Annotated in this window: 103 protein-coding genes, 1 pseudogene and 1 riboswitch (2 of these 105 running past the window's edge); of the genes and pseudogenes, 62 read left to right on the forward strand and 42 right to left on the reverse strand. The window is 39.3% G+C overall.

Features of this window, described 5'->3' with window-relative positions:
* The 4 genes in view from WAX86_RS06830 to WAX86_RS06845 are tightly spaced (at most 2 nt apart) and all read right to left on the reverse strand, a layout consistent with a single transcriptional unit that may run on beyond the window.
* A protein-coding gene (locus tag WAX86_RS06830) for a hemin ABC transporter substrate-binding protein (protein WP_171027358.1) crosses the window boundary here: on the reverse strand, positions 1 to 589 show its 5' portion. It extends 308 nt beyond the left edge of the window; 589 of the gene's 897 nt are visible here — the first part of the coding sequence; the start codon lies at positions 587 to 589; its stop codon lies beyond the left edge, outside the window.
* Entirely contained in the window at positions 586 to 1011 is a 426-nt protein-coding gene (locus WAX86_RS06835; RefSeq protein ID WP_138241150.1) for a biopolymer transporter ExbD, read from the reverse strand. The genes WAX86_RS06830 and WAX86_RS06835 overlap by 4 nt, the downstream gene beginning before the upstream one ends.
* The gene (locus tag WAX86_RS06840; RefSeq protein ID WP_341489324.1) at positions 1008 to 1679 is read right to left on the reverse strand and encodes a MotA/TolQ/ExbB proton channel family protein; all 672 of its coding nucleotides are present in this window, start codon (positions 1677 to 1679) and stop codon (positions 1008 to 1010) included. The genes WAX86_RS06835 and WAX86_RS06840 overlap by 4 nt, the downstream gene beginning before the upstream one ends.
* Before the next feature lie 2 nt (positions 1680 to 1681).
* Entirely contained in the window at positions 1682 to 2440 is a 759-nt protein-coding gene (locus tag WAX86_RS06845; protein WP_341489325.1) for an energy transducer TonB, read from the reverse strand.
* A gap of 396 nt (positions 2441 to 2836) precedes the next feature.
* Between WAX86_RS06845 and hutW the strand changes: the two genes are divergently transcribed.
* The 6 genes from hutW (at position 2837) to WAX86_RS06875 (ending at position 6877) form a co-directional block, all read left to right on the forward strand.
* The gene (gene hutW / locus WAX86_RS06850; RefSeq protein WP_341489326.1) at positions 2837 to 4228 is read left to right on the forward strand and encodes a heme anaerobic degradation radical SAM methyltransferase ChuW/HutW; all 1392 of its coding nucleotides are present in this window, start codon (positions 2837 to 2839) and stop codon (positions 4226 to 4228) included.
* A 53-nt stretch (positions 4229 to 4281) separates the two neighbouring features.
* On the forward strand, positions 4282 to 4806 hold the full coding sequence (gene hutX, locus WAX86_RS06855; protein ID WP_275667751.1) for a heme utilization cystosolic carrier protein HutX: 525 nt from the start codon (positions 4282 to 4284) through the stop codon (positions 4804 to 4806).
* Positions 4806 to 5363, forward strand: coding sequence for a heme utilization protein HutZ (hutZ, locus tag WAX86_RS06860; RefSeq protein WP_005299673.1), 558 nt, complete (start codon positions 4806 to 4808; stop codon positions 5361 to 5363). Before hutX ends, hutZ begins: the two co-directional genes overlap by 1 nt.
* Before the next feature lie 241 nt (positions 5364 to 5604).
* Positions 5605 to 6000: a membrane protein gene (locus WAX86_RS06865; protein WP_036763978.1), complete on the forward strand. Its 396-nt coding sequence runs from the start codon at positions 5605 to 5607 to the stop codon at positions 5998 to 6000.
* A gap of 357 nt (positions 6001 to 6357) precedes the next feature.
* Positions 6358 to 6603: a type II toxin-antitoxin system Phd/YefM family antitoxin gene (locus WAX86_RS06870; RefSeq protein ID WP_197673587.1), complete on the forward strand. Its 246-nt coding sequence runs from the start codon at positions 6358 to 6360 to the stop codon at positions 6601 to 6603.
* On the forward strand, positions 6593 to 6877 hold the full coding sequence (locus WAX86_RS06875) for a type II toxin-antitoxin system RelE/ParE family toxin (protein WP_068946750.1): 285 nt from the start codon (positions 6593 to 6595) through the stop codon (positions 6875 to 6877). Before WAX86_RS06870 ends, WAX86_RS06875 begins: the two co-directional genes overlap by 11 nt.
* A 262-nt stretch (positions 6878 to 7139) precedes the next feature.
* Here WAX86_RS06875 and WAX86_RS06880 read toward each other — a convergent pair whose 3' ends face one another.
* Entirely contained in the window at positions 7140 to 7709 is a 570-nt protein-coding gene (locus WAX86_RS06880) for a hypothetical protein (protein ID WP_068946749.1), read from the reverse strand.
* A gap of 330 nt (positions 7710 to 8039) precedes the next feature.
* On the opposite strand from WAX86_RS06880, the gene hypB reads away from it, so the two are divergent.
* Together hypB and hypA are read left to right on the forward strand one after the other, a co-directional pair.
* Complete coding sequence (hypB, locus tag WAX86_RS06885) at positions 8040 to 8777, forward strand: hydrogenase nickel incorporation protein HypB (protein WP_005299667.1); 738 nt, start codon at positions 8040 to 8042, stop codon at positions 8775 to 8777.
* A gap of 14 nt (positions 8778 to 8791) precedes the next feature.
* On the forward strand, positions 8792 to 9139 hold the full coding sequence (gene hypA, locus WAX86_RS06890) for a hydrogenase maturation nickel metallochaperone HypA (RefSeq protein WP_036763975.1): 348 nt from the start codon (positions 8792 to 8794) through the stop codon (positions 9137 to 9139).
* 118 nt (positions 9140 to 9257) lie between these two features.
* Here the strand turns inward: hypA and WAX86_RS06895 are convergent, their stop codons facing one another.
* Positions 9258 to 9542, reverse strand: coding sequence for a damage-inducible protein J (locus tag WAX86_RS06895; RefSeq protein WP_341489327.1), 285 nt, complete (start codon positions 9540 to 9542; stop codon positions 9258 to 9260).
* A gap of 162 nt (positions 9543 to 9704) precedes the next feature.
* On the opposite strand from WAX86_RS06895, the gene WAX86_RS06900 reads away from it, so the two are divergent.
* Together WAX86_RS06900 and WAX86_RS06905 are read left to right on the forward strand one after the other, a co-directional pair.
* A complete protein-coding gene (locus WAX86_RS06900; protein WP_069531582.1) occupies positions 9705 to 10037 on the forward strand; it encodes a DUF4377 domain-containing protein in 333 nt (110 codons plus the stop codon).
* 62 nt (positions 10038 to 10099) lie between these two features.
* Complete coding sequence (locus WAX86_RS06905; RefSeq protein ID WP_171027357.1) at positions 10100 to 10552, forward strand: N-acetyltransferase; 453 nt, start codon at positions 10100 to 10102, stop codon at positions 10550 to 10552.
* Between the two features lie 36 nt (positions 10553 to 10588).
* Here the strand turns inward: WAX86_RS06905 and WAX86_RS06910 are convergent, their stop codons facing one another.
* The 9 genes from WAX86_RS06910 to torC form a co-directional block, all read right to left on the reverse strand.
* Complete coding sequence (locus tag WAX86_RS06910; protein ID WP_005299665.1) at positions 10589 to 11377, reverse strand: RecX family transcriptional regulator; 789 nt, start codon at positions 11375 to 11377, stop codon at positions 10589 to 10591.
* A 120-nt stretch (positions 11378 to 11497) separates the two neighbouring features.
* Positions 11498 to 13219: a hypothetical protein gene (locus WAX86_RS06915; RefSeq protein WP_176284334.1), complete on the reverse strand. Its 1722-nt coding sequence runs from the start codon at positions 13217 to 13219 to the stop codon at positions 11498 to 11500.
* Positions 13216 to 13761: a HyaD/HybD family hydrogenase maturation endopeptidase gene (locus tag WAX86_RS06920; protein ID WP_341489328.1), complete on the reverse strand. Its 546-nt coding sequence runs from the start codon at positions 13759 to 13761 to the stop codon at positions 13216 to 13218. Before WAX86_RS06920 ends, WAX86_RS06915 begins: the two co-directional genes overlap by 4 nt.
* Positions 13762 to 13763: 2 nt before the next feature.
* Positions 13764 to 14432 carry a Ni/Fe-hydrogenase, b-type cytochrome subunit gene (cybH, locus tag WAX86_RS06925; RefSeq protein WP_227000386.1) on the reverse strand — a complete coding sequence of 223 codons (669 nt, stop codon included), beginning with the start codon at positions 14430 to 14432 and terminating at the stop codon, positions 13764 to 13766.
* A gap of 48 nt (positions 14433 to 14480) precedes the next feature.
* Positions 14481 to 16184 (reverse strand): nickel-dependent hydrogenase large subunit, encoded by a 1704-nt coding sequence (locus tag WAX86_RS06930; protein WP_005299657.1) that lies wholly within the window; start codon positions 16182 to 16184, stop codon positions 14481 to 14483.
* Between the two features lie 3 nt (positions 16185 to 16187).
* Positions 16188 to 17324, reverse strand: coding sequence for a hydrogenase small subunit (locus tag WAX86_RS06935; protein WP_068946745.1), 1137 nt, complete (start codon positions 17322 to 17324; stop codon positions 16188 to 16190).
* A 356-nt stretch (positions 17325 to 17680) separates the two neighbouring features.
* Complete coding sequence (gene torD / locus WAX86_RS06940; protein ID WP_005299653.1) at positions 17681 to 18328, reverse strand: molecular chaperone TorD; 648 nt, start codon at positions 18326 to 18328, stop codon at positions 17681 to 17683.
* Positions 18329 to 18532: 204 nt separating this feature from the next.
* Positions 18533 to 21064: a trimethylamine-N-oxide reductase TorA gene (gene torA / locus WAX86_RS06945; RefSeq protein ID WP_341489329.1), complete on the reverse strand. Its 2532-nt coding sequence runs from the start codon at positions 21062 to 21064 to the stop codon at positions 18533 to 18535.
* Positions 21065 to 21138: 74 nt separating this feature from the next.
* Positions 21139 to 22305 carry a pentaheme c-type cytochrome TorC gene (gene torC, locus WAX86_RS06950; protein WP_036763971.1) on the reverse strand — a complete coding sequence of 389 codons (1167 nt, stop codon included), beginning with the start codon at positions 22303 to 22305 and terminating at the stop codon, positions 21139 to 21141.
* Between the two features lie 201 nt (positions 22306 to 22506).
* On the opposite strand from torC, the gene torR reads away from it, so the two are divergent.
* Positions 22507 to 23220: a two-component system response regulator TorR gene (gene torR, locus WAX86_RS06955; protein ID WP_005299648.1), complete on the forward strand. Its 714-nt coding sequence runs from the start codon at positions 22507 to 22509 to the stop codon at positions 23218 to 23220.
* 611 nt (positions 23221 to 23831) lie between these two features.
* On the opposite strand, the gene panP is transcribed toward torR, so the two are convergent.
* From panP to WAX86_RS06980, 5 genes are all read right to left on the reverse strand, one after another.
* The gene (gene panP / locus WAX86_RS06960) at positions 23832 to 25481 is read right to left on the reverse strand and encodes a pyridoxal-dependent aspartate 1-decarboxylase PanP (RefSeq protein WP_341489330.1); all 1650 of its coding nucleotides are present in this window, start codon (positions 25479 to 25481) and stop codon (positions 23832 to 23834) included.
* Between the two features lie 142 nt (positions 25482 to 25623).
* A complete protein-coding gene (locus WAX86_RS06965; RefSeq protein WP_065172125.1) occupies positions 25624 to 26613 on the reverse strand; it encodes a DUF2860 domain-containing protein in 990 nt (329 codons plus the stop codon).
* A gap of 195 nt (positions 26614 to 26808) precedes the next feature.
* A complete protein-coding gene (locus WAX86_RS06970) occupies positions 26809 to 27321 on the reverse strand; it encodes a hypothetical protein (RefSeq protein ID WP_341489331.1) in 513 nt (170 codons plus the stop codon).
* Between the two features lie 178 nt (positions 27322 to 27499).
* On the reverse strand, positions 27500 to 27604 hold the full coding sequence (locus WAX86_RS06975; RefSeq protein WP_106142551.1) for a MetS family NSS transporter small subunit: 105 nt from the start codon (positions 27602 to 27604) through the stop codon (positions 27500 to 27502).
* Between the two features lies 1 nt (position 27605).
* Positions 27606 to 29087 (reverse strand): sodium-dependent transporter, encoded by a 1482-nt coding sequence (locus tag WAX86_RS06980; RefSeq protein WP_115426795.1) that lies wholly within the window; start codon positions 29085 to 29087, stop codon positions 27606 to 27608.
* A 496-nt stretch (positions 29088 to 29583) separates the two neighbouring features.
* On the opposite strand from WAX86_RS06980, the gene WAX86_RS06985 reads away from it, so the two are divergent.
* The 7 genes from WAX86_RS06985 (at position 29584) to WAX86_RS07015 (ending at position 38168) form a co-directional block, all read left to right on the forward strand.
* Positions 29584 to 30015, forward strand: coding sequence for a GNAT family N-acetyltransferase (locus WAX86_RS06985; protein WP_341489332.1), 432 nt, complete (start codon positions 29584 to 29586; stop codon positions 30013 to 30015).
* Between the two features lie 825 nt (positions 30016 to 30840).
* A complete protein-coding gene (locus WAX86_RS06990) occupies positions 30841 to 31590 on the forward strand; it encodes a GIY-YIG nuclease family protein (RefSeq protein ID WP_341489333.1) in 750 nt (249 codons plus the stop codon).
* A 615-nt stretch (positions 31591 to 32205) separates the two neighbouring features.
* On the forward strand, positions 32206 to 32793 hold the full coding sequence (locus tag WAX86_RS06995) for a poly-gamma-glutamate hydrolase family protein (RefSeq protein ID WP_272468695.1): 588 nt from the start codon (positions 32206 to 32208) through the stop codon (positions 32791 to 32793).
* A 104-nt stretch (positions 32794 to 32897) separates the two neighbouring features.
* Positions 32898 to 33164: a hypothetical protein gene (locus WAX86_RS07000; protein WP_341489334.1), complete on the forward strand. Its 267-nt coding sequence runs from the start codon at positions 32898 to 32900 to the stop codon at positions 33162 to 33164.
* Between the two features lie 458 nt (positions 33165 to 33622).
* Positions 33623 to 34660, forward strand: coding sequence for a nucleoid-associated protein (locus WAX86_RS07005; protein ID WP_341489335.1), 1038 nt, complete (start codon positions 33623 to 33625; stop codon positions 34658 to 34660).
* Between the two features lies 1 nt (position 34661).
* Positions 34662 to 36236 carry a hypothetical protein gene (locus WAX86_RS07010; protein WP_341489336.1) on the forward strand — a complete coding sequence of 525 codons (1575 nt, stop codon included), beginning with the start codon at positions 34662 to 34664 and terminating at the stop codon, positions 36234 to 36236.
* A 708-nt stretch (positions 36237 to 36944) separates the two neighbouring features.
* Positions 36945 to 38168 carry a patatin family protein gene (locus WAX86_RS07015; RefSeq protein ID WP_341489337.1) on the forward strand — a complete coding sequence of 408 codons (1224 nt, stop codon included), beginning with the start codon at positions 36945 to 36947 and terminating at the stop codon, positions 38166 to 38168.
* Positions 38169 to 38252: 84 nt separating this feature from the next.
* On the opposite strand, the gene WAX86_RS07020 is transcribed toward WAX86_RS07015, so the two are convergent.
* The 3 genes from WAX86_RS07020 to WAX86_RS07030 form a co-directional block, all read right to left on the reverse strand.
* Positions 38253 to 39158 carry a manganese-dependent inorganic pyrophosphatase gene (locus WAX86_RS07020; RefSeq protein ID WP_005299625.1) on the reverse strand — a complete coding sequence of 302 codons (906 nt, stop codon included), beginning with the start codon at positions 39156 to 39158 and terminating at the stop codon, positions 38253 to 38255.
* Between the two features lie 267 nt (positions 39159 to 39425).
* Complete coding sequence (locus WAX86_RS07025) at positions 39426 to 40427, reverse strand: GGGtGRT protein (protein WP_065172113.1); 1002 nt, start codon at positions 40425 to 40427, stop codon at positions 39426 to 39428.
* A 66-nt stretch (positions 40428 to 40493) separates the two neighbouring features.
* Complete coding sequence (locus WAX86_RS07030; protein WP_068969281.1) at positions 40494 to 41186, reverse strand: iron-sulfur cluster assembly scaffold protein; 693 nt, start codon at positions 41184 to 41186, stop codon at positions 40494 to 40496.
* Positions 41187 to 41418: 232 nt separating this feature from the next.
* A riboswitch (Fluoride riboswitch) is annotated at positions 41419 to 41496 on the reverse strand.
* 187 nt (positions 41497 to 41683) lie between these two features.
* Between WAX86_RS07030 and WAX86_RS07035 the strand changes: the two genes are divergently transcribed.
* The 3 genes from WAX86_RS07035 (at position 41684) to emrD (ending at position 44405) form a co-directional block, all read left to right on the forward strand.
* A complete protein-coding gene (locus tag WAX86_RS07035) occupies positions 41684 to 42019 on the forward strand; it encodes a hypothetical protein (RefSeq protein ID WP_341489338.1) in 336 nt (111 codons plus the stop codon).
* A gap of 227 nt (positions 42020 to 42246) precedes the next feature.
* Positions 42247 to 42846, forward strand: coding sequence for a GTP cyclohydrolase II (gene ribA, locus WAX86_RS07040; protein ID WP_036763961.1), 600 nt, complete (start codon positions 42247 to 42249; stop codon positions 42844 to 42846).
* Between the two features lie 377 nt (positions 42847 to 43223).
* Positions 43224 to 44405, forward strand: coding sequence for a multidrug efflux MFS transporter EmrD (gene emrD, locus WAX86_RS07045; protein ID WP_065172189.1), 1182 nt, complete (start codon positions 43224 to 43226; stop codon positions 44403 to 44405).
* A gap of 118 nt (positions 44406 to 44523) precedes the next feature.
* On the opposite strand, the gene WAX86_RS07050 is transcribed toward emrD, so the two are convergent.
* The 3 genes from WAX86_RS07050 to WAX86_RS07060 all read right to left on the reverse strand — a co-directional run bounded on the left by WAX86_RS07050 (position 44524) and on the right by WAX86_RS07060 (position 47344).
* A complete protein-coding gene (locus WAX86_RS07050; RefSeq protein WP_044175740.1) occupies positions 44524 to 44850 on the reverse strand; it encodes an HI1450 family dsDNA-mimic protein in 327 nt (108 codons plus the stop codon).
* A 208-nt stretch (positions 44851 to 45058) separates the two neighbouring features.
* A complete protein-coding gene (gene yeiP / locus WAX86_RS07055; protein ID WP_341489339.1) occupies positions 45059 to 45628 on the reverse strand; it encodes an elongation factor P-like protein YeiP in 570 nt (189 codons plus the stop codon).
* Between the two features lie 180 nt (positions 45629 to 45808).
* Positions 45809 to 47344, reverse strand: a complete 1536-nt coding sequence (locus tag WAX86_RS07060) for an EAL domain-containing protein (RefSeq protein WP_239972778.1) — start codon at positions 47342 to 47344, stop codon at positions 45809 to 45811.
* Between the two features lie 206 nt (positions 47345 to 47550).
* Between WAX86_RS07060 and WAX86_RS07065 the strand changes: the two genes are divergently transcribed.
* Complete coding sequence (locus WAX86_RS07065; RefSeq protein WP_237030068.1) at positions 47551 to 49929, forward strand: DNA polymerase II; 2379 nt, start codon at positions 47551 to 47553, stop codon at positions 49927 to 49929.
* A gap of 81 nt (positions 49930 to 50010) precedes the next feature.
* On the forward strand, positions 50011 to 50520 hold the full coding sequence (locus WAX86_RS07070) for a YqhA family protein (protein ID WP_239972779.1): 510 nt from the start codon (positions 50011 to 50013) through the stop codon (positions 50518 to 50520).
* Positions 50521 to 50567: 47 nt separating this feature from the next.
* Here the strand turns inward: WAX86_RS07070 and WAX86_RS07075 are convergent, their stop codons facing one another.
* Complete coding sequence (locus WAX86_RS07075) at positions 50568 to 50885, reverse strand: hypothetical protein (RefSeq protein WP_065172109.1); 318 nt, start codon at positions 50883 to 50885, stop codon at positions 50568 to 50570.
* A 283-nt stretch (positions 50886 to 51168) separates the two neighbouring features.
* On the opposite strand from WAX86_RS07075, the gene WAX86_RS07080 reads away from it, so the two are divergent.
* Positions 51169 to 51435: a DUF1289 domain-containing protein gene (locus WAX86_RS07080; protein WP_044175736.1), complete on the forward strand. Its 267-nt coding sequence runs from the start codon at positions 51169 to 51171 to the stop codon at positions 51433 to 51435.
* Between the two features lie 57 nt (positions 51436 to 51492).
* Here the strand turns inward: WAX86_RS07080 and rplY are convergent, their stop codons facing one another.
* A complete protein-coding gene (rplY, locus tag WAX86_RS07085; protein ID WP_065172108.1) occupies positions 51493 to 51771 on the reverse strand; it encodes a 50S ribosomal protein L25 in 279 nt (92 codons plus the stop codon).
* A 316-nt stretch (positions 51772 to 52087) separates the two neighbouring features.
* Here rplY and WAX86_RS07090 point away from each other — a divergent pair, with 316 nt between their 5' ends.
* A complete protein-coding gene (locus WAX86_RS07090; protein ID WP_341489340.1) occupies positions 52088 to 54244 on the forward strand; it encodes a TonB-dependent hemoglobin/transferrin/lactoferrin family receptor in 2157 nt (718 codons plus the stop codon).
* Positions 54245 to 54354: 110 nt separating this feature from the next.
* On the opposite strand, the gene WAX86_RS07095 is transcribed toward WAX86_RS07090, so the two are convergent.
* Positions 54355 to 56097, reverse strand: coding sequence for a DEAD/DEAH box helicase (locus WAX86_RS07095; RefSeq protein WP_341489341.1), 1743 nt, complete (start codon positions 56095 to 56097; stop codon positions 54355 to 54357).
* 452 nt (positions 56098 to 56549) lie between these two features.
* Here WAX86_RS07095 and WAX86_RS07100 point away from each other — a divergent pair, with 452 nt between their 5' ends.
* Positions 56550 to 57047, forward strand: a complete 498-nt coding sequence (locus WAX86_RS07100; RefSeq protein ID WP_065172105.1) for a hypothetical protein — start codon at positions 56550 to 56552, stop codon at positions 57045 to 57047.
* An 83-nt stretch (positions 57048 to 57130) separates the two neighbouring features.
* Here the strand turns inward: WAX86_RS07100 and WAX86_RS07105 are convergent, their stop codons facing one another.
* On the reverse strand, positions 57131 to 57625 hold the full coding sequence (locus WAX86_RS07105; RefSeq protein WP_044175727.1) for an N-acetyltransferase: 495 nt from the start codon (positions 57623 to 57625) through the stop codon (positions 57131 to 57133).
* 376 nt (positions 57626 to 58001) lie between these two features.
* Here WAX86_RS07105 and rsuA point away from each other — a divergent pair, with 376 nt between their 5' ends.
* From rsuA to WAX86_RS07120, 3 genes are all read left to right on the forward strand, one after another.
* Positions 58002 to 58700, forward strand: a complete 699-nt coding sequence (rsuA, locus tag WAX86_RS07110) for a 16S rRNA pseudouridine(516) synthase RsuA (RefSeq protein WP_068969294.1) — start codon at positions 58002 to 58004, stop codon at positions 58698 to 58700.
* 230 nt (positions 58701 to 58930) lie between these two features.
* Entirely contained in the window at positions 58931 to 60121 is a 1191-nt protein-coding gene (locus tag WAX86_RS07115; protein WP_341489342.1) for a Bcr/CflA family multidrug efflux MFS transporter, read from the forward strand.
* 8 nt (positions 60122 to 60129) lie between these two features.
* On the forward strand, positions 60130 to 60777 hold the full coding sequence (locus WAX86_RS07120) for a DUF2913 family protein (RefSeq protein ID WP_148109222.1): 648 nt from the start codon (positions 60130 to 60132) through the stop codon (positions 60775 to 60777).
* A gap of 216 nt (positions 60778 to 60993) precedes the next feature.
* Here the strand turns inward: WAX86_RS07120 and WAX86_RS07125 are convergent, their stop codons facing one another.
* Positions 60994 to 62298, reverse strand: a complete 1305-nt coding sequence (locus WAX86_RS07125; RefSeq protein WP_005299590.1) for an inosine/guanosine kinase — start codon at positions 62296 to 62298, stop codon at positions 60994 to 60996.
* Positions 62299 to 62589: 291 nt separating this feature from the next.
* Positions 62590 to 63288 (reverse strand): DUF2786 domain-containing protein, encoded by a 699-nt coding sequence (locus WAX86_RS07130; RefSeq protein ID WP_005299587.1) that lies wholly within the window; start codon positions 63286 to 63288, stop codon positions 62590 to 62592.
* Positions 63289 to 63443: 155 nt separating this feature from the next.
* Between WAX86_RS07130 and WAX86_RS07135 the strand changes: the two genes are divergently transcribed.
* Positions 63444 to 64427, forward strand: coding sequence for a hypothetical protein (locus tag WAX86_RS07135; protein WP_341489343.1), 984 nt, complete (start codon positions 63444 to 63446; stop codon positions 64425 to 64427).
* 121 nt (positions 64428 to 64548) lie between these two features.
* On the opposite strand, the gene WAX86_RS07140 is transcribed toward WAX86_RS07135, so the two are convergent.
* Positions 64549 to 64995: a DUF411 domain-containing protein gene (locus WAX86_RS07140; protein ID WP_005299584.1), complete on the reverse strand. Its 447-nt coding sequence runs from the start codon at positions 64993 to 64995 to the stop codon at positions 64549 to 64551.
* A 725-nt stretch (positions 64996 to 65720) separates the two neighbouring features.
* Between WAX86_RS07140 and WAX86_RS07145 the strand changes: the two genes are divergently transcribed.
* Positions 65721 to 66077 carry a helix-turn-helix transcriptional regulator gene (locus WAX86_RS07145; protein ID WP_065172099.1) on the forward strand — a complete coding sequence of 119 codons (357 nt, stop codon included), beginning with the start codon at positions 65721 to 65723 and terminating at the stop codon, positions 66075 to 66077.
* Between the two features lie 144 nt (positions 66078 to 66221).
* Here the strand turns inward: WAX86_RS07145 and WAX86_RS07150 are convergent, their stop codons facing one another.
* Positions 66222 to 66935, reverse strand: a complete 714-nt coding sequence (locus WAX86_RS07150) for a phosphatase PAP2 family protein (RefSeq protein WP_005299581.1) — start codon at positions 66933 to 66935, stop codon at positions 66222 to 66224.
* Between the two features lie 395 nt (positions 66936 to 67330).
* Here WAX86_RS07150 and nagE point away from each other — a divergent pair, with 395 nt between their 5' ends.
* From nagE to WAX86_RS07165, 3 genes are all read left to right on the forward strand, one after another.
* Positions 67331 to 68698: an N-acetylglucosamine-specific PTS transporter subunit IIBC gene (gene nagE / locus WAX86_RS07155; protein WP_065172098.1), complete on the forward strand. Its 1368-nt coding sequence runs from the start codon at positions 67331 to 67333 to the stop codon at positions 68696 to 68698.
* A 162-nt stretch (positions 68699 to 68860) separates the two neighbouring features.
* Complete coding sequence (locus tag WAX86_RS07160) at positions 68861 to 69538, forward strand: response regulator transcription factor (RefSeq protein ID WP_005299578.1); 678 nt, start codon at positions 68861 to 68863, stop codon at positions 69536 to 69538.
* Complete coding sequence (locus WAX86_RS07165) at positions 69519 to 70829, forward strand: HAMP domain-containing sensor histidine kinase (RefSeq protein WP_171027695.1); 1311 nt, start codon at positions 69519 to 69521, stop codon at positions 70827 to 70829. Before WAX86_RS07160 ends, WAX86_RS07165 begins: the two co-directional genes overlap by 20 nt.
* A gap of 65 nt (positions 70830 to 70894) precedes the next feature.
* Here WAX86_RS07165 and WAX86_RS07170 read toward each other — a convergent pair whose 3' ends face one another.
* From WAX86_RS07170 to WAX86_RS07195, 6 genes are all read right to left on the reverse strand, one after another.
* Positions 70895 to 71614, reverse strand: a complete 720-nt coding sequence (locus WAX86_RS07170) for a DUF3581 domain-containing protein (RefSeq protein ID WP_005299574.1) — start codon at positions 71612 to 71614, stop codon at positions 70895 to 70897.
* Between the two features lie 881 nt (positions 71615 to 72495).
* On the reverse strand, positions 72496 to 74280 hold the full coding sequence (locus WAX86_RS07175; protein ID WP_341489344.1) for a bifunctional molybdopterin-guanine dinucleotide biosynthesis adaptor protein MobB/molybdopterin molybdotransferase MoeA: 1785 nt from the start codon (positions 74278 to 74280) through the stop codon (positions 72496 to 72498).
* On the reverse strand, positions 74267 to 74860 hold the full coding sequence (gene mobA, locus WAX86_RS07180; protein ID WP_005299571.1) for a molybdenum cofactor guanylyltransferase MobA: 594 nt from the start codon (positions 74858 to 74860) through the stop codon (positions 74267 to 74269). The genes WAX86_RS07175 and mobA overlap by 14 nt, the downstream gene beginning before the upstream one ends.
* Entirely contained in the window at positions 74847 to 75551 is a 705-nt protein-coding gene (locus tag WAX86_RS07185; RefSeq protein ID WP_065172187.1) for an energy-coupling factor ABC transporter ATP-binding protein, read from the reverse strand. The genes mobA and WAX86_RS07185 overlap by 14 nt, the downstream gene beginning before the upstream one ends.
* A 19-nt stretch (positions 75552 to 75570) precedes the next feature.
* The gene (locus WAX86_RS07190) at positions 75571 to 76272 is read right to left on the reverse strand and encodes an ABC transporter permease (protein ID WP_341489345.1); all 702 of its coding nucleotides are present in this window, start codon (positions 76270 to 76272) and stop codon (positions 75571 to 75573) included.
* A gap of 85 nt (positions 76273 to 76357) precedes the next feature.
* Entirely contained in the window at positions 76358 to 77131 is a 774-nt protein-coding gene (locus WAX86_RS07195; protein ID WP_370466068.1) for a substrate-binding domain-containing protein, read from the reverse strand.
* Positions 77132 to 77473: 342 nt separating this feature from the next.
* Here WAX86_RS07195 and WAX86_RS07200 point away from each other — a divergent pair, with 342 nt between their 5' ends.
* The 19 genes and pseudogenes from WAX86_RS07200 (at position 77474) to WAX86_RS07290 (ending at position 103050) form a co-directional block, all read left to right on the forward strand.
* Positions 77474 to 78952 carry a sigma-54 dependent transcriptional regulator gene (locus tag WAX86_RS07200; RefSeq protein WP_341489346.1) on the forward strand — a complete coding sequence of 493 codons (1479 nt, stop codon included), beginning with the start codon at positions 77474 to 77476 and terminating at the stop codon, positions 78950 to 78952.
* A gap of 1 nt (position 78953) precedes the next feature.
* Complete coding sequence (locus WAX86_RS07205) at positions 78954 to 80999, forward strand: cache domain-containing protein (RefSeq protein ID WP_237035355.1); 2046 nt, start codon at positions 78954 to 78956, stop codon at positions 80997 to 80999.
* Between the two features lie 163 nt (positions 81000 to 81162).
* On the forward strand, positions 81163 to 81438 hold the full coding sequence (locus WAX86_RS07210) for a polyhydroxyalkanoic acid system family protein (protein WP_036763933.1): 276 nt from the start codon (positions 81163 to 81165) through the stop codon (positions 81436 to 81438).
* A gap of 689 nt (positions 81439 to 82127) precedes the next feature.
* Positions 82128 to 82625 (forward strand): type VI secretion system contractile sheath small subunit, encoded by a 498-nt coding sequence (gene tssB, locus WAX86_RS07215; protein WP_341489347.1) that lies wholly within the window; start codon positions 82128 to 82130, stop codon positions 82623 to 82625.
* Between the two features lie 53 nt (positions 82626 to 82678).
* Positions 82679 to 84150 (forward strand): annotated as a pseudogene (tssC, locus tag WAX86_RS07220) (type VI secretion system contractile sheath large subunit).
* 4 nt (positions 84151 to 84154) lie between these two features.
* A complete protein-coding gene (gene tssE, locus WAX86_RS07225; protein ID WP_341489348.1) occupies positions 84155 to 84592 on the forward strand; it encodes a type VI secretion system baseplate subunit TssE in 438 nt (145 codons plus the stop codon).
* Between the two features lie 2 nt (positions 84593 to 84594).
* On the forward strand, positions 84595 to 86361 hold the full coding sequence (tssF, locus tag WAX86_RS07230; RefSeq protein WP_068969305.1) for a type VI secretion system baseplate subunit TssF: 1767 nt from the start codon (positions 84595 to 84597) through the stop codon (positions 86359 to 86361).
* Positions 86325 to 87332 carry a type VI secretion system baseplate subunit TssG gene (gene tssG, locus WAX86_RS07235; RefSeq protein WP_237033722.1) on the forward strand — a complete coding sequence of 336 codons (1008 nt, stop codon included), beginning with the start codon at positions 86325 to 86327 and terminating at the stop codon, positions 87330 to 87332. Before tssF ends, tssG begins: the two co-directional genes overlap by 37 nt.
* 12 nt (positions 87333 to 87344) lie before the next feature.
* On the forward strand, positions 87345 to 88799 hold the full coding sequence (gene tagH / locus WAX86_RS07240; protein WP_341489349.1) for a type VI secretion system-associated FHA domain protein TagH: 1455 nt from the start codon (positions 87345 to 87347) through the stop codon (positions 88797 to 88799).
* 46 nt (positions 88800 to 88845) lie between these two features.
* Positions 88846 to 89283: a type VI secretion system lipoprotein TssJ gene (gene tssJ, locus WAX86_RS07245; protein WP_036765024.1), complete on the forward strand. Its 438-nt coding sequence runs from the start codon at positions 88846 to 88848 to the stop codon at positions 89281 to 89283.
* Positions 89283 to 90617, forward strand: coding sequence for a type VI secretion system baseplate subunit TssK (gene tssK, locus WAX86_RS07250; protein ID WP_138222784.1), 1335 nt, complete (start codon positions 89283 to 89285; stop codon positions 90615 to 90617). The genes tssJ and tssK overlap by 1 nt, the downstream gene beginning before the upstream one ends.
* Before the next feature lie 5 nt (positions 90618 to 90622).
* Positions 90623 to 91423 (forward strand): type IVB secretion system protein IcmH/DotU, encoded by an 801-nt coding sequence (icmH, locus tag WAX86_RS07255; RefSeq protein ID WP_237030017.1) that lies wholly within the window; start codon positions 90623 to 90625, stop codon positions 91421 to 91423.
* 9 nt (positions 91424 to 91432) lie between these two features.
* Positions 91433 to 94039 (forward strand): type VI secretion system ATPase TssH, encoded by a 2607-nt coding sequence (gene tssH / locus WAX86_RS07260; protein ID WP_341489350.1) that lies wholly within the window; start codon positions 91433 to 91435, stop codon positions 94037 to 94039.
* 182 nt (positions 94040 to 94221) lie between these two features.
* Complete coding sequence (locus tag WAX86_RS07265; RefSeq protein ID WP_341489351.1) at positions 94222 to 95547, forward strand: sigma-54 dependent transcriptional regulator; 1326 nt, start codon at positions 94222 to 94224, stop codon at positions 95545 to 95547.
* Positions 95548 to 95552: 5 nt separating this feature from the next.
* Complete coding sequence (gene vasI / locus WAX86_RS07270) at positions 95553 to 96215, forward strand: type VI secretion system-associated protein VasI (protein ID WP_341489352.1); 663 nt, start codon at positions 95553 to 95555, stop codon at positions 96213 to 96215.
* Positions 96216 to 96224: 9 nt separating this feature from the next.
* Positions 96225 to 97673 (forward strand): type VI secretion system protein TssA, encoded by a 1449-nt coding sequence (gene tssA, locus WAX86_RS07275; RefSeq protein ID WP_081313174.1) that lies wholly within the window; start codon positions 96225 to 96227, stop codon positions 97671 to 97673.
* A gap of 23 nt (positions 97674 to 97696) precedes the next feature.
* Complete coding sequence (gene tssM / locus WAX86_RS07280) at positions 97697 to 101242, forward strand: type VI secretion system membrane subunit TssM (RefSeq protein WP_341489353.1); 3546 nt, start codon at positions 97697 to 97699, stop codon at positions 101240 to 101242.
* 48 nt (positions 101243 to 101290) lie between these two features.
* Positions 101291 to 102718, forward strand: a complete 1428-nt coding sequence (locus tag WAX86_RS07285) for a type VI secretion system ImpA family N-terminal domain-containing protein (RefSeq protein WP_341489354.1) — start codon at positions 101291 to 101293, stop codon at positions 102716 to 102718.
* Positions 102719 to 102765: 47 nt separating this feature from the next.
* On the forward strand, positions 102766 to 103050 hold the full coding sequence (locus WAX86_RS07290) for a type VI secretion system PAAR protein (RefSeq protein ID WP_036763926.1): 285 nt from the start codon (positions 102766 to 102768) through the stop codon (positions 103048 to 103050).
* A gap of 57 nt (positions 103051 to 103107) precedes the next feature.
* Here the strand turns inward: WAX86_RS07290 and WAX86_RS07295 are convergent, their stop codons facing one another.
* Complete coding sequence (locus WAX86_RS07295; RefSeq protein WP_050787760.1) at positions 103108 to 103308, reverse strand: hypothetical protein; 201 nt, start codon at positions 103306 to 103308, stop codon at positions 103108 to 103110.
* 195 nt (positions 103309 to 103503) lie between these two features.
* On the opposite strand from WAX86_RS07295, the gene WAX86_RS07300 reads away from it, so the two are divergent.
* From WAX86_RS07300 to WAX86_RS07315, 4 genes are all read left to right on the forward strand, one after another.
* Complete coding sequence (locus tag WAX86_RS07300; protein WP_341489355.1) at positions 103504 to 104085, forward strand: histidine phosphatase family protein; 582 nt, start codon at positions 103504 to 103506, stop codon at positions 104083 to 104085.
* A 162-nt stretch (positions 104086 to 104247) separates the two neighbouring features.
* Complete coding sequence (locus tag WAX86_RS07305) at positions 104248 to 104886, forward strand: phasin family protein (protein ID WP_148109114.1); 639 nt, start codon at positions 104248 to 104250, stop codon at positions 104884 to 104886.
* A 40-nt stretch (positions 104887 to 104926) separates the two neighbouring features.
* A complete protein-coding gene (locus WAX86_RS07310) occupies positions 104927 to 105283 on the forward strand; it encodes a phasin family protein (protein ID WP_005299529.1) in 357 nt (118 codons plus the stop codon).
* A 237-nt stretch (positions 105284 to 105520) separates the two neighbouring features.
* Positions 105521 to 106516, forward strand: a complete 996-nt coding sequence (locus WAX86_RS07315; RefSeq protein ID WP_044175782.1) for an alpha/beta hydrolase — start codon at positions 105521 to 105523, stop codon at positions 106514 to 106516.
* Between the two features lie 40 nt (positions 106517 to 106556).
* On the opposite strand, the gene pbpG is transcribed toward WAX86_RS07315, so the two are convergent.
* A complete protein-coding gene (gene pbpG / locus WAX86_RS07320) occupies positions 106557 to 107459 on the reverse strand; it encodes a D-alanyl-D-alanine endopeptidase (protein WP_036765011.1) in 903 nt (300 codons plus the stop codon).
* A gap of 527 nt (positions 107460 to 107986) precedes the next feature.
* Here pbpG and WAX86_RS07325 point away from each other — a divergent pair.
* The 5 genes from WAX86_RS07325 to WAX86_RS07345 all read left to right on the forward strand — a co-directional run.
* A complete protein-coding gene (locus WAX86_RS07325; protein WP_005299521.1) occupies positions 107987 to 108508 on the forward strand; it encodes an Hcp family type VI secretion system effector in 522 nt (173 codons plus the stop codon).
* Positions 108509 to 108616: 108 nt separating this feature from the next.
* Positions 108617 to 110674: a type VI secretion system tip protein TssI/VgrG gene (tssI, locus tag WAX86_RS07330; protein WP_341489356.1), complete on the forward strand. Its 2058-nt coding sequence runs from the start codon at positions 108617 to 108619 to the stop codon at positions 110672 to 110674.
* On the forward strand, positions 110656 to 111480 hold the full coding sequence (locus tag WAX86_RS07335) for a DUF4123 domain-containing protein (protein WP_341489357.1): 825 nt from the start codon (positions 110656 to 110658) through the stop codon (positions 111478 to 111480). Before tssI ends, WAX86_RS07335 begins: the two co-directional genes overlap by 19 nt.
* Complete coding sequence (locus WAX86_RS07340; RefSeq protein ID WP_341489358.1) at positions 111480 to 114494, forward strand: hypothetical protein; 3015 nt, start codon at positions 111480 to 111482, stop codon at positions 114492 to 114494. The genes WAX86_RS07335 and WAX86_RS07340 overlap by 1 nt, the downstream gene beginning before the upstream one ends.
* Before the next feature lie 80 nt (positions 114495 to 114574).
* Positions 114575 to 115343, forward strand: the 5' portion of a protein-coding gene (locus tag WAX86_RS07345; protein WP_341489359.1) for a sel1 repeat family protein. The gene runs 206 nt beyond the window's last position; 769 of the gene's 975 nt are visible here — the first part of the coding sequence; it begins with the start codon at positions 114575 to 114577; its stop codon lies beyond the right edge, outside the window.

The raw sequence follows: 115343 nt of genomic DNA on the forward strand, positions 1-115343 counted from the left end.
TATCTGCCGTTGTTCCTTTACCTGCTACATTGACAGGTCTCCCATCATGAATCATCACAAACAAAACTTTTTTTTCTTTAAAATTAGGATGTTTCTTAAGTTGAGATAGATGATCCGTTAATGTTTGAACAGTATGTTGCACTTTTTGTTCTAACCCATCAGCTTGTTTTTGGTGACCTGTTAATTGTGCAACTTGTTCAATTCGCTTAGTAAGATCTGAAACGGTATTCCCTGAGTTGACGATATCCACAGCAACGCCAGCTTGTTTCAATATGGTGAGCGTCGATTCTGGACCCATTTCGTTTGAACCAATAATACGAGTTGGTGTGAGTGACATGAGATTTTCTGCTGATAATTGACGATGATAGCCAACTTTAGGCATCTTGGTATCAACCAATGTTTGACTGGTACTGTCTACAGCAACCAGTTGATCGCTGGCATCTAAGGCATTGATAATCTCAGTAATTGCAGATCCGGCACTGATAATACGCGAGTCATTGTTTTGTGCATAAGCTGACGTCGCTCCAAATAGGATAGCAACAGCTAAAGATACGGTTTTAAACACTGGTGCTGGTTTAATTAGACTCATGCTTTGTTATCCTCTTCCATTAGCAATTGAGTAGCCTTGATGTCATTTTTTTGTAAAAACGCTAAAAGCTTTAACATTTGTTCGACTGAGGCCGTTTTCTCAGCCCCAATCACAACCGGTTTCGATGGGTTTGCTTTAACTTCGTCCAATAAGGTTGTTGAAAAAGCCTCCCAACTTTTTTGTTGATTTCCATCTAGAGCCCAATGAGGTTCAGAGGCAAGTAGGTTAATGGTTATAGGATCGGCAGAGGTCGTCTGCAGTATTTGTGTTTCTGTTTGTGGGAGATCGACATTCAGCGATTTAATTTTTACGCTTGCTGTTAACAATAAGAAAACCATTACAATAAAAATAATATCGAGTAACGGGGTAAGATCCGGTGATAACTCATCGTCCTGCCAGCGGCTATTTCCTGTGCTTATCATGAGAGAGCCTCACCTTGAACTGGCTTATCACAAGTTGTTGTTACTGAGATCCCTTCCAGCCATAAATTGCAGCGATTTAAACTGTGTTCAAGTTTTGAGGTAATGCTATCAGCCCAAAGTCCGAGCAGTTGTGCACCTGTAATGGCTGGTAGTGCAATGATTAAGCCTGCGGCAGTGGTTCGCATCGCAAGACCTAACCCATCGGCCAGATCATTTGGGGTAACTGAGCCTGTGGTCATAGCAATGCCTTTAAACATATCGATCAAACCTAATACGGTACCTAATAAACCCAGTAATGGACTGATCACGCCAATAAGACTTAAGAGCTTGAGTCCGGAGCGTAATTGAGTTCGTTTTTGTTGTAGCCACATACCTGCGGCATCTTCACGTAGCGCTTTAGCAAAATGACGATGTGAAATCAGCATTGCGATCCCCTTATACAGAAGAGGGCGCTGATTCTGCAATTGCTGAGCTAGATGATCCAATGCTTGTTCATCGTGGCGATTTTGATTGTTGAGTATTTGATTTATTTTGGTTTTACCAACACCAGTACAGAGTAAAACTTGAATAAACCGCTCAAGTAAAATCATGACGGTAAGCAGTGAACAGATAAAAAGGGGCCAGGCCATAAGACCAAACTGTTCTTGATATTGGTTGATAAATTCCATAATTAATCCAATTGAAAACGTACAGGAATATGAACGCGGTGAGCAATAGCTTGCCCATCAACGATATGTGAAGAAAACTTCCACTTCTTAATGGCTGTTAATGCCGCTTGATCAAGGATCTCTGTACCTGATGATGAGATCACTTTTTGTTTAATTTGTTTACCCTTTGGATCAATCCAGATCTCAACCATTACCTGTCCTTGAATCCCTCGGCGTTTTGCCAATCTTGGGTAAGAAACCGGCCCTGGTCGAGTGGCAAATGTTGGTCGGCTGACTAATTCAGGAGATTGAGTACCACTAGATAACAGTGCCTTTTTATTGTTAGCGGTATTAGCTACTTGGCTTGTTTCATTTTTCAGCTTGCTCTGAGGTTGTGGTTTAGTTGCACTCTTTACTGGCTTGCTATCACGGTTTTTTACTACCGGCTTTTGCTCCGCTTTTTTTGTTTTTGTTGTTTTATTCGCTACTTTCTTAGCCGCTTTCTTTGTTGGTGTCGTCTTTTTTACTAGTTTTTTTACCGCTGTTTTTTGTTCAATTTGCTGTGTTTTTTTAACAGATTTTTGCGGTTTGACTTCTGCTTTTGCAACATCTTGAGCCGGTGGTAGCGGAGCAATAGGTGCCGTCACTAGATTTAAAGAAACAGGCGCTATTTGATTACCTATTGGCATTGCTATTGCGTTTTGGCTTGGCACAGCAGAGAGAATCAAACCATGAATAATGACTGAAACTGCACCTGCTATTACATATCTTGTCGTATCCATCTGATGACCTAATAAAGCAACGTTGTTCATAAAGGTTAAAAATAGCGATTAATGGTGATAATAATCCGTGATGGATTAAGATCATGTTTTTACACTGTTTTATTCTATTCTAGTATAAACAAGCATCGCCATTGATTAAGAATCGTTATCATTATCCATAAGATGAAAATAATATCAATTATCATTTGCAATATTATTCAGGCGAAACTATTATGCAGCGAATTAAGAGTCATTCTCAATAAGAGCATAGAAAAGACTTGTATAACAAAACGACATGTTCGTCATCGAGATAGTCGAGATAAAGGAAGATATTGAGGGCAGCTAATGATCACTAAGCATATTCAATAATAGGGAATCATGGCTGATGGGTAAGGGCTTTTAAAGACTAGAATTTCAATGAATCAAGAACACCAGATAGATATAAATAAATTAGATGAAAGTATTTTGGGTTTGCATTCTCCAGACCCTCTTCGTTTTGCTTTTAGTCGCAAGAAATCTGCACATGCAGGTGGTATGAATACAATGGTTCCAGCTGAGCAACACCAAACTTTAGGATTATCTTTACTTAGTGAGGAGAAAAAAAGATCGCTAGAACCTTATAGCCAAGTCAAAAAACGTTGCCTTTATGTGCATATCCCATTTTGTCGAGTACGCTGTACTTACTGCAATTTCTTCCAATACGCATCAAGCCAACAACTTATTGATGATTATTTTGCCGCTTTGATGATTGAGCTGAAATTAAAAGCACAGCAGCCATGGACCCAATCAGCACCGTTTCATGCTGTCTATATTGGTGGTGGTACGCCAACCGATTTAACCGCACAGCAAGTTAAACAATTAGGAACGATGATTCGCAAACATTTTCCACTGACTACCGATTGTGAATTAACGCTTGAAGGTCGTATTAATCGATTCAGTGATGAAATGTTTGATTCTGCATTAGAAGGGGGATTTAACCGTTTCTCTTTTGGTGTTCAGAGTTTTGATACTCAAGTAAGACGTAAAGCTAAGCGTTTAGATGATCGAGAGGTAGTACTCGATCGCGTTGCTGCTCTGGCTGCGACAGATCAAGCTCCGATCGTTATTGATCTGTTATACGGACTGCCTTATCAGACTTTAGATGTGTGGCAACAAGACCTAGAAGATTTCATGGCCTCAGGCGCTCATGGTGTAGATCTCTATCAGTTGATTGAAATGGGTGGGACTCCAATGAAAAACCTTATTGATAAAGGCAAGCTCCCCGAACCTGCTGATACACAAACAAAAGCGACCATGTTTTTGATGGGGCATGATTACATGAGTCATCATCATATGCGCAAACTCAGTGTAAATCATTGGGCTCGTGATAATCGAGAGCGAAGCTTATATAACAGCCTAGCAAAAACTACAGCAGAAGTCTTACCTCTAGGGGCAGGTGCTGGTGGCAATATTGCAGGTTTTGGCATGATGCAACATCGTACTTTAGATGCTTATTTAGCTGCGATTAAACGTGGTGAATTACCGATTGCAATGATGACCAAACAAGCAAATCAAGCCTCTCTCCATGCCGAAATTAAAGCCAGTTTTGATCGAGGCGTACTTAGCCGATCTTCACTAGATTCGATTGGAGGCAAAGGGCTATATTCTTCTTGTTTACCTCTGTTTAAAGCATGGCGAGAAAACGGTTTAGTTGAAGTGAACTCACACTATGTCACTTTAACGTTAGCAGGACAGTTTTGGGCTGTAACCTTAGCTCAAGCATTAATAGAAGCAATAACACAGCAATTGAATCAGTCTCTGGCTGCCTAATTATTTAATCCAGTTATTAAACTTTACATCACAAAGACATAGGGAGAGTTATCTTGTTTTCTACTATTACCCAACAAGAACTAAAACAACAAGTGGCGCAATTACTTGAACAAGATCCTGCTTTACATGCCATGAGCTTAGCAGAGCAACTTAAAGTGACAGAAGGTGAAGTGGTTTTATCATTTCCTGAATCTATGGTCAGCCATCTTTCTGGCAAGTTAGCTCAGTCTATTCTTGAACAATTGCCACAGTGGGGGCCGGTTACAACGATTGTCCATTCAATGGGCTCTATCTTTGAGGTAAAAGCGCCGTTTCCAAAAGGTAAAGAAGCGCGTGGCTACTATAATTTGATGGGACGTGACGGTGAGCTTCATGGTCATTTACGCTTAGATTTGGTCTCTGATATTGCGCTTGTTAGTAAACCTTTTATGGGGCAAGAAAGTTACTTTATTGGCTTTTTTGCAGCTCAAGGGGAGTGTGTATTTAAAGTTTATTTAGGGCGAGATAAAAAGCGACAACTCTTTCCCGAACAAATTGAGATGTTTAAAAAACTAAAACAATTAGGAGAAGATTCGTAATGAATCAAGTAAAGCAAGAACGCCTTCAAAGTCGACTGGAACCAGAAATCAAAGAATTTCGTGACAGTTGTTTAACGCTTCAATTAGCAACGGTTGATAATAGCGGTCAACCCAACGTAAGTTATGCTCCATTTGTATTATTAGAAGATGGCTATTATGTATTGATTAGCCAAATTGCAAAGCATGCGCGTAACTTATTAGAAAATCCCCGCGTCTCTCTTATGATGATCGAAGATGAAAAGACAGCTAAGGTTTTATATGCGCGCAAGCGTTTGACTTTTGAAGCAGATGTTGAAAAAGTCGAAAGAGAATCTGCTGCATGGCTTTTAGCTATTGATGGTCTAACTAACCGTTTTGGCGAGATTGTTGAAGGGCTCAGCGGCTTAGAGGATTTTGTATTATTTCGACTTAAGCCAACACACGGCCTGTTTGTAAAAGGCTTTGGTAAAGCATTCCAAGTGAGTGGTGATGATCTGATTGATTTTGTCCACTTAACAGAAGGGCATCGCAGAATTAAAGATGGCTCTGAGATCCAAGAACCGTCTGAAAAACTGTAAGCCTGTTATCTCTGTAATATCCAAAAACCCAAGATGCTCACTTGGGTTTTTCTGTTTTAAAAACAACCGATATTTTGCCTTTTATGGCGCTATCATTTGGAGCCTAGGGTGTTTTAGCTGACCCTAGCAGACAGAAAAAATAAAGCATTGATCTTGATCATTCAAATACTGAGCGAAACTTGATGATCTGGCGATACATGTGATAATTACACAGTTATAGTATCGTTATGGATCTAAAAATATGACTGAAGATAATAAAAAAGGCGTATGGTTTGCCTACATTGCTAGCTTTCTGACTCCGTTTACTTTGCTTGTATCTGGCATCATTGCCATTATTTATGCAGGTTACAAGATGAATAAGGGGACTGATGAGTTAACTTACAGTCACTATTACACCATTATTCGCAGTTTCTTTTTGTTCTTCACTTTCTTTGTGGTTCTTGGTGTAACTGCGGCAACAACAACGGGCATGGCTGCTGGTGCTGAATACTGGATTCACAGTGATATCCTAGATAAAATTTTGCACGTATTACCATTTATTGGTGCTGGCATTGCAGGTATTGCCGTACTGGCATGGTTAGCAAAAATTGTTCGTGGTATGCAGCGTTTAAGTGCAAATCAAGCTATTCCACTATAAAGACAGTTTGATAGAAATGAAGTCTTTGTAATGAGCTTCATTAAACAGAACAGATAAAAGGGATCCAAGTGTATTTAGTGCACTTGGATTTTTTTATGTTTTTAAGACAAGCCGTTGAACAGCTCCCCGCTTTTTCTGCTAATCAATTAAATGGTCTTTTAAACTTGCTTTGTCCTGCACTTATTTACTAATGCCCGCAAGAAAACGTGAATTATCTTAATCTCATGTATTAAGTATATGATGCTTGATTTTTGTTGCGGAAAAATTGGATTTTATATAAAAAAGACTATAATTAGTACTAAATTTAGATGTAAATTTTAAATGCTATCCTCGTCAATTTAGGAGAAAAATGTGGCGATTCATCAAGTTTTAGCTGACAACACTATTAGTATCAGTGAATTAAAGAAAAATCCGATGTCTGTAGTTAATGATGCGGATGGCTTTCCTGTCGCTGTTTTGAATCATAACCAGCCAGCTTTTTATTGCATCCCTGCCGATGCGTATGAAATGCTCTTAGATAAATTAGAAGATGTTGAGCTTGCAGATCTCGTAAGAAAACGTCGCAATTCAAAAGAATTTGAGATCGATATTAGTGACTTATAGATTAGCTATTAAAGAAGAAGCACAAAAAGAATGGAAAAAACTAAACACTAATATACAAATGCAATTCAAAAAGAAATTGGTTGAGCGTTTAGAGAATCCACACGTCTTAGCTTCAAAGCTGAGTAATATGCCGAACTGCTATAAAATTAAATTAAGAAGTGCAGGTTATCGGCTTGTTTACGAAGTACGTGATAAAGATATTGTTGTTATAGTGATCGCAGTTGGTAAACGTGAAAGAAACGAAGTATATAAAACAGCGATAAAACGACTATAAAGAGACTGAAGCTTTACTCATAGCAATATGAGTATGAGTCGCTGAAAATATATTTAGAACTACCGCATGCGATCCTCGTTTGTATAGTGGTGTGAGAGGATGGAGTCTTCCTCCTACTTGTTATGCCTAAAGTGACCTGAATAAGCATATAGGTTGAGATGTTGTTGATAGCTCAAGAGCTGTAATGATAGAAAAGAAATCCATAAAAAAAGCTGACACAAGAGGTCAGCTTTTGTTTGTCATCAATAACTTAAAAGAATGATTATGAGCGCTTAAATTTCGCCATTAGAGAATCAAGTTCTTTTAGTAGTTTGTCTGTTTTAGGATCCTGCTTCTTCATTGCAGTGATAGTGTTTTTCTCTAACTGCTGTTCCATCTTAGAGATAGCTGGATCGCTCATGATTGTTTGACGTTGCTTGATAAGCTTCTGTTGAATTGAAGCAAACTCTTTCGCAAGGTCTTTACGCTGTGCATCAGTAGTTTTCTGATCACGAGCTTTAGTTTGAATTTCACGTAGACGCTTTAGCTCTTGATCTGGGTGATAACCAAGTGCTTTTGCTTTGTTATCGAATGCAGTTTCGTAAGCTTTAATATCTTTAACTAGCTTAGGATTTGCTTTAAGCGTTTTATTACGAATAGTAGCTAGCTCTTGTTGGATCTGACCTACACGTTGAGCTGCCTGTTGTACCTGTGCCGAAATTTGTGGTTTTGCTGGTGCCGAGTTAGTTGCTGCTGGCGCTGCTGATACGCTAAATGCGCACGCAAGAGCAATAGGTGCTGCAAGTTTAACTAGCTTCGATTTGATACCAGGCTGTTTTGTCATATTAGTCATTATATTTCTCTTCGTGCTTATATGAAGTTGATGCTTACAAATTATGCTTAATCGTTTCGATATTTGTCAGTGTAATGTCATAAAGACTGAAGCTAAGCTGAATAAAATAGAAACATTATTTTGCAGTGGCTATAAGCAAATAGGAATAGCATTGGATAGATAAAATGAATATAGATGATAATTTCACTATTATTTCAGTGAGTTTGAGTGATTTATTTGTCTAACAAATTGCATTATTTCTTACTGGAATAGATAATGGCAACATAGAAATTGAATCAATATATTTCGTTGTTCGATTTTATCCGTTTTGTCACCATTTGGAGCTACGTTATGTGTCAAGATTGCGGTTGTTCTCTTCCTCGAGCTGGTCATCACCATCATCATGACCACAATTTACAAAGTAATCCTCAGTTAAATGATAAGAAGACGTTATCTGTTATCCATAAAATTTTAGATAAAAATGATATGGAGGCGGCTCATAATCGTGCGCATTTTGAAGCAAACAATGTCACAGCATTTAACTTAATGAGCAGCCCTGGTAGTGGTAAAACAACATTGTTAGAGCATCTTCAACAGTGTACAGAGCTAACATATGCGGTTGTAGAAGGGGATCTAGAAACTTCTCGTGATGCTGATCGTTTAAAAGCAGCTGGCATTGAAGCATACCAAATTCAAACTGGCTCTGCGTGTCACTTAGATGCCTTTATGGTTCATGGTGCGTTACATCACATCGATTTAGAGAAGCTTGATATCTGCTTTGTTGAAAATGTGGGTAACTTGGTTTGTCCTGCTAGTTATGATGTGGGTACTCATAAAAATATCGTATTAGTTTCTATTCCTGAAGGTGACGATAAAATTGAGAAGTATCCGGTAATGTTCCGCCGTGCAGATCTTGTGTTGATTACAAAATGCGATCTGATGCCGTACTTTGATTTTGATATGGAAGATGCTTACGCTCAGCTACGTAAACTTAATCCTGAAGTTGAAGTGATGCAGATCTCGGTTAAAGATATCGACACACTAAAGCCGCTAGCACAATGGCTGCAAAATAACCTCATTACTAAGTGATCGAGTAAGAGACTATGCACGAATATTCGATTGTTGGCGCGTTGATAGAGCAGTGCGAAGAGCAAGCGATAGCAAATGATGCCAACAAGGTAACTCGGGTAGCGATTAAAGTCGGTATCTTAAGTGGTGTTGAGCCTGCTTTATTAAGAACAGCTTTTGAAACCTTTAAGCTAGAAGGGATCTGTCATGATGCTGTTCTTGAAATTACCGAACAACCATTAGTTCTGCACTGTCGAGATTGTGGTCAAGAGTCAACTCACAGTGAGCGCAGTATTGCTTGTCAGCATTGCGGAAGTTTTCAGACCCAAGTTTTAGATGGTGAAGACTTGATGCTAATGCAGCTAGAAGTAGAGTCAGTTTAACTATATTAGTACGGTTAACCTCTCTTTATTAAGTATGAAGCGCTTTTGTATAACGGGCAATGTGTCAGTTTTTCTAATCTGGCAGGTTGCCTGAGTTTGATATTATCTTCCAATAAATTCACCTATTACCTCGATTCCGTATTTTAGCTTTACGCTCTTCCATTTGAGATTTAGCTACTTGATGTTCAATAAAAACTGACTTTCCCTGATCATATTTTTCAAATGCGAGGTTTACTTGTTCGGTTAGCCACGCATCATGGGATAATACTTTTCTTTGTTGTTCTGCAAGTTGTCCTATTAGTTCTCGGCAAGCATCACTCAATGTACGACCTTGGCTTTCTGCCATTTGTTGAGCAAGACGTTTAGTTTCCTCATTAACACGAAATTGAATTCTAGTGTCCATGATGTATTCCTTTGTTGGTGTTAGTACAAATGTTAGCGCTGGACTTTGTGATGAGCAAATAATAAGCATCAAATCAGGATGTTCAGTATGCCGCATTTTATGGATTGTTTTTTCTTTCATTGTCTACGCTTTATGTATACAAGCAATGACTGGATGTAGATTATGAAGTTCTTCTCAGTGGTGTTTTTCTCGGTGCTTTTTGCATTGTTTTTTCTTGTGTCTTGCAGCTCCGACAGGCAATCAAAAACAATGGAAGTCACGGTCGGGCCGCAGAAAACGGACTGCTTTGGTATCACGCCAATGAAGTGTTTAGTAGTAAATGAGCAATTATTTTACGATTCTATTGACGGGTTTGATTTTGAACCTGGTTATACTTACCGACTTAAAATTGAGCGAACGTTAGCTTATCCAAATGGTGATGTACCCGCTGATGCAAGCATATATCATTATAAATTGATAAAAATTCTGGAAAAATCCGCGTTTCAGCCCCAATAAATACTGTTCTTATTGAATATTTTATGATTAATTACGCATAAATATTAAAGAGGTTGTCAGCCGTGTCATCGTTCGTTATTCGTTGTGCAGAAAAACAAGATATTCACTCAATATATCAATTGGAAGCGGAAGCCTTTGCCGATCATGGCTATCCACATTTCTTTTTTCGACAAGCTTATGATTGTTGGTCACAAAATTTATTTGTTGCAAAGAAAGGGGCGGATAATTTAGGTTTTATCTTATCTGTGCCGGCACTCAATACAGCAAGTCGAGACTGTTGGATTTTATCTTTAGCCGTCTCAAAGTTAGCTCGTGGGCAAGGCGTTGCAAAATCGTTATTAAATCATGTGATTGAAAAGAGTAAAGATCATTATGATCGTCTATTGTTAACGGTTGATCCCGAAAACCAAGCCGCATTGACTCTATATCAATCGGTTGGCTTTCAAGTGATCGCTGAAGAGCTCGACTATTTTGGTGAGGGTGAGGCACGTTTACAAATGGCGTATCTGCTCTAGATATGGGTAGTGACTTAACGCGATCGACAGATGTTGTTATTCAAAAGCGCATTTGATTTCATCTGAACTAAAGCCGTGTGAGCTTAAATACGCATAGGCTTTGTTTTTCTCTTTATAATCGGTTAAGTCATAACGTTTTTTGGCCAGTAGGGTGATACAGTTGGCGTAAAAATCAATTTCACCTGATTGTGTTAATTCATCAATTATCTGGTCAAATTCACTGACATCAATATGTTTCATCGACAGCTCGCGACGAATTAATGCCGCTCCTTTGAGTTTTTTCGCAAGTTTGATGATCTCATTACGCAGGTTGGCATTTTGACCTTTAATGACCGCTTTTTCGAGTAACGTATTACCTGCTGGATGCTCAGCAATGGCATGGGTAATATCATTTAAACTAAAACCTCGTTTGAGCAGTGTATTAAAGACCTTTTCTTTAGTTGTATGGCTGAAATCTTCGATGCGGCTTAATCGTTCAACAACCAAATCGTACTCAGAGCGTTGTTGTTGATGACTCACACGTTCTAATGCATCGGTAATATCGGTTTCACTGATGCCTTTTTGCTTTAGTTTCTCGATCATGTAGCGTTTGCCATACTCATTGGCATAACTGGTTTCACAAAAGTGGATCGCAAAAGGGAGATCTTCTTTTAGATAACCATAGCCTTTCATTTGGGCGATAACCGTATCAACCCATTCTTGATTATCTGTTTTCGCTTCAAGCTTTGTTTTAAGTTCTGAAATGCTGTGATCGCGTAAATTGAGATGGTAGATCGCGCTATTAATGACGTTTTGTAATGTTTTTGCTGGCTGAATTTTTTTCATTATGTGAAATCGATAAGACAAGCTGTGGTAAAAGGATAACAGTAAACGCAAGGTAAAAAAATAAGCCCAGTTCAAACGAACAAAGGCTTATTTTGATTTATGTTCGGTCGGTTTTATCTATTATTTACGACGAACTTTTAGATAAAGGCTACCAGCACTAATATTGGCACCTTCAAGATCTAACTTGCGGTTAATATTGATAGGGTAGTTTTTACCGATACGTAGTGCTGTGCGCCATGCAAAGACTTCGTTCGTAAACCCTTTACCTGCAAGAACGACCGATTTTACGCCAACTTGTTGATCAAGATGCTCAATCCAGTTAGATAACTTATCCGCCAATGAATCATAGATACCGAAAGCTAATTGGGGAATATCATGCTCTTCTGTGATCAGACGATAACTCATTAGGCTACCGACCATTTTTTTCCAATCAATAGAGCGACCTTCGGCATCTGGATCGATATCAAAGTCGATTTGTTCACCGCGATAGTTAGGATAACTCATGGCTTGCGCTTGCAAACGGTCATTGAGTTCGGAAATATTTTGACCATCGAGACCCAAAACGGTTGCTGCAATAGCGAAGATGCCTGACAGTTTTTGCTCAAAACCTGCCAAATTAAGCTGATGCAGTGCTTGGTATTGTTCTGGATATTGTTGTTTAAATTTATCCAAAATAGTCTTTTGATCCGCTTGTTCTAATTGAGCAATCAGATCATAACCAAAAGTCGACATCGGTTGTTGACGAAGGAAAGTCTCAGTTCGAGTAAATTTATCTTCTGTGACTATCTCGTCAAATCCCGCCTCACCAAAGTAAATTACGGCGCTATTTCGGCTATCACTATGATCTATACCGCCAGCAAGTAAGGCGCAGGTAGCAATATGCTCATGGCTAACCGTATTCTCTACCGGCTGGTGGTTAAAATGAATTCGACCTTTATGCCAAAACGCATTGATATGAGAGAAGCAACCATCTTCATGCAGCGGTTCAACAGCACGAACCGGAGTAATAGAAAATGCGTTAGGGTTAGCTTGAACTTCAGACCATCCCTCGTTTAACCAAGTCACTAACGGCTGATAGCACTCTGCGTGGTAATGGACATAGCCAACACCTAATTGACGCAAACGTTCGGTAACAATGGCTAAGATACGATCATAACCAAAGACAATATCATAAAGCGCACGAGTCAACGTTGTTTGGTTTGGATTAGGTCTTACAGTGACTCTTGGTTTCTCTAAGCTTGATAGTGCTAATACGTGTTGTTCTGGCACAATAAAATGCTGAGGTAGGGTATTAGGATTACAAATGAGAACCTGAGAGCGTGTAGGGTTTGCCGTTAATGCTGGTGGAAGTTCATCCAAGCTTAGCGTCAAGGTATGGTTTTGATAACTGAATGTGCTACTACGCTTTTCAAGCAGATCTTGGCATACCAGTTCAAGTTCAATAGCAAGGCCTTGTTCTAGCTGATCTTCACCATGACAGATAGGACAAGCTAATTGCCAATCACCAAACTCGGCAGATTGATTATCGCCAAAACGAGGTTGGCAATGTAGACAAAACGGTAATTGGTGATGAATGTTCTTTAGAGGCAGATTCGTACCTTCGCGGTGAGGTACTTCTCTAATGTGACTTTCAAGCAGCCACACCGAAACCATAAAGGATTGGGATATACGTTCAGCCAGTTGTTCTATCTCGGCTTGCTTACCCACGGCTTCAATGAGATACCGATTGTTTTTACCACTGATGCTGATTTCTAAGTGCTCAGTAGCCAGAAAGTGGTTACAAAGCGCAGCATAGAAAGGCACTGGTCGAGAACAGATGAATTCAAATTGAATCAGCTTCATAGCTCAACTCCACGTTTATAGGCGGTTGGAATTAGATCATTGATTTCAATATTATTGATTTGCTGACAATCGATACCTAAGCTTTGTAGATGCTGAATTATTGCTTTTTCCATGGTTGGAATCGCGGCATGAATACGAGGCGTTAGGCCTAAATGCATGGGTTCTAAAACCGTTGGTGTGATGCCGAGTACATAGGTTTTCGGACGATCTCCAACCATTTCCATCATGATCAGCGTTTGCAGCATTTCAACTTCATGAGCACTACCTTGCCAATCAATTTCGGCAGGAGCTTTATCAAAATCAAAGAAATACACTTCCCCTGGTTCAACATCGGCAGCATTGACGGTATCGACAACAACAAGATGATCGTATTGAGTGAGGGTAGGTATGAGGCTGTGAGCGAGAGTGCCACCATCAACCAGATCAATTTGATGCTCGGGATGGTGGAATTGATAGTTTTCTGATAGGTAGTTGACGAAATGTACGCCGACACCTTCGTCGGCGTACAAGACATTGCCAATACCAAGTAGCAATATCTTCATAGTTAGTGTTTTTCTTCTTCTACATCTTCAGGCTTAACATGAACCGGATGGTAAGCATAACCTGACATAATGGCATCGGCAGAACCGGTACGGAAACGAATACCTGTCCAAATCACCATATAAACGTGACCTAAAACGAAAATAATAAACGCCCAAGTCATAATATGGTGCCATTGACGTACTTCAGCAAGACCACCCATGATGTAAGTAACCCATTCCGCCATAGGCCATAACATACCACCGATACCTTGGTGATAAACGTTAGCGTATAGCGTTAAGCCGGTAATACACATGAAGACGGCAACAACAGAAATACCCGCGTAGGCAACAAGTTGAAGCGGACCATAAGCCCCTCTGTGTGGCGGTAAACCAACAAAGAAGTAGGCCTTAAATTGTTGAATCCAGCTTTTTATACTGAAAGCGTCTTTAAACGACATTCGTTCCGCTTTACTCTTTTGACTAAAGAAAAAGAGATAAAAACGAACGGCCGTAATCGCGAGCAATAAAAAGCCAAAAATTTCATGAGCAAAACGAATCCAACCTTGCTGTAATACGTTAGTACTCTCCGGTCTCACTAGAAATGGCCAAGCGATGTAGAAACCAGTAATAACCAGTCCTACAATCGATAAAGCTCGTAACCAGTGACATACCCGGATGAGAAACGAAAACATGTAGGATCGTTTATACAACACAGTATCATTTGCCATAACGCACCTATCTTATACAGGTTGAGCTGCAATACGGAATTCACTCAAAGATTGACCTTTGTAGTCCATCACGTGTACAGAACAAGCCATACATGGGTCGAAAGAGTGAATAATACGAAGGATTTCAAGTGGCTTAGTTGGCTCTGCCAGTTTTAGACCAACAAGAGAAGCTTCGTATGGACCAATACGTCCGTTACCATCAATAGGGCCAGCGTTCCAAGTCGTTGGGACAACCGCTTGATAGTTCTCAACCAGACCGCCCTTGATACGAATCCAATGGCTTAGTAGACCACGTGGCGCTTCTAAAATGCCCACGCCTTTGTATTCTTTATCTGGGTCAATCGTTGGTTTGATGTAGGTTGTTTGATCTGAATTTAGGTTTGCAACCATAGACTCAAAAGTTTCTAGACCGTGACGAGCAATAACGGTGGTATGAAGCATACGAGCCGCAGTACGACCTAAAGTAGTGAATAGTGCTTGAGCAGGTAGACCAGTTTTCGTTAAGAACTCATCAACAACATCCACAACAGGCTTGTTACCACGAGCATAGTTCACCGCGATGGTCGCAAGAGGACCAACCTCAACAGGTTCACCGTTGTAACGAGGGGATTTAACCCAAGAGTATTTGCCCGCTTCATTAATGGTTGGAATATTACCCATCAGTGTTTCACGCTGAACAAACGGTGTTTTCTCTGGAATTGTAGTGCCATCATACGGATGTTGAGGCTGTTTCGCATCATACCAAGCGTGAGTTACATCTTCTTCAATTAAGCTTGGGTCTACATTTTCAGCATGAGACAGATCGCAGTTACGAATAACACCATCAGTAAATAGATGATCATCTGGGTTAAGCAAGATGGACTCTGCTGCCATAAAGGTGTGAACGTTACAGCCACCAAGAACATCTGGAGAAGTTGCATACGCTTTAGCCGCCATCACCAAATCGGCGTAATAAGCGCGCTCAACAAACTCAGCGACGTGTTGGAATTTTTGCTTAAACTCTTGCAAACGAGCAGGGTCTAGCATGTCACGAACACAAGTTACACCACCAACAACAATAGATTGTGGATGTGGGTTTTTACCGCCCCAAAGTGCCATACACTCAGCTGCAATACGCTGAATTTCTAGTGCTTTTAGATAGTGAGATAAACCAATTAGGTTCTGCTCTGGTGTAAACTTATAGGTTGGGTTGCCCCAGTATGCATTAGCAAATGGACCAAGATTACCCGTATTTACTAAGCCTTGTACCTTCTCTTGTACTGCACGAAGTTCACCTTCACCCGCAGCCATTGGGGTTGCAGAATACTTCATTGCTTCTTGAGCCGCTTTTGCTGGATCAGCACTTAGCGCAGAAACCACATCGATCCAGTCCATGCCATGTAAAATATAGAAATGAACAATGTGATCGTGTAACTGAAGCGTACTTAAAATTAAGCTACGAATATATTTAGCGTTTAAAGGCACTTGTGCATTAATTGCATCTTCAACCGCCAATGTACCGCAAAGATAGTGAGATGAAGTACATACACCACAAATACGTTGCATTAGTAGACCGACATCATAAGGTGTACGGCCTTTCATGATAATTTCTAGACCACGAAACAGGGTAGAAGAGGCGTACGCTTTTTCTACCACATTGTTTTCATCGAGTTCAACCTCGATGCGTAAGTGGCCTTCGATACGGGTAATAGGATCGATAACGACACGTTTACTCATGGATTATTCCTCGACTTTCTTTGCAAAAATACTTGATACAGCGTGAGCACCAATACCAATGGCTGTTAGACCTAAAGTCACCGCGCCAATTGTATCGGCTGTTGCATCTAATCCATGAAGAGGCTTACGACTTAATGGTTTTTCAAAGTCTGCCATATCGTCCCAAAAATCAGGTTCTGAGCAGCCAATACAACCATGACCTGCAAGTACTGGCCAACTGGTGTGCGCATTAAAGCGTTCTGTTGGGCAGTTATTGAAAGTATAAGGACCCTTACAACCCATCTTAAATAGGCAGAATCCATTTTTGGCGTTGTCATCGCCAAACTCTAATACAAATTCACCAGCATCAAAGTGACCACGACGTTCACAGTTATCGTGTACGCGTGCACCATAAGCCCATTTAGGACGGTTAAAGATATCTAGTGCAGGAAGACGGCCAAACATAATGTAGTACATTAACGTACCAGTAATATTCGCTGGGTTTGGTGGGCAGCCTGCAACGTTAATTACAGGTAAGTCTACAACAGCACCTACACCTTTTGCTCCAGTTGGGTTAGGGCTTGCCGCTTGAACACCACCAAAGGATGAACAGGTACCTACACACATAATCGCCGCAGCATCTTTTGTTACGCGTTTGATCAGGTCAACACCCGTTTCTGCTTTGTTACCAATGGTTAAGAATGTGCCGTTATTTGCAGTAGGGATAGCACCTTCAACAGCTAGAAGATATTTACCTTTATAATTTTTGATTGCGTTATCAAGGTTTTCTTCTGCTTGCATACCAGCGGCTGCCATAAGAACTTCTTGGTACTCAAGGGAAACGTGTTCAAACAAAATTGTGCTGATATCAGGAGTTGTTGTACGGACGAATGACTCTGAGCAACCAGTACATTCTGCCATACTTAGCCAAATAAGAGGGACGCGATCAGCTAACTCTGCTGCTTCTGCAACCATAGTGTTAAATGGCATAGGAAGAGCAAGTAGAGAGGTAATAGTCGCACTCCAAATCATAAAGTCGCGACGACTGATGCCATGAGATTCTAACTTTTGTTGAAATGATTCGTCACGAAGAGGTTTCATTTCACGTAATTGAGCAAGTCGTTTCTTACCCAATTCATAGAGGGCTGCATGAGAGTCCATGTATTAACCTTGTAAAAAAGTAATGTTAACAGGGATTAAAAAGCATATTCGCAGCGATTCTATTTCCAAAAAGGAATCCAAAGTGTGATCTAGATCACGTTCAAATCTTTTGTAATACAATAATACTGAAGAAAATAATTATTTTTATGAATTGATCATGTTTTTAGCATGGAAATAATTAATAACTTAGTGATTTAGTTGGGTATTCTGAGCGAAGGGTATTGGTATTGAGTGTTATTATCGTTTGTGGTTTTAAGCAAAATTGAACGGTTTTTATGAAGAAAATAATATTTAATGGCTATAAAAAAACCCACTTACAACGCAGTAAATGGGTTTGTATTGCTCAGTCGTATTTTTTATTCGCCAGCAAGGAAAGTCAGATCTAATTGACAGAAAGCGACAAGAAGAGAAGACGCTGCTGCGTAAAAACCGAACTGATCAAAGCGATGACAAGTTTGACTAAATTGTGGCAACCAATTAAGCAGCTTAGTTTCAACAAATTCTTTTTGCGCAAGCATTAACTCTTCGCGCTGTTCCTCTGTTGGTTGCTGGTTAGCCATAATGATCAAGTTGCCCATAAAGTCTAATTCAACTGCAAGGTGATCGGCTGGCTCATTGAACTCTTTACGTTGTGCAATGCCGTATTGATTCATTAGCTCATTCATCTCTTGAGCTGGCTTGTCGTTTAGTAGACCCGTTTTACCCACATACATAGAAGCATAAGGTAGGGCACCTGATTTTGGAGTGCTTAGGAACAAACCGCAAAAATCAGCGGCCAATTCAAGTTGTGCATCTTCACGGGTTTCTAGTTTTGTCAGTGCAGCTCGTAATGCTTCAACCGGTGCTTTGAGTTCTGCTGTCATTGCAAGGCCAGATAAGAAATTGCACATCTCACCGCCTTGGTAATTTTGGATATTTTCGCTTGTTAATTCATGAGCGAAAAGAGAAGACATCCACCAGTAGATTTCAGCACGTTGTTCGTTGAAAGCAATAAATTCTTGCATGGTCTCTCCAGACTCGTAAACAGATTTAAATATATACCCAAGTAACTTCAAGGTGCTAGGTCTAAAGTCACTTGGGTATAGTATATTTGAATCCACTTCGTTTTGTGAGTATCAAGGTGAAATAAAGGCGATGAACATGACATCCATCGCCTTTTTTATTTCCTTTTAAGCTCTAAGGCTTAGTATCGCTATTCTTACAATGAATTATGCTTTATCCATTGCAGGGAATAGTGGGTCGATATCAGTAACATAGATAGGACCGTCAAAGCCTGTTACAGCCGGTACTGGACCTGTGTACTTCTCAATATCAACCAATGCAGTGTGAGCAGAAGTTGCTTGAGCCAGTTTTGATGTACCGATATCCAGTGTTAGTACGTTTGGATCGCCGTAAGTACAGATAGTACCAGCTTTACCACCATCTAGTGGGCTGTACCATGCACCTTCGTGGATACGACATACGCCCGCAGAGTAATCATCAGTTACTACCGCACCTGCTAATACCTGACCACGGTCGTTAAATACACGAACAAGGTCACCAGACTTAATACCACGAGCTGCTGCATCTTTAGTGCTGATGTAAACAGGTTCACGATCTGCAACAGTGTAAGTTGCACGGAAGTCTGTTGATGAACATAGCTGTGAGTGCAGACGGTGGTTCGGGTGACAACTCTGTAAGTGTAGTGGGAACTTGTCCGATAGAGGACCGCCATGACTACGCTCAGCTTTTTCAAACCACATTGGGTGACCTTGACAGTCATCGTAACCCATATCTGCAATTGTCTTACAGTAGATTTCGATTAGACCTGATGCAGTACCTAGTGGCTCAAGATCTGGTTCGTTACGGAATGATTCATGACGAACCCACTCTTTACCTGCTGGGAATTCGATGAAACCATCACCTGCCCAGAACTTAGTAAAGTTAGGCATACGAACGCCTAGACCACGGCCCTGAAGACGAGCACCGTTATAGATCTCTTCAACCCATTCCATCTTCTCTTTGCCGCCAGTAAACGCTTCTTCGCGGTTAAAGCGACGACATAGATCACGGAAGATATCAAAGTCATCTTTTGATTCGAACATTGGCTCAACAATCTTACGAAGAGCAACGATACCTTTGTTTGAGTGGTTACCAAACTGTTCGATATCATCACGCTCGTAGGTTGTTGTTGCAGGTAATACGATATCTGCAAAACGACAAGTCGCAGTCCACTGGTGCTCAACAGAAACAACAGTTTCCAAATTAGTCCACGCCTTGATCATTTTGTTACGATCTTGGTGGTGGTGGAATGGGTTGTTACCGCTAAAGATAGCCATCTTCATGTATGGGTAAGTGATGTCGTGACCGTTCCACTGAATCTTCTTACCTGGGTTTGCAATACAGTCAACAAAACGTGCAACTGGAATTGCTTTTGCGTAACCCTTGTATGAACCGTTAAAGATTGGCTCAACACCTGTTACACCACTAAAGCCAGACATTAGAGGACCAGCAGAAGTGATAGTACCTGCATCGTTGTAGTGCCAGCCGAAACCGAAACCACCACCTGGTAGACCGATTTGACCTAGCATTGCCGCGATAACGACTAGCATCCAAGCCCACTGCTCACCATGCTGCATACGCTGTAGACACCAGCCACCGATTAGCTGAGTACGGCCTGACGCCATTTGACGAGCAAGAGCGCGAATGTCATCAGCTGGAATACCAGTGATCTTAGCTGCCCACTCAGGCGTTTTCTCAACACCGTCAGTTTTACCAAGTACATATGGCATGAACTTATCAAAGCCAGTAGTGTAATCAGCAATAAACTCTTTGTTGTACAGATTTTCTGAGTACAGAGTATGGGCAATAGCCAGCATCAATGGGATGTCTGTCTGTGGGTTAACAGCAACCTGCTCACCGCCAACAAACTTCATTGTTTCGTTACGTACTGGGTCAACGTGAATTACTTTAATCTCTTTGTTCTTCACTTTCTCAGCAAGTTGCTGCCAGTAACCGTATACGCTGTGATCTGGAACTAACCAACCAACCTGAAGGTTCTTAATTGGGTCAGAACCCCAGATTACGATAGTGTCTGAATGCTCAAGAACTAGCGGCCAAGAAGTCTGCTGCTCGTAAACTTCCATTGCACCAGCAACATACGGAAGAATAACCTGTGCTGCACCTGTTGAGTAGTCACCAGCTTTCGCTAGGAACGTACCGTGTAGGCCGATAGCACGCATCATCATAGTACCAGCAGAGTGTAGTTTACCTACTGACTGCCAACCTGTGTGACCTGCGTAAAGTGCACTTGGACCGTAAGTTTCTTGAACACGGTTTAGCTCGTGGTGGAAGAAGTCCAGTGCTTGAGACCATGGCACACGTACAAAGCGGTTGTTACCACGTTGAGTTGTGTCTGACTTATAACCGTGTTTTAGCCAATCGATACGAACCATTGGGTATTTAACACGTGCTGGGTTGTAAACAACTTCGCGAACACCTTCAAGCATAGAAGTTGGGTGAGGGTCTTTCTCAAAAGGAACTGTTTCTACCCATACACCATCAACAACTTTAGCGCGGAAAGCACCCCAGTGAGAACCTGAAAGCACTTCACCAGTAAAGTTAGCTTTAGCGTCAGTTGCAGCCATTGCTTTGCGTGGTGCTAGTAGGCTAGTACCTACTACAGACGCTGCACTTGCTACCGCTAGACCAGATAGGAAGCGGCGGCGAGAAATGCCTTTATTGTTAACTTGAGTCGCCATATTGGTGAATCCTTAAATAATTTTAAATTCTTTTTCTTTTGGGCGGGGAGGGTATCCCCGCCTTTTAGGATTTATTAGTGAGCGCCTGCGCCACCAGTGTCTTTACCGTGGTTTTGTAGGTACTTCAATAGAGTACGCTCTTCAGTCTTGGTTAGACGGTAATAAGAACTCATGGCTTTAAGACTTGCGATCCAGCCATTTGCAGTAAAATGGCCTGGGTCTGGCGCCGCGTGACATGCGTTACAAGTAGAGCCGTACATCTCTTCTGCGTAGTTCCAGATTGGCTGAATGTTATCGATCATGTCAGCTTTAGTAATCCACGCCTGTACAGCAACGTTCTGCCATACGATATCAGTCGCAGGGTCAGTTTCTTCTTTGATAACTTTCTCGTTTGCTTTCACTTCGCCACGGATAGTTGCTTTAAATACGCGCTTACCCATGTACTCAGTCATAACGCGACCTTTACCTGCTTTCTCAAGCCAGCCGTTTACTTCAACTTTCAGCATGTCGCCTTTACGTTCAAGAACAGTTACTTCAGATGCAGGAAGCAGTTTACCTTCAACTTTGCCTTTCGCATCGTCAGTTGCGTATAGGTCTTTCTCGCCTAGAGAGTAAAGTTTGTCAGCTTTTGCACCTTGTGCTGTTGCTTCTGCTTGTAGGCCTTGGAAGCTCTTCTGGAAGCCGCCAGCCATGTTTGGCAATTCGTGAGCAATACCTTTGTGACACTCGATACAGTTCATGTCTTTAGCAGCCGCTTCTGTCATCGCTTTAGCCGCTTCTGGAGACTGTTTCGCGTGATCCATTGCAGAGTAATCGTGACAGCTCTTACATGTCTTAGATTTCTGCTCAGACATACGGTTCCACACCATTTGAGCAAGTTCTAGACGATGCTCTTCAAATTTCTCTGGAGTATCAATCTTTTTGGTAATGTAGTGGTTGTATACATCTTTCCACGCACCTAGCTTACGCTGGATAGCACCTGGAAGATCTTTTGGCTGGTGACAGTCCACACATTCAGCACGAACACCTGATGCGTTTTTGAAGTGTACACTTTGCTTATACTCTTCGTAGTTTTGCTGCATGGTATGACACGAAGTACAGAATTCTGTTTGAGATGCGTGCTCAAAACCTTTATGAACAGCGAAAATACCCGCCAAAGTAATACCAATACCAACTAGCACAAGCGCAAGCACAGAATACTTGCTACTTGGTTTAGTTAACATTTGCCAAAGTTTTTTCATAGTGGAAGATTCCATAAGAGAATGATGACCACCGTAAGCTACGGTGACGTTTGAATTTTTATGGTTTAATCTTATAGGCACGATATGAATAAGGTTAATGGCTTGAATGAATAGCTCAGGCATGTTTATGACAAATTGTTAATGACGTGCATTTGTGATAATGTTTTTTAAGAACGCCATAACATGATTAAAGAGATAAGCATGAGTCATCACGTACTAGTAGTAGAAGATGAGATTGTTACCCGTACTAAACTAGTTGGGTATTTCGAGAACGAGGGATACAAAGTAAGCCAAGCGGATAGTGGCGAACAGATGCGAGATATTATGGCGACTGAAAAAGTCGATCTCGTAATGCTGGATATTAACCTTCCTGGAGAGGACGGTTTGATGTTAACTCGTGAGCTGCGTAGTCGCTCTGAAGTTGGCATTATTTTGGTTACAGGACGTACCGACAGTATCGACCGAATCGTTGGCCTAGAGATGGGTGCAGACGATTATGTAACTAAGCCATTTGAGCTGCGCGAGCTGCTTGTTCGAGTGAAAAACTTGTTATGGCGCATGAGCTTAGTCGAAAAAGCTCGTGATGAAACCATGGTCGAAATGCAAGAAGATAACATCATTCGTTTTGGCGATTGGCAGTTTGATATCAACAAACGTGCTCTTACTCATAACGGTCTTCCTGTTAAATTAACAAAGGCAGAATATGAGCTTCTTGTGGCGTTTTCATCACATCCAAATGTGGTGTTAAGTCGTGAACGAATTCTAAATATGTTGAGTCATCGTGTTGAAGCTCCAAACGATAGAACCATCGATGTACTGATTCGTCGAATGCGTTCTAAGATGGAAATTGACCCGAAAAATCCACAAATTTTTGTGACCGTTCATGGTGAAGGTTACATGTTTGCTGGCGACTAATTAAGTAAACTGTTGAGTGTAAAATAAGCAAAAAATAGACTTTTAAGCTTGAAATAATTTGTAATAAAAAGGCCGTTTTTCATACCGAAACGGCCTTTTTTTATACATGAAGAAGCGGTTTTATTGATTTGAATCAAAAAATATTAATTGATATTAACGCTCAAAACGTACCAAAAATGGAGTCAAAAATCTCATATCAAAAAACGCTCATTAATTATCGAAATTTCTCGTGAGATTTAACAATTTGGCTAACGTTATTTAGCTAACTCAGTAACAATTCATCTTCTGTTAATTAACCTGCTGTTTTTTTAGACGCTAATTATTAATAGGCCCTGTGTTACTTCTTTCATAATTTACTATTTTTGCCGATTTATCACACAAATTAATGGCGCTATTTGGCTTAAATTCCTAGGATATTTCTTCTATCATTGTGATCTTTATCACCCATTAATAGATTAAACATGCTCTATTCACATAAAATAGGGAGGTTATTAATAAGAATTAGCGATTGGTTGAAGTTTTTTATCCACTTTTAGCTAATAAAAAAGCCTGCACTAAGCAGACTTTTCATTTATTTTATTATTTTTTGTTTAGATATTTGTTTAATCTATTTAGAATCTTTCAAGTATTTTATCGGTTAATGCTTTAATTTGAGGTAGGCTAATGTGGCTATCTTGAGCCAATTCAATCTGCTCTTCTAACACATTTTGCAGTATTTCATTGGTTGTGAGGGGGTTTGCAAGCACAACTCGAAATACGGTTGTCATACGGCGCTGCCACTGTTTCGGTGTAATTCGTGTTCGAGATACAAAAGAGCGACCTGTTTCACGCTGATGTTTTTGAATAAATTGCGTAAGATCGTTTAGCGCATTATGAAGGGTTTCTTTTTCTTCTTCGGTTGCAATCTCTAGTGCTTGCTGAGTTCTAGCTGGCACATAGCGATAAGTAAGCAAACACAATTCAGGTTCCGACACTAACTCAAAGTCAGGGTGCTTATTAATAATGTCAGCGAAATACTGGGCCTTTTCAATACTATTATTGATCAGCAGTTCGTATCCTGGGCGGCTAATAATGTTCAGGCTGGCATACAGCAGCATCGCCATTCCGCTTCTAGAACCTTCAAGAGTATGAGATCCCAGATCTTTAGAACCCTGACGCAAAATATATTCGGCATGGTGTTCAATTGACGCCATCAATTCTGGGTTTTTGAAAATAACCATTCCCGCACCCATAGGGACATACATCTGTTTATGAGCATCAATGGTAACCGAATCGGCCCGCTCAACCCCTGAGAGTAGGTGGCGGTATTTGTTCGACATCAGTGAAGCGCCACCCCAAGCGGCATCAACATGAAAATGGCACTGCTCGCGTTGAGCAATATCGGCCAGTTGATTAAGGGGATCAATATTGCCGGTTTCAGTTGTTCCTGCAATACCAACAATGGCAAACGGTTTGATATTTCGCTGTTTTAGATCTGAAATGGTTGATTCTAGAGCATCAAGGCAAATTCGATTATTTTCATCGGTTTTGATTGCAATCAGATTATCTCTGCCCAGTCCAAGCACATCTGCTGCTTTCTTTAATGAATAGTGACCACGCTCAGAAACCAAAATGGCAAGATCATCATAGCCATAATGTTTCATTGCTTTAAATAAGCCTTCTTGAGCGACACCTTTAAATTCACCGTCGGGTTTTAGAGCGCTGTTTCTTGCAACCCACAACGCTGTAATGTTAGCAATGGTTCCGCCTGAACAAAAAGCGCCTAAAGAATGGTCTGCACTGTGCATCCATTGTTGGTAGAAACTTTCATCTTGGTGATAGATCAAGTTATGAATCATACCAAGAACTTGGCGTTCTAGTGGGGTAAATGCTTTTGAGGTCTCTATTTTTACTAGGTTTTGGTTCAGGCCAATCATAATTTTTGATAAGGGCATCAAAAAGTACGGCAGAGCAGAGGTCATATGGCCAATAAAGCTAGGTGCTGAAGTATGAACAGATTGAGCGACCAATTTATTGAGAAGAAACTGAGTATGATCGGAAACAAAGCTTGGTTGCTCTGGGATATCGTGAGAGGCAAAATCTTGCTCAATTTCCGCTAATGGCTTTTCTATTGCCGCGATATGAGTGCCTAAAAATTCATTTAGGTTTTGAGAGATTTCTTGTTCGATTTTACCTAAAGTTGAATCAGGGGCTTCTGGGATCGTAAAAATACGGTGAAGCGACTCAAGATTCACATCCGCAGTACGTTCTTCTATAGTCATAGCAAGTGTTACATATTCATTAATAACTGAAAATTAATGTTAATCTAATAAAAAAACTTGCTGTTGTCTTGTACTATCTATCAATCTTATTGTGTTAGATTAACCAAGATAGTACAAAACAAGGGGTTAAGTGTAGGCGAAATCAGAACTGATAGTTCATACCGACACTGAGTAAAATATTGTCTTGGTCATAAAAATTAATATTAGAATTGTCGTTTTGATAACCAAGTAGCGATACAAATCCCCAGTCTTTCCAGTCAAAAGGTTGCGCATATTCGTAAGCTAAAAATGCGCCAAACTCATTATTCTCCTGAGTCTTTGCAAAGATTGGATTGGCAGCATCAAAATCGGTGTATTTATAACTTAAGGTAAGGGCGTAGCTAGAACGATCTAAGCGTTGGATCAAAGTTGATGTTACGCCGTAACTATTATTCGACATCGCTTTACCATCAGCATCAATATCACGGTAGTTGATTGCCGTTCTTAACACCGTATTTTGAGTCAGCGGCTTGGTATAAGCTCCCTCAATATAAAGAAGATCCGAATCACGTCGTAATGCTGCACGCTGAGATGGGGTTAATTGTATTTGAGACCAACCACTTTGTTCATTATCAACCGAATATTTACCATAAGCTGTTTGGATAGAAAATGGTGAACCCATAATATTATCAAGCTGAATTCGGAAAGCTTTTACATTAGTGTTTGTTTCATTTCGGTCTTGGTCTGTGACAAAGGGATCTGACCAGGTATCTTGTTCGAGAATACCCGGAATATAGCTAAGAGTCAGTTGGGTTCGATCGGCAAATCGTTGTTTATAACCTGCTTCTATATGAAAACGTCCTAAAGCCACATCTGAGCGTGATGTACCAAAGAAGATTTGTTTATCGGCTTGAGAAAAAGTATAAGACACGGTACCTAAAGGGGCGATGAAAACGTGATTTTGATGACTACCAGAACCTGATAAGTCATGAGTAACCGAGTTATCTTTATCAAACTGAGAATTAGTACTGGTGTAGGCTGTTACCACGGAAATATCACCACTAAATCCTGGCTCCCACGAATTGCCTTTGGCTTGTACTGCTGTCGTAAAGGCTAAAGTACTCACAGTCAGCGCAATATATTGTAATTTCATGTACGTTACCTTGTAACTAAATTGTTTATCATTCACTAGGTTGATTGATGGCGTGATAGTTTAGGCTCTAATGAATGAAGATCAAATTGATGCATAAATGAACATTAAATAAAATCATTTAATATCAATGTCTTATTTGCATTACTTCGTTTTTCGAAACAGTCTTTTTAGGTAAACTGATAAGTGTTGTTTTATTTATAAGCATTTTGTCTCTTCAATTACTCTTATTGTTTCGTTATAAGCATTCAGAGATGGCACTATTTTTTCTGGATGTGTCAAAAGTTCAGCAAATTGACTGCGTAATTGATAATTTTGCACGTGAGGTGGGGCCTGGCGATCTGCAAATGAGAGCTTTGCGACTTTCCCCAATTCATTTTCTTGCTGGGCGAGTAATTTAATGTCTTGCTGCGTCAGTGTTAGCCAAGATTCTGTAGGTAAATTTAGGTTTAGCTTTTGCTTATCGTGAGCCAAATACCAGTTAAAAGCAGATTGGTTAAGATCAAAATGGTGCTGACGAGATTGTATAAACCAGTCACCCACTTCTTGTAAATTAGGATTTTGACGGACAGAGAGGTCGACTAGGTTGTGATACCAAGCCATCGAGGCTTCAACATATTGATGGTATTTGTCGCTATAACACTGATCGTTTTGGCTGTAGGCCATCGCTGGCGAAATACAGAGACAAGCATATATAAAAGACTTTTTCATACTTCTTCCTTGAAGTGATTTGCTGTGTTAAGTATTAGTCGGTATTTCTGATAATGTCTAAATAACTTAAAGACTTATGTCACAGATTTGTGCTTAGCTCAGTAAGAATAGATTGATTTGAACAAAAAGAAAGGCCAGCGAAAACACTGACCTTTCTAATGTTTAAAAAGAGGCGAGGTTAAGATTCAGTTTTGCTCTTCATAGCGAGAGAAATACAATATGCAGCTCCTCCCCAAGTCACAATAAAACCAAATAACATCATAAAAATAGCACTGGTTGTCATCTTATACCTCCTGTTGATTTGGTGACTTAGAAGCTAAGTTAATGATGATAGAAACAACAATCATCATTCCGACCAATCCCCAGCCTAGCGTCAATAGATCAGACATATCGTATCCGCCATAACCTTCGGCAAGCGTTTTATAGAGATTGGTAACTAAAATTATCGCCAGCATGATTGGGCTAATAAAACGAATGCAGAGTTCGAACCACTTACCAATGGTGAAATCAGAGATAGAATTGGCGTATTGACGAATATCTGCAATTTTGACTAACCAGCCAACAATCAGTAGCTCTAGTAGACAGCTAGAAAGTAGAGCGACATTGTTGATGAAGTAATCCACCAAATCGAGTAAGAGCAGACCGCCATTGGTTGCAAACGCCATTGAAACAATAAAACCTGTACCGCAAACAACGATTGCTGCTTTTTTACGTGACCAGTTAAGTTTATCGATAACTGCTGATGTGACCGCCTCAATAATAGAAATATGAGAACTTAGGCCAGCAACCACTAGAGCTAAGAAGAATAGGGGGCCTAAAATATATGGCGCAGGCAGTAAGTTGATTGCAGCAGGAATGGTGACAAAGGCTAAGCCTACGCCAGCTGATACTACTTCTGTCAGTGGTTTTGCTTGCTCTTGTGCCATATAACCTAGTACCGCAAAAATAAGGACACCTGCGGTAATCGAAAAGCCACAGTTAATCAGAACCGTCATAAAAGCATTGTTATTAATGTCTGATTTTGAAGGTAAGTAGCTGGAGTAGGCGATCATAATGGCAAAGCCGACACTCAAGGTGAAGAAGATCTGTCCATAAGCTGCTGACCAGACTTTGGCATCTAAAATTTTGCTAAAATCAGGCTGGAACAGATAGTTGAGTCCGTCTAATGCGCCCGGAAGGAAAACAACGCGGGTTATTAAGCCAAGAACCATAATAAAAAGGAGAGGCATCATAATTTTACTGGCTCTTTCGATTCCGCCTTTAACGCCACTATATATAGCAGCAAACGTGATCGCCCACGCAATCATCATTGGAATGGCGATGTGCAGCTGGAATCCACCTAATTGACTTGGGCTGTGTTCTCCCAGTTTTAAATATTCGCTAAAGAAGAAGGCATTAGTATCGTTACCCCAGCTCTGTTTGAATGAAAATCCAAGGTATGAAATCGCCCAACCAATAACGGCAACATAGTAAACGGCAATAACGGCAGCAATGAATACTTGGAACCAGCCAAGCCACTCATATTTACCTCCCAATTTTGCAAACGCTCGTGGTGCAGCACTGCGCAGTTTATGGCCTAAGGTAAATTCCATAATCATAAATGGAATACCTGCGGTTAGCATGGCAAAAAGGTAGGGGATAAAGAATGCGCCGCCACCATTTTCATAAGCCATGTATGGGAAGCGCCAAATATTGCCTAAACCGATTGCTGATCCCACCGCTGCGAGAATAAATCCTGCTCGTGAGCCCCATTGTTCTCGACTCATAAACATCTCCTTATGTTTACATCTTGTAGATAATTATTCACATGCTATGTAAGTGAAATAACATGTCATGTTCTAAGCGTATCTAGGCTTTAAATGTAAATCAATGGTTAAATTTATGATTAATTATGTTTCTAGTAGCACACTGTGTTGGTGTTTTTCTCTGGACAAACCAGATGATTGCTATCGATATTAGTTCTACAGCGAATATAACTGTGAGATTTATTATTAATAGTTTAATTAACTAGGTTGTTATGAGGGGAAATGACAATAGTGTACCTCGGTATCTTGGCTATATAGAGGGTATGTTGTTTATTACTCTAAGTAATTTACGTGATCTAGTAATAATTTGGTATGAAATGATATTTTTTATTTGTGAATTTAAATTCAATAATTGATGTTTTGTTATTGAAACTGATTTTTGACTCTATGAGATTGTGTCAGGTAGAATCTTGTTTCGCGGCTGCGCATTCATCCAGTCAAATTGAGAGAGAATACAATGATTGTCGAAAATGTGCTTCCTGAGTATTACGCAGAACTGCTTGATGTTTGGGAAAATTCAGTCCGAGCAACCCATGACTTCATAACGGAAGAAGATATTGCGTTTTTTAAACCCATTATTATTGAGCAAGCCTTTCCTGCGGTCACGTTAAAATGTGTTAAAGATGTAAATGGTTCAATTCTTGGTTTCGTGGGAGCTCATGATTCAAAAGTTGAAATGCTGTTTATCTTAAATGAGGCAAGAGGGAAAGGAATAGGTAGATTGCTGCTGCAATACGCAATAGACCAGTTAGATGCAACTAAGGTTGATGTAAACGAGCAGAACCCACAAGCGGTTGGCTTTTACCAATATATGGGATTCAAAGTTGCTTCACGTTCACCTCTTGATGATATGGGAAAACCATTTCCAATTCTGCATATGACACTTTAAAGCTCGGTTTGTCGTAACCCTGTTTGTTAGAAGAAACGCCCAAAGCTAATAACTTTGGGCGTTTCCGTATTTAGTCGAATAAAGATCTTTTCGAATATTATTATACTCTTCAATGATTATTTTAAATTCTTTAAAGATATAAATGTATTGTTCGTAGGATATATTGCGGGGTAGTTTGGCTAAATATCAATATTGCTGTTTTTAATTATTCTTAAAGTCGATAAATATAAAACTTTATTGATATTAATAACAAGGCATTGGCTGTATTTTTGTATGAGAAATTTATTGATTTTTATAGGGTTATATTGATAATGCCAATACTACTTAATGCATGTTGAAGGTGAGAACGATGGATCGTGATATTTATCTATATGGTGGGGTTGAACTAACTTAGTTTTGCCCCATTATCATTCAGAGCAAATACTCATTCATATCGTATTAACGTGATTTAGGATTAGTTTTATTCACTATATATATCAACAGTTATAATGAAACGTGGTGATTTTATCGCTTTAGTTCTGTTTTTAATAAGAAATGTTTCTTGTTAAAAACAGAAGTGAAATCATACCTAAAGAAAAAGTTTTTGGCTTTAATGGCGAACGCATTTCCAAAGGTAGTAATTTGTTGTGGCGAAAGTCGAGTCTAGGCTCAATGACGCAATTCAATCGGGTGTACTGAAATAGGCGTATAACAATAAATTTAAGCAGATTCGCAACGTTTGGCATTTTGGGTTTGAATCAGCTTTAGTGTTTACGGCACAATGCCTTAGGTCAGGTGGTGGTGTTACTCACTACTTAATTTTGCGTTATATCTTCAGGAGATAAAATGTTAAGTACATATATTCGAGATGTTTATAAGGAAAGTGAAACTCAAGAACTCGCAGACGCTATTGAGGACATTGCTTCTGCCATTGATACAAATGGGTGGGCATCGGCTGGTATTTATTGTTTTTGGAACCCTGAAAACAATGAAATACTGTATATTGGGTTAGCCCGAGATCTAAGCAATAGATTTAAAGAGCACAATGGGTTGAAAGCCTGTAAAGAAAGTAGTTGCAAAAAGAGACAAATTAGAGAATGGTTTGAGTCTCACGATTACTTGGGGTATTCGATATTAGTTCAATCACAGTTGAGCCAACCTGAGATCGCTATTAATAAAGATAAAATAGTGCAATCATTAGCCTCTTTTTTATATGACCCGTTGGATGCTATAAGTCAAACAGAAGGGCTATTAATAGAGACTGAAAGACGGTTAAATCATGGTTTCTATAAATGGAATAAGATAAGTGGCGCTTCTAGGGGAAAGGAAAAAGCTCGATCAGAACATACGGAGTTGACAGAACTTTTTACGAATAAAAGAAAAGACTGTTTTGTCGCTTATAATTCAATCCGTCAAATATCAGCTGATGCTACGATAGAAACATTTGAGCTTTACCTACATGGAGTTAGACAAATGATGGCTCTAGAAAACTGGAGTTTTAAAAAGGCATGGTCCATTGTTCCTGACTATTATGCAGAGAAAGAGAGGATAATTGAGCAGGAGTATATTCCAGAATTGTCAGAGTTACTTAGATAGAGATATAACAAACAATTTAAGAGTGATTCAGCACGCGTGGCATTTTTGCCATGGGGTGGTTTTGGTCTTGAAGTGCCATGCAGCAGCTTGGTCATTGCGTGCTTTACACCTTAATTGGGCGTTATCCCTACCTTTCCTAATACCTACCAGCCAAAATAAAGCAGAGTATCTAACTCGTTTTTGTCCAGATGTGTGTTGGCGGGGCATGTAACACGAAATTGCCCCTTTATGCGTTAGACCTTTTACTCATTCATATCGTATTAACGCGGTTTTGGATTAGCTTTATTAGGTTAATTAAATCTATTATTTAAGCGTCACTTTTGGTGCTCTAATTCACAAACACCGCCCATATTGAACATTCTGAAATCAGCAATATCTTTAACAAAATTATAATGTCAAATTTGTACTTGTTTTATATGATTTTTATTATGAAAATGCATGCTTTATTGTACAATTGTCTTGAGCTTCGATCACGAAGTTCGTGAAAGATACATTACGTTAAATAGAGGCAAAAAAGCAAAAATTTTCCTGTATGTATAATAAATATATTCACATTAAAGTTCACATAGAACAAAATGCTATCCACTGTTTTTAACTAAATTTAGAATTAATGTAATGGTTGACACATATAGCTCTTTTGATGAACTTAGTGCACATGAAGTTGAAGGCCGTGATTTTACAATCATACGAGAGAAGAGAGATTCTAATGTTTTAATTATGGCTCCTCATGGCGGAAAAATTGAAAAATGGACAAGTGAAATTGCTTTAGCTCTTGCTGGTAATAATTATTCTTATTACATTTTTGAAGGAAAGAAATTTCAAAATAATTACAAGATGTTACATATTACAAGCACATGTTTTGATGAACCTAAAGCATTAGAAATAGCAAGTAGTAGTGATTATATCGTAGCTATTCATGGAGAAAGAAATACAGAGAAAGAAATTGTATATATTGGAGGTATGAATAAGAATCTTCGAGAGGAGATAACAAGAACTTTAACGCAAAATGAATTTTTAGTTGAAATACACAAATCTGCACATCTACAAGGAACAAATATAAATAATATTTGTAATCGCAGTAAGTATAACGGAGTACAGTTAGAATTAACTTATAAATTGCGTGAAAAGTTACACAGTAGTAGTGAAGTGATGACAAGATTCACTTCTGCTGTAAGAGAAGGACTATCTTCATGTTTCGTTTAAAAAATATAAAACAGAACTAACAGAATCAAATCATTAACTAAAAACTATAACGTTTTTTATTAGATAAATAGTATTCGAGAACTTTGGATTAATTGGTGCATAAAATGAATGTTGATGGATGGTTAATTATTCTTATTTTTTTGGTTGGAATGGTCGCGTTGTTGGGTTTCTTAATAACGAAAACTAAAGGGTTTGGACGATTTTCAACGAGTACTTTCTTAATATTATTAGTATGTATTATAGCCTCATTGATGTTTGCGGCAGATAAAATAGAGGTAGGACTTATATCAAATTTGTTTTTTTCCATCATTGGTTTTGCTGGAGGGTTATTTACAGTGAAGCGCAATGAAGCTTCTACTGAAGATAATTAAATCTAGTGTACATAAATAGAATTATTGTTAAATGACCGCCCACAGTGGCGGTCTTTTTGTACCCTAAAGGTACTTTGTGAAGAAGTTACCAATACTTTTCCTAATATCAACCAGCCTGAATAGAGCTGGCTATCTAACAAAGTTTTGTCCAATAACGAGTTAGCTATCATGGCTAGCTCAGAAATGCCCCGACTTAAGGTAGAGTAAACACTCATTCAGGCTCTTATTGAAGTTCATTTGCCCTACTAAAAGTTATCCATTTAGATAGTAGTTCCAGCTGTAAATCTAGTCAGCGTTTGCAGCCAGTATCCCGTCAAGCAATACAGTTTGAAAGTCTCTAGATGAATCTTACGACCTCCATATAAAAACAATGGCTATGTCACTAAGCACATAAATTTACGATGTTTTAGATATCATATTCTGCTAAATTCTACCAAAAATTTTCAGGGCATTGATTTATGAATGAAGATATTGTGGTATCAACTACCGAGTCAGAAATACCCCAAGAAAACCCAATTGAGACGTTGCGTATATACGACTTGGAGCATGGGGTTGGCTATAAAAAAAGTGATATCGATTTATCTCAAAACGCCGACTTACTATCGTTTCTTATCAAACTTTCTCAAGAGACGATGAATAGTAACTCTTCTCGAGCTTACACTTTTAATGAGGAAGCTTATGTGGAGTCAGAACTTAGCTCGCTCTTGAGTGATCCTGATTTACACTCAACCAATATTGCCGATCACCTTTATGAAGCAGAAGAGAAATCTCGTTTCAAAACATCGGATGGTTCATTTATCATCGTGAAACTAAAAACAGACCAACGGCATTGCTACCTACTTACGAAGCTTGACTTCAAGAAGTATTTTGAAGAGAAAACATACAAACTTAAATCAGGCCTACCTGAAGATAAAGCGATTCTGAAATCTTGTTTGGTAAACATCAATCAGGATGAGTCTTTTCAAGATGCGATTTACTTAACGGACAAAAATGGCGCTATTTCGTTTTTTTGGCATACCGATTTTTTAGATGCGACACCGCAGCGCAATAACGAAACCAATACTAAGGAAGTTTTTGACTTAGTTGGTCGCTTGCTTCGTAGTAAAGTAAAAAAAGTATCTGAAGCCGACTATTTTGGCTTAAAAGACTGTGTCAACTCTTACTTCAACACTAAGGAAGTTTTCAATTTTGATGAGTTCATCGATGAGACTATTGACGCCTACACCCCTTTGACCGAAGGATTTACGGTTGAAGACTTTGTTTCGAATCTGCGTGAAGCGAAAAGAACGAGAGAGTTTGACGGTTCATTTGAAATTGACAAAACGTATATTAAGAAGAAGATCAAAGAGACTATTACCGTGAATGCGGGAGTTACTCTGATTATTCAAGGCAGTACTAACGATATCATCTATGAAGTCACTCATAATGATAAAGACTACATAATGATTGAAAACAACTCTCCGCGAGGACGGTTCAATAGAAAAGAGCTCGATTAAGATGTCCGTTCAATTTTTTGAAGATGAGAGTACTTTTTCTTGTACGTTAACATTAGATGAACAAGATTGGGTAAGTCACTTTAGTAGCTTTTCCGATATTGTGCTGGGTGCAAAAAATCACTCAGCCAACTGTAATGTGACAGTCTTTCATGTTGGCGAAGAAGAAGATTCCTTTCCCCTTAATGATCATTCACTTGCGAATGTCGAGGCGTGCACTACAGAGATATTTCAAATTGAAACCGATAGGTCCAAAGTATCAGTAAAGCTTGTAGCAATAAAAGATAACCCAAATCGCGTCTTGCAAATCTACTCAAGTAAACACTTCATAGCGTATCTGGCGTCGAAAAAAATGACGCTTCAATTTAAGTACATTCTAGCCACTTTGAAGAACAACTATGACAGTATCAGGCACGTAAATTTTGATAAAAATATATCAGATATTTCGTTCACATGTGGTGACAACCATATCTTATCGAACAAGACACGTGCACTAAATGACGTAACTGATATCGAAAATTGCTACGTAGAGTATTTGAGTGACCTCAATACCAAGTTTTTCAGTGACACTTTGTTATTTGATTACATACTTAAGCTTCGAACTTTAGCATCACTTGCTGTGTTATGTCGAAAATGTGCATTAGATAGGCTAAGTTTCGTATTCGATGGAGACAAAACACTAGACTTAGCGAACGAAGAAATTGAGTTTTATTATAGCTATGGACAAGTGATTTACGACATGTACTTGTGGGGTTACTGCGACGAACGACATCCAACGCGAGTTAGCATTATAAATCACGTAATCGCGCAGCATCAGTATGTTCGGGACTCGTTCAAACGCTATGTGTTTGATATTTTGGAGTCTAACTATAAGGTCTATATAACTGACAATTTTGAGCAATATGTAGAAGTAACATCAAAACTATCTGACTTTCTTTACGAAACAACAGCTAAAATTGGCGATAAGATTTCTGACAGTATCTCTTCGGCAAGAAACGTACTAATACTTACACTCTCTTACTTTTTCACGATTATTGTCTTTACAGGTATAGACAAAGGAAAAGTAGAGAACGTGTTTAACTTTGAAATTGCCGCTTTATCTACCATTTTCATTCTGGGAGGGTTATTAAATCTTCATTGGATACGCAAAGAAATAGTGTCAAATACTGAGCTGGCGCGAACTCAGTTAAATGAAATGGTTGATAGATATACGTACTATATAGGTGATGGAGAGCTTAATGGAATAAGGGAATGTAATTCACTATCTCTGGTTGAATCTAAAGCGAAACAACGACGAGTTTATGTGTCAACAGCAATAGTCCTACTAGCGTTATTATTCTTTGTTTGGGGAATGTACAGCCTAAAAAGTCCTTTATCGTTTTGGGACTCTATCGTTGCTGACACACAAAAGACAACCGAAGCTCTTACTAATACTGAAAACAAGCCAAAACCGGACAAGAAACTTAATAAGCCAAGAGACGCTATCGTAATTGGTACAGAACAACAGGAAAAAAGTACTGCCAATGTTAACTATGCGCACGAAAGGCAACTTGTTGAGTTGGCGAAACCCTCAGAATAAAGCTCCTTCCGGAGCTTTTATTGTCGTCCATAAACCACCGACTTTGGGGGGATGGGTGATATTAGAAGTTCATCTGCAGAGGTATAATTAATATGGTCACTCAATTAGAAGTTTTGCAATACTTCAAGTAATGCTTTAAATGCTAATTTGGCAAAATCATTAACGGATTTTTGTCCAAAAATCATCTAAATGCTCAGGAAAACCCTGAGCATTTAACAAAACATAAAGTGTCATATATCTCTCAGTAAATAATGAACATTCGCTAACCATATACCAAATAAACTAAGAAAAATTTAAAAGTCCATATGTTTAATATTAATTAATCCATATCACCTAACGTAACTTATTTCGTAGCATTCGAAATTAACAATCACCCCAACAAAACCACACCTAAAACAAAAAATTGCCATTTTCTTTGTCAAATCCCACAATCTGATTCTACACTTATGTTAACAAATGGTTACAATATCAAGGCGCATAGGGGAGAACAGGAATGGAATTTAGTTTGAGACTCGCTTTATTATCAACTGGTGTTACTTTTGCGTATTTGGTTGCTTTTGGTCTTATTGCCTTACATGCGTAATCGTTCTTACAAGCCGTAACAAATTGGGCAGGGAAGCAATGACAAACTATGGCTCTCTGCTCATTTTTATTTAGGTAAGTTGAGTATAATCCACGCCATGATCTGTTGTTGTCGGAGGATTTGTCATGAATCATCTACCTTTTACTTTATCCACATTAGAGTCTGAGCTCTGGCAACCAATTGCTGAAGATTTTTGTGGCAAAAAATATCAAAAAATTGCGTTGGTTGTACAAGGTGGAGGACAAAGAGGCATTTTTACCGCTGGTGTGCTGGATGCTTTCCTTGAGGCAAATTTTGATCCTTTCCAGCTTTATATTGGCACATCAGCAGGAGCTTTAAATCTCTCTTCGTTCATTAGCCGACAAGAGATGTTTGGCTATAATTTTATTACTCAATACACCTCACAAGACAACTTCTTTAGTCTTTATAAATACCTCAGCCAACAACGCTCTATGGATTTAGATTGGGCTCTGGATATTGTTGCGCCCGATGGTTCAATGGCATTGGATTTTTCCCAAGCACAAAAAACATTAGTGGGACGAAAAGCATTTGCCTGCGCCACCAGAAAAGACTCATTACAAGATATTTATCTACCCATGTACCAGGATAACTGGCGAGATGTTCTGCGTGCCAGTTGCGCGATCCCCGTGTTGTATCAACATCCCGTTAATATTGGCGATTTAGAGTGGGTTGATGGCGGTGTAAGTGCTGCAATTCCAGCTAAAGAAGCTTGGCGTCAAGGGGCCGATCTGGTTGTGATTATTCGTACCGAATCGTTAGACATAGAACTGGATGATGAAAGCGAGCAAAGTGCAATTCAAGACTGGAAAGATAGACTAGAGCAAGAGCTGCCAGAATATGTTGAAAAGCTTAACTTACAAGAGTCATTAGATAAGTTTCGGGTTTTTCACAGTGAGATCTCCGAGCGATTTTCACAGTGGAAAAATGAGCTACCTTGGCGTGATTTGGATAAAACCGATCAAGAGCTAGAGATTGAAGCGAACGTGACTCAAGCCACCGAATCAATTAATAAAAAAGGGTGGTTGACTCAAGATAATATTGAACGCTTTTTAAAACTGGCAGGGTATAGCCGCAGCGCCGAAGTGATCGAAATGTTAACGCGCTACTATGAAACCTACAAAGACATGAATGATTTTATTGAGTCGCCACCAGCAGGGCTTGATGTAATTCAGATAGCACCAGAAGCTCAGTTAAAAAGTCGAGCTTTGCTCAGCAATGCAGATGATTTAGAAATGGATTATCGGCAGGGTAAGTTAATTGGTCGTGAGTTCGTTAAACATTATAGCGCAGTATTAAAGTTGCCTGATGATTTACCAAAAGCATCCTAACTTAACGCTGTTATTTGTCCCTTTAATAAAAAAGAAGCACCCAAGTGGATGCTTCTTCTTTTTTATCAAGACAAGAAATCTAGATTACGCTAGAACTTCTTGTAGCCAAGGCCAACCCTGCTTCTTACGGCTTAATGTGTTTTCCATCATTAGCATGCCGTCGTTAGCGTGTTGGTCTAGGATATTATTCCACTCACCTTTGTATAGTAGGCGAGTTGTGCTAGTTGTGATGTCTGTTAGCATTAGAGCAGCCATTGCTAGCTTCTCTTCGTCACAACGACGCTGTAGATCAGCTTCTAGCTCTTCGATCATCTCTTCAACTTGCTCTAGAGTTGCAAGTTCGATCTGACCAACAACAACGTCACGACCGTTGAATGGGTAGCCTTTAAGGTCTTTTTCAACAAGTTGTGCTGCAGTTAGACCTGCAATGTCAGTTTTAGCGATAAGAAGTGCTTTGATGAATGCATCAAGATCTTCAATACCTGCGATTGCTGCAAGCTCAGCAACAGCATCTTTATCTTTTTGAGTACAAGTTGGAGAAGCGAAACCTACTGTATCAGATAGGATTGCAGACATCATAAGAAGTGCTAGTTCACGAGTGATTTCGTGACCTTCAATCTTAAATAGGTTGAATAGTACAGTACAAGTACAACCTACAGGCCAGATCCAAGCTTCTAGAGGGTTAATTGTCATTACATCACCTAGACGGTGGTGGTCAACAATACCTACAACTTCTGCTTCTGCTAGATCATCAGGAGCTTGAGCAAGATCTGAATAGTCAACTAGCCATACTTTTTCGCCAGCAACGCTAGTACGTAGTTCTGGTGCTGCTACGCCTGCAATCTCAAGGATGTGTTGAGTTTCGCGGTTTAGCTCACCTTGACGAATAGCTGTAGCTTCAAGACCACGAGCTTTAAGAAGAGCTGTACATACTAGTGCTGAACAGATGCTATCGCTATCTGGGTTTTTGTGACCTACTACTTGGATCATGATGTTTCCTTTACGACATCGACACATTGAGATGCATCGTAGTGTTAGACTAACTTGACCACTTAGGATGGGTAAACGGCATTCACTGTTTACGAGTAGAGTAGGGTTCCTGAAATCTTCTGGAAACTCATATCACTAAATGATCGGATGGAGTGATTTTAGTGAATTTCTCAAAAATAACAATTCAGAAAAACAAATAAAGGTGCAGTTGATTAAAACCGCACCTTTTTCGTTAGTTGAAGATAAAGCTATTTATGATTGCGATTATTATTTTTGAGCTTGCTCAATCGCTACTGCAACCGCAACAGTAGCACCAACCATTGGGTTGTTACCCATGCCGATAAGTCCCATCATCTCTACGTGAGCAGGAACAGAAGATGAACCAGCAAATTGAGCATCTGAGTGCATACGACCCATAGTATCAGTCATACCGTAAGAGGCTGGACCTGCTGCTACGTTATCTGGGTGAAGAGTACGACCTGTACCGCCACCAGATGCTACAGAGAAGTAACCAAGACCAGATTCAAGACGTTCTTTTTTGTAAGTACCTGCAACAGGGTGTTGGAAACGTGTTGGGTTAGTTGAGTTACCTGTAATTGAGATATCAACATTTTCACGATGCATAATTGCAACACCTTCACGAACATCATCTGCACCATAGCAGTTGATGTCACCACGTTGGCCTTTAGAGAAACGACGCTCATTAACAATCTCTAGTTCACCAGTAGAGTAGTTAAACTGAGTTTGAACGTAGTTAAAGCCGTTAATACGAGCAATTAGGTATGCCGCATCTTTACCCAAACCATTTAAGATTACGCGTAGTGGGTTTTTACGTACTTTGTTTGCGTTTAGTGCAATTTTGATCGCACCTTCTGCTGCTGCGTAAGACTCGTGACCAGCTAGGAAGCAGAAGCACTGAGTTTCATCACTAAGTAGACGAGCACCTAAACGACCATGGCCTAAACCTACTTGACGTTGATCGGCTACAGAACCTGGAATACAGAATGCTTGTAGACCTTGGCCTAGGTATTCTGCGGCTTCAGCTGCGTTTTTTGCGCCTTCTTTAAGAGCAATTGCAGCACCTAGTACATAAGCCCATGATGCGTTTTCAAAGGCGATAGGTTGCGTTTCTTTTACGATATCGTAGGCACGAACACCCTTGTCTTCAACGAACTGACGTGCTTCTTCTAGTGATGCGAAACCGTATTTTTCTAGAACTGGAGTGATTTGGTTGATACGACGATCAAAGCTTTCGAACAATGCAGCCATGATAAAATCCTCAATAAATTTAGCAAATTAGGTTGTAATTAAATATATGGTTAACAGCTTGGCTGATTATTCGTGACGTGGATCGATAGTACGAACCGCTTCATCGAAACGACCATATTGACCAGTTGCTTGCTCCATTGCTTCATTAGCTGGAACGCCTTTACTGATAGATTCCATCATCTTACCTAGGTTAACAAAGCGGTAACCGATGATTTCTTCATTTTCATCTAACGCGACTTTAGTTACATAACCTTCGGCCATTTCCATATAACGAGGACCTTTTGCACGAGTACCGTAATGAGTACCTACTTGGCTACGTAAGCCTTTACCAAGATCTTCAAGACCAGCACCAATTGGTAGACCATCTAAAGAGAAGGCAGTTTGAGTACGACCATAAACAAACTGTAGGAAAATTTCGCGCATTGCTACGTTGATAGCATCACAAACAAGGTCGGTGTTTAGCGCTTCTAGAATGGTTTTGCCTGTAATTAATTCAGAAGCCATTGCTGCAGAGTGTGTCATACCTGAACAGCCAATAGTTTCAATCAATGCTTCTTCAATGATGCCATTTTTAACGTTAAGCGTTAGTTTTGCTGCACCTTGTTGTGGCGCACATGTGCCAACACCGTGGCTTAAACCTGAAATCGCAATAACATCTTTTGGGTTTACCCAGCGGCCTTCTACAGGAATCGGAGCTGATTCGTGTTGTGGACCACGAGATAGGGGACACATGTTTTGAACTTCTGCTGAATATTGCATTGCTTTGCCTCACTGTGACAATTTTAATTCTTAAAACTCAAAGAAAACTGAAATAAAACAGAGTAAGGAATCACTTTGAGTCTTAGATTTTTAATTTATTTGTCGAAAACATTGAGGGGGCGGAGAGCATGGATAGATCTATTCCAACAACATCAATCTATACAGAGTAGTAATACGTTATTTCTTACGCTATTTACTCAATATAGATCTATCCGCGACCCATCAAAGTCGACTGTTGTTAGACGTCATCATCCTTAGAGAAAAAGATCAGAAAGGCGGTTAAAGGAGGAACATCATCTCCCGTTAAGATCAATATTATCTTAACCAGCATTAATTTGCTTCTGGAATAACTATACACTTTTTAGGGATTTATGAACCCTGATATTTTTTTAATTAAAGATTGCAAATATGGTTTTTACTCCGCCTATAAACATGTATAAAATATATAACTTATAAAGTAAGAAGAAAAAGACAATAACAACGTAGAAGGAAAGCTAATGAGCAAATTACACCGCACATGGATAACATTGAGCTTCTGGTTGCTTGCGGCCCATGCACTTCGATTTGGTTATGTTGGCGCTTGCATTGTTTTAGCCTTATTACCCGGTTTACTTCTGTTATCACAAACGGTTATCACCAAAATATTGCAGATCGGTTTATTTGCAGGAGCCTTCTTCTGGATTTATACCACCTATGGCATGTTAAATATGCGTCTTGCGATGGGAGGCGATTGGGAGCGAATGTTCGCTATTATGTCTGGGGTAATTGTGTTTACGTTATATTCAGCTTGTATTTGCGATGAAACCAGTAGTTCTCATAAACCCATAAAATAAATAAGGTTGAAAGTGTTATAATATAACATTAGTATTCATGGCTAAAAGGTAAGACCAAAAACTAACGCTGTTTTAGTTAAGTGATTTTCGTTATTATCTTGTCATAAATCAGTTTGCATTGCGGTTGATATCTATGCCATCTCGAATGCGAGATAAGCCAAACTGCGCAAACACGAATAAACCCTGTGGTTATGCTTAATAATCACCTAGAAGTACTCAGGTATACAATGGTAACAGTAAGAGCACGAGTGCCTTTTAAAGTAGGCCTTCAAAGTAATATCCCAGCCGATCTGCTTTCTTTTCATGGATTAGAGTCAGGGAAAGAGCACGTTGCTATTATTTTTCGAGATGCAGATAAGCAATCTCAACCACCGTTAGTGCGTATGCATTCTGAGTGTTTAACTGGCGATGTTTTCCATTCATCTCGTTGTGACTGTGGTGAGCAGCTTGATGAAACCATTACTAAGATGGGTGAGCTAGGTGGCGTATTATTGTATTTACGCCAAGAGGGTCGCGGTATTGGCCTTTATAATAAGATTGATGCTTATAAGCTACAAAGCGAAGGCATGAATACTTATGAAGCGAACAACCATTTAGGTTTCCCAGATGATCTACGTGATTTCTCTGAAGCGGCGCAAATGTTAAAGGCATTAGGTTTAGAAGAAATTCGCTTAATTACCAATAACCCGAAGAAAATTCGTGAGTTAGAAGAAAACGGTATTAAGATCGCGGAAGTTGTTGGTACTAAAGCACATATTAAAGATGGTAACGAAAATTACCTTAAAGCTAAGGTGAGTCACGGTCATCATCGATTAGATGTAAAATAAACCGTAAATTATCTTATACAAAACACGATTTATAAGCCTCAGCAGAAATGTTGGGGCTTTTGTTTATCTATTGTTTTTAAAGCGTTTTATTTTGATTCTACCGCATCGTTTTTCAGATTAGTTTATCTAATGGTCTGCATAACAAAGAATCTTGATTGATAAGCTTGCCAGTACCTCAAAACAACATTACTATCTCGCTCTAAATTAGAGCATGAAGCTAAATATAAACAACCTTTTGGGTTATATCCCTTATTAGATTTATTACTCTAGTATTTTATTCTGTTATTGGTCGGTAATTCGCAAAAATTTACCCATTTTCGACATATTATTCTGTTTTGAGGGCGCAGGTTGTGATTCAGCAATCTTCTTCAGTAAAAATGGCTCGTTTGCTATTTCTTTTAATTATTCTTGTTGCAGTTGGGCAGATGACCCAAACCATGTATGTGCCTGCAATACCTGAAATGGCAGCAGCATTCGCGACTAAGTCGGCATACTTACAAGCGGTGATGGCAGCGTATTTGATCCCATATGGATTATCGCAATTTATTTACGGGCCTATTTCAGACAAAATTGGCCGTCGACCTGTAACGATTGCAGGTATGAGTATCTTCTTAGCTGGTACGGTTCTTGCGCTATTTTCTTCAAGCTTTGAGCTGTTTTTAGCGGCGAGTTTTATTCAGGGTTGTGGTACAGGTTGTAGTGGTGCGATGTCTCGAACCGTAACTCGTGACTGCTATGAAGGCGCAGAACTGCACAAAGCGAACAGTTTAATCAGTATGGGGGTAATTTTCTCTCCATTGATTGCCCCTGTTCTTGGTGGATACCTATCTACGCATATGGGTTGGAAAGCAAGCTACGGTTTTCTTTTGATCTTCGGTGCATTTGTCACAATTGCGATGATGGCTTGGTTTAGTGAAACTCTGCCTGTTGAGAAACGCCGTACTGACAGTGCAATGGCAAGTTATCGTTACGTTTTAAGTAACCGTCAATTCCAAGGCTATGTGTTATGCTTAATCGCTACCTTTGCTGGTATCGCAGCATTTGAAGCTGCGGCAGGTGTATTATTGGGTAGTGTATTAAAACTGGATCCAACAACCGTAAGCTGGTTATTTATCGTGCCATTACCAGGTTATTTGATGGGAGCATGGTGCTCATCAATGCTGGTGGGACGTATTGGCAACCGACGTGTACTGTATATTGGTATGGCAGCATTGGCATTAGGAGCCGTGACCATTTTGATCCCAGGTATTGAAGGTTTGGTGACTGTAACTTCTCTAATTGGTGGTGCTTTCATTTACTTCTTTGGTGCAGGTATTCTATTTCCATCTGCGACCACAGCAGCAATTGAGCCTTTCCCAAATCATGCAGGTACAGCAGGTGCCGTACTTGGTGGATTACAAAACCTAGGGGCAGGTATTGCGACACTGGCAGCATCATTTATGCGTGCTAGCGATCAATTTAGCTTAGGTTCTGTGCTATCGGTTATGGCGATTATTGTGATTGTGAGCCTATTCTTGGTTCGCCGCAGTCAGCACCATTCTCCAGTTATGGCATCTTAATGGTTATGACTAGTTAGCAATAAACACGCTAATAAATACAATAAAAAAACGGCGCAGAGGTTAATTTAACTTCTGCGCCGTTTTTGTAATCGTAACTTTATTTATAACCAAATAATGGTTAGTCGCGTTTCCACAGAATGTGACAGAACTTGTTATCTTCTTCACGACAAATCAGCATACGTGCGAATACATCGTCAAGCTCATCTGTTTCTTCGTTAACAAGACCGATGCGAACTTCAGCGTAACGCTCTTTATCAACATCAAAGCCGACATGTTCAGCCCAATCATCTTTGGTTTCAACCAGTTCAGCTGCGCCGCGATCATCGAACTGCATAGTAAATAGAAGTACATCTGCAGGTTCTAAGTTATCTTGTGCCATTTCAAGAAAAATGTCATAAGCCGCATCAATCACATCATCGTATGAGATTAGGTTTGAGTTATCCATATATCGAGGTTCTCTGTTTCGGAAATACCGACGGGTTTATAGTGAGATTATATACTTAAGTCAGTTCAAGATGCTAGGTTAAGCAAGCATGATTGGAAGTGATGAGGTGATTCAAGAAAGCAGAAGAGGGGATGTGTATAAAGAGCTATATCAGGGAGAGTAGCTAAAGGCTTGCATGATCTACAAGCCTTTATCAGAGCAAACTGAATTAGTCTGCACGGCACATAAATTTACGCTCAGAAGTGTTGATACGTACTTTATCACCTGTTGCAATGTACTCAGGAACCTGAACGGTTAAGCCTGTTGCAAAACGAGCTGGTTTAGTACGAGCAGATGCTGATGCACCTTTGATTGACGGATCAGTTTCTTCAATCACCATTTCAACCGAAGCAGGTAGCTCTAGGCCGATTGGTTTTTCATTAGCAACAAGAACTAGAAGACCTTGAATATTTTCAGTGATGTAAAGTAGTTCATCTTCGATATCTTCTTTATTGAACGTGTACTGAGTAAAGTCTTCGTTATCCATGAAGATGTACTCATCACCGTCAACGTATGAGAAGCTAGATTGATGACGAGAAAGATCAACGGTTTCAAGGATATCATCGCCTTTGAAACGTTCTTCTACTTTCAGGCCAGTTGCAACATCAGTAAAACGCATACGGTATAGAGTCGATGCGCCACGTGCACTTGGGCTCTGAACGTCAATATCTTTAACTAGAAGTAGCTTACCGTTTAGTTCAACAGCAGCGCCTTTTTTGATTTCATTAGCTCTAGGCATTGTAAAAGCTCTTGTTAAAAATTAAAGGAACGATTCCGCGATGGCTAATAAATCGAGATTGGTAACAACGCTCTGGATTAGTCGCCGTGGAAAAAGGTTATATACCATGATTGAAGAATACCACCAAGTATTAATCCTAAATCATCATGGAATTGTTTGATTTTGTATAATAAATCCTAGTTATAAGGGGATAAACCGATTACCAAGATGGTTTTTTAATGCGTGGTAGTAATCATCAAAAGTCATGGGTTTGGCATAATAATAGCCTTGGCAAGCTTCTATCCCAATTTTTTTCGCATACTGGGCTTGCTCTTTTGTTTCCACACCTTCTGCAACCAAACTGCAATGAAGTTTATGACCCATTTGGGCGATATTATCTAAAATAGACAATGAAATCGCATCATTACTCGAAAGATTAATAAAAGTTCGATCGATTTTTAATATGTCAAAACTGAGTTGTTGCAGTGTCGCTAGCCCTGAATAACCGGTACCAAAATCATCAAGAGCCCATTTCACGCCATAAGAGCGAAGTAAATCCATTCCTTGTTTTAGCTTTAGCAACTTGACTGGACTAAACGGTTCACGCTCGGTTAATTCAATGACTAAGCCGTGTTGTAAACTTGGATTCATTTTTAGGATCTGAACCAACTTATCAACATATTGCGTATTTGCTATCATGGATGGCGTCATATTAATTGAGAAATAACTATGAGGGACCAATTGTTCAATATAGGTTTTTTGTAAAGCAATCTGTTTGATTAAATGTAACGTCATTTGGTGAATTAATTCAGATCTTTCTGCGATATGAATAAATTGATCTGGCGGAATAAGACCTGTTTTCGGATGATTCCAACGTACTAACAGCTCAGCTCCACACCATCGGTTATTTTTCGCTGAAATAATCGGTTGGTAATAGCCAATAAACTCATGGTTATCAATACCGCGTTGGATCTCTGCCGAAAGAGATTGACGACGATGGTAATAGCTATGAGCTAATACTAGGCATAAAGAGCTAAAAATTGTTAGGAGAATAATGGTGTAGGGTAAGTTGTATTTGAAGTAGCACCAATAAATCTCGTCATCAAAACTGGCTGTAAAATGTAAATTGTAGTTCTCTGAATAACGATGATATGTGTGTTGATATTGCTTCTCATGCGGCCCTGTACATACAATGGTTTGTCCTAAACTGTTAACACAGGCATGAATATGTTTATCTAAAAGGTGTTGTTCGAGCCAAAACTTTAAAAAAGCATCATTAATTAAAAAACGATACCAAGTGTGTTTTGCTACTGGCAACATAATATAAAGACCATCAATATCGTATCGAAGGCTTTTTCCTCTATAGATGATATAACCATTATTATCTTTATATTTATTTAACTGTTCGATATTAATAGTTTGCGCTGGCTCCTGCATTCCTCGATCACTGCATATAAATTGATTCTTATTTATATAAGTGATCTCTTGAATCGACATCGATTTCAATACAGTACTTTCTAAATGATTAATAAACGTTTTGGAGCACGCAGGGGACGTAGAATGAAGAAATTTAATTTCATTGGTCATTCTATTTAAGTATTGCGTTGTTGCAGCATCAATAGTGGATAGCATGTCTTCTGTTTGATGGTTTACTTGAAAGCGTATCCAAATAAGATTCACAGCTAACCCAACTATTACTGAGCAAATAAACAGCAATATTGTTTTGCTTTTACTCATGTTCCTAGCCTAATGAGTTTTTATTATTAAATATATTCCCTGCAATCATATAGTATATGCGCTAGATTTTCATTTTGAATTATCGTCAAATTAACGTCATTAATGAATATATTGCAATCAATAGGTGTGTTTGCTGAAAAAACAACCATCAAGATAACGCATTATGGGTTAGAATTGAGGTGTATAAAAATACAGTAGAGGTTCGTTTGCAAGTACATCAGACAGGGTTCGTTCTCACTCGACAAGGACGAGATAGTCATGATCAGACTGATATTACATTATGGGTGAATACAGCTCAGGGACCTTGTCGTCTGAACATTAAAGGTGAATCTCCCATTTGTTTTATTGCAACAGAGAATGAGCAAACGGCAACTCAATTACTACGCCAACACAATGAGTTAGTCTCTTGGCGTCAGTTAGAATTGAAAACTTTCAATCATACTTCAGTCTCTGTGTGCTATTGCAAAACAATCAAGCAATTATCAAGGGTCATAGAGCTACTTAATCGTAATGATATTATTACCTATGAAGATGATATTCGTTTAGCTGATCGTTATTTAATGGAACGCTTTATTCGTGGTGGTTTGCACTTTACGGGAACAGCAAAGCAGCGAAAAGGTTTCATCGACTATTACGATGTAAAAACGAAATCGGCTGATTTTCAACCCGATCTTAATCTTGTCTCGCTTGATATAGAATGTTCCGAAAAAGGCGTTCTCTACTCGGTTGGCCTACATAGCAAAGTAGATAGCCGAGTGATTATGGTGGGTGAGCCTCAGCCACTAATTGATCAGACAACCCCTATTTATTGGGTACGTGATGAGTCCCAACTTTTGATGGCTTTGGTTGATTGGTTCCATGAATTTGATCCTGATATTGTGATTGGCTGGAATGTTATCGACTTTGATTTTCGTTTGCTGCTTCAAAGAGCTGAATGGAATAAAGTGCCGTTTAAAATTGGTCGAGGCCAGCAAAATGCCCATTACCGACAGTCTAATCAAAATAGAAATCAGGGTTTTCTAACGATTCCCGGTCGTGTGGTTCTCGATGGTATCGATACATTAAAAACGGCGACTTATAATTTCCGCTCGTGGTCTCTTGAGGCTGTCTCCCAAGAACTATTAGGAGAAGGGAAACAAATTCATAATGTTCATGATCGAATGGCAGAAATTAATGAGATGTTTCGTCATAATAAGCAAGCGTTAGCCAAATATAATTTACAAGATTGCAAATTGGTTACCCGTATATTTGAACAGACACATTTGCTTGATTTTGCTATTGAACGCAGCCGTTTAACCGGAGTTGAGCTTGATCGGGTAGGCGGTTCTGTGGCCGCTTTTACCAACCTCTATCTTCCTCAATTGCATCGCGCTGGTTATATCGCCCCTAATCTTGCTACTGATAATTGGATTGCAAGTCCTGGTGGCTATGTAATGGACTCAAAACCTGGCTTATATGATTCAGTATTAGTGCTGGACTTTAAGTCGCTATATCCTTCTATTATTCGTTCTTTTCGTATTGACCCAATGGGGTTAGTTGAAGGTCTACTATTAGTAGAAGGAAAAGAACATGATCGCGCAATTGCCGGTTTCCGTGGTGGGCGCTTTCATCGTGAAAAACACTTTTTACCAAAGATGATTGAAGAGCTTTGGTCGGCACGAGATCAAGCTAAACGAGAGGGCGAAAAAGCGTTTTCTCAAGCGATTAAAATCATTATGAACTCATTTTATGGCGTATTAGGCTCATCGGGGTGCCGTTTTTTTGATCATAGACTCGCTTCATCGATCACTATGCGTGGGCATGAGATCATGAAGAAGACTCGTGAGTTAATCGAATTAAAAGGCTATGAAGTGATTTATGGCGATACTGACTCAACATTTGTATCATTAACTCAAGCTCACTCCCAACAAGATGCGGATAAAATAGGCCATGAGCTGGTGGCTTACATTAACCAGTGGTGGACTGAACATCTGCTCAATGACTATGGGCTGGTCTCAGCATTAGAAATTGAGTACGAAACGCACTACCATAAATTTTTAATGCCTACGATTCGAGGGCAAGAGACGGGTAGTAAAAAACGTTATGCTGGCCTTGTATGGCGCGGTAATAACGAAGAAATGATTTTTAAAGGGCTTGAAACCGTTCGCACAGATTGGACTCCATTGGCTCAAGAGTTCCAGCAAACCTTATATAAAATGATTTTTCACGATCAAAACCCTGACGAGTATATTCGCGATTATACTCAGCGAACCTCTTTGGGGGAATTTGATGATTTACTTATTTATCGCAAACGCCTACGCCGTAATCTGGATGAATATCAAAAGAATATTCCACCCCAAGTAAAGGCAGCTCGAATGGCGGATGAGATAAATCGAAGGTTAGGCCGACCTCTGCAATACCAAAATAAAGGTATTATTGAGTATGTGATTACATTAGCTGGGGCAGAAGCCAGTGAATATCGCCAAAATCCTATCGATTATCAGCACTATATTGATAAGCAGTTAAAGCCTGTTGCAGATGCTATCTTGCCATTTATTGGTAAACAATTTGATGATATTACAGCGGCACAATTGGGGTTATTTTAGCAATTTCGTAGGTGCTTTTTGTGATTTTTGCTCACTTGGCTTAGACTTTAGTTCATATTTATTATTATCTATGAACTAAACATGAAAAATATTTTTAACACCTTTCGTCACATGGGTCTTATCGCAATCATATGCTCTACATTAGGTTCTTTGTTGCTTTTTGTTGTTGGAGCAATGAAAACTTATACGGCTTTTGCCATCGTATTTCTGGGTAAACTACCTGAAGAAAGTATGGCTCACCTTGATACTGCAGAACTGGCTACAACATATTTAATTAAATCCCTTGATACATTTTTAATTGCTTTTGTGTTGTTTATCTTTGCTCATGGCGTCTTCACCCTATTTATTCTTGATAAAGATGAGAAAGAGCTTAAAGGGAAGATAAAAGTTCTTAGATGGATCAATACACCTAATATTGGTCACCTTAAGAATATTCTTGCAGAAGTGATTGTCATTATTCTGTTCGTTAAGTTTTTGGAATTAGTGTTAGTTAATATTAATAACTTAACTTGGGAGATTCTTATTTTACCCATATCCATTGTTTTACTTAGTGCTGGCTTGAAATTATTAGGATTAGGGGATCATGAATAATAAAAAAGGGCTTCATCACGAAGCCCTTTTATGAGGATGGCTTAGTATTACTCTTCGTCGAAGAATTCTAGATCGACAACGGCTGATCGACTGGCGTGAATAGGATCAAATTTGATCGCGCCTCGATTAGGAGTACAGATTTTAAAGACGTCACCACAATCAAAAATTGCGAGAACTTTCTCTTCAGCACGGAAGACCTCAGGCAATTTTTCACCAACGATACATTGGCATTTTTCACCTTCGTGATTCCATACGATTTTATGAATACGTTTTGCCTGTGATGGGGCAGAGACATGTTGAGCAATTGATGAGAATACGGCCTCTGCCTGTTCAGTGCTTGTTGCCGATGGTACAAAAAAATCCATGGTTCCCTCCTTGATGTACTCTACCATTTACGAAATATTCTGTAGAGTACGAATTAAAACATATCTGCTATCAGCCTTGATAACTTTCCAAACTCTAGCAGAACTTTATATAGTTTAGCAAGAATATTGCATAAATTATCTTAAAGTGAGCTAATATTGAAATTGGTTTAATTAATCTGTATTTTTTGTTTATGTTTTGTTGTTGATTTGATGCGATATTTTGCTCTGAAATGTGCGGTTTGATTTAGTGATCAAACTAATTTCTCTCTGTTTAGGAGTTGCGATGGAGCAGTTAGATTTCTTTACCGTTCCGAGCCCATGTGTAGGGAGATGTGAATCTAATAATAGGGGATATTGTAAGGGGTGTTATCGAAGTCGAGATGAGCGCTATCAATGGTTGTCATTAACCAATGATCAAAAGCGGCAAGTCATTAAACTGTGTCGGCAAAGATATTTACGAATAATAAGGCAAGCAAAGAGAGTCAAACAGGAGAAGGAGGGGGTGAATGACCGCGAATCTCAGCCAATTCAAAAGACATTATTTGATTAGATACTAAAAAAGCGCCTCGAAAGACGCTTTTTTCTACAAGCTTTTTAAACGCAATAATTAAACGCGTTTGAAGTCCATGTGGTTAACTTTTGGCTTGTATGGGTGACGTTGAATGTCTTGTGGCTTAACCTGAACTTCTTTACCGTCGATCACTAGAGTGATTACTTCGTAAAATGCAGGCTTGTCCATTTGGTTGATCACTGAATCGTGGTCTAGTACGATTGCAACTGGAGCTTCTTCACCACCGTAAACGATAGCTGGGAATTGGTTTGCGTGACGTAGACGGCGGCTCGCACCTTTACCTAGGTCAGTACGTACTACTGCTTCAAATTTCATAATATTTACTCTACATTGAGATTAAAAAATGCATCGGACAATGCGACCTTGTCCAACACTGTAAATCGAGCGCAGATACTATCAGTGAAGAACCGCTCTAGCAAGTACCTTACCGTAAAAAATCCTTTCTAATAAATCAATTGCTGTAAATCTATCCGCTATAAACACTATTTACCTTATTAATTATTCTGATTTTACAGTACTTAGTGAAAACACGATCTAGATCACAATGATAATGATAGTAATTATCATTTATATTTGTATATAATCCGTGCCTGTTTTGCAGCAACCATAATGAAAACACTAAGCAGGGATTATGAATATTAAGTTATCTTTTATTGCCAGTTCTGTTCTTTTGGCCGTTTCAACCCCATCTTTGGCTAATTCAAATAATGAAGCCTCTATTTTTGATGAAGTGGTCGTATCAGGAACTCGTTCGGAACAAAGTGTTAAAAATATACCGTCGACTGTATCGAAAGTGACAGCAGAGCAGATGGAGAAAAACTTAGCGACTGATGTTAAACAAGCACTAAAATACGAGCCAGGTGTAACAGTTAATGGTCGTGGACGTTTTGGTATGCAAGACTTTACGATTCGGGGGATGAGCGGCAATCGAGTAAAAATGCTGATTGACGGGGTAGAACAACCTGTTTCGTACAATCCTGGCGCTGATGTTATGCGCAAAAACTCTAATACCATCGAAGTTGATACATTAACTGCAATTGAAATTAATAAAGGTCCATCTTCTAGCTTATATGGTAGTGATGCACTTGGTGGTACTGTTTTTCTTCGCACTAAAAATCCAGAAGATATGCTAGGTGCTGGTGATGATTCGCATGTAGGCGTCACTTCTGGTTATTCTAGTGCTGATGAACAATATAAATTAGGTTTTGAGGTGGCTAATCGTACTGGCGATCTTGAAAGTATGTTGATTTATACTTACCGCAATGGCCATGAAACAGATACCTACTATAAAGACTCAAATGAAATTGGGGATGCAAGAAAAGCTGCTAACCCATTTGATATTGCCTCTCATAATGTTTTAGCGAAGATTTTCTATCAAATTAACGATGCAAACCGAGTTGGATTTACCGCAGAATATTATACGCGATCTGCCGATGGTCGTATTTTATCCAGTGATGGTAAGACGATCCCAATGCGACCGCCAATGCCACCTATTATGTACAGTAATAACCGAGCAGATGATCACGATCATCGTTTACGTTTGGGTCTTGAACATGAATGGTTAGCCGAGATATCTGCTTTTGATTCATTAGAATGGAAATTGAACTGGACTGAAAGTGAATCCAAACATAATAGCTACGATAAAACCAATTATTATGGCAATCGTAATCGTTACCGTGATGGCACTGACGATACCATTCAGCTCGATATTCAGATGAAAAAAGAGTTAGAGTTGGCTAATAATCGTCACGAGATCACCTATGGCGTGAGTGGTACTAATAATACGTTTGATATTACCTATACCGACTATAACCTAGATAAAGGAACGTCTAAGCCTGGGCCTGAAGAAGTACCTAAATCTAAATCTGAAAAACGTGCGGTCTTTGTTCAAGATCAGATGTTTATGTTAGATGAGAAGCTAGTTGTTACTGCGGGATTACGTTATGACGATTATCAAGCTAAGCCAGATTCTGACACATTAAAAGATCATAAGAGTGATGCATTTACTGGGCGTTTAGGGGCGGTTTACCACTTTACTGACAATTTCAGTACTTATGGTCAATTTACTCAAGGCTTTAGAGCACCAACCATTCATGAGTTGTACTACGATAAAGAGAATCTAGCTCACGGTTATAAAGTCATCTCGAATCCTAACTTAAAACCAGAGGAGAGTGATGCTGTTGAGTTAGGCTTACGTCTAAATGGACATTTAGGTTCAGTTGCGACATCTGTTTTCTATAATAATTATAAGAACTTCATTAAAGATGTAACGACTTATGATTCAAATAATATCCAGATCACAACGAATGAAAATGTCGATAAAGCTAAGATTTATGGTGCTGAGTTAAAAACCTCTATCTGGTTGGATGAAGCACTTAATGCTCCAATGGGGACGTATGCGAACTTCTCTGTCGCATATACTCGTGGTGAAGATAAGAAGACAGGACGTGAGTTAGATACTGTGGCACCATTAACTGCGGTATTAGGGCTAGGCTATGATTCACCTGATGAGATGTGGGGTGGTGTTGTTGATGTGACTATGGTTGCAACGAAAGACAAGTGGCAAGAAGAAGACCACTTTAATACCCCAGGCTATACGGTTGTGGATATGACGACGTATTACCGACCAAGTAAAGATTTAACGGTTCGTGCTGGCCTATTTAATGCCTTTGATAAGAAGTATTGGCAGTATCAAAATGTTGATGGTATTACCGTTGGTAAAGAGAATATTAATCGTAAAACGGAACCTGGTCGTAACTGGGGCGTGAATGTGAAGTACGATTTTTAATCTTAAAGCCGTTCAAGACATAAAAGTTGTCTAATACATAAATTAAATCCGCATAACATGATGTTTATGCGGATTTTTGTTTTTAGTTATTGTTTTGGTTGTAATTAGCTTTATTTTTGATACTGATCTATGTCGAATAATTTATCTCGAATAGCCCAAAAACGTCCTGATTTTCTAGCAATAATAATTTCAGGCGGGCGCAAGCGATGTTCGTTATTGGCAACTTTAGTCGGTGCGGTATCCAAAAATGGGCGATGACGATCAACCAGATGGGGATTAATGAATTTTTTTAGAAACTCTTGCTTTTGAGTTTTATTCGACAAGGTCCAAACTTCACTAATTTCACTGCCTTCGTCACTTTCGTAAATCACTTTAAGCTGCGGTTTTCCATATTGATTTTTTCCCGCTTCCAAACGCATATCATCTATTTTCATGATCATGGCATCTTTTAGCTTTAAGGCTTCTCGCAGCTTTTTGTCGGGATCAACCATAACGGCGTTACAAAGATGGCATCGACGAGCCGCAATATCATTATCTGCGCCGCATTCCTCACAGTATTTAGCACGGAAACGATAGCCACACTCTTCACGCTCTCCCGTTTCATCGTCTTCAAAGTATCCCTGACAACGTCTACCGTAGTGCTCAATTAAGAATCCTGCAGGATCAAGTTTGCCCCAGAAGCTATTGTTAAATCCACAAGCTGGGCAGGGAACCATAATAACTTCACTGTCTGAATTGGGTTTGGGGTCGCCAACTTCTGGTTGATACAGGTCATAACAGTTACCTGCGTATTCAAGAACCAAACAATCTTTTTTTCCTTCAGATAGACGTAAACCACGCCCTACGATTTGTTGATATAAACTGATTGATTCGGTAGGGCGCAGAATGGCAATTAAATCGACATGGGGGGCATCAAAGCCTGTTGTTAGTACTGATACGTTAACCAGATACTTTATTTTTTGATCTTTGAAATCGTTAATAATGCGATCGCGTTCTTCAATCGGTGTATCACCAACCACTAAAGCAGCATTTTCTGCGGCAAGATAGCCCATAATTTCTTGAGCGTGAGTCACGGTAGAGGCAAAGATCATCACTCCTTTTCGATCTTTGGCATAATTAATGACCTGTTCAATAATGATTGGGGTTGCTCGGGCAGATTTTTCAATCACATCATCTAAGTCTGCGGTCTGATAGTGTCCAGTCGCAGATGGTGTAATAGACGAAAAGTCATAGCCAATAACGGCCATATCCATCATTTTTGGTTCGGTTAAGAAACCTTCATCTAGCAGATAACGGATAGGCAGCTCAAAAATACAATCACGAAAGAAGCGCTCTTGTTCGGTCTTAACTTGGCCGCGGGTATGGTATTTATAAATCCAACCCATTCCCAATCGATATGGTGTGGCTGTTAACCCAAGGATCTTAATGTTTGGGTTTACCTCTTGGACATGTTTAATGACTTTGCGATAAGCGCTATTTTCATCGTCAGGTACACGGTGGCATTCATCTATAACTAGTAGAGAAAATTGCTCCGTAAACTTATTTAAACCGTTAGCCATGGATTGAACAGAAGCAAAAACCACTTGTTGATCGGTTTCTTTTCGCCCTAATCCTGCAGAAAAGATAGCAGCTTTAAGACCATAACTTTCGTATTTTGCATGGTTTTGTTCTACTAATTCTTTAACATGGGTAAGAACTAGTACTCGTCCTCTTGCAATACGAGCCAGTTCAGCAACAACTAAACTTTTACCCGCTCCAGTTGGTAGAACCAATACGGCAGGTGTGTTGTGTTTGCGAAAATAGTGGATTGTGGCATTAACGCTGTCTTGTTGATAGGGGCGAAGAGTGTACATGAGGATACGGCTTTTTAATATTACGACTGCGAGAGTGTATATATATCCAGTAGAACCCGCAATAGTCACACGATAAGAGATACTTGTACTCTCAAGATTGTGACAGTAATTGCATAAATTTATGCTATATCGCTTTAAGGTATGTAAGAGTTAGTTAAGGTATATACCCAAGTAACCTCAAGATGCGAGGTTCAGCGAGAATAATTTGGTTTACAGGCAAGGCAACGATTTGAAGATCTAGTGGATCTAAATTAAAAATCGTTAACGCAGTATGTGAAGCAAATTAACTCGCCCTTTGGGAGCGTGTCACAGACCCAATTTCATCGTCAAACAATTTGGAAATAGCGAGCTATTACACTGCATTGTTTGTCTTGAACTTGAATCAGTGACAACGCTCTGAATCCTGCATCTTGAAGTCACTTGGGTATAGCAAAGTTAATTAAGGAATTGAAATGATGAAAAAATGGCTTTTTTTAATGGTTGCGGCTTCGTCTGCTGCAATGCTGAGTGGTTGTGACACACAAAGTACATCACCAACAACAAAAGGGATTGATGACCAAGCACTCATTGGGACATGGCAATGTAAATATGCAGCACCTTATAACTCGATTGATCTGCAGGTGACATCAACCAACTCTTATAGCAAAGATGGAAATGCTAATATTGTCTATAAGTTGTCTTCTGTAAATAGCGAAGATCAGCCTTTAATGTTTATGGCTGCAGGTAAAGGTACTTGGAAAGTAACGGGGAAAACACTGACACTGGATATTCCTCAATACACGGTTTCAACAAACTCTAATTCACTTGCAGCAGAAGAGCAGCGTGCTAGTTTGCAAAAGCAATTTGATCAAGATGAAAAGTTTGAGTCCGAAATATTACGACTTAATGATAAAGAGTTGGTTTTTGTTGATACCGAAGGGGTTTCTTGTCAAAGAGTCTTAACTAAATAGAAGACTTTGGGTGAACATGAAAGCTCTAGCTGGGTTTGTGAGCTAGAGCTTTATGGTTTAACTGCTTGATTAGTTAGGTCTGACTAACTAGCGATCGTTAATGGCACTTCTTCTGTTTTTACATTTTTTGTCATCATGCAGAACTGACGACGAGGCATGAAGTCATGGCGTTCGTAAAAAGTGCGGGCACCACCATTACCAATATTGACTTCAAGTGATAGTGCATGGATATCGTTTTGCGCTGCATGTTGCTCAAGCATAGGAATTAACTGAGTACCAATACCTTGCTTGCGCCATTCAGGCTTGAGATAAAATTGATCGATAATTCCAATACGGCCACCATGTTCAATACTAAAGCTATAACTCATGATAATGTGGCCTGCTATGATTGATTGCCCATCTTGATTAATTTCAATTAACCATGCTTGGCCTAGATCGGGCTTCGATATAAGTTGATTGACGGCTTTAACAATTTGCTCAGCCTTCTGAGGCAAGGCTTCATAGGCAAAAAGTTCTTCGATAAGATTAATGAACATGTCTACAGAAGACATTGTCGGAGCAATAAGGGAAATGTTCATATGTTTACCTTCATGGTTAGGAATCACAGTCTGATGACTTTCCGAAAACGCCTATTCCCAAAAACACACTGAAATAATAGCTATTTATGCTTCAGCTTTTTGATGTGGTTTAAGAGTATAGTTTGTTTTATATCTTGGCATTATAAGCGCTTCCTATCTAATGATGACTATCAATATCCAAAATTGTTCAGCTTTTTGAGCTTAGTTCGACTTCTGCAAAAAAGAACAAAAAATTACATAACAAACATTGATATTTTACATTTGGTTGAATTTACCGACAAAACCTCTTTGGAATGAGATTTTCTGTAAGTTTTTAATGCAAGAAAAATGCTCACTTTCTATAATGGTCGGCTATTGTAATAAACGGAGCCAAACAATGAGGCTTGATAAATTCCTCTGTACAACCCTAGGTATTACCCGCAAAGAGGCCGGTAAGATTCTGAAAGATAAATTAGTTGAAGTAAACGGTGAGATCGTTAAGAACGGCGCACTTAAAGTGACTGATGAGTGCGATGTTGAATTCAGCGGTCGTACATTATCGCTTCAGGGGCCCCGTTATTACATGTTAAACAAGCCATCGGGTTATGTTTGTTCTCATGTCGATGATTTTAATCCTACTGTTTTTATCTTATTTGATGAAGTGGCACCAGAGCGTATGCATGTAGCAGGGCGCCTAGATGGTGATACTACAGGTCTGGTCCTTGTTACCGATGATGGTCAATGGTCTCATCGTATTACGTCTCCGCGTCATGTTTGTGAAAAAACCTACTACGTAGAGACTGCAGATCCTATTGAAGAATCCTATATTCAAGCGTTTGAAGAAGGGGTTCAGTTACGCGGTGAGAAAGAGCTAACATTACCTGCTAAGCTTGAAATCTTAGAAGAGAAAGCGGCGCTGCTAACGATTACTGAAGGTAAATATCACCAAGTGAAGCGTATGTTCGCAGCTATGGGTAATAAAGTTGAATTATTGCACCGTGAGCGAGTTGGGGCGATTGAGCTTGATGATGACCTTGAACCGGGTGAATATCGACCACTAACAGAAGATGAGATTGCTTCTGTTTTTAAAAAATAATCACGATTGACATAAAAGGTATAAATTACATTGGTTTATACCTTTTTTATTATAAGTTAACGTTTACATTATCGTTTCTGCTACTAAGAGTAAAAAATAGTAATCTATCGTTCGAGATATCCTGCTTTCTTAGGTAAAGAAATGTCAATTTTCTCATTTTGAACAGGTAATTGACTGGGAATTGTCGTACAATCGTTGTCCTCTTCCGACTCAAAATAGAATGCTGGCCAATGACCTCAAACCAACCACAAAAGCTGACATTTCAGTTTATTCTTTTATTGGGAGCAATTTCAGCTCTTACTCCACTTGCCATCGATATGTATCTACCTGCAATGCCAAGTATTGCGAAAGATTTTTCTGTATCGCCAAGTTTCGTTCAAACCACACTGACTGCCTATACTGCAGGTTTTGCAGTCGGACAGTTATTACACGGACCTTTGGCTGATAGTTTTGGCCGTAAACCTATATTAGTTATTGGTACAGTATGTTTTCTTATTGCAACGGTTTTAGGGGCGACAAGTACTAATATTACTGAGTTAACTTGGATTCGCGTAGCACAAGGTTTTGCGGGTGCTGCAGCGGCTGTGATTATTCAAGCATTAGTTCGTGATATGTTTGAGCGTGAAGAGTTTGCGCGAACTATGTCATTTATCACTCTTGTTATGACGGTTGCGCCATTGGCAGCACCAATGATCGGTGGCTACTTTTCTGTTTGGTTTGGTTGGCGTTCTGTTTTCTGGTTTTTAGCAGTTTTTGCTGCCATTGTTATATTTGCCATTCTTTTCAAAATAAAAGAAACACTACCAGAAGAAAAGCGTCTGCCATTTAATTTAGTCGGTACCTTGCGTAACTATTTTAAACTCATGACTAACCCTATTGCAGTAGGTTTAGTGCTAGCAAGTGGTTTTTCTTTTGCTGGTATGTTTACCTTCTTGACTGTTGGTTCGTTTGTCTACATTGATTTATATGGCATCAGTCCAGAGGCTTTTGGTTACTACTTTGGCTTAAATATTATCTGTCTAATTGTTATGACGAGTATCAATGGCCGAATGGTAAAGAAGAAAGGCTCTCATTGGATGCTACGTTTTGGTCTGACAGTACAACTGTTGGCTGGAATTGGCTTAATTGTTGGCCAGTTACTCAATCTAGGCTTGTGGGGCACAGTGATCCCTGTCATGATCTTCGTAGGTACTATTTCTATTATTGGTAGTAACACCATGGCATGCTTACTTGGCCGTTATCCTCATATGGCCGGTACTGCTTCTTCGCTGGCAGGAACATTACGTTTTGGTACGGGTTCGCTGGTGGGGGGAATTGTTGCCATGATGCCAGATGCAACAGCTTGGCCGATGGCAATGACCATGGCAAGTTGTGCTGTTCTTTCTGCTGGTTTTTACTGGCTATTATCTAGAGATGCGTAAGGAAAACGATGACGCGTTTTTATAATGAAATCTACACCGTAGTAACAACTGGTTTGTCAGAGCTTCGTGAGTCGCAAGAGGCAGGCAAAACACCTAAAAACCCAGTGAGCGAGACTCTATACTTAAGCAACTGGGTAACGAAGGCAATAAAGCAACAGCGGTTTGATACTTGTGTTGCGAAAGTTTTACTTAGTTGGCAACAACAGTCGCGCACAATGGGTAAGAATGCTCAGCTCACTACCGCATTTGAACATATTGCATCTACTTACGGTAAGTTAACTGATGCAGAGGGAAATAGTACAAATATTTCCAATGATACGATTCATGCTTTGTATCAAGATTTATCAGATGCTGGATGGTTGGTAACAACGGAATACGAAGTGAACCGTAAAGTGACGCATAAGACTGATGGTCAAGCTTCACTGGTTGTGTGTGTGAAACAGTATCAACAAGCACTATCGGAGTCAGGTGAGCTGATTAAGCCGATATCTCTTTATGTTCGTGGTGATGTAAAACAATTAGTTGATATGGCATATAAACACGGAATACTGCTATTTAAAGTAACTGATTATAAATCACTGGTAAAATACCACGGTGAATACATCGTTTATCCGGCAAATAATGGACCTCAATTGCCTGAATTACCAACTGTCTAGTTTTGGTATATTCCTCCTCTTGGTTTGAGAGAAATACAATTTGAGATAAATACAATGGCTTCCATTACGTGAAGCCATTTTTGTATCTGGTGATCGTGCATTGCAATATAGCTAGGGAGTTTAAGGGGGAGGATTTCGGTTACTATTTCATAAAAATTGGATAAAAAATAGTTGGGTAGAAAAAGAGCCCCATAATAGGAGCTCTTCTCGAATAACTTAACGTTCCCAGTATGCTTCTTCTAAGCAATCTTCACGCTCTGGTAGTCCTCTTGATAGGCGAGGGGCGTGCTGAATCAGTACTTCATAACTTGCACGGTTTGAATACTGGCAAATTTGAGAGAAAGATGAGTAGCTTAAGAAGTTACCATTGTGCTTTGCAGAGTTTGGAACATTGAATTTATGGTAGCGGTTCGCAGACATATCATGCAGTAGGGCAGAAAGTGCAGCATCACCGGCGCCATTAGTGTTCTTAATCTCAACTGGGCCACCAAGGTAAGGTGCGATATGAGAGTAAACACGAATAGGATTTTCACAGTCCGCTTTTTTCATTGGACGGCTAAATTCATATTTATTGAATTCAGGGATCTTGCCTGGTAGCAACGGCAATGATGATTCACGCTTCAATTCATCATCAGTGTAGCCTGCCATATATAGACCAACAGGGCCCGCGGTACAAAGAACAAGATCAACCCACTCAAGTGCCTTATCTGCTGCAAGAAGTGGATCTTTTTCACCAGTTAGTGCTTCACCTTCTTCTTCATTCATTGCAACACAAGTTACATGCTCTTTTAGGAAATCAATCCACCATTCGCGGCGATCTTCAATCACATACTTAGTACCCAGTGTTAAAACAACTGGCACATCATATTTTTTCGCATATTCAATGGCTTTAAGAGCAGAGTCTTTCATTGGATCGTTTGGTTTACCACGAACCAAGTAAGAAGAGAGAACCAGTGCAGAGGCTTTCTTAAAGGCTTTTTCTGGGATGTTATCAGGACGAAGCTGATTCATATCACCTTCATTAATCGCAAAGGTGCGTTCGCCATCTTCAGAAATTAGGGTATAGCAGCGACCGATAGGACCGTCTACAGGCTGTAGGTAGTCTAAATCCATACGGCAAGAGGTGTTACAAAGATAGCGGTATGCGTATGAGCCGATTTTTAGATCTTTACTCATAACACCTAGCAGAATTGATTTATCATCTGCTAAAACAGAGTAGTTATGAAGCGTATTACCAATTGTATCGCCAGGGTATTCATGGCTGATTAGGTTACGCTCTTTCAGCTCTTTATAAAGCAATTCCGCTTTATCTTCATCAAGCACTAATGAGTGGCCTTTACTCAGTGCGTGACGCTGTAAAAAGTCGTCATCAACGCGTGCTTCAATATCAACAATGGTTTGACCAACCCCAACAAGATGAGTCCGTGCTAGAGGATTCTCTTGCTGAATTTGAGCAACTAATGGATCTCGGGCATTGACAGGAAAGTAATGCTTTGACTTACGTTGACCAGGGAATTTCATGTGTGTAAAGGCTACAGGAATTAGGGAATTTTCCTATAGTCTACCATAAATCTGAGAGATAACTCCCATTATATTAAAATTAGTTTGTCTTTTTTTATCTTTTGCTTTTTTTTTGAACACAGCCATGTGAATTATGTTGTTTATACGTAATAAAACCTGTGTCTTATATGGTGTTTTATTAATCAATAAAGAGATAAAACTCAGCAAAGAACGTTATTTTTTGTTGAGTTAAATGCTAAAAAAGCTAGCTTGATTGGCTAGCTCTTTCCAAATGGTAAGAATAGAATGTTTTTATTGTAGGCGTTTTAATTCTTCACGAGCACTTGCGCCACCAACTGGGCGGTTAACAGAAATGGAACGTCCTTTCTTCATACCTTTTTCATAATCATCAGTTAGCGCTTTCATCGCTTCTTGTAGCTGTTGTTTAAAGGTTTCTCGGTCTAAGTTTTCAAATTCACGATCGATATAATTGGTCATTCTCTTATCGTGATCATCATCGGTTGTGAGAGTAGGTAGCTTCTCAAGAGCCCCTTCAATCCATCCGGCTAAAAATGAACCAACTCGACGATTTACTTCAGAAGAACTGGTGCCTGTACCTTGAAAACTATTACGAAATTGCCCTGTTTGTTGGTTCATCTCGCGATAGACTACATCAAAAGCAAATGCTGCAAAAATAGCACGCTCAGCCATACCAATAAACTCGGCCTGTTTTAACCCCTTGTAGTTGGTTAAAACACATTCAACACCAAATCGACGGTTGATTCCGCGAATAATTTTAAGAATCGATTGACTGATATCTGTTGGTAATAAGGTTGCTGATTTCGTTTTCCCCATCTTAATAAACTCGATATCATCTTTTTCAAGACCATATTTCAGCATTAAGCGGTGAGCCATACGTATGGCTTGCGCAGCCTCGTTAACATTGGCTGAATTACCTAGCTCTAAGCATTTGGCTATTTTCTGTAGTGCCTTTCGCTTTTTATCAGACATTCAATCACACTCGATAACAAAAAAAGAGGGCGCATATTTTACCTCTGAATCCTATCTTCTAGCAAGTAAAAGCCATAATCTGGTTATGGTGACTTGTTTTTATTCTGCTCTCTTTGTACTGTGCTTAGGTTATTGTTGAAAATAAAGATTCAGTTATGTCTGACTGTACACATTACATTGAAGTACCTTTTGAATATCGTCACTGCTGCTGGTTCTGTGGTGAGCCATTTTATGAACATGTTAGCTTTATGGCGACACCAAACTATGATGGGCAAAAGCACCCAATTATGTTGCCCAGCTGTCATGAATGTTTCGGTTTGGCAAAAGATCTCAAAGTTAGTAGCCTTGATTTATTGCGTGATAAGATCAAAGAAAAGCTACATCAAAAATACCAAAAGCATCTTCAAATAGGACTTAATTGGACTGAAGATGAACTTCGTGATTGTGAATTTGAAGGTAAAGCGCTGGAAGGATTTCGTGAAAGTGCCTGGATGATGTACCAAATAGCCAAAGAAAGAGTGAACTATTCTGGTTGGGATCTCGTTATTGATGGTATTCCTTTACCCAAGTTAACCACAGTTTATCAAGTTGAGTTTGATGGGGTGATTTACACCAGTTTACATCATGCTGTCACTCAATTAGCTCAAGCTTATGCGATTCCTGAACCATGGTTAGCCGATGTGGTTGAGTTAGTCGGGCGCGATAAATTATCGTATGCCTTGAGATTTTGTAAAACAACTTATGGGTATTCAGCACAAGAGCGGCAAGCTAGCTTAGATAGTTTAAAGATGCTACTTGCAGAAGAGGCAGCAAATCAGCACTCTTGTAATGCGGATGAAAAAAATCAGGTAGTACATGTTATTAAGCTTAATGTACTAAAAGAGTTGATGTTATACCGAACGCTTATTCCAACGATCCCTATTAAATGGGCTTTAGAACGGGGAATTACGACATTATCTGAACTTGCCAACAATGAAGAACTCTTTTTCAATTATTTCAATCAAGATAGTGAGTTAACTGCATTTACGTATTTTAATGCGCTACAAATCTATTTTGAGAAGAGAGAAGAGGATCCACTCTGGGCGCAACAGGACGATCCCAATCGTGAGGTATTTCTTCAAGTTCAAGGTTTGTGTTAAGGCTGGTTTTTAAGTTTTGCTGAGTCGTCAATAGAGAAAGCCCTAATCGAGACATATCGTATTAGGGCTTAGTTTTACAGGTCTGTTTACAGCATTACTTACAACGCTGCTGGTTTAGCATTTACTCTTGGTTTTGACGAGACCAAACCATGGTTTTTCCATTTTTATCAAAAGCAACAACATCATAGGCATCTTTCTTATCGCCGTACTCCATACCAGGAGATCCCATCGGCATTCCTGGTACTGCAAGGCCGATCATTCGCTTAGGCTTCTTATCTAGAAAACGTTTGATATCTGATGCTGGAATATGCCCTTCAAAAGTGTAGCCTTCAATTTCTGCGGTATGGCATGATGCTAGTTGTGGCTGTAAACCTAATTTAATTTTTACTGGTGTTAAGTTTTCTTCGTAGACAATATCTAGATCAAAACCATTATCTTTCATATGTTTTACCCACTCTTTACAGCAGCCACAATAAGGTGATTGATAGTTCGTACCTTTAATAGTTTCAGCCATAGTTTGCGTAGAAAGAGCAAGTAGTGATGCCATAAGAAGAGTTTTAATTTTCATAATATGAACCTAAATTTGTATCAAATAAATAATGTATTAACGTTGAGCGATAAATTGGTGTTAACGCATTAATTTAATGGAGGTCTTAATAATGGCTCATATTGATGAGAGTAATAACGATGTCGACTATGTTCCGGTCTTTCTGAGCGCATTTTAGCAATTGAATAGGGCATCGGGAGTAGCCCAGAATATGACACTTTCCCTATTTTCATAGAACAAGAGTCATGATCACAACAACTGGATGAAGTTGACATACTGTTATTATCGTTACAATCAGACTGGGTCATTTTATGTAATGAATTACAGCAAGGATCTGAAATTGGCTGCGATGTAACAGGTTGACACGAGACAGAAGAATGGACCGTATTACTATCAGTTGAAAGGCGGGTGTTAGGCATTGCAACACTTGAAAGTGATGTCAAAAATATGCTCGCGATTAAGAAGATAATCAATCGACGGGTCAATTTTAAGCCTAATCTGAAAATAGAGAATGGCCCGATTATATCGGTATTGAGGAAGGAAAAGCTAGAGAAAGCAATTGGGATATTTGCCCTATTTGTTACAGCGTGTTTCTGATTTAAACCGCATGCAGAATTCTTGAACTATTAGGGATAAAGGATATAAAGGCTTACACAAGGATGACAATCTCTTAGAGTGGCTCAGGTTTAATAGTGTTATTACATAGCCCAATAGTTTGGGCGGAATAAGAAGCGCTAGGATAAACAATGCAATATACAGAACAAGATCGACAAGTTTTACATGATACATGGATGAGTCATAAAGCTAAAATGCGTATTACGCAAATTGAAATGGCAAAAAAACTGGGTCTAACTCAATTGGAGTTTTCTGATATTTTACGAGGTAGCAAGACGATTGAATCGGGTTTTGTAAACGATTTTTGCAATCGCTTAGGTGTTGACCCTGTATTAACGCTACCATCACTACGTCAAAAAGCCGTTGCTGGTATGCCTGGAAGTGTGATGCTAAAAAATACAATTACCCTTGATGGTACAGTCCAGAATGTTACATTCAGCGGTAACCAAGTGGTCATTGAATATGAGCACAATATAAAAGCGCAGTAATCAGCTCTTATACCCAAGTAACCTCGCATCTTGAAGTCACTTGGGTATATACCAAACAATAAAACCCCCGTGGTGTTGATACATCCACGGGGTTTTTTAATGTTTTATTTTTAAATCAAGGAAATGAGAAATTTTTCGAAAGAGTTAAGATTCAGTCTCATCCCATTCAGGCACAAATAGATACAGTATTGCTGCTGCACTCATTGAGCCTAATAGATCTGCTGGCCAATGCATGCCTAGCCATAAACGACTTAAACCTACACCCGTTGCCCAAGTAATGATGATTGCTGCAGGTACATATTTACGGCGACGAATAAAGAATCCACCCCAAAACATAACGCATACTGCAACAAAGATGGTGTGACCTGATGGGAAAGAATATGACTCTTTCTTTTTCCATAAATCAGTACGCCAATGAGAGACTTGATCATCAACTTTAGCAACGGTTAATGCTTTATCTTCTTTACTTAATTGATAAAAATCTTGTGGCTGATCAATAACGTGTAGTTGTTGCAACTCATGAGTAAAGGGTCTAGGTACCGCGGTAAAATGCTTTAGTGCTGTTTTTGCCACCAAACTAAGTACTAAGATAATCGCAAATTGAATCCACAATTTAACCATCGTCTTACGAGGAAGGCGCATTACGATAGGGATAAAGCAGAGTAGAGCGATAGTGACCAGAAAAAATGGCTTGCCAGCAGATTCTGTCAAAATAGTAAAAATTAGTCCTAATGTATCACTCAAATGCGAGGTCAGTTCAGGCGCTGGGAAGATAAACATAGCGGCAATCATTGCAACTGAAAAACAGGCTAATGCAATGATATTCGGATATTTTTTATAAATATAAGACGAAATCATAAGATGTAAAATTCAACGTTGTTAAGTGCTGCGAGCGATAGTAGCGCAGAACTTGTGAAATAATTGTCAGAATTAAGATAAAACATGCTAGGAAATGGCAATAGAGCTAAATGGTATCATCGTTTGGCTGTGTTTATCTAGCCAAGTATTTGTGTTGGTTATGAATTGGTGTGAGGGATGATGTATTGCCAATAAAAAAAGATATTGGCGTGACACCTTTCACAGAATAAAGTATTTCTTTTCATTAATTGTGATTTTTGTCACGAATGCTTAGTTTTATTAAGAAAAGTTAATCTTAAAACAAAAAAAAGTTTAATAACTGAGGGCTATTGTTGCATCAGGTTTTAGCAGCAGATTTGCTTGCTTATTAATTGACGTTACAAAAGGGAGAGGGAATGAACATTTTAGGTTATTTCCAAAAGCTCGGTAATGCTTTGATGTTCCCAATCGCAGTACTGCCAGTAGCTGGTATGTTACTTCGATTTGGTCAGCCAGATTTACTTAATATTCCATTTATGGCTGCTGGTGGCCAAGCCGTATTTGATAACCTAGCGTTATTATTCGCAATGGGTGTTGCTGGCGGTTTTTCTAAAGACAATTCAGCAGCAGCTGCAATCGCTGCCTGTGTTGGTTATTTCATCATGACTTCGGCACTTAAGACATTAAATGCTGATGTGGATCCTGGCGTTGCTGGGGGTATTATTATTGGTCTATGTGCAGGCCACCTATACAATCGTTTCAATGGCATCAAGCTTCCTGAATTCTTAGGCTTCTTTGCTGGTAAGCGTTTTGTTCCAATCATTACGGGTTTGGTTGCACTTATCATTGCTTATATCTTTAGTCTTGTTTGGCCGCCAGTACAAGAGATGATCAACCACTTAGGCCAATGGATTCTAACAAGTGGTAAGCCTGGTGAGTTTGCATATGGTTTAGCTAACCGTCTATTGATCCCAATCGGTTTGCATCACATTCTAAATACCATGGTATGGTTCGTATTTGGTGACTACCATGGCGCAACTGGTGAAATTTCTCGCTTCTTTGCTGGAGACCCAAATGCAGGACAGATCCTAAGTGGTTTCTTCCCGGTTGTAATGTTTGGTTTACCAAGTGCTGCACTGGCGTTTTATGTAACGGCTAAGAAAGAAAACAAGAAAGTTGTTGGTGGTATGTTATTGAGTGTTGCGTTAACAGCATTCTTAACTGGTATTACTGAACCAATTGAATTTATGTTCATGTTCCTAGCTCCTGGACTATATCTTATCCACGCTATTTTGATGGGTGTGAGTCTAGTTGTTGCTTCATCATTGAATATTCATATGGCATTTAGTTTCTCATCTGGTCTGATTGACTATATGTTAAACTTTAACGCTCCAGCAGCTCATAATGCTTGGATGATTATTCCTCTTGGTATTGCAACGGGTGTTATTTACTTTGTACTGTTTGTTGCAGCGATTAAGTTCTTTAATCTTAAGACTCCAGGTCGCGAAGATGCACCGGCAGAAAACGCAAACCCTGAAAAAGCAGAAAATAATACTGAATTAGCTAAAGCATACCTTGAAGCTCTTGGTGGCAAAGAAAACTTAACCGATATTGCAGCATGTATTACGCGACTACGTTTAGGTATCGTTGACCGCTCTGTGATCGATGATGCTAAACTTAAGCAACTTGGCGCGAAAGGTGTGGTGAATGTTGGCTCTAATAACTTACAAGTTATCTTAGGTCCACTTGCTGAAAAAATTGCAACTGAGATGAATTCACTTTAAGTCATTGGATTTATCTTGTATTTAAGTTGTGATCTCAATTGACTGAATCCCCCTTTGGTTAATTGGTGTTAAACGGTCTGCATGTTTGTAGGCCGTTTTTTGTTTGTATATAATTTACAAAATTTCTGGATACGCTGTTGTTATCCATTTAAGTGTGACGTTATGAAAATTTTAGTTATAGAAGATGACAATACGACTCGAGACTTTGTCGTTCAGGGCTTGATTGAACACGGTTATGTGGTTGATGAGGCGAGCGATGGTCACCAAGGGTTAATGATGGCAACAAGTTGTGAATATTCTTTAATTATTCTCGATCGTATGCTTCCTATGCTGGATGGACTGAAAGTTCTTGCGGCTATTCGTGCAACTGAAAATAGCACTCCAGTTATGATTTTAAGTGCTATGGACAGTGTAGAAGAGCGAGTAGTAGGACTCACAGCTGGTAGTGATGATTATTTAATTAAGCCATTTGCCTTAGCGGAGCTTATTGCTAGAGCTGAAATTTTAATTAAACGCCATCATGCAACAACTCAAGTTGCTACAGAATATGTGTATGCTGACCTTAAGCTTGATCTGAAATCTCATCGCGTATGGCGTGGAAATCGAGTTATTAACTTGCAGCAGAAAGAGTTTTTGTTACTGCAGTATTTAATGGGTCATGCGGAAAGTGTTGTTTCTCGAATGAGCTTATTTGAATCAGTTTGGAATTACCATTTTGATCCTAAGACCAATATTATTGATGTTCACATTGCTAATTTGCGCAAAAAATTGGATGCCGAGGGGGAAGTGAGCCTGATTCATACCGTGAGAGGGGCTGGTTATGTTCTTCGTCAAGACTGATAATCTTGCAAGTTCATCGACCTATAAAGTGCTGCTTTATTTCATCGCCTGCGTGGCGATGATTTTTATGCTATTTATTCATCAAGTATTTGTTAGCTCAGAAGCCTTCTATCATAAGCAACTTGAAAGGGAGTTAACGAGTGAAGCCAGTACGTTTAGTTTGTTAGTAAGCGTTGGAGACATTAATAAGATATATCGGTTAATAGAGGAACGAAGCCGAGCATCTAAAACGTTTTTCTATCGTATACAAAAAAGATCGGGCTCTAAAACAAGCATCAACTACCCAGTATTACTCACTTCAGCTGATTATTATCACGAAGGGAATAAGCGTACTGAAGTTGTCGTTCGCTTATCGTCTACTGAAAAGCTGATTATTGGCATCAACCCAAATTTATTACGATCTTATCGAGATACAGTCACTCCCATTTTACTATCAGGTATCGCGATTCCTGTGATTCTGATGTTAGCGGGGGCAACACTTTTTTCCTTATCCATATTAAAAAAGTTGGCTCGCGTTAACCAAGGAATGAGCCGAGTAATTAGTGGGGAGAAAGGGGTAAAACTACCAGAAAGCAGTAATGATGATGAATTTAACCTGTTGACTAAGAAATTAAATTTTCTGATTGAGCAGGTTGAAAAAAACGAATCATCATTAAAAGATCTTTCCGTTGGAATGGCTCATGATTTGCGTACACCGATCGCTCGGATAAAGCTACGGTTAGAAAAGGTATTGGCTGCGAATCCTCAACCTTATACCAACGAGCTTGAGGCTTGTCATGACGATCTAGAAACGTTACTCAATATGTTTAATGGACTGTTGGAGATTTCGCGATTAAATAGTGGAAAGCAGGACGTTCATAAAGAGATCGCCCATCTTGATGTTATTGCTCAAGATGCCGTTGAGTTTTTAACCCCTTTAGCAGAAGAAAAACAGCAAGAGCTGATCTTTCGTGTAGACAGTTCATTTGAATTATCTGGTGAGCCAAGTTTGCTATTTAGAGCTGTGTACAACTTGGTTGAAAATGCGATTAAGTATACGCCTAAAAAAGGAACGATTACCGTTGTCGTAGATCCTTTTGGACTGGTTGTTGTAGATACTGGAATGGGGGTATCAAGTAAAGATAAGTTGCGAATTAAAGAACCTATGTTTAGAGCTGATGCAAGTCGAACAAAACAAGGTTATGGTTTGGGACTCTCTTTAGTTGATGCTGTGGTGCAAAGCCATGGTGGAGAACTGGTATTTAGCGATAATAAGCCAGGTCTGAGAGCTCGAATTCTATTTTCATCTTAAGTTATTTTTCTATTTGTTGAACACCCTGTCTCTTAAAATGACAGGGTGTTCAACCTGTTACTATATTAAGCGGCAACTTCTGTTAAAAACGCATCTTTTCTTGCAAGGAAACGGCTAACAAGATCATCAATACCATCTTGGCAGTATGGGCGTAGTCCACTCATAACCATGCGTTTCTTGCCTGTACCTACAATTTCACCATCTTCTTTAAAACAGAAATTGAGTGTTACGCTGCCTCGTTTGCCATCAGCATCAATTTCTGAATCTAATAGCTCTACAGTAGGGGCTTTAAGATCTAATCGAGTAAAATCAAGTTCCATACTCTCATAAACAACTAAAGGGCGAGCCGGATTAATCATGATTTCCTTAGATTTCATAAGCGGAACCATGATATGTGGAAAATTCATGCCTGAAAACTGCACATAATTCTTAGTAATTTGAGCGATCAAGGTTTCATCTGTAGTTGTTAATCCACTACGAGTAACGTGCATATATTCTTTGCATTTTTCGTCTTTAACTGAGATGTCGTTATCTGATTTTTGATAGAAAGTTAAAGCAATGCCATCACTGATCATTCCAGCAAATTCGAAACGCATTTTCTGACTTAGGCCTTCTTTTGCTAAGAATACAGAAAATAAAAGATCACCAGGAACACAAAAACGTTTGTTATCTTCGTCATGAATAGGATTGAAATCGCCCGCTACCTTTTTAGCAAAATGGCTAGCTTGTTGGCGTGTAAAAGAAAACGCATCGTTGTGATCTGAATAGTATGAATCTAAAAACATATCTGATTTATTTATACCTAAGTCTCTTAACTGTTTGCATTGTACAACATTATTTCACGTTAAATGGTCTAGCCAGATGAATGGCGAATAATCATACATTTAAGATGGGTGTGGATATGCATTTTTATGCTGATTGATTAGAGTTAATATGGCCAATAATCGATTTTAACATAAAGAATATATTTGCATTTATATGGGTTTGATTGAGCTTTATTTGAATAATTATGTATTATTTCTTGGGGGAATAGAATGCATACATTGGTTTGTTTATATGAATTAAATATGCATAACATTCAATTATTTTTGCTTAAATGGTCATCTGTGAATATTAGTTATTATTTTTCACTTTGGGTGTTGAACTTAATTTGTTGTATCTTATTGATATATAATGATTTTGTTTGTGGTTGTTACATGCCGTTGATAATTTGAGCAAATGGTAAATTAAGTTTGTTGGCAATTTACGCCTAAAGAATGAGATATGACAAGGCTAAAGTATTATTTTAGTAATGCTATTTTTTGAGTGTAAATTGAGCGAAAAACAAAAATGATTCGTTATTTTTAAAGTAAATGAATTAATTAAAGTGACATATAAGAATATTTATGTATTATCAGAATTATAGATAGACTTTGTGAAATCAACCAAGTCACCAGATATAAGATTCTATAATACGCCATACTGGAATAAGTTTGGTCTATTATAGAATAAAGAACCGACTTCTGACGTGTAGAAGCTTAGGATAAAAATAAGTGGTATGGACGCTACACTAAATGGCACTCAGTAAACTAGAGGGTAGTTTGCTGAGTGCCAAAAAATATTAAGATATAAAAAAGCCGCAAATGAATGGATTTGCGGCTTTTTGCGTTTTGAATAATATGGAAAATTATATGCGAGATAGTAGTGGAATAATGGTTACACTATCGCCAATTTCTGCATTGTCTTGTTCTGGGGCAATTTCAATAAGGCAATTAGCTTCACTCATTGAACGTAAAATACCAGAGCCTTGAGAGCCTGTGCTAACAACGGCAATTCGACCGTTTGCATCAATGTAATAATGACCTCGGCTGTACTCTGTTCGTCCTGGGCGAGAGCGAAGTTTTTCTGCTGCAATCGCCGTGATGGTCTCTGGTTGCCAGTTATCGATACCTTGGAGCTTACGAATTGCAGGCTCTACAAATTGTAAGAAAGCAATCATTGTTGCAACAGGATTACCTGGTAGCCCAAAAAATGGAATTTGATTAATTTGTCCAAATGCAAGAGGGCGACCTGGACGCATGTTAATACGCCAGAAATTAATTTGGCCTAATTTAGCAAGAACCGTTTTGATGTAATCAGCATCACCAACCGACACGCCACCTGATGATAGAATCATGTCTGCTTGTTCACTGGCTTCTTGAAGTGTTTTTTCAAGAGTCTCTTCGCTGTCTTCTATAATTCCCATATCCACCACTTTACACCCGATTTTTTTCAGTAAAGCAAATAGGGTATAGCGGTTAGAATCATAGATGCAGTTTGTTTTTTGAGTTTCGCCAGGCTGTTGAACTTCATCTCCTGTTGAGAATATTGCCACTCGAATAGGGCGAGTGATTGCGACATCGGCAAAACCTAATGAAGCGAGCATACCTAGTTCTGGAGCAGTAATTTGAGTTCCTTTGGCTATGGCTACTTGGCCTAATGCAAGATCTTCACCTGCCATTCGCACATTTTGTCCAGCCTTGATAACTCCCATATTACGATTAAATGAGACATTTTCACCATTAACTTCAGCTTGCTCTCGCATAACAACTGCACCAGCGAATTTAGGAACTGGGGCACCTGTCATGATGCGAACGGCTTGACCTTGTTCTAGTGGCAAATCATAACTGTGGCCTGCTAGCACTTGGCCACTCACATGATAGCTATCACGATCTAGATCGTCATTACGGATAGCAAAACCGTCCATCGCTGAATTGGTATGCTGAGGAACGTTAACCGGAGAGAGAATATCTTGTGCGACAATTTGACCCAAAGCATCTTTCAGTTCAACATTAATGATGGTTTGAGATGGGACAATTTGATCTAATATTGCTTGGCGACCTTGAGATACCGATAGCATCCCTTGAGGATTTAGATCGCCACACTCTAAAGATTTTTCTTGTGATTTTTGAGTATATTGCGTTTTGGCATAGTTAACGACAAAAGAAGTGATCGCATCAAGGTCGTTAATATCGAGTGTTGGAAGCGTTGTTTCGGGTTTTGAATCAGAAGCAACTGCAATAATATTGCTATCGTCTGGATATAACCATGGCTTGCCAATCTCTTCTCGATGTAACTCAATTTTCGGGAAGCTAACGGTTTTAAAACCTTCAACTAAGATAAGATCCAGTACGCTTTGATCGAGTTGCTTGATTAGGTGAGGCAGCTCAGCTTCAACTTCGGGTGTTTCTGTTACTAAGGCGCGACGAAAGCGAGATGAAATTAACATCTGACTTGCTCCCGCTTTTCTTAAGCGATAGCTATCTTTACCTTCTTGGTCGATATCAAAATTATGGTGAGCGTGTTTAATAACGGCAACTCGAAGACCTTGTTCAACTAATTTTGGTAGCATGGCTTCAAGTAATGTTGTTTTACCTGTACCACTAAAAGCAGCAAAGCCAAGAAGAGGTAATGAAGCGTTAATTAGACTCATGATTGGCTCCAAAATGATTGAGTTCTTCTGGGGTATTTAAGTTAATAAAAGCATCAGCTTGATCACTAAAATCAACCGTGATCATATTACATTGGCGATAGAGAAGAATAATTTTACGGTCGCCATTGGCTAAAAATGTTTCCAACTTTGGAAGAATACGACGATTGATTAAAGTCACAACGGGTTGAATATGCTCACCATTATGGGCAACCGCAATATCAGTATCTTGATCACAAGCAGCACACATTCTTGCGATAAGATCATGGGGAAGTTGAGGGCAGTCGCAAGGAACAAATCCAATCCACTCATCTGGTAAAGCGTGAAGCGCCGCGTGCATTCCACCTAAAGGGCCAGGAAAGTCTTGAATTTGATCGCCAAATACTTGAGCGTATTTAGCATATTCATCATGGTTTCGATTAGCGTTAATGATAATTTTATTGGTTTGCGGCTTTAAGGTATTAATTACGTGTTGAATAAGTGGTTGGCCAGATAATGAGATCAGGCCTTTATCGTTTCCACCCATACGGCTCGCTCTGCCACCCGCTAAAATTACCCAACGAGTTTGTTCAGGCATAGGCATTATTATTATTGTCCTCTGTCACAAGCTGAAGATCAGCTCGTTCAACTAATTTGGTGTCATTAATTACCCAGTGACGTCGGCATAGTGCAGTTAGTGCATTTTGTTGATGGCTTGTAATAACTAAGCTGGTGCCTCGGTTCAGTAAATCTTGGGCTAATACAACTTGACGTAAAATGGATTCGGAATCAAGACTAGCACTGGATTCATCCATAAGTAAAACGCTTGGTTTTAGTACCCATGCTCGGGCCATAGCAACACGTTGACGCTCGCCGCCAGATAATACAGATATATGCTCATCAGCTAAGGTTTCAAGGCCAACCATTCGTAAGGCTTTAATGGCTTCGTTTCGACGCAATTGTCGATCTTTGATGGCATATTTTAAGCCATAACAGACGTTGTCAAAGACAGTACCATCAAACATATAAGGTGTTTGATGCATGTAGATAACACCGCCTTCATAGTGACCACGTAACAAACGTCGTAAGAAACGGTTGTTTTGTAAATTCACTTTTCCTGTCGTCGGTTTTTGCAATCCAGCAAGGATTTTAAGCAAAGTTGTTTTACCCACACCATTATCGCCAGAAAGATAGATTGCATCTTGTGGGTTGATGTTGAGCTGCTGGACATGAAACAGTAAACGATCTTTAAAACGCATAGAAAGATCGTGAGCTTGCAAAGATACTTGAGACATCATCACGTTCTCCTATGGATTAATTGGTTCTTAAGTGGGCTTTGCCACGCGAGATAGATAATAAGAAGTTTAATACTAAGGCTAAGATTAATAAAACCATCCCTAACGCCACCCCTTGTGCAAAGGCACCTTTGGAACTTTCCAGTGCAATGGCGGTAGGAATATTTCGAGTGGAGTTCATAATATTCCCCCCCACCATCATGGAGCAGCCAACTTCTGTAATCACTCGACTAAATGAGGCAATAATTGCGGCTAGCAATGGGAATCGACACTCCCACATTAGACTAGCAAAAGCTCTCGGGTAGCTGGCACCTAGAGTTAGTGATGTTTCCCATGCGCGACGATCACTATTTTGGAATGCGGCATGCATCATAGAGACTAAAATAGGCAAACAGATAAGAATTTGCCCTAAAATCATCGCTTTTTGTGTAAATAGCATCTGCCAATCTCCCAAAGGGCCGGAGCGGGAGAGCAGCATATAAAGCAGTAAGCCAATAACAACCGTTGGTATTGATTGAAAGGTATTAAATAAAGAAAGTGTTAACCAACGTCCTGGAAATTTTCCATAAGCCAGAGCAAAAGCGATAAGTAAAGAGGGTACTAGAACAATTCCAATTGCTAGTAATGAAACGGAGAAGGAAACCCCAACGATATCCCAGAGCGCAGTATCACCGCTAAATAGGAGTTCGATAGCTTGTTGAGTGGTTTGCCAAATATTCATTCTTAATCGATATTATTCCGGTTAATAAAGACAAAATGCCTTTTCGACCTTGGGTAAATTCTGTCGAAAAGGCATCCATTTACAGTTACTTAGTAATAGCGTCTGCTACAAAAAGTTGCTCACCGTGGCGCTTATAGTCATTAATCATGGTTTGCGCTTTAGGATTAACGAGCCAATCGCTAAATACTTTCGCACCTTGGTAGTTAATTGTTGGGTAGCGGCTAGGGTTTACCAAAATAACTTGGTATGGGTTAAATAGACGCTTATCACCTTGCACCATAATACCAAGATGAAGTTTGTTTTGGTATGCCAACCAAGTACCACGGTCTGTTAGTGTGTATGCTTGCAGTTCGGAAGCCATATTTAGTGTTGGTCCCATACCTTGACCTACTGCTTTATAACCACCAAAGTTTGGTTCCATTTTTGCTTGAGCCCATAGGTTAAGTTCTTTCTTGTTTGTACCTGAATCGTCACCGCGGGAAATAAAAGTCGCGTTGTAAGAGGCAATTTTGGTTAACGCATCAACGATGTCTTTATCACCTTTGATTTTTGCTGGATCTTTTTCTGGGCCAACTAGGATAAAGTCGTTATGCATTAGTTTACGCGGTAGAACGCCAAAACCTTTATCAACAAACGTCGCTTCTGCTTTTGGTGCATGGGTCATTACAAGATCCACATCACCGTTCTCACCCATACGTAGCGCTTTACCAGTACCTGCTGCTAGAACATCAACAGAGTAACCTGTGTCTTTTTTAAATTCAGGTAGAAGGTAATCTAGCAGTCCTGAATGATAAGTGCTGGTTGTGGTTGCTAGGCGAATAGTCTTGTTTTCTTTAGTGGTGTCTGCAGCATGTGCCATAGAGGTGGCAGCGAAACCAAGGATAACTAAAGCGGTTTTTAAAAGTTTCATAGGTCTTCCTGACGTTTCGTCAAATGGTTAAAACAAAAGTTAGAAAATGGGGCTGCAAAGTTATTTCAGAAATAATCAGACGACTTTGCAATTTGCATGCTTATAAGCAAGTTGAATGCCATATTCACAATTAAACTTTTTATTTTTGAAAAATAGCATAAAACCAATGGCTTATATTTATATTGTTTTCAGTTTTGTGCGCTGAAAGACGATTATTTTGAAACAACTTTGACATAGATAACAAAGGTGGGACAAAATGTCGCATCAAATTTTATTGAGATAATTATTTTTATGACAGATTTTTCTTCTTCATGGACAGCGGTATCGGTATTAGTGGTAGATGATGAACCTGGTATGCGTACCATTCTTCAAAAAGCATTAAGTAAAAAATTTGCTCAGGTTGATGTGGCTGGAAGTGTGGAAGAGGCGGAGGAAATTCGCAAACGCTGTCATTTTGATCTCTTAATTGTCGATATCAATTTGCCTGGACGTTCAGGGATTGATTGGCATGAGGCTTTTGATCCAACAACTAAGCGTAGTGATGTGATTTTTATGACAGGCTATGCGGATCTTGAAATGGCCATTAAAGCGCTACGAGCAGGTGCTTCTGATTTTATTTTAAAACCGTTTAATCTTGAGCAGATGATGCAATCGGTTAGTCGTTGTATTGAACGTCGGCTTATGGAGCGACAAAACTTTGCCCTACAACGGGATGTGGAACGCTCTTATCCTGTAGAAATTATCGGGGATGCTGCCAGTACTCAACGGATGAAGAAAATGATTGCACAGGTAGCCCCTTCTTTAGCCGCGGTATTGGTTGAAGGGGAGTCGGGTACCGGTAAGGAATTGGTTGCACGAGCCTTACATCAACTGAGTAAACGTTCCGGTCCTTTTGTGCCTCTTAACTGTGGAGCAATCGCTCCTGATCTGCTTGAAAGCGAGCTGTTTGGTCATGTTTCTGGGGCATTTACTGGAGCTAAAAAAGCGAGAGAAGGTTTGTTCCGAGTGGCTAATAACGGGACACTTTTTCTTGATGAAATTGGTGAAATGCCACTTTCAATGCAGTCTTCGTTATTACGTGCGTTAGAACAAAAAGCCATTCGTCCTGTCGGTGCTGAAAGGGAAATTTCAGTAGATGTTCGAATTGTCGCTGCAACAAACAGAAATTTAAAAGAAGAGGTTGAAGCGGGACGTTTTCGACGAGATTTGTACTACCGCTTGAATGTGTTAACGATCGAATTACCTGCACTTCGAGAGCGTATTGAAGATATTCCTGCTCTTGCGCACCACTTTACTCATCAATTGGCAAAAGACCTTGGTATGCAATCCATTAATTGGACGCATGAAGATATTGTTGCCATGCAAGCTTACGATTGGCCCGGTAATATTCGTGAATTACGCAACCTCATGGAGCGTTGCATTTTATTGGGTAAGCCACCAGCAGATTATTGGCAAGAGCTTAATGATGATTTTCCTGTATCTCATGACGTAGATTCAAATCCGAATGAAGAACAAAGTATAACTGGTAGTGACAGTGTAACTAGTATAAGTGATGAACGTCCATGTCGCTGTCATGAAAACGGACAGGAGCAATATTGTTATCCAACTGATTGGACGTTAAAAGAAGTGGAGAAAGCACATATCCTTCAAGTGGTTGACTCAAATGATGGTAATAAATCAGCTGCAGCTCGTCAGTTGGGGGTTGCTCGTAAAACATTAGAGCGAAAATTCAAAGAATGGACTGATGAAGTTGAAGAGCTGAAGGCTTAACATGAAATTAAGAACCTTTGTGGCTACGTGGCTTAATCGCTTTAGAACTATGGTGCGATACCGATTGTTAGTCTTAACATCGGTTCCTATCTTTTTAACTATGCTCGCTCTGATTGGCATCACGTTATATTGGACCTTAATGTACACTTGGCAAAGTGCTTTGATGAATGTTAGGGCCGACCTTGCGGTAGCTCACCATAGTATGGAATTGTTGCAACGAGAACAGTGGATGCAATTAACATCCCTTACGCATTCATACGATTTTCAGCAGCGGTTACGCCATGATGAGAGCTCATTAACCCGCTGGGTACCAACTCAAGCCAAAAATTATGATCTAGATTTTGTTATTATTCATCCAGCCTCTCAGCTCGCTGAGTTTCCAAAATCCAATCGAAAATTACTGCTCGCAGGTCAGCAACAGACCTTTTTTGAAGTGCTCGATAGCCAAGAGTTGTATCGTTTAAATCCCGATCTTCCAGCGCGAGCACAGATACCTATGTTGCGCGGAAACCAGATTGAGCGTCGAGGTTTAGTGAGTCGAAGCTTAATTCCTATTTTTAATGATCGACACGAATTGCAGTGGATTATTGATGGGGGAATGTTACTCAATAACAGTACGCAATTGGTCGATCGAATTCGGGATTTAGTGTATGCCTCTAATACTTTACCAAAGGGGAGTATAGGTACTGTTACGCTATTTATGGATGATTTACGAGTCAGTACTAATGTGCCCTTAGACAGTAGTATGAAAAAGGGACGAGCTATTGGTACTTCTGTCTCAGAGCAAGTTAAGCAGGATGTATTAAAAGACGGTCAAGTTTGGGTTGATAGAGCCTATGTTTACGATGCTTGGTATGTTTCAGCTTATGAACCGCTACGAAATTATGACGGTAAAGTGATTGGAATGCTCTATACCGGTTATTTGGAGTGGCCACTGGTTAGAACTTATCTCACTAATATTATTGAGATGGGTATAGCAATTTGTATTGTGCTACTTCTATCGAGCATTATTGTTTATCGTGGTTCACGGGATCTTTTTCTTCCTATCGAGAAAATTCACCATGTTGTGAGAGCTGTGCAGTTAGGGCTTAAGAAGCGAATTGGTAAACTGGATTTAAGCGAGAATCATGAGCTGCAAATTTTGGGACGCCAGTTTGATTCAATGTTGGACCTACTTGACCAACGGAATGAAGCTATTAAGCAAGCAGCTATTGAGCTTGAAGATAAAGTTGATGCAAGAACGCACAGTTTACATGAAAAAACTGAAGAGTTAGAGCGTCATATTCAGCTGTTAAATCAGGCTAGACATAAATTAGTTAACAGTGAAAAGCTGGCTGCATTGGGTGAACTGACCGCTGGCATTGCTCATGAAATTAACAATCCAATTGCAGTGATCTTAGGTAATGTTGAACTGATCCAGTTTGAACTTGGAGATGGAACTGCGCCAATAAAAGATGAGCTTGAAGCGATCCATGAACAAATTGATCGGATAAGAAATATTACCCGAAGTTTATTGCAATATAGCCGTCAGGGTGGGGTTCAAGATGAGATCATTTGGCAGCATATTAATCCTATTGTTGAAGAGAGTTTGACTCTGGTACGTTCTGGTACAAAGAAACTGGATATTAAGATCGAAACCGACTTACAAGCTAAATGCAGTGTTGAGGTTAACCGTCATCAATTACTTCAAGTTTTAGTTAATTTGCAGATGAATGGTGTTCACGCAATGAATGATAGCGGAATACTACAGATCAGCACTCAAGATTGGATTGAGGGTAAAACAACCATTGGTGCAATTATTAAGATTACGGATCATGGTTGTGGAATATCAGAGCAGAACTTAACTCGAATATTTAATCCATTTTTTACGACCCGACGTTCTGGTACTGGTCTAGGGCTCTCTGTTAGCCAAGGTATTATCGAAAGTATTGGGGGCGAAATTCGAGTCCAATCTGAAGTTGGAGTTGGAACAACATTTTCCATCTTTTTACATGAGAAGGCGATGATTGAACAGGAAGGCGATATTTTGCTTCAAATAAAACCCTAACTAGGCGAGATGATATGACGTAAAGCACATATTAATATGCAATGGATTGTTATACTGCTTATACTCAAATAACTGGGTATAAGCAGTAATTAATAGCAACAAGTAGTGTCTGGTACTTTCATTTGGGTATCAGACATAAGAGCACTAAAGGACGAGTGATACAGTGACCATCTTAATCGAACGAGAGCATGGGTTTTCTCATGAACATATAACTCAGGTTTCAGAGCTGATTGCACAGCAGTTAGTTGATGAATATGGTGTTCTTTGGCAATGGCAAGATAACCGTTTAATGATAAAACACAGCTCAGCTAATGGTTATTTAGAAAGTATGGATGGTAAATTGACAATCAAGTTATCTCTAGGCTTTACTGCCAGTTTTTTCTCTAGTGCAATAGAATCTGAAATCTGTCAGCAGTTAGATAAGCTATTAGTTGCTTAATTTGTAATATCTCCTGCACCGAAAATAACGCATTAATCTCAATATAACCTGCTAGCTTTCGCTAATGTATCTAGCAGGTTTCTTTTCTTTAATCTGTTCTAAATCACAAATCACTTATGCCTTATGTAAGCTACATCTCTTTTGGGGAGATTGGCACAATTTTATCATCATACAAACTTGCTCTATCACGTTTGATTGCGTTGTTTTATTTGCTCGTGGATAAGTAGCAATTTCCTGATTCCTCCATGTTAAAGCCAATCAGATGAATCACTCGATATGCCGATATGAACTATCACTTTTAGAGCGTTACTACATTTATATGCAATAAATACTTCTCCTTTGTGCCATTATTTTGACTTTAACGCGAAAAATTGCGGTGTTGTGCCTTAATTTTTGGTCAAATTAATTGCATTTTTGTTGCATGGGTATATTCTGTTTGACACATAAGAGCAAGAGATAATAATTAATAACAAAAATTATCTCGTAAATAATAAATATTTTTTCGGATAATCATATTTATCTAGAGGCTAGGGAAGATATAAACTTTCCGATATAAGTTATGATAATTTTATTGTTAATTGTATTTATAGATATAATTAACGATTAAAAATCTAAGATTTATAAGTGATATTTTTTATTTGATATCACTGGATTCTTGCAACTGAAATAAAGTTAAACGGAGAGTTATAATGTCAAAAGACGGCAGTGTTGCACCTAAAGAACGTATTAATATTAAATATGTTCCTCATAATGGTGATGACCAATCATCAGTTGAATTACCGCTTAAGACTTTGATTGTTGGTGATTTTAAAGGTGGTGCAGAAGATGTTGCTATCGAAGATCGTAAAGCAGTTTCGATTGATAAAAATAACTTTGAATCAGTAATGAAAGAAAGTAATTTATCAATAACAACAACGGTTAATAATAAGCTATCAGATGATGGTTCTGAATTACCAATTACTTTATCAATAAAGTCTCTTGATGACTTTTCCCCTGATTCCATTGGTCAACAAGTTCCTGAATTAAAGAAGCTTATTGAATTAAGAGAAGCATTGGTTGCTTTGAAAGGTCCCTTAGGAAATATTCCAGCATTCCGTACGCGCTTACAGGAATTAATGGATTCTGAAGAGTCTAGAAGTAAACTATTAAGTGAACTTGAAATTGTTAGTCAAGATCTTAATAAATAATAACTATTCATCTTTATTGATAATTTAATTACCTATAGTTCAGGAACGGAATTATGACTGTACAACAAGACGTACAAATCTCTAGTGACAAAATTTCGTCAGTGAGTCTCCTTGATGAGATTATGGCGCAGACTAGAATGACCCCTGCAGATGATGGCTATGATATTGCCAAAAAGGGTGTTGCGGCTTTCATAGAAAACCTATTGGGTAGTGAACATGCTGATAATCAAGTTAATAAAGCTTTAGTCGATCAAATGTTGGTTGAGCTTGATAACAAAATTAGCTTACAGATGGATGAAATTTTACATGACGCAGCGATCCAAGAAATGGAGTCGTCATGGCGTGGTGTTAAGATGCTGGTGGATCGCACCGATTTTCGTGAAAATAATAAGATTGAGCTATTGCATGTCACGAAAGAAGAGCTATTAGATGATTTTGAGTTTGCACCAGAGACTTCTCAATCGGGCCTATATAAGCATGTATACTCGGCTGGATACGGTCTGGCGAACCGGTAGCTGCGATTGTTGCTAATTATCAATTTACACCTTCAACTCCAGATATGAAGTTACTTCAATATGCTGGTGCTGTTGGTGCCATGGCCCACGCTCCCTTTATCTCAGGTGTTGCACCAGAATTTTTTGGTATTGATTCATTTGAACAATTACCAAACATTAAAGATTTAAAAGCAACATTTGAAAGTCCTCGCTATACAAAGTGGCGCCAGCTTCGTGAATCAGATGATGCTCGTTATATTGCTTTAACAGCTCCTCGCTTTTTATTAAGAACTCCATACGATCCAACAGAAAACCCAATTAAAACATTTAACTACCGTGAAAATGTAAGTGAATCTCATGAGAGCTACTTGTGGGGTAATACAGCTTTTGCATTGGCTTCTCGTCTAACCGATAGTTTTGCTAAATACCGCTGGTGTCCAAATATTATTGGTCCACAAAGCGGAGGGGCTGTTGAAGATCTTCCTGTTCATCTGTTTGAATCTATGGGCGAGCTGCAAGCTAAAATCCCAACCGAAGTATTAGTGACTGATCGTAAAGAGTTCGAACTTGCAGAAGAAGGCTTTATTGCTCTAACCATGCGTAAGGGTAGCGACAATGCAGCATTTTTCTCAGCCAACTCTATTCAACAACCAAAAGTTTTCCCTAACACAAAAGAAGGTCGAGAAGCTGAAATGAACTTCAAATTAGGTACTCAGTTACCTTATATGATGATCATTAACCGTCTTGCCCATTATGTGAAAGTGCTTCAGCGCGAACAAATTGGTTCATGGAAAGAGCGTCAAGATCTTGAACGTGAATTGAACGCTTGGATTAAACAATTTGTGGCTGACCAAGAAAACCCACCTGCAGATGTTCGCAGTCGTCGTCCATTACGTGCAGCTCAAATTGATGTTTTGGATGTTGAAGGCGATCCAGGTTGGTATCAAGTTGCACTGACTGTTCGTCCTCACTTTAAATATATGGGCGCAAATTTTGAATTGTCACTTGTTGGTCGTTTAGATCAGGACTAATTCAATGTCATATATCGCATTAGAGGATAGTGCGTATGGTGTCAGCCTCTTTGAACGCTTAGAGGTTGACAGCGCAAATCGAACTATTACTCAAGGTCCTGAGCCAGCTCTTGTGCTTGATTCAATCAAACGAAATATTTCTCAGCTTCTTAATAGCCGTATTGGGGAGTCTTTAAGTGCGCCGGAGCTTGGATTAATCGATTTTAATGATGCAACGTTAGGCTGTCACGATTTGGCTTTGCAGATTAAGCTCGCAATTCGACGTTGCCTAGAACGTTACGAACCGCGACTTAAGAATATTGATGTTCAGTTTACTCCTGATGATGAGAGTCCTCTAAATTTACGCTTTCATATCAAAGCCTTAGTAAACTCGAAAGCGTTACATGATTCAGTACAAATTGATTTGTTACTTGATACGAGCCGTAAATATAGAGTGGTTTGATAGTGTCACAAGATAAATTTTTCAGGGATGAGTTAGCTTTTCTTAAAGAGCAGGGAGCCGCTTTTACGGAAGTGCACCCTCAACTATCTCGTTTTCTTCAAGGTAAAAATACCGATCCTGATGTAGAGCGCCTGCTTGAAGGATTTGCTTTTCTCACAGCAAAGTTGCGAGAAAAGGTGGAAGATGAATTCCCAGAGTTGACCCATTCTATTATTAATATGTTATGGCCTAATTACTTACGACCAATTCCAAGTCTAAGTATTGCGCAGTTTTCACCAATAGAAAAAGCATTAAGCGTTGGCCAAAAGATTCCTGCTCAGACGGAAATAGACAGTATTCCAGTCATGGAAACCGTTTGTCACTTTAAAACTTGCAGAGATGTGGATATTTATCCGATAGCACCAATAGGGATTACAACAAACCATACAAGAGAAGCGTCAATTATCGACTTACAGCTTGAAGTAATTGGTGAACAAAGATTATCTGATATAGATCTACAAGATCTTCAATTTTATTTAGGTGGCCAAAAATACAGTGCTCAAATGCTCTATTTATGGCTCAACCATTATTTAGCTCGTATCGAACTGGTATGTGGTGAGCATCAGTTTGTTATTCCAAAAGATCATTTTAAGAGCGTAGGGTTTGAAACAGGCGAAGGTGTTTTACCTTTTCCTAAGAATGTTTATGAAGGCTATCGGATACTGCAAGAATACTTAACATTTTCAGATGCTTTTCTCTTTGGCGAATTGTGTAATTTATCTCAGTTTATTACGTCGGATATGGGGCAAGAATTTACACTTCGATTTGTTTTTTCTAAGACATTACCTGCCGATGTGCGCGTGAGAGAAGAGTCATTTTCACTGTTTTGTACGCCTATTATCAATCTATTTTCTCATGATGCTGATCCTATTGATCTAACGGGTAAGCGATCTGAATATCGAATGGTGCCATCCAGTCGATATCCAACGCATTATGAGATTTTTAGTATTGATAAAGTGCAAGGTTGGCAAGAAGCCCATGAAGGCCGAATTCGAGGGCAAAAGAGGGTATATAGTGCCTTTGAAAGTTTTCAACATGAAATTGAGCGTTCTCGACACCGTGAGGCTTTGTATTATCGAGCACGAGTAAAAAATAGTGTTAGAGGCGATGGTTTTGACCACTTTATCTCATTTGTTCGTGGCGATGAAACAAACTGTATTGGCATCAGTGAAGCGATCTCATTAGAGCTTACTTGCACGAATAGACAGTTACCCATTGAATTAGGAATTGGCGATATTTGTGCAGCAACAAATACTTCACCATCATTTGCTTCATTTAAAAATATTACAGAGCCAACACAACCACTTAGACCAACGTTAGACGGTAGTTTGTTGTGGACTCTTATCTCTAATCTGTCACTCAATTATTTATCTCTATTGTCAAAAGATGCGTTGTGTTCAGTGATTAGAGCTTACGATTTCAGAGCGTTAGTAGATAGACAAGCAGAGCGTGTCGCCAAATTGCGTTTAGATGGCATTGTTGAGATTAACTCTAAGCCGATTGAACGGATCATTAAGGGCTTGCCTGTGAGAGGTTTACAGTCTGAGATTATGCTCGATCAAGTTGCATTTGCCTCAGAAGGTGACCTTTACCTTTTTGGTAGTGTACTAAGTCGATTCTTTGCTTTATACGCCAGTATTAACTCGTTTCATGAATTGGTCGTCGTTAATAGCGCAAATCAAGAAAGGTATACATGGGGAACGCAGACAGGGTTACAACCTCTGATCTAAGGTCAGATAAAAGATTAGATACTTTGCTCGACCAAGCTAAGAATTATGATTTTTATCAGTTAGTTGAGTTGCTATTGAAACTAACAGAACAAGATCCTAGCTCTGAGGAATGGGAAAGTAATTGTCGACTCATTTTTAGCACCAGTGCCAGTTTGGGTTTTGCTTCTAGCGATATCACTGAATTAGAAGCACTGAGTGACGAGAGCTATCGTATTGAAACGGCTTTTCTTGGTTTAAATGGGGCGCAATCACCATTACCTGGCTTTTTGCTCGAGCAAATCGCTACCGAAAATGAAAATGGTGTAAGGCGAGCCTTTTTAGATTTTTTTAATAATCGTCTTTTAGCTTTGGTTTACCAGTTATGGCGTAAATATCGTTATTACGTTTGTTATCAAGATAACGCCAGTGACTTATTTTCATCACAATTATTTGCCCTTGTTGGTTTGTCAGATAGTGACTTACGAGGTGAGACACCAATTAACTGGAGCAAAATGCTCTCTTACGCAGGAACTCTGGCAGGTCGTAGTCGCTCGCCCCAAGTTGTTGCAGGCATTATTGCTCACTGTTTCGAATTAGAAAATGTCGCTATCAGGCAATGGGAAATTCGAACTGTGGATATTGTACAAGAGCAACAGATGCGCTTAGGGATGAATAACTGCCGATTGGGTGAGTCGACCATCATTGGAGCCAAAGTAAAAGATTGCACTGGCAAGTTTGTGGTTGAAATTAAAGATCTTACGCGAGATCGATTTAATGACTTTTTGCCTTCAGGAAAAGAGTATCAACCGTTGTGTAAATTAGTTGAATTTGTTCTTCGTGAGCAAATGGCATTTGATTTGGAGCTGGTACTTAAAAAAGAAGAAGTTCCGTCCATGTGCTTAACGCGAGATTCTCAACTCTCTCTTGGATGGTCTTCGTTTTTAGATGCAAAGAATAGCGATTGTAAAGTAAAGATACAGGTGCGCCAATAAAGGAAATGGAGAATGACCGAGCAAAATTTACTTACATTAACTGTGATTAATACTCAATTTGTAGCCCCAGGTATATCGGTAAAAAAAGAGTTTAACAGTAACGGTGGAACAATAGGATCGAGTTCTAGTGATGACTGGTTTCTGACGGATAATCAACGACAAATACAGCAAAACCATTGCCAAATTGTCTTTAGAGATGGTGATTTTTGTATCACTGACAACTGTAATCAAACTTTTATTAATAACCAATCAATGGCGGTTGGCTGGGATAAAACAGCACGTCTTAACGAAAATGATGTGTTGAATATTGGCAGATTTGTCATTCGAGTATCGTTACACGGAGATGTAAAAGATAAAGAAGGCAGTCTTGAAACCTTTTTTATTGCCCATAATGGACTTGAGCTCGATGGTGAAGAACTTGATTTGATCGAACAAGATCAAGATTGCTCGATTGATGATCCTTTGGCGGCTCTTGATGCGCAAGAGATAACACAAGGTATCGATCTATTTGGTGATGAACAAGATACACGATCAAAAGCCATAAATAATCCACTTTTAAGTAATAGCGAAGAGTGGTTTGGCTCGCAAGAAACCATTCAAGCAGATACTGAGCGAGATGTTCAATCGGCAATGACATTAAAAAAATCACAGCATACTGCTTCTTATGATAAGGAGCCGGTAGCAATACACGCAGTATCAAAACAACCTGTATCAACATCGTATTTAGCTAGCAGCGATAACAGTATAGCGCATGCACAAAATTCATTTTATAAGGACCGCGTAATGGATGAGAAGACATTAGATCTACTTGAAGAGGAAGTTCGTCAAGGTTTTAGTTATCACTCAGACCCTCAGCTCGATGCAAGTGAAGGAAACCACTTATTAACGGGCCCATTATTACGTGGTTTAGGGACCAAAGCGGGCAATACCGAAGATCTTGCTGAAATGCAGTTACTGTCCGAAGAAATGGGAGCATCGCTACAATCTGCTATTCGTGGTCTTTTAGACTTACATCAACAAGTTGCTTCTAGCCGTTATGGGGTGATGAATAAAAATCTTCAGCCGATTGAAGACAATCCATTAAGACTGGGTATGGATTATGAGCAAACTGTACAGGTGATGTTTGATGGCGAAAGAAGCCCTGTTCATTTATCTGCACCTGCAGCGATAGAAGAGAGCCTTCGTACTGTAAAAAATCATAATGAAGCCGTACACCAAGCAATATCGGAAGCGTTAGCTCAGATACTTCAAGCATTTTCACCAGATGTACTGCAGCGTCGTTTTAACCGTTATCGTCGACCTGGCCAACATTTGAATGAGTCGCCTGAGTCATGGGCGTGGCATATGTATCAAAACTATTATCAAGAGCTGACGTCAAATCGTCAGCACGGTTTTGACAAACTCTTTTGGGAAATTTTCGATCAAGCTTATGACAAACGCTTAAGAGAGAAGCAGCAGGAGATGTAATGTGAATCCAAAGACGCTATTACAGTATCTATGTATTGCTGGGGTCATGTTCTTGGTTGGGTGTAGCTCGAAATACGATCCAGCTTCAGAGCCGAGTACGATAACGTTAAGTATGGTTGCGACTGATACGATAAATCCTAATAACAATGGTGATGCATCTCCTGTCGAATTAAAAGTATTTGAACTAGAAGATGACTCCATGTTTATGTCGGCTTCTTATGATCAATTATTAGATGATTATAAAAAAGCATTAAAGAGTAATTACGTTGATGATTACGATTATGTTTTATTACCAGGTCAATTTAAATTTATTGATCCAATAAAACTGGATGAAGATACCCGATATATAGGTGTCATGGCTTTTTTTGCCGATCCGGAACAGAGTGATTGGAAAAAAGTCGTAAAAGTAAAAACATTAGGCAGGGAATATCATTTACTCGTTCTGCTTAATCATAATGAAGTAATACTGGAAAGGGTGGAGTAATGTCATCTCGAAACCGTGTTGTTTGGAATGAAGGATTATTTGTTAAGCCTCAACACTTTCAACAGCAACAAAGATATTTAGAGTATCTTATCGATGAAAGAGTTAAGTCTGCCAATCCATATTTATATGGCGTAACAGAGATTGTATTAAATCTTGAATATTTAAGTTTTGGCCGTATTGCTGTAGAAAAAGCAAAAGGGGTTATGCCTGACGGAACCGTTTTTAATATCCCTCAGGAAGACACTTTACCTGATGCTTTAGATATCGTTGATAGTTCTCTTGCTAACCAAGTTATTTATTTAGCTATTCCGCTTCGTAGTGAATCGATTGTTGAAGTGAGCTGGCCTGACTCGGTTGGTGCAACTCGCTATAAAGCAGAACGTTATGAAGCTCGTGATATTCATTCTTTTCAGGGTGATAGCAGCGTTATCGATGTGAGTCCAGCTCGATTAAAGCTGATGTTAGAAAAAGAAGATCGCAGCGCCTATGCCTCTATTGCAATCGCTAAAATTTTAGAAAAACGACCTGATGGCAGTGTTATGTTGGATGAGTCGTTTATGCCGTGTCATCTCAATGTAAAAGCGGTACCAAAGTTACAGCGTTTTATGGGCGAAATGGCTGGTTTAATGCGAGAAAGAGCGAGAAATATCGCACAACGTATCGGTTCACCAAGTCAAGGTGGTGTTGCTGATGTTGCCGATTTTATGTTGCTGCAAGCGCTCAATACCATGCAACCTAGACTTCATCACATGGCGCATCTAAAAGGGATTCACCCAGAGCGTTTATATGAAGACTTAACCTCTATTTGTGGTGAATTGGCAACCTTTACCGATGAAGGTCGTATGGCACCTGAATTTAGTAGCTACGATCATGATCGACCAAATAACTCATTTGTACCTGTTATGAATATGCTCCGACAAGCACTCAGTATTGTGCTTGAACCAAGAGCGGTATCGATTCAACTACACAAACGTAAATACGGCTTAATGGTTGCGCCAATTCAAGATCCAAATCTGATATTGGATGGAGATTTTATTTTGGCTGTACGTGCTCGAATGCCGCTTGAAGAGCTACGTAAGTTATTTATGCAACAGACGAAAGTAGCATCGGTTGAAAAGATCCGTGAGCTTATTTCACTGCAGTTACCTGGTATCCCATTATCACCGTTACCTGTTGCACCGCGTCAGTTGCCATACCATGCGGGATATACATATTTCCAGCTCGATAAAAGTAGCCAAGCATGGAATATGGTCACTAACTCAAGTGGTTTTGCTTTCCATGTTGCAGGTGATTTCCCGGATATTGATCTGCAATTTTGGGCAATTAGGAGTTAATTATCATGGATGAGACCCTAGATAGAGAAAAAACAACAAAACAGGCAGAAGGTTATTTCGATGGTGTTCTATTTGATAATGTTAAAAATATCAATCAGGACCAAGATTTCTGGTTTAAGTTACGCGGAAATAATATCAATGCACTGATTGATGCTGCAACGCCTTTACTTGGTATGAGTTTACGAATTCGTAGCTTAAGTCATTGCGATAATATTGATGAGATTTACCACCAATCCGTAGAAGAGATAAAAGCGATAGAAGTAGAGTTAACTGAGGCCGGCTATGAACATGCGGTTATTTTGGCATATCGCTACGTACTGTGCTCTTTTATTGATGAAGCGGTTATGAGTACCCCATGGGGCGCAGATAGCTCGTGGGCTGAATGTTCTCTGTTGACTCGTTTTCATAATGAAACATGGGGTGGCGAAAAAGTCTTTTCTATTTTATCTCGATTAGAATCTGAACCTGCTCGATATCAGGAGTTACTCGCTTTTATCTATTTATGCCTCACCTTAGGTTTTGAAGGCCGATACAAAGTGATGAATAACGGTAAGGAAGAATTTGAGAAAGTTGTTGCTAATCTTTATGAGATTTTACGCCGTTTAGCGGATAAAGACCCTGAAGCATTAACAAGTGCAACAGAGCATGTAGTAACAACAAAATATAAATTAACAAAACAAGTTCCTATTTGGACTGTATTTGCAGGGTTTGCTTTAACTTGGATTGTTATTTTTATTGGTTATTCAATTGCCTTACACAATAAATCTGGCGACGTATTAGAACAATTAAACCAAATATTACAATAGGATGTAGTTGTGATTCGAATTGAACTTCCTGTACTTATCGAAAAATTAAATTCTCAAACTAAATTAGCATTAGAACAGGCTGCGGCTCTTTGTATTAGCCGAGGTAATAGTGAAGTTACTTTTGAGCATTTGCTTTTTACATTATTAGATAACCCGTTATCTGATGTTCGTGAATTGATAAAACTATCAGGACTCGAACATGATGCAATAAAACTAATTTGTGGTGATTCATTACCAAAAGAGAGTGGTAATGACACCTATCCTGCTTTTTCTCCACTATTAGTTGAGTTATTACAAGATGCTTGGTTATTAGCATCGACAGAATTAGACAGTCATGAATTACGCTCTGGCATCATATTCCTTGCCGCGCTACTTCGTCCAGACCGTTATTTAGCATTTAGCTTAATTAAACAATTTGAAAATATTAATCGAGAGACGGTTCGTAAACAGTTTTCTCAGCTATTAGTTAATTCTTCAGAAACCCCAGTTATAACAAGCCGTGAGAAAGAGATTAATAAGTCGTTAATAGGCGGGGAGAGTGGTTTACAGCGCTTTTGTGCCGATTTCACGCAACAAGCACGTAGTGGCAAATTAGATCCTGTTTTATGTCGAGATGACGAAATTAATTTGATGATCGATATTTTATGTCGACGCCGTAAAAATAATCCCATTGTCGTCGGTGATGCCGGTGTGGGCAAAAGTGCTGTTGTTGAAGGATTAGCACTGCGTATTGTAGAAGGTAAAGTACCTCAAGCCTTGAAAGATGTTCAGCTATGGTCTCTTGATTTAGGCCTTATGCAGGCGGGAGCTTCTGTTAAAGGTGAGTTTGAAAAACGTTTAAAATCCATTCTAGATGAAGTGAAAAACTCTCCAACACCGATCATCTTATTTATTGATGAAGCCCATACATTAATTGGAGCAGGCAATCAAGAAGGTGGTGGTGATGCGGCAAACTTACTAAAACCGGCACTAGCACGAGGTGAAGTATGTACCGTTGCCGCGACGACATGGAAAGAATATAAAAAGTATTTTGAAAAAGATCCTGCATTAACACGTCGTTTTCAACTGGTAAAACTGGACGAACCAACCGCAGCTCAAGCAACAGATATTCTGCGTGGTTTGCATTGTGTGTATGAAGCCGCACACCAAGTTTTGATCAGTGATGATGCTCTAAAAGCGGCGGCAGAGCTTTCGGCTCGTTATGTGTCAGGTCGTCAATTACCCGATAAAGCGATTGATGTTTTAGATACCGCTTGTGCTCGTATTGCCATTAATTTAAGTGCGCCTCCACGTCGAATTTCTGAAATTGATAGCCAATGTCATCAGCGTCAGCTTGAAATTGAGATGTTATCTCGTCAACAAAAACTGGGCAAAACCATAGATCAAGAGCATTTTGATCAATTACTGGCAGAAGAAGAGAGAGATAGAGCAGAGCAAGATCGTTTGCATCTAGCATGGCAAGAGCAAAAAGAGATCGTGAGTGAGATTATTACGACTCGTCAAACGCTCCTTGAGCAAGTAGCAAAGGATGAAGGTAGCAATGAAATGGATACATTGCGAAATCAGTTACAGTTATGTTATCAGAAACTCGAGCTGATCCCTCACGATCAACGACTGATCCATCCAGAGGTTGACGCCACCCAGATCGCTGAAGTTATCGCTGACTGGACTGGTGTTCCGGTTGATCAAATGAATACTGATGAACTTACTAAGATCACGCATTTGCCTGAAATTTTATCTCAAGCGATCAAAGGACAAGATGTCGCGATTGAGTGTATTCATCGACATCTTCTAACTGCTCGCGCGGATTTACGTCGTCCAGGTCGCCCAAAAGGAGCCTTCCTGCTTGTTGGTCCAAGCGGTGTCGGTAAAACGGAAACTGTTGTACAGCTTGCTGAACAGTTGTATGGCGGACAGCAGTTCTTGACCACGATTAATATGTCGGAGTATCAAGAAAAACATACAGTTTCTCGCCTTATTGGTTCACCTCCAGGCTATGTTGGGTTTGGCGAAGGTGGGGTTTTAACTGAAGCCATTCGTAAGATGCCATATTCAATTGTTCTACTCGATGAAGTAGAAAAAGCACATCCTGAAGTATTGAATCTTTTCTATCAGGCTTTTGATAAAGGAGAGTTGGCTGATGGTGAAGGGCGTGTAATTGACTGTCAAAATATCGTGTTTTTCTTAACGTCAAATTTAGGTTATCAGACCATTGTTGATTATGCAGAACAGCCCGATCAAATTGAAGATAAGTTATATCCAGAATTAGCAGCCTTCTTTAAACCGGCTCTTTTAGCTCGTATGGAAGTTGTGCCTTATTTGCCTCTTAACCATGATGTCTTAGAGAAGATTGTTCGAGGAAAATTATCTCGGTTAGAAAAACTCTTAGCATCTCGCTATAAAGCTGAAGTGGTCATCGAGCCTTGTTTAATTGAAGAAATTCTTAGCCGAGCAACTCGCTCTGAAAATGGTGCTCGTATGCTTGAAGCCATTATTGAAGGCCAAATGTTGCCTCCAGTTTCCTTGGCTCTATTAAATAAATTGGCTCATCGAGAAGCGGTAACTCGAATTTGTTTGACGGTTGTTGATGGTGATTTTGTTGGGGAAGTTGAGTAGTTGCAATGAAGCAGTGGCTAACTTATACCGCGGAGATGATTGAGTGTAGAAAGTGTTCGGAATTGATCACTTTCTTCCAAAACGTATCAGTCGATCAACTGGCTGTCGCTCAATGTTTGGTTTTTTATCCGAGCGATGATGGCCGTTTCCTTATTTCTGATAATGGCTCTGAACAATGGGAGGTGGATGACTTTGATCATCCATTTTCACACGCATTACATCATGCTAAACCAATATTACTTGATCCACAAAAACGGCCTTTTTGGATGCAGCACTCGGGCTTTAGTCATTTTTCAAAACAGATTTCTGATGCTGAATCTTTATTAATTGTGCCACTACCTTTTCAATCTCAGAAGATAAAAGCCGTGGTTGGTTTGATTGGTGAAAAGCAAATAATAAGTGGGATTATTAATGATGAACACTGGTTGAAATTCAGCCATGTATTTATTTCACAATGGATCTTATTACATGAGCTTGCGAATAAGCAGCGCCAAGAAGTAAAACTTAATGAGTCCATATCTCAATTAAAGAACCATAGGACAAATAAAGGTTGGGTGGATTTATCTCGCCATTTAATTGGCTCTAGTTCGGTAATGGAATCTCTACGAGAACAGATAGCAATTGCTGCACAGTCTTCCTTAACCGTTTTAGTGCAAGGAGAAACTGGATCTGGTAAGGAATTAGTAGCGAAAGCCATTCATACCTTATCTGATCGCAAGGACAAGCCTTTTGTCGCCGTAAATTGTGCTGCAATACCTGAAAATTTGTTGGAAAGTGAATTATTTGGTTATGAGAAAGGAGCATTTACGGGGGCTATTAGTGCTCGAAAAGGCCTGATAGCGCAGGCCGATGGTGGCACTCTGTTTCTTGATGAAATGGGGGAGATGCCTCTTGCACTACAAGCAAAATTATTACGGGTTTTGGAAACACTTGAATATCGGCCTCTTGGCTCAAATAAGGAGCAGAGATCACAATTTCGCTTGGTAGCGGCAACCCATGTCAACTTAAGGAAAAATGTCAATCAAGGCTCATTTCGTCAAGACTTGTATTACCGACTCTATCAATATCCGTTAGAAGTTCCCAGTTTATCCAATCGATTGAATGACATTGATGAATTAACAGAAGTGTTTATTGAGCAATATAACCAGCGTGAAAAGAGACATATTCTGGGCTTTGATACTCAAACATTGGCACTGCTTAAAACATTTGAATATCCAGGTAATGTGCGTCAACTGCGTTCTTTAGTTGAGTATGCATGTGTTCATACCGATTCAAATCAATTTATTAATGAGCAGGCATTGCCGAAAACGGATATGAGCTCAGAAAAGTTGGTGAGTAGTCTGCCGTTTGAAGAGATTGACGATCTTAAATTGGCCCTTGAGGAGTATGAGCGAAAGATCATTTGTGATCGCTTGACTTTTTTTGCGGGAGATAGGGCAAAAGCTGCTGAAAGCCTAGGTTTACCAAAACGGACTTTAGCTCATAAGTGTCAGAAATTGGAGATCTGAGCGAAATGATAAAACAAGTATTGATAGTGGGATTATTAAGTCATGTCAGCATTTCGGCGGTTGCATCGGTCAATTCTGATGAAGTTATGGTTCAAGCTCAGCATTGCCGTTCTATTGAGGCTAACTTACCGAGATTAGAGTGTTTTGATCGGGTTTTCTCTACGCCAATTAAAACGGTGCCATTAACCAAAAACAGTGCCGTAATGCCTCAATCTTGGCAATGGGCTATAGACAGTGAAAAAAATCGAACAACAGCTGTGGGTTTTTATGCCAACAAAGGTGACAGTGTCACAGAGGGTGAGCGTTATTGGCTAACCGCTCCTGCGATAAATAAACATTTTGCCAAAGGAAAAGCACCTGTTTTGATGCTGAGTTGTATTGAAAACATAAGCCGTGTGGAGTTGGTTTTTCCTGAACCGATTCAAGAGAGTCGAGTATCGGTATCCATCCCTGGAATTCCTGTTGTTACTCAAAATTGGATCAGTGATGACACCGGTTATTTGTTGCGTTCGGGTCGAGGTATTCCTGCGATTGAAGCAATGAAATCTATGCTAACAGCTCCTCAACTTATTTTGCGTTCAAATGCGAAGGATGTTGATGGCCTAGCATTTGATACAACAGATTTACGCAGCGTTATTGAACCAATGCGCAAAGCGTGTCGTTGGTAAGGATAATTTATGAGTTCAATGACAACTTACCGAGAACAATTAGTTAATCCGATTGAAGGGGATGATGCGGTTGGTCTTAGGATCATTGATGATCCTTTGTTGGATTTTATCGATAGTCAAATGATGAAGGTTGGATCGCTTTCCCATGCTGATGTCCAATGGAATGAGGTAGAGTCATGTGTTGTTAATTTATTGAGTAATAAGACCAAAGACATAAAGCTTTTGACGGTTTTATTACAATGTTTACAGCATCAACCAACGCCAGAACGCTTTACCTTATCCATTGCTGTGTTAGTGGATTTTATGTCGGCATATTGGGAGACCTGTCATCCCGTTGCAGGAAAACGTGGCGTATTACCTAGGAAAAAATTCTTTAATCAAATCTGTGTACGCACTTCAAGCGCTACAGAAAAGCTAGATGGTACGTTATTTGATGCTGAATTAAAAACAACACTAGAAGCTTTAGTGGATGAGTTAGAGCATCAAGCGTCGCACTATCAACTTCCATTGGATCTTGTTGATGACATCGCAGCTAAAGTGCGTCGTCAGCTAAGTCAAACGCCAAACCATGCTGCGCATCAAACTGCATCTCAGCAGCAAATGACGACTTCCGATAATCATCACAATAGCGGTAACTCTCCATCGCCCTCGGTATCGGCAGCACCAGCTCCAAAATTAGATATCGATGGCAGTAATGATCGGGCGATTCGCACGTCATTGTTAAAAGTATCGGATTTTCTATCAGATATAGGTGGCGATGGGATCGGGCTAAGTATTCGTCTTAGACGTTTTGCGGTTTGGTTTTCGATTAATAGTTTGCCTGATGCTAATCAACATGGCGAAACCCAACTGATGCCTGTCTCATCTGATCGGGTGAGTGAATATGAAGATCAACTAGCACGAGGGGGGGATTTAGCTCTTTGGCGCAAAGTTGAGCAAAGCTTAACCGTATCACCGTATTGGTTAGATGGTCATTATTTGAGTTATCGCATTGCTAAGCAATTAGGTGAAAACGAGTGGGCAAATACCATTTATGAAGAGCTAAATCGTTTTCTTACCCGATTGCCTCAATTAGCAACCCTGTCATTTAAGGGGAAAATTCCTTTTATTAGTGAGCCAGCACTACAGTGGATAAAAGACAGTAATACCTTACCAAATAATCATAAGGTCGCTTCAGTTGGAAGTTGGCATGGAAAACGTTCAGAGGCACTAGAGTTGGTACAAGAAGGCGGATTATCTGTTGCCTTGGCCATGCTTAACGACGGTCTCTCTCAATCGAGTGAGCCAAGAGATGCTTTTTATTGGCGTTTGCTTTCTGCCGATATCATGAAAAGTCAGCATTTAGAGGCTATGGCGACAGAACAGTATCAGACCTTATATCACCAAGCAAAGGATATGTCGGTAACCGATTGGGAACCGTCTTTGTTAGAACAACTTGAGCAACATATTGCCCCTTAGATTTACCACAGGAATGAAAGGATATGTGGAATTACATACGAGCTATTTTTAATCGAATTGCGCCGACATTTAAAGCATCGGTTCCCGTTCTGCTTATTGCGACATTTATTCTTTTAAATGTGGCTATCTGGTGGGCGGGGCCTTGGCTTGAAATCGATGGTAAAACCCCATTGGCTTCAACGATGGCAAGAGCCGTTACCAGTATTATTTTTTCTCTCTGCTGCTTTACTGTATGGGGAATATTTCAATGGCGTCGTTTACAACAAATTAATGATGCAAAGGCTCGTGAAGAAATATTGCGTGAAGATCCAATTAAACGTCTTGAAGAGCGTCAAGAGCTTGAATTAAATCAAGTTATGATGGAAATGAAAGACAGCTTAAATCAACGTAATTATTTATATGCTTTACCTTGGTACTTAGTACTGGGGTTAGAAAATGCCGGAAAAACCAGTTTAATCAATCGTTCTGGACAAAACTTTGTCTTTTCTTCTGTTATGCGAGCATCAGGCAGGAAAAGTGAAAACCCATTTTCTTTTGATTGGTGGATTGGTGATGATTCTGTATTAATTGATCCTGATGGTGAGTTGTTAACCCAGCGTCAAAATGAGGCCGGCACAGATGGTGAAATGGAGCGCCGTTTATGGCTCCACTTTGTTCAATGGTTGGAGAAAACTCGTAGTCGTCGTCCTCTTAATGGTGTTATTTTAACGCTAGATCTTTCTCATTTGGCAACAGTAACAGTCGCTGAACGTCAAGCTTATGCCAATTTACTTCGAGCTCGTTTGCGTGAATTGATGGAAACGTTATCGACTCGAATGCCAGTATATATTGCATTAACTAAGCTCGATCTATTGTATGGATTTGAACCTTTCTTTCGTCAATACACCCGTGCTCAGCGCGAAGAGGTAATGGGATTTACGTTTTCATTGAATTCTGTAACGGATCTTGATTCATGGTTAGCTGAGTTTGATCGTGATTATAGCCAATTTATCGAACGGATAAACGACTCATTACCGCAGGCATTACGTCATGCTGTTGATTCAGAAGAGCGCTCTGCAATCTATAGTTTTACTCGTCAAATAGCGGGTATGCATGATGTGCTAAAAGCGTTTTTCACTGATGCATTATCAAGCGATCAATTTTCGACTTCAGCATTAGTTCGTGGTGCTTATTTTATGTCGGTATACCAACAAGGTGTGCCTGAGAACGCTTTTGTTAATGCAGCATCCCAACGTTACGGTCTGGCTGATTCGGTTCAAAGTGCGCAACATGCTCAAAATTCGACAACCTATTTTGTTAAACGTCTTTTTAATGAAATTATTTATCCAGAAGCTGGTATCGCGTCTGATAATTTCCGCGTAGCTAAACAGAAGAAGAAAATATTAATGCTGTCTGTTGTTGCATGCAGTATCGCTTCTGTTTTGCTCATTGGTAGTTGGCACCGTTATTACATGAAAAATGTTGAGCAAGAAAATGCGGTTCTTGCTCAAGTTAATCAATATAAATCAGAATACTCCGACAACAAGATTATGCGATCTGAGCAGGAGATTTTAGAGCCGTTAAATACGATTCGTGAAGCGACATTAGAGTTTGGATTTTTCCGTGATAAACCCAAATATGTCTCTGATATGGGGTTATATCAAGGACATGTAATTGGCCCAAAAGTTGAAGAAACTTATCTAAGCTTACTTGAATTTCGTTATTTACCATCATTGATGAAGCAATTAGCTGTCGATTTATCGCAAGCAAATTCTGAAGAAGAAGAGTTAGAAACATTACGTGTATTTCGTATGTTGACAGATAAAGGGGGACGACAAGATAAAGTCGTTACCAATTATTTTGCTCAGGTTTGGCAACAAGCGTTTCCAAATAATGTGAAAACGCAAGAGCAACTGATGGAGCATTTAAATTACGCATTGATGCACACGGATTTACAAGGTCTGCGCCGAGATGGTAATCAAGACGCCATTCGAGTTATGCGTCCGTACGATCATTTGATTCAACAAACACAAGAAGCATTAGGCTCGGTGTCAATCGCAGAACGTGTTTATCGTAACCTCAAGCAGAGCGCAAATGCAGCATTAGGTGCACCACTTGATCTTAAAACAGCAGTTGGACCTGTGTTTGATTTGGTATTTGAACAACGAGTATCTAATGGCCAAGCTTTAGATATCCCACAATTGCTTACTCAAAAAGGCTTTAATAGCTATTTCTTGCCTCAATCTGAGTCGGTATCTGAGCTTGCTTTGGTGGATAGTTGGGTCTTAGGGCAGACTACGGTTGCTCAATTTAGCCTTGAAGACAAACAAGTACTGCGTCAGAAAATTCGTGATCTTTATGTAGCTGATTATACCAATACTTGGCGTTCTGCAATTAATGATGTTGATGTGAAATACTTTGCTGATATTAATGAAGCGGTCAGTGTATTTAGTCAATTTATGGGTCCTCAACAACCGATGAATCGTCTACTTAATACGGTAGAAAAGAATACTCAGCTATTTCCGAATCTACCGCAAGATGATAAAGCACGTTTAGCATTAATGGAGTCGAGCCAATATAAAGTCGCCGCGATGATTGCATTACCTTTTGCTGATATTGATGGTTTATTAGCGCAAAAAGATCAGCAACTCGCTTATATTTCTGAAGTAATGTCAGCGATGCAACAGGTATACAGTTATTTGAAAGCTATCCAAGATGCACCTGATATGGGTAAAGCTGCACTTGAAGCAACGAAGGAACGAGTGGAGCTGAAAAACTCCGATCCTATCTATACTTTACAAAGAATGGCTTCAAGTTTACCTAAGCCATTAGACTCTATGATGGAAAAATTGGCTGATGAGAGTTGGTACGCGGTGAAACAAGAAGCGATTAAGTATCTTGAAGTTCGCTGGCAACATGATGTGTACCAAGAATATCAGGCAAAACTGGCGACTCGTTATCCATTTAATCCTCGTGCAAGCAAAGATGTTTCACTTAAAGACTTTGAAAGTTTCTTTGCTCCAGATGGTACTTTGAGTCGGTTCTACAATGATCAGCTTAAGATGTTTATTGATGAAAATATCTCAATGAGTATTAACGGTCAGCAAAATGCGTTGTTGCGTAGTGATGTACTAAAACAGTTTACGAATGCGAAAAAAATTCAAGAAGCATTCTTTAACCGTAAAGGGATTTTAGATGTTGAGTTTTCTCTTGAACCTATTGAATTAAGTTCAAATCAACGCCGTAGTGTGATTAATGTTGATGGTCAGTATGTTGAATACAGCCATGGGCCACATCGTTCTATTGAATTAGTTTGGCCAAATACCTTAAGAGAAGGGGCTATATCCAAGCTGTCATTGGTTCCATCTAAAGTTAATGAGTCACCGCGAGGTATTACGATCCAGGGACCTTGGGCATTTTTCCGTTTGCTAGATAGAGGAGCTGTTGTCAGCTCAAGTTCAACATCTGTTGACTATCAGTTCTCTATTAATGGTGGTGAGGTGACGTATCGCTTAACTTCCGAAGCTGATGCAAATCCATTTACTTCAGCACTATTTAGAAACTTTAAGTTAACTCGAACTTTATACTAAGAACTATGGGGGGCCTTGAGTTCCCCCTTTATTAATGGATATGTGATTGTGACTCAGTTGTACTTTTCAGAGCTTCAACAATATAAATTAGTTGCTCACGAAGATGAGTTAAGAGATTCAGACTGCTATCAGAAAATTCGTGATGCAATCAATAAACGCAACAGTCCATTGTCAGGTAGCGTGGATTGGCAATTGGTTCAACAACTGTGTGATGAGTTAGGGCGCACAGATGGTTTCGATTTTATTGCTACCATTTATTTCACTATTGCTGCGATTAAAAACGAAGGACTGGCAGGATTAGCCAATGGGTTAGAGTTGCAAGTTGTGGCCGTTGATACCTTTATTCGTAATAGCAGTTGTCCTGCTCAAAAACGGGCAGAACTTTACCAATGGATGTTAGGACGTATTGGTAATGAACTTCGTGCTTTAAAACCCTCACAGTCTCAGCTAAGAGATTTATATCGATGTGAGCGAGCCTGTCAGCGACTAAATGAGATCTTTATAGAGGTACAACCTGAACATATTCCTGATCTCGAAGCGATTGGCTATGTGGTATTTGAACATATCGACCGACTTGAAAATGGTTTGTCACTTAAAGATCATGGAAGGTATGAGGACGTCACCAACCAAAAAACAAAATACCAAATCACAGGTAATGACAATCAAGTAAGCAAAACTTCGTCATCTGTTGTCGTGAAACCTAATTATGCTCAACATGCAGCGCAGAGCCCAAACAAAGAAAGTACGACGCATACATCGTCACGATCTTATGTGAGTTTTGCTTTGGGATTAATCTTAGGTGTTGGAGGAATAGTTACTGGAGTTCAGTTATTTCCTCAATGGTTCCAATTATTAAGTACGACGCAGAGTCAGACTGTATCTGCAAATCGTTCTCCGCTAGTACAATCAGTGACAACGTCACAAAATAGTGGTCGTATTCTTACTCTTGAGCAGGGCAAAGCACTTCAAACACACTTTACAGCCCAGCAATTTGCAGAAGATAAATCGATAATTGTGCCAATGTATTTAGAGCAAGCTAATGTGCTTATCACTCAACCTGCTGGTGGGAATTTAGCTGAGGCGTTTTCTTTGATTGATACTATTCAGCGTTTGTATCCAAATGACGAATCGGTAGAACAAGCTCAAAATAGGTATCATCAAATAGAGACTCAATATGATGAGTTGTTTGCAACACAGTATCGACGTTTTAATACCGCTCGTTCACGCATTGCTAATTTACAACAGGCGATAAAAGCCAATAACCGAGCTAATACATTGAGGTTATCACAGGGAATCAATGAGTATGCTATTGGTCTATCGCCCGTTTATGGCCGTATCAGTTATATCACAGAGCAGTTAAAACAAGGCGACAAAGATCAAGCTCAAATTGAGTGGCAGAACCTTAATCAAGAGTTGCAAGCTATTAGTTTTAAAGTGGAACAGCTGCACCAAAATTTGTTGAGTATCTCACAGTAAATTAATTTTTTTGACGACAAAAATGGATTTCAGAAAAGGAGAGTATTATGCCTAAAGCTGCAAAATTAGGAGATATTGGCACCGATCATGATGGATTCCCTCCAACGCCCATTATTGCGGGATCTTCATCTGTTATGATTGATGGTAAACCAGCGGCAAGGCAAGGTGATGCGTTAGCGCCACATGCCAAGCCAAAGCATCCACCTCATCCTCGTGCAATTAGCCAAGGCTCAGGATCTGTTTTTATTGATGGTAAACCTGCGGCTCGTTCGGGTGATGCGATCGATTGTGGTGGCAAAGTACAAGCAAGTGGAACAGTAAATATAGGCTAACAAATTGCTATAAATGAAAGGGAAGGCGTCTCTCGATATGGAGACGCCTTTTGTATTTTATTGATATTCTTTATGAACTAAACGAAATTTAACCAAAGCATCTGATTCTGTTTCTGCGTGAATCTGATAAGGGGATGCAACATATCCTCGATTAAGGAGCTGTTCTTTTAATTGAGCAAAATCTTCATTTGCAGGATCTAAGTAAGTTATCTCTTTTCTAAGCGTATCTGGCTTATAGAAAAATTGAAATTGAGCCATCACACTTTCTCCTTATGCCAATTGATTTCATATCCTCACCATAAAATATTCTGTCTTGGTATTATGTGAAGTGAGGCTAAGTTTTCTCAAATGGTGAATTAAACATCGAAAAGGGGTACGTTCATCTCTTAATTTGTCCTACATATTGAGCTTGCCTCAACAGATAGGTAGTCTTATGCCGTTGAGGAGGACAATGTGAAAAAGTTATATTTATTACGCCATGGGCAAACACAATTTAATGCAGAGAAACGTCTACAAGGTCATTGTAATTCAGCATTAACAGAGAAGGGTCAGCAGCAAGCAACTGCGGTTGGATGTTCGTTAGCAAAGGAAATTGAAGATACATCTGGCTGGGTGATTTACAGCAGTCCTCTTGGGCGAGCGATGGAAACGGCGACTATTGTTGCTAAACAGCTTGGAATGGATCCTAACGATATTCATCAAGATGCTCGTCTGATGGAGTACAACCTAGGGGATTGGGAACAGCAAGAAATTCCGCAACTTGTTCAACAAAATCCTACTTTACTGGATAAGCCTGATTGGTATTTAACTGCACCCAATGCCGAAACGTTTGATCAAGTGTGTACACGATTAGCTGCATTTCTTAATGATTCAATTGTACCTGATAATATTATTGTGGTTTCTCACGGTTTAACAGGCGCTACACTTCGTGGTTTATATACTCAAATGAGCTATCCGCAAGTTTGGCAACAAGACCTTCCTCAAGATGCTTATTTCCTATTAAGTCATCAGCAAATAACGCGAATTCAAGCGTAAGTCATTGATATATATTCCAAGGACGGAATGCCTTTCAAATCTTTATTCAATAGTTGATCTAGAGCACGATAATTATTGCTTTTAGTAAGAACATTCTAATTGCACTCCTTAATATTATGAATAACAAGTACGAGTTGTTATAAGAATAAGGAGGGCTTAACGATGGCCATTTTTACTAAAAGTACCCCAGATAAAAAAGATAAAGCGGGTGTTCGTGACACTATGGTGCACAACATTTGGCTGGCAGGTCTTGGCGCTTATGCTAAAAGCTCTGAAGAAGTGAATCAGCTATCGGATAAAGGTAAAACCCTATTTGATGAATTGATTGAGCGTGGCAAAGCTGTTGAGTCTCATACTAAAGAGCGTGTGCATACCGCAAAAAGTCAAACATCGGTTGTACTGGAAGAGCGTGTTCACAAAGTCGTGCAAAAATTGATTGGTTTAGATAACGATCGTTTAGATCAAGTGGATGACAAGATTGATCAACTTACTGCATCGATTGAAGCTTTAGTGGCTAAGAAAGAAAAAGAAGTTGCACCAAAACGTGCCGGACGAAAAGCAAAAGCTGAAGCCAGTGCGAAACCTGCAACTCGTGGACGCAAAGCTGGGATTGCTCGTCGTAAAACAGAAAAAACCGAAGTTATTGCAGCCAAACCCGTTCCTAAGGTTGAACCTGTGACAGAAAAAGCAGCAGAGCTTACTAAAAAAGTGGAAGTTGTCGCGACAAATACGGTTACTGAAGTGAAGAATGCAGTCACTCAAACTGAACAGAATAAACCCCAAGAGTCTGTGAAATCTTAAGCCATTTCATAGCGATTAATTCGTAAAGGGAGATACCATTATGATCGATAAAACTGTAATGAAAGCCGCAAAAAGTGTGGTTGAAAGTGGTGAAGGTGTTGCTCGCAATATTTGGCTTGCAGGTCTTGGTTTATATAGCCGCAGCCTAGAAGAGGCGCAGCAGCTTAATGAAAAAACAAATCAAGCATTTGACGAGTTAGTTGAACGCGGTAAAGAAGTTGAAACTCAAGCTAAAGTTTGCATCAGTAAAAACGCAGAGAAAGCGACAGATGAAATGGAAGCGGGCATGAATGATATCTTCTACCGTCTAAGTGGCGTAGACCGTGAAAAACTGACTCGAATGGATGAGAAAATTGACAAGCTAACACAAGCAGTCGAGAAGCTTACCGAAGCCTAAGTACTGTTGCGTTAATGTCCCCTAGTTTGTAGCAAGGGAGAATCATTAGCCAGAAGTGATGATCCCTATTTTGTAGCATGGATGAAAATCCATCTTTGGGATACGTGTAATGGTACAACACGTATCCCTTTTTTGTTTGTTATATAGATAAAGTTAACTGGATACTGATTTAATATTGGCAGGTTAAACGCAAGCTGGTTCATTTATTGCAGTGAAGTTCAGTGAGAGGTGTTTATTATGGATAATTGGCGTACAAGAGCCTTCAATAAGCTATTATTCCGTATTATGCGACAACGAATGGCTCGTTGCGAAACCACACAAGAAATGCGGGAATTGATCGCCAGTATTGATTCTTATGGTGCATTATTCAGTTCACCAAAATCACTCACGATATCACCAACAAAATTTGCCGATGTGTCTTGCGATTGGGTCGATATGTCAACCAGCCGTGGCAACCGTATCTTACTGTATTTTCATGGTGGAGGATTCTGTTTTACCAGTCCCAAAACTCATACTTCTTTTCTAGGCAGAATTGCACGAGGTAGTCAGTCTCGAGGGTTAATGGTCAATTACAGTCTATCTCCTGAGTACCCATATCCCCAAGCGGTTAACGAAGCTTTTGCTGTTTATAACCAACTTCTTATCAACGGTTATCTCCCCGATCATATTTTTATTGCAGGTGATTCGGCTGGTGGCAATTTAGCACTCACAACCTTAGTTAAGATTCGTAATGCAGGTTTAGTTATGCCAGCAGGGGCGGCTCTGTTATCACCAGTTTCTGATATGGCAGTAACTGGGGAATCGGCTTTTACCAAGAGTAAAGATGATCCATTTTTTGATCTGAGTAGCTTATTGCTAATGCGAAATAATTATATTGGAACTCAAAACCCATGCAATCCTGAAGTATCTCCGTTTTATGCTGAGTTGCACGATCTTCCTCCTATTTATATTACGGTTGGGACAGAAGAAATTTTAATGGACGACTCCATTCGATTAGCAGAAAAAATCGAACAGGCAGGAGGGAAGGTGACATTAGATGTGGTAAAAGGCGTACCTCATGTTTACCCATTATTTAATCAATTATCAGAAGCGGAACAAGCCGTTCAGGTGATCAGTGCTTTTATTGAAGACTGTTATCAAAAAGCAAAACTTAGCAATCAATGTGGCGATGATAGCGACAATATAAAATCTTCCCGTGTTGATGCCCAGAATAAAAAAAAGCGCACCGGTTAAGTGGTGCGCCTTAGAATTTAGTATTGAGAACAGCAAATCATTAAGCTTTATGAGTTAGCTGTTTATATTTTTGTGTCTGATATGCTTTAGCTGATGCTGAAATATCACCACTATGGCCTGTCTCTAACCACTTCTTAATGCGTCCTGCATCACCAACTGGGGTTAGCTTACCTTGAGTATCAAGCATAACCATCAAGTATTTACGACCTTGAATGGTTGTTACCATTGCTAAACAGTGACCAGCCACTTTTAGATGACCCGTTTTTGTTAGGTTTACCGTCCACTTTTTGCCGCGAGCGAGAGCGTTAGTATTGGTGTAACCCAACTTATAATTTGGTTTACCAAAATAAGCGGTATGCACAGGTGTCGTACTGTATTTACGGATCTGTGGATACTTATAAGCCGCACGAACCAGTTTTGATACGTCTGACGCTGTAGATACGTTACGAGGATCAAGACCTGAGCTATCGACAAAACGAGTGTGTGTCATACCAAGAGCTTTAGCCTTAGCGTTCATCGCTTTAACGAATGCCTTTGAGCCACCAGGGTAGTGACCCGCTAATGCTGCCGCCGCTAAGTTCTCTGACGACATCAAAGCAATGTGAATAGTTTCACCTCGGCTCAGAGTTGAACCTAAACGTACACGAGTGTAGTTGTTATACATGCGCTCTTTATCCGCTTTATTAAACGTGATTTTCTCATTAAGAGGCAGTTTTGCATCTAGCGTTACCATTGCTGTCATTAACTTAGTAATTGAAGCAATAGGCATCACTAGATTGGAATTTTTTTTATAAAGCGTGCGACCAGCGCTTAAATCCATCACGTAAGTACTGACTGAGGCAGTGTGAAGATTATCTGCTTTTAACTTGCTGGTATTAATGCTTGCAGTGGCAGAGAAACTGAAACTGACAAGTGCAACTGCTAGGGCGATAGCTCTGCGCACAACGGCTCCTTGATACAAATAATTGAAGATAAAATATAGTATAAATTTAAGAGCGTGCATTGTTTCTTTTTCTTAGCAAAATAAGCAAGTCAAGTTTATGTAAAAAGCAAAATATTTAGCCTTAAAATTAATCACTTGAATGCATCGATAAATTAAACACCATTTAATTGTGGTTAATGTATGTGATTGTATACAGTATAAATAAAGATGCTTATTGTTGTGATGAACAAATTTTCTTTCAAATGCTTTACGATGACTTTGAGATAAAGTGATGAACATCCTTTTTGTTATTAAATTGTAAAAAATCTGCATTTTCCTGGGCAACTTTTTGCTCGCTGGGCAAGATCTTGCCCGCTGTTGAGCAAGATCTTGCCCAGAGGATGTAAGTAACAGAATTGTCATTAATAAATTTCCTTATAAATCAATAATGTAATAAATTGTATGATTTGGCATACATCATGCATTAGATATATGGGCAATAAAGCCTATATTTATATTTTTGTAACAAATTAAAAGGAAATTAAAAAATGCCAACTCCTTGTTATATTTCAATTCAAGGTAAAACTCAGGGGAATATTACATCTGGTGCGTTTACTGCAAACTCTGTTGGAAATATTTTTGTTGAAGGTCATGAAGACCAGATGTTAGTTCAAGAGTTTAAGCATATTGTTACGGTTCCAACCGATCCACAATCAGGTCAGCCATCAGGTCAGCGCGTCCATAAACCATTTAAGTTTACTGTTGCTCTAAATAAAGCCGTTCCATTGCTATATAACGCATTAGCATCGGGTGAAATGCTGCCAACCGTAGAACTCAAATGGTACCGCACCTCTATTCAGGGTAAGCAAGAGCACTTCTTTACGACAACTCTGACCGATGCAACCATCGTTGATATCAATAACCAAATGCCACACTGCCAAGATCCATCAAAAGCGGATTACACCCAGCTCATTGAAGTATCAATGGCTTATCGTAAGATTAATTGGGACCATAAGATTTCAGGTACATCAGGTTCTGATGATTGGCGTGCGCCATTAGAAGCATCATAAGTTGTAATTAACTCTGCGGAATGCGCCTCACTTTTACGGGAGGCGTGTTCCTTTTGTTGAGTAACTCATTCAGCATTAAAAATAATAGATAAGATGAGTAACGTCAGTATGGCTACAGGTTTACAATTTACTTTTACTGTAGAAGGATGTGAGACATCAACTTTTGCAGTTACTGAATTTCGTGGTAATGATGGTTTGTCATTACCATTTTCATTTTTGATCGAACTAGCAAGTCGTGAGCCTTTTATTGGGCCTGATGAGATTGTCGATAACAACTGTACTCTAACCGTATGGCGAGATGGAGAATGTCAGCAAGAGTGGCATGGTATCGTTTCAGCTTTTTCTCAAGGAGATACAGGCCATCGTCATACGCTATATCAAGTTGAAATGGTGCCGCCATTAGCTCGCTTAAGCCTACGTCAAAATAGTCGAATATTTCAAACTCAAACGGTTCCTGAGATCATTTCTATCTTATTGCAAGAGATGAACATTCAAGACTACGCTTTTGCTTTGGCTCGCCAGTATCCACAACGTGAATATTGTGTACAGTACCGTGAAAGTGATTTGGAATTTATCCAACGAGTAGCGGCTGAAGAAGGGATCTTTTTTCATTTCAACCATAATAAGAAAAATACAGTTATCTTTACAGATGATAACCAAAACGTTGAAATGTTAGCAGAGCCTATAACGTATAATGCTTTAAGTGGTGGTAGTAGCCCATTGCCCTTTGTACGTCAATTCAAACAAACAACTCAAATTCGTCCATCATCAGCACAACTAAAAGACTACAGTTTTAAGAACCCAGCCTACAGTTTCTTGCAAACCTATCAAGCGACAGAGTCGGATTATCAGCAAGACATTTATGAGCATTATGATTATCCAGGACGCTATAAAGATGATGAAAACGGAAAGCCTTTTACTCAATTTCGTCTTGAATCATTACGCCGCGATGCCCATATCGCTTTGGGCAAAAGTAATATAGCCAAGGTCATACCTGGTCAAAAAATCTTATTACAAGATCACAGTACCGAAGAGTGTAATCGTGATTGGTTTGTTGTTGAAAATAACCATGTTGGTACTCAGCCTCAGGCGTTAGAAGAGGCCGGAGGGGAAGGCGAAACAACCTATAATAACGAGTTTTTGGTCATTTCTGGGCATCATGCATGGCGACCACCATTTAATGCAAAACCTCGCGTTGATGGACCACAAATAGCGAAAGTGGTTGGCCCTGAAGGGGAAGAGATCTATTGTGATGAATATGGTCGAGTAAAAGTTCAATTTCCGTGGGATAGATACAGCAACAGTGATGATAAAGCGAGTTGCTGGATTCGGGTTTCACAAGCATGGGCAGGTACTCAATATGGCATGGTTACGATCCCTAGGGTTGGTAACGAAGTTATCGTCAGTTTTCTCGAAGGCGATCCGGATCAACCGCTGATTACGGGTCGAACCTTTCATGCTACAAATAAACCACCTTATGAGCTACCGGCACATAAAACTCGAACTGTATTGCGCACCGAAACACATCAAGGTGATGGATATAATGAGCTACGTTTTGAAGACCAAGCTGGTAAAGAAGAAATTTATGTTCATGCTCAAAAAGATGTCAACGTATTAGTTGAAAACGATCGTACCGATAATATTAAACACGATTTACACCTTGATGTAGAAAATGAGCGTTTTTCTCATATCAAGGCCAATGATCATCTTACGGTTGATGGTGAAGCTCGTCAGCATACGAAAGGTAATCAAACGCTGGTCGTTGATGGCTCGCTTCATGTTAAAACTGGTCAGGCTTGGATCTCGGAGTCTGGTAATGAAATTCATATTAAAGCTGGACAGAAAGTTGTTATTGAAGCAGGCGCTGAAATTACCGTAAAAGCGGGCGGAAGCTTTATTAAAGTGGATGCCTCCGGTGTGTCACTGGTTGGCTCTGCGGTTAACCTAAATTCAGGCGGCAGTGCTGGCAGTGGTTCAGGGTATGCAGGTTCAGCTCCTTTATTACCCGAGGCGGTTGAGGTGGCCCCATACCCATTAGACGTTCCTCCTGTTTTCGTTTCTGCTCTTCTCATTGCAAGTAAGGCAAATATTCCGCTACTACCAGTATGCGGATTGCAAAGTGATGGAAGTTGTCAGAGAGGAGATAAATGTTTATGCAAGAAATAAATAATACCCATAAATTGTTTGATAAGGTTATTACTGAAGATTTGGCTCAGGGTTACAAACTTTACGCGTTGATGGATAGATCTCATTTAATAAATGAAATAACTGAGTATGATCAAGAAGCTTTGTTTATCGGGACGAGGTTTAAATCCGCTATTGAAGCTAGCCCATTATTAATAAGTTTGAAATTAGATGATACTTATGTGGTTGAATCTATGATGAATGAATATTTAGGTATATTACTTCTTTCAAAACTGTCTATAGAGCAAGTTAGAGAAACATTAAATCAATATTTAGAAGTAGATAGTGAAAATCTTGGATCTGTTTATGTAAGATTCTATGCTCCAAGCGTTTGTCTTTCTTTGTTAAATAGTGAACCAGAACTCTTTTATGGTTTTAAAGTTATTTGCCCACAAATAACGCGAAAACAATGGGTTTATTGTGATCTATCAAAAGAAGAAATAAAGAAAAGAGTGATCTCAATTTCAGATATAACCGTACAAGTAATGGAGCGCTATCGTTTAGGTGCATGGTTAGGTTTATATGAAAGATGGCAACAAAAACCGTCAGAAGAGCTTCATCGAGCAAGTATTGTGATCGAGAGTTTGATTAAAAATGGATTGCAAAACCAAGCATTATTGGAAGAGTGGAGAGCATTTCTTGCTGATAATTTAGCAATCATTGATCGACCAGAATGGAACTCATTGTTAAATCAGTCATTAGACGATATGGGTCTTTATGAATCAGCGATTCAATTAGCTATGGTTGTAAAACAATCTGATGACTTTACGGTTAGAGAGAAAAATTGATGATAGATAAAATAGACATGGCGTCTGATGATAGTAGTGCAAATTACTCCGTTGTTATTTTACCTGCAGCAGATAAACAGCCGATAGGTGCAGAGCAAAATTTATTCCCTAAGCACATAATGACGTGTAAAAAAGAGTCTAAGGTTAAGAAATATAAAGATATTGCTTATTTTATCGAAGGCGATGCATTCTACCTTATGGATGAAACTGCCGTTCAATATTTAGAAGACGCAGAAAGTAAATTTAAAGCGAGATTTAAAGGTAAAGATCGTACAAATGTTATGCCAAGCTTATCTCAAGCTGGTATTCTAGATGGTCTATTAAGCGCTACATTAACATCTTTTATTGCCGATGAAGATAAGCTATTGTTTCAAGAAACTGAACATTGGCTATCTCATCAACAAAAATATCTTCAAAATGCCTCTTCTGCCTATGAGGCCAGTGCATTAGTTAATCAAAAACGAGAAATTCATAAACGGATTTTAGCTAAAGCTCAACAGAATGCTAAGGATCAAGGATATATTTTTGATGATGGTAAGTTGTATTCACCAAAAGAACCCAAAATACGAAAAGCAATTAAAGCATATCAAAAGGCAAGAGAAGCATTTTTAAAACAGTCAGAGTTAACACCTCAAGCTCAGATTGATGATTTGAAAAAACGTTTACAAGCACTTAATAAAGTATATTCAAACGCACAATATCAAGTTGGGGATGCTGTTGAATATTATAAGGCTCATTTAATTAAGCAAACGGCAAACGCTGAAAAACATAAAGAAGCACTAGAAAAGAGTATAGAAGATTTATCTGTTTGTGGTATAGCCACTCCAGAACTTGCTTTAGCCGGACAGGACAAGTCAAAAGGGCATGAGTATTATGCTTTGTATTTTGATTACCTTAAAAGAGCTAAAAAACAGGAGGAGGTTTTAAATGAAAAGTTAAAGGCTCTTTTGAAATCGACTAATAACTTTGCGTTGCCTCCAAATCAAATTCTGAAAGAGGAATATAAACAGCTTAAAGCGCTTGAAAAAGAGGCATTAAAAATTCATCTGCAAGCTATTACGAATATACTTAATATGTCGAGTTCGCTATTTTTGTTATGGGATATAGAGGACTATCGACCAAAACCATTAAAATATATTGTTAAAGGTGACTTCCCATTACGAGAGTATATTTTAGGTGGGAGTAATGGTAATCAAAAAGATGGTTTACGCTACTGTAGTTTGATTGATATTCCACAACCTGGAACAAAGGGAAATAAGCTAATATCTGCCGAAGAAAAAAGTGATTATGCAATAATAGAAATGCTTGGTGATTATTTACAAGAATTACCTATTGAAGACGGCTGGTTTGGCGATGATGGCGTATTTGATAGCAAGGCATTCTATAAAACACTATCTGATAAGCATATAGAAGTCGAAAGCTTAAAAGAGAATTCTAAAGTATGGGAACAAGCAATTTCTGAGGTCTTATTTTCACGAGATTTAAAAGCACGTTTATCACCTTTTGATGATAGTAAGCAAGCACAAGCATTACGAATGACAGTAGCATCGACACAGTCAGGATTGTCTAATCCATTAGATATTGTCGTTGGAAATGAATCTCATGACTCAGGTAGTACAAACAAAATGGAGATGTTACCACTAGAAGCTAAGACTGAGTTAATTTTAGCTAAAGGTGAAGTTAATATATTTAAGATGTTAACAGGTAAGCCTCTTATTAAAATTCCTGAAGCTATAACAAAACAAGACCGTGACCTCGTAATACCGGTTAAATATGAACATAATGGAGTCCAAAAATTAACTAAATTTCAATGTGGCGCAATTCAAGCTCAGTTTTACTGTAAAGCATGGGGTTTTGCTGGAGCGAATTTAATACTTGGTGGAAAAGTTGAGTTAAATGCTGGTGGTTTGTCGATTCCTAAATTATATGAAGTTAATGATGATGAAGTGAGCTTTAAAGGTGTTAAGTTTGAAATGGGCCTTAAGGCTGGAGTTGAAATCGGTGGTTTCATTTTTTGGTATCCACCGTCAGGATACCCTGAGTATTTGATAGATAAAGACTCATCAGCTCACTCATTGATGAAAGGTGTATTTAAAATAGAAAAAAGTAAAATGGTTGAGTTACCATTTCGGTTCCGCTTTGTCGACAAAAAATTACTTATTGGAGTGCGCTTTGGTCCTCCGAGTGTAGGTCTCGCTTTTGAAGGAGCTATAAACCCAACAATGATTGGAGCCTGGATTTGGCAATTTCAACGCTTATTACGACAAGCTCATTATCGTAGAATTGATATCGTCGCTGATGATGAAACATTCAAACAACTTTCTCTGCTAAGTAAAGGGATTCTTTACAGTCAATTAAACATTGGTCTTTTTTTGGCAAAACAAAAAGACACTTACGACAATATCTTAGATATATTTGAACAAAGTTCTGCTGGGCTAGTAGCTTATACTTTAATTAATGGGGATGAGAAGATTTTATCTGAATGGATGCGATTGATGATCCCCGAAGCTTTGGGGCCGCTACTGTTTACATTAGTGTCTTCACCGAAAGGCTTTAATGTTAAAGATGGCACATCGGGTGACTTAAAAATTGAAAAAGATGAAGCATTATTGATACAACAGTTAGCTCTATGTAAAGTGATTCACTGGTTGGGTAATGACCATATCATGAGTGTAGAGCAACAAGCCGCAACTAGACAAATGCAAAAAGCGCTTGAGAGGATGAACCCATATAGTAAAGCGTCGCAATCAGAGGATGTGAAAAAGAATGATTTTCTTGTCAATAGACGCACCATTTTAAAATTTATGGAAAAGGATTTTAACGTCGATATGGATAAGCCCTATAACATTGACCATTCTATGGAACTTTATAAATATTCAAATAATGGGATGTTTTATACAGAATTCGATGCATTAACAGTAAAGTTATTCGATGCCTATTATACAGACAGAGATGTGTACGCGAATGCTGCCTTTGATGAAGGTTTAAGTCATGTGAATAATGGTCGTCATTAAATGTAACCTATCAGTATTGAGTCTTATGAGCTCAGCAAAATACTAATTACAGTACATGTGAATTTAAGGATTATTAAACAATGGAAAAAATAAAAACGGGTTATCGTTGGTTGTTATGTTTATGCCTGCTATTCGTCTCACAAACACAGGCACAAACAACGTATCCAGCACCTAACACCATGTCTGTTGAAGATGCTTATCAATTAGGGGATTTGCTGGTAGACCAATATAAAATAAAACAAGGTCAACCATATTTAAAATATGCGGCAGACAAGGGTAATGCAGAAGCCGCTTTGGCATATTCAAGAAGTTTTAAAACAAACATTATGGTTCAAAGCCCTAAAGAACATGAATATGCAGTTAAAGCTGCGAAACTAGGAAGTGATGATGCTAAATTTGCGCTTTCATTTAGCCGTAATGTGTTTGGTGATAGAGACTTGTACCGAGCTGAGCAGATAAAGGCATTAAAAGATAGAGCAAAACAAGGTGATGCAAAAGCCATGTATAGATTATCACTTTTGTATTCTGGTTCAGAAGAAACTGAATGGAAAGAAAAAGCAGCAGAGCATGGTGATGCGAATGCTCAATATGAATTAGGTAGAAGTTATGAGGTTGGTGATGGCTGGTTTTTCATACCGGGCAAGCGAAAAAAAGAAGTAAAACGTTTATACAAAGCTTCAGCTGAACAGGGTAATTTTAGAGGGATGGTCGGTTATGCCTCTATAATTTATGATGAAGGAAATAAAGAAGAAGCTTTAGATATTTGGATAAAAATGGCTAATACCGGAGATGCTACTTCTATAAGATTTCTTGCTGCACGATACTTACATGCGGTGCCACAAATAACAT

It is taken from the genome of Photobacterium damselae subsp. damselae, assembly GCF_038086725.1.
GTDB classification, from domain to species: domain Bacteria; phylum Pseudomonadota; class Gammaproteobacteria; order Enterobacterales; family Vibrionaceae; genus Photobacterium; species Photobacterium damselae.

Coding starts and splice junctions, on each gene's coding strand:
- WAX86_RS06990 (WP_341489333.1), top strand. CDS start 30,841: ATGTTAAGTACATATATTCGAGATGTTTATAAGGAAAGTGAAACTCAA.
- WAX86_RS06985 (WP_341489332.1), top strand. CDS start 29,584: ATGATTGTCGAAAATGTGCTTCCTGAGTATTACGCAGAACTGCTTGAT.
- mobA (WP_005299571.1), bottom strand. CDS start 74,860: ATGCCTATGCCTGAACAAACTCGTTGGGTAATTTTAGCGGGTGGCAGA.
- yeiP (WP_341489339.1), bottom strand. CDS start 45,628: ATGCCTAGAGCTAATGAAATCAAAAAAGGCGCTGCTGTTGAACTAAAC.
- hypB (WP_005299667.1), top strand. CDS start 8,040: ATGTGTCAAGATTGCGGTTGTTCTCTTCCTCGAGCTGGTCATCACCAT.
- hutZ (WP_005299673.1), top strand. CDS start 4,806: ATGAATCAAGTAAAGCAAGAACGCCTTCAAAGTCGACTGGAACCAGAA.
- WAX86_RS07090 (WP_341489340.1), top strand. CDS start 52,088: ATGAATATTAAGTTATCTTTTATTGCCAGTTCTGTTCTTTTGGCCGTT.
- WAX86_RS07070 (WP_239972779.1), top strand. CDS start 50,011: ATGAAAAATATTTTTAACACCTTTCGTCACATGGGTCTTATCGCAATC.
- WAX86_RS07185 (WP_065172187.1), bottom strand. CDS start 75,551: ATGTCTCAAGTATCTTTGCAAGCTCACGATCTTTCTATGCGTTTTAAA.
- tssI (WP_341489356.1), top strand. CDS start 108,617: ATGGCTACAGGTTTACAATTTACTTTTACTGTAGAAGGATGTGAGACA.
- tssE (WP_341489348.1), top strand. CDS start 84,155: ATGTCATATATCGCATTAGAGGATAGTGCGTATGGTGTCAGCCTCTTT.
- tssG (WP_237033722.1), top strand. CDS start 86,325: ATGGGGAACGCAGACAGGGTTACAACCTCTGATCTAAGGTCAGATAAA.
- WAX86_RS07100 (WP_065172105.1), top strand. CDS start 56,550: ATGATGAAAAAATGGCTTTTTTTAATGGTTGCGGCTTCGTCTGCTGCA.
- tssB (WP_341489347.1), top strand. CDS start 82,128: ATGTCAAAAGACGGCAGTGTTGCACCTAAAGAACGTATTAATATTAAA.
- WAX86_RS06930 (WP_005299657.1), bottom strand. CDS start 16,184: ATGAGTAAACGTGTCGTTATCGATCCTATTACCCGTATCGAAGGCCAC.
- WAX86_RS07175 (WP_341489344.1), bottom strand. CDS start 74,280: ATGAGTCTAATTAACGCTTCATTACCTCTTCTTGGCTTTGCTGCTTTT.
- WAX86_RS06915 (WP_176284334.1), bottom strand. CDS start 13,219: ATGAAGCTGATTCAATTTGAATTCATCTGTTCTCGACCAGTGCCTTTC.
- WAX86_RS07325 (WP_005299521.1), top strand. CDS start 107,987: ATGCCAACTCCTTGTTATATTTCAATTCAAGGTAAAACTCAGGGGAAT.
- WAX86_RS07075 (WP_065172109.1), bottom strand. CDS start 50,885: ATGGATTTTTTTGTACCATCGGCAACAAGCACTGAACAGGCAGAGGCC.
- WAX86_RS06840 (WP_341489324.1), bottom strand. CDS start 1,679: ATGGAATTTATCAACCAATATCAAGAACAGTTTGGTCTTATGGCCTGG.
- WAX86_RS07010 (WP_341489336.1), top strand. CDS start 34,662: ATGTCCGTTCAATTTTTTGAAGATGAGAGTACTTTTTCTTGTACGTTA.
- WAX86_RS07130 (WP_005299587.1), bottom strand. CDS start 63,288: ATGTCTGATAAAAAGCGAAAGGCACTACAGAAAATAGCCAAATGCTTA.
- WAX86_RS07035 (WP_341489338.1), top strand. CDS start 41,684: ATGAGCAAATTACACCGCACATGGATAACATTGAGCTTCTGGTTGCTT.
- WAX86_RS06935 (WP_068946745.1), bottom strand. CDS start 17,324: ATGGACTCTCATGCAGCCCTCTATGAATTGGGTAAGAAACGACTTGCT.
- WAX86_RS07015 (WP_341489337.1), top strand. CDS start 36,945: ATGAATCATCTACCTTTTACTTTATCCACATTAGAGTCTGAGCTCTGG.
- vasI (WP_341489352.1), top strand. CDS start 95,553: ATGATAAAACAAGTATTGATAGTGGGATTATTAAGTCATGTCAGCATT.
- WAX86_RS07115 (WP_341489342.1), top strand. CDS start 58,931: ATGACCTCAAACCAACCACAAAAGCTGACATTTCAGTTTATTCTTTTA.
- icmH (WP_237030017.1), top strand. CDS start 90,623: ATGGATGAGACCCTAGATAGAGAAAAAACAACAAAACAGGCAGAAGGT.
- emrD (WP_065172189.1), top strand. CDS start 43,224: ATGGCTCGTTTGCTATTTCTTTTAATTATTCTTGTTGCAGTTGGGCAG.
- rplY (WP_065172108.1), bottom strand. CDS start 51,771: ATGAAATTTGAAGCAGTAGTACGTACTGACCTAGGTAAAGGTGCGAGC.
- WAX86_RS07165 (WP_171027695.1), top strand. CDS start 69,519: ATGTTCTTCGTCAAGACTGATAATCTTGCAAGTTCATCGACCTATAAA.
- WAX86_RS07030 (WP_068969281.1), bottom strand. CDS start 41,186: ATGCAATATTCAGCAGAAGTTCAAAACATGTGTCCCCTATCTCGTGGT.
- WAX86_RS07060 (WP_239972778.1), bottom strand. CDS start 47,344: ATGAGTAAAAGCAAAACAATATTGCTGTTTATTTGCTCAGTAATAGTT.
- WAX86_RS07125 (WP_005299590.1), bottom strand. CDS start 62,298: ATGAAATTCCCTGGTCAACGTAAGTCAAAGCATTACTTTCCTGTCAAT.
- WAX86_RS07160 (WP_005299578.1), top strand. CDS start 68,861: ATGAAAATTTTAGTTATAGAAGATGACAATACGACTCGAGACTTTGTC.
- torR (WP_005299648.1), top strand. CDS start 22,507: ATGAGTCATCACGTACTAGTAGTAGAAGATGAGATTGTTACCCGTACT.
- tssK (WP_138222784.1), top strand. CDS start 89,283: ATGTCATCTCGAAACCGTGTTGTTTGGAATGAAGGATTATTTGTTAAG.
- WAX86_RS07025 (WP_065172113.1), bottom strand. CDS start 40,427: ATGGCTGCATTGTTCGAAAGCTTTGATCGTCGTATCAACCAAATCACT.
- WAX86_RS07310 (WP_005299529.1), top strand. CDS start 104,927: ATGATCGATAAAACTGTAATGAAAGCCGCAAAAAGTGTGGTTGAAAGT.
- WAX86_RS06920 (WP_341489328.1), bottom strand. CDS start 13,761: ATGAAGATATTGCTACTTGGTATTGGCAATGTCTTGTACGCCGACGAA.
- WAX86_RS06995 (WP_272468695.1), top strand. CDS start 32,206: ATGGTTGACACATATAGCTCTTTTGATGAACTTAGTGCACATGAAGTT.
- WAX86_RS07200 (WP_341489346.1), top strand. CDS start 77,474: ATGACAGATTTTTCTTCTTCATGGACAGCGGTATCGGTATTAGTGGTA.
- torD (WP_005299653.1), bottom strand. CDS start 18,328: ATGCAAGAATTTATTGCTTTCAACGAACAACGTGCTGAAATCTACTGG.
- WAX86_RS07295 (WP_050787760.1), bottom strand. CDS start 103,308: ATGGCTCAATTTCAATTTTTCTATAAGCCAGATACGCTTAGAAAAGAG.
- tssM (WP_341489353.1), top strand. CDS start 97,697: ATGTGGAATTACATACGAGCTATTTTTAATCGAATTGCGCCGACATTT.
- WAX86_RS07020 (WP_005299625.1), bottom strand. CDS start 39,158: ATGATCCAAGTAGTAGGTCACAAAAACCCAGATAGCGATAGCATCTGT.
- WAX86_RS06865 (WP_036763978.1), top strand. CDS start 5,605: ATGACTGAAGATAATAAAAAAGGCGTATGGTTTGCCTACATTGCTAGC.
- WAX86_RS06880 (WP_068946749.1), bottom strand. CDS start 7,709: ATGACTAATATGACAAAACAGCCTGGTATCAAATCGAAGCTAGTTAAA.
- WAX86_RS07340 (WP_341489358.1), top strand. CDS start 111,480: ATGATAGATAAAATAGACATGGCGTCTGATGATAGTAGTGCAAATTAC.
- WAX86_RS07005 (WP_341489335.1), top strand. CDS start 33,623: ATGAATGAAGATATTGTGGTATCAACTACCGAGTCAGAAATACCCCAA.
- WAX86_RS06845 (WP_341489325.1), bottom strand. CDS start 2,440: ATGGATACGACAAGATATGTAATAGCAGGTGCAGTTTCAGTCATTATT.
- torA (WP_341489329.1), bottom strand. CDS start 21,064: ATGGCGACTCAAGTTAACAATAAAGGCATTTCTCGCCGCCGCTTCCTA.
- WAX86_RS07205 (WP_237035355.1), top strand. CDS start 78,954: ATGAAATTAAGAACCTTTGTGGCTACGTGGCTTAATCGCTTTAGAACT.
- WAX86_RS07145 (WP_065172099.1), top strand. CDS start 65,721: ATGCAATATACAGAACAAGATCGACAAGTTTTACATGATACATGGATG.
- WAX86_RS07140 (WP_005299584.1), bottom strand. CDS start 64,995: ATGAAAATTAAAACTCTTCTTATGGCATCACTACTTGCTCTTTCTACG.
- WAX86_RS06965 (WP_065172125.1), bottom strand. CDS start 26,613: ATGAAATTACAATATATTGCGCTGACTGTGAGTACTTTAGCCTTTACG.
- WAX86_RS07050 (WP_044175740.1), bottom strand. CDS start 44,850: ATGGATAACTCAAACCTAATCTCATACGATGATGTGATTGATGCGGCT.
- cybH (WP_227000386.1), bottom strand. CDS start 14,432: ATGTTTTCGTTTCTCATCCGGGTATGTCACTGGTTACGAGCTTTATCG.
- WAX86_RS06900 (WP_069531582.1), top strand. CDS start 9,705: ATGAAGTTCTTCTCAGTGGTGTTTTTCTCGGTGCTTTTTGCATTGTTT.
- WAX86_RS07195 (WP_370466068.1), bottom strand. CDS start 77,131: ATGGCACATGCTGCAGACACCACTAAAGAAAACAAGACTATTCGCCTA.
- WAX86_RS06975 (WP_106142551.1), bottom strand. CDS start 27,604: ATGACAACCAGTGCTATTTTTATGATGTTATTTGGTTTTATTGTGACT.
- hutW (WP_341489326.1), top strand. CDS start 2,837: ATGAATCAAGAACACCAGATAGATATAAATAAATTAGATGAAAGTATT.
- rsuA (WP_068969294.1), top strand. CDS start 58,002: ATGAGGCTTGATAAATTCCTCTGTACAACCCTAGGTATTACCCGCAAA.
- WAX86_RS07105 (WP_044175727.1), bottom strand. CDS start 57,625: ATGAACATTTCCCTTATTGCTCCGACAATGTCTTCTGTAGACATGTTC.
- WAX86_RS07305 (WP_148109114.1), top strand. CDS start 104,248: ATGGCCATTTTTACTAAAAGTACCCCAGATAAAAAAGATAAAGCGGGT.
- WAX86_RS06910 (WP_005299665.1), bottom strand. CDS start 11,377: ATGAAAAAAATTCAGCCAGCAAAAACATTACAAAACGTCATTAATAGC.
- WAX86_RS07135 (WP_341489343.1), top strand. CDS start 63,444: ATGTCTGACTGTACACATTACATTGAAGTACCTTTTGAATATCGTCAC.
- WAX86_RS07120 (WP_148109222.1), top strand. CDS start 60,130: ATGACGCGTTTTTATAATGAAATCTACACCGTAGTAACAACTGGTTTG.
- WAX86_RS07080 (WP_044175736.1), top strand. CDS start 51,169: ATGGAGCAGTTAGATTTCTTTACCGTTCCGAGCCCATGTGTAGGGAGA.
- tssA (WP_081313174.1), top strand. CDS start 96,225: ATGAGTTCAATGACAACTTACCGAGAACAATTAGTTAATCCGATTGAA.
- WAX86_RS06970 (WP_341489331.1), bottom strand. CDS start 27,321: ATGAAAAAGTCTTTTATATATGCTTGTCTCTGTATTTCGCCAGCGATG.
- WAX86_RS07095 (WP_341489341.1), bottom strand. CDS start 56,097: ATGTACACTCTTCGCCCCTATCAACAAGACAGCGTTAATGCCACAATC.
- WAX86_RS07335 (WP_341489357.1), top strand. CDS start 110,656: ATGTTTATGCAAGAAATAAATAATACCCATAAATTGTTTGATAAGGTT.
- WAX86_RS07170 (WP_005299574.1), bottom strand. CDS start 71,614: ATGTTTTTAGATTCATACTATTCAGATCACAACGATGCGTTTTCTTTT.
- hypA (WP_036763975.1), top strand. CDS start 8,792: ATGCACGAATATTCGATTGTTGGCGCGTTGATAGAGCAGTGCGAAGAG.
- WAX86_RS07290 (WP_036763926.1), top strand. CDS start 102,766: ATGCCTAAAGCTGCAAAATTAGGAGATATTGGCACCGATCATGATGGA.
- WAX86_RS06895 (WP_341489327.1), bottom strand. CDS start 9,542: ATGGACACTAGAATTCAATTTCGTGTTAATGAGGAAACTAAACGTCTT.
- nagE (WP_065172098.1), top strand. CDS start 67,331: ATGAACATTTTAGGTTATTTCCAAAAGCTCGGTAATGCTTTGATGTTC.
- torC (WP_036763971.1), bottom strand. CDS start 22,305: ATGAAAAAACTTTGGCAAATGTTAACTAAACCAAGTAGCAAGTATTCT.
- tagH (WP_341489349.1), top strand. CDS start 87,345: ATGACCGAGCAAAATTTACTTACATTAACTGTGATTAATACTCAATTT.
- WAX86_RS07000 (WP_341489334.1), top strand. CDS start 32,898: ATGAATGTTGATGGATGGTTAATTATTCTTATTTTTTTGGTTGGAATG.
- WAX86_RS07315 (WP_044175782.1), top strand. CDS start 105,521: ATGGATAATTGGCGTACAAGAGCCTTCAATAAGCTATTATTCCGTATT.
- WAX86_RS07190 (WP_341489345.1), bottom strand. CDS start 76,272: ATGAATATTTGGCAAACCACTCAACAAGCTATCGAACTCCTATTTAGC.
- WAX86_RS07150 (WP_005299581.1), bottom strand. CDS start 66,935: ATGATTTCGTCTTATATTTATAAAAAATATCCGAATATCATTGCATTA.
- WAX86_RS06980 (WP_115426795.1), bottom strand. CDS start 29,087: ATGAGTCGAGAACAATGGGGCTCACGAGCAGGATTTATTCTCGCAGCG.
- WAX86_RS06835 (WP_138241150.1), bottom strand. CDS start 1,011: ATGATAAGCACAGGAAATAGCCGCTGGCAGGACGATGAGTTATCACCG.
- panP (WP_341489330.1), bottom strand. CDS start 25,481: ATGACTATAGAAGAACGTACTGCGGATGTGAATCTTGAGTCGCTTCAC.
- tssJ (WP_036765024.1), top strand. CDS start 88,846: ATGTTCTTGGTTGGGTGTAGCTCGAAATACGATCCAGCTTCAGAGCCG.
- ribA (WP_036763961.1), top strand. CDS start 42,247: ATGGTAACAGTAAGAGCACGAGTGCCTTTTAAAGTAGGCCTTCAAAGT.